At 71.0% G+C, this 113156-nt stretch carries 107 protein-coding genes (1 of these 107 only partly in view); 41 read left to right on the top strand and 66 right to left on the bottom strand.

The window, feature by feature from the left end; translation table 11 throughout:
• Window positions 1-812, bottom strand: the 5' portion of a protein-coding gene (locus RR3_RS04845) for an MFS transporter (RefSeq protein ID WP_064065942.1). It extends 490 nt beyond the left edge of the window; 812 of the gene's 1302 nt are visible here — the first part of the coding sequence; the start codon lies at window positions 810-812; its stop codon lies off the left edge, out of view.
• 341 nt (window positions 813-1153) lie between these two features.
• Window positions 1154-1570, bottom strand: coding sequence for a TIGR03618 family F420-dependent PPOX class oxidoreductase (locus tag RR3_RS04840; RefSeq protein ID WP_064065943.1), 417 nt, complete (start codon window positions 1568-1570; stop codon window positions 1154-1156).
• Window positions 1571-1815: 245 nt separating this feature from the next.
• Here RR3_RS04840 and RR3_RS04835 point away from each other — a divergent pair, with 245 nt between their 5' ends.
• Window positions 1816-3543: a cutinase family protein gene (locus RR3_RS04835; RefSeq protein WP_072786349.1), complete on the top strand. Its 1728-nt coding sequence runs from the start codon at window positions 1816-1818 to the stop codon at window positions 3541-3543.
• Here RR3_RS04835 and RR3_RS04830 read toward each other — a convergent pair.
• From RR3_RS04830 to RR3_RS04810, 5 genes are all read right to left on the bottom strand, one after another.
• A complete protein-coding gene (locus RR3_RS04830; protein ID WP_010596245.1) occupies window positions 3534-4205 on the bottom strand; it encodes a hypothetical protein in 672 nt (223 codons plus the stop codon). The two genes, RR3_RS04835 and RR3_RS04830, sit on opposite strands and share 10 nt — an antisense overlap.
• 144 nt (window positions 4206-4349) lie before the next feature.
• Window positions 4350-4778, bottom strand: a complete 429-nt coding sequence (locus tag RR3_RS04825) for a CBS domain-containing protein (RefSeq protein ID WP_010596244.1) — start codon at window positions 4776-4778, stop codon at window positions 4350-4352.
• Between the two features lie 134 nt (window positions 4779-4912).
• Window positions 4913-6874, bottom strand: a complete 1962-nt coding sequence (ggt, locus tag RR3_RS04820) for a gamma-glutamyltransferase (RefSeq protein ID WP_064066156.1) — start codon at window positions 6872-6874, stop codon at window positions 4913-4915.
• A gap of 169 nt (window positions 6875-7043) precedes the next feature.
• Window positions 7044-8087 (bottom strand): YeiH family protein, encoded by a 1044-nt coding sequence (locus RR3_RS04815; RefSeq protein ID WP_064066155.1) that lies wholly within the window; start codon window positions 8085-8087, stop codon window positions 7044-7046.
• Between the two features lie 199 nt (window positions 8088-8286).
• Window positions 8287-9012: a peroxiredoxin gene (locus tag RR3_RS04810; protein ID WP_230831885.1), complete on the bottom strand. Its 726-nt coding sequence runs from the start codon at window positions 9010-9012 to the stop codon at window positions 8287-8289.
• A gap of 298 nt (window positions 9013-9310) precedes the next feature.
• Between RR3_RS04810 and RR3_RS04805 the strand changes: the two genes are divergently transcribed.
• Both RR3_RS04805 and RR3_RS04800 read left to right on the top strand, forming a co-directional pair.
• Complete coding sequence (locus tag RR3_RS04805) at window positions 9311-9685, top strand: BlaI/MecI/CopY family transcriptional regulator (RefSeq protein ID WP_082752484.1); 375 nt, start codon at window positions 9311-9313, stop codon at window positions 9683-9685.
• Window positions 9682-10623: a M56 family metallopeptidase gene (locus tag RR3_RS04800; RefSeq protein WP_064066154.1), complete on the top strand. Its 942-nt coding sequence runs from the start codon at window positions 9682-9684 to the stop codon at window positions 10621-10623. The genes RR3_RS04805 and RR3_RS04800 overlap by 4 nt, the downstream gene beginning before the upstream one ends.
• On the opposite strand, the gene RR3_RS04795 is transcribed toward RR3_RS04800, so the two are convergent.
• Window positions 10613-11110: a hypothetical protein gene (locus tag RR3_RS04795; RefSeq protein WP_064066153.1), complete on the bottom strand. Its 498-nt coding sequence runs from the start codon at window positions 11108-11110 to the stop codon at window positions 10613-10615. The genes RR3_RS04800 and RR3_RS04795 overlap by 11 nt on opposite strands.
• Window positions 11111-11239: 129 nt before the next feature.
• Here RR3_RS04795 and RR3_RS04790 point away from each other — a divergent pair, with 129 nt between their 5' ends.
• Complete coding sequence (locus RR3_RS04790) at window positions 11240-11950, top strand: DsbA family protein (RefSeq protein WP_064066152.1); 711 nt, start codon at window positions 11240-11242, stop codon at window positions 11948-11950.
• Window positions 11947-12765, top strand: a complete 819-nt coding sequence (locus RR3_RS04785; protein ID WP_064066151.1) for a cytochrome c biogenesis CcdA family protein — start codon at window positions 11947-11949, stop codon at window positions 12763-12765. Before RR3_RS04790 ends, RR3_RS04785 begins: the two co-directional genes overlap by 4 nt.
• Window positions 12766-12835: 70 nt before the next feature.
• Here the strand turns inward: RR3_RS04785 and RR3_RS24830 are convergent, their stop codons facing one another.
• On the bottom strand, window positions 12836-12997 hold the full coding sequence (locus RR3_RS24830) for a hypothetical protein (protein ID WP_017680181.1): 162 nt from the start codon (window positions 12995-12997) through the stop codon (window positions 12836-12838).
• Window positions 12998-13098: 101 nt separating this feature from the next.
• The gene (locus tag RR3_RS04780) at window positions 13099-14673 is read right to left on the bottom strand and encodes an FMN-binding glutamate synthase family protein (RefSeq protein WP_026137624.1); all 1575 of its coding nucleotides are present in this window, start codon (window positions 14671-14673) and stop codon (window positions 13099-13101) included.
• A gap of 166 nt (window positions 14674-14839) precedes the next feature.
• On the opposite strand from RR3_RS04780, the gene RR3_RS04775 reads away from it, so the two are divergent.
• On the top strand, window positions 14840-17209 hold the full coding sequence (locus RR3_RS04775; RefSeq protein WP_029540015.1) for an FdhF/YdeP family oxidoreductase: 2370 nt from the start codon (window positions 14840-14842) through the stop codon (window positions 17207-17209).
• A 7-nt stretch (window positions 17210-17216) separates the two neighbouring features.
• On the opposite strand, the gene RR3_RS04770 is transcribed toward RR3_RS04775, so the two are convergent.
• Window positions 17217-18263: a GlxA family transcriptional regulator gene (locus RR3_RS04770; RefSeq protein ID WP_017680178.1), complete on the bottom strand. Its 1047-nt coding sequence runs from the start codon at window positions 18261-18263 to the stop codon at window positions 17217-17219.
• 91 nt (window positions 18264-18354) lie between these two features.
• Here RR3_RS04770 and RR3_RS04765 point away from each other — a divergent pair, with 91 nt between their 5' ends.
• Window positions 18355-18933, top strand: a complete 579-nt coding sequence (locus tag RR3_RS04765; protein ID WP_040272901.1) for a hypothetical protein — start codon at window positions 18355-18357, stop codon at window positions 18931-18933.
• A 16-nt stretch (window positions 18934-18949) separates the two neighbouring features.
• Here the strand turns inward: RR3_RS04765 and RR3_RS04760 are convergent, their stop codons facing one another.
• Window positions 18950-21268 (bottom strand): FHA domain-containing protein, encoded by a 2319-nt coding sequence (locus RR3_RS04760; RefSeq protein ID WP_064066150.1) that lies wholly within the window; start codon window positions 21266-21268, stop codon window positions 18950-18952.
• Between the two features lie 288 nt (window positions 21269-21556).
• On the opposite strand from RR3_RS04760, the gene RR3_RS04755 reads away from it, so the two are divergent.
• From RR3_RS04755 to RR3_RS04730, 7 genes are all read left to right on the top strand, one after another.
• On the top strand, window positions 21557-23224 hold the full coding sequence (locus tag RR3_RS04755) for a class I adenylate-forming enzyme family protein (RefSeq protein ID WP_108754939.1): 1668 nt from the start codon (window positions 21557-21559) through the stop codon (window positions 23222-23224).
• A 121-nt stretch (window positions 23225-23345) separates the two neighbouring features.
• On the top strand, window positions 23346-24647 hold the full coding sequence (locus RR3_RS04750) for an MFS transporter (RefSeq protein WP_017680174.1): 1302 nt from the start codon (window positions 23346-23348) through the stop codon (window positions 24645-24647).
• A 300-nt stretch (window positions 24648-24947) separates the two neighbouring features.
• The gene (locus RR3_RS04745; protein WP_064066261.1) at window positions 24948-27530 is read left to right on the top strand and encodes a cation-translocating P-type ATPase; all 2583 of its coding nucleotides are present in this window, start codon (window positions 24948-24950) and stop codon (window positions 27528-27530) included.
• 72 nt (window positions 27531-27602) lie between these two features.
• Window positions 27603-28544, top strand: coding sequence for an ABC transporter ATP-binding protein (locus RR3_RS04740; protein WP_064066260.1), 942 nt, complete (start codon window positions 27603-27605; stop codon window positions 28542-28544).
• Window positions 28541-30259, top strand: a complete 1719-nt coding sequence (locus RR3_RS04735; protein ID WP_064066259.1) for an ABC transporter permease — start codon at window positions 28541-28543, stop codon at window positions 30257-30259. The genes RR3_RS04740 and RR3_RS04735 overlap by 4 nt, the downstream gene beginning before the upstream one ends.
• Window positions 30260-30275: 16 nt before the next feature.
• The gene (locus tag RR3_RS24825; RefSeq protein ID WP_159105358.1) at window positions 30276-30521 is read left to right on the top strand and encodes a hypothetical protein; all 246 of its coding nucleotides are present in this window, start codon (window positions 30276-30278) and stop codon (window positions 30519-30521) included.
• Between the two features lie 35 nt (window positions 30522-30556).
• A complete protein-coding gene (locus RR3_RS04730; RefSeq protein WP_010594181.1) occupies window positions 30557-31048 on the top strand; it encodes a TspO/MBR family protein in 492 nt (163 codons plus the stop codon).
• A 13-nt stretch (window positions 31049-31061) separates the two neighbouring features.
• On the opposite strand, the gene RR3_RS24500 is transcribed toward RR3_RS04730, so the two are convergent.
• The 4 genes from RR3_RS24500 to RR3_RS04710 form a co-directional block, all read right to left on the bottom strand.
• Window positions 31062-31277 (bottom strand): ferredoxin reductase domain-containing protein, encoded by a 216-nt coding sequence (locus RR3_RS24500; protein WP_010594180.1) that lies wholly within the window; start codon window positions 31275-31277, stop codon window positions 31062-31064.
• Between the two features lie 319 nt (window positions 31278-31596).
• Window positions 31597-32049 carry a DUF6069 family protein gene (locus RR3_RS04720; protein WP_010594179.1) on the bottom strand — a complete coding sequence of 151 codons (453 nt, stop codon included), beginning with the start codon at window positions 32047-32049 and terminating at the stop codon, window positions 31597-31599.
• Window positions 32050-32132: 83 nt separating this feature from the next.
• Window positions 32133-32576, bottom strand: a complete 444-nt coding sequence (locus RR3_RS04715) for a hypothetical protein (RefSeq protein ID WP_234420138.1) — start codon at window positions 32574-32576, stop codon at window positions 32133-32135.
• Window positions 32528-32911, bottom strand: coding sequence for a sigma factor-like helix-turn-helix DNA-binding protein (locus RR3_RS04710; protein ID WP_234420137.1), 384 nt, complete (start codon window positions 32909-32911; stop codon window positions 32528-32530). The genes RR3_RS04715 and RR3_RS04710 overlap by 49 nt, the downstream gene beginning before the upstream one ends.
• 107 nt (window positions 32912-33018) lie before the next feature.
• Between RR3_RS04710 and RR3_RS04705 the strand changes: the two genes are divergently transcribed.
• Window positions 33019-34002 (top strand): DUF389 domain-containing protein, encoded by a 984-nt coding sequence (locus RR3_RS04705; RefSeq protein WP_064066256.1) that lies wholly within the window; start codon window positions 33019-33021, stop codon window positions 34000-34002.
• Window positions 34003-34011: 9 nt separating this feature from the next.
• Here the strand turns inward: RR3_RS04705 and RR3_RS04700 are convergent, their stop codons facing one another.
• Window positions 34012-34839 carry an esterase/lipase family protein gene (locus tag RR3_RS04700; protein WP_064066255.1) on the bottom strand — a complete coding sequence of 276 codons (828 nt, stop codon included), beginning with the start codon at window positions 34837-34839 and terminating at the stop codon, window positions 34012-34014.
• 104 nt (window positions 34840-34943) lie between these two features.
• Here RR3_RS04700 and RR3_RS04695 point away from each other — a divergent pair, with 104 nt between their 5' ends.
• Together RR3_RS04695 and RR3_RS04690 are read left to right on the top strand one after the other, a co-directional pair.
• Window positions 34944-36089 carry an LLM class flavin-dependent oxidoreductase gene (locus RR3_RS04695; protein WP_003938680.1) on the top strand — a complete coding sequence of 382 codons (1146 nt, stop codon included), beginning with the start codon at window positions 34944-34946 and terminating at the stop codon, window positions 36087-36089.
• A gap of 47 nt (window positions 36090-36136) precedes the next feature.
• Window positions 36137-36388, top strand: a complete 252-nt coding sequence (locus tag RR3_RS04690; protein WP_003938681.1) for a hypothetical protein — start codon at window positions 36137-36139, stop codon at window positions 36386-36388.
• 7 nt (window positions 36389-36395) lie between these two features.
• Here RR3_RS04690 and RR3_RS04685 read toward each other — a convergent pair whose 3' ends face one another.
• Both RR3_RS04685 and RR3_RS04680 read right to left on the bottom strand, forming a co-directional pair.
• Entirely contained in the window at window positions 36396-37046 is a 651-nt protein-coding gene (locus RR3_RS04685; RefSeq protein ID WP_064066254.1) for a maleylpyruvate isomerase family mycothiol-dependent enzyme, read from the bottom strand.
• A gap of 13 nt (window positions 37047-37059) precedes the next feature.
• A complete protein-coding gene (locus RR3_RS04680) occupies window positions 37060-37683 on the bottom strand; it encodes a mycothiol-dependent nitroreductase Rv2466c family protein (protein WP_010594172.1) in 624 nt (207 codons plus the stop codon).
• Window positions 37684-37763: 80 nt separating this feature from the next.
• Between RR3_RS04680 and RR3_RS04675 the strand changes: the two genes are divergently transcribed.
• Window positions 37764-38210: a MarR family winged helix-turn-helix transcriptional regulator gene (locus RR3_RS04675; protein WP_064066253.1), complete on the top strand. Its 447-nt coding sequence runs from the start codon at window positions 37764-37766 to the stop codon at window positions 38208-38210.
• Window positions 38211-38247: 37 nt separating this feature from the next.
• On the opposite strand, the gene RR3_RS04670 is transcribed toward RR3_RS04675, so the two are convergent.
• The 5 genes from RR3_RS04670 to RR3_RS04650 all read right to left on the bottom strand — a co-directional run bounded on the left by RR3_RS04670 (window position 38248) and on the right by RR3_RS04650 (window position 43166).
• A complete protein-coding gene (locus RR3_RS04670; RefSeq protein WP_064066252.1) occupies window positions 38248-39651 on the bottom strand; it encodes an FAD-binding oxidoreductase in 1404 nt (467 codons plus the stop codon).
• Complete coding sequence (locus RR3_RS04665) at window positions 39648-40289, bottom strand: hypothetical protein (RefSeq protein WP_010594169.1); 642 nt, start codon at window positions 40287-40289, stop codon at window positions 39648-39650. Before RR3_RS04665 ends, RR3_RS04670 begins: the two co-directional genes overlap by 4 nt.
• A gap of 52 nt (window positions 40290-40341) precedes the next feature.
• The gene (locus RR3_RS04660; protein WP_064066251.1) at window positions 40342-42168 is read right to left on the bottom strand and encodes a glycoside hydrolase family 15 protein; all 1827 of its coding nucleotides are present in this window, start codon (window positions 42166-42168) and stop codon (window positions 40342-40344) included.
• A 1-nt stretch (window position 42169) separates the two neighbouring features.
• The gene (locus tag RR3_RS04655) at window positions 42170-42646 is read right to left on the bottom strand and encodes a hypothetical protein (protein ID WP_010594167.1); all 477 of its coding nucleotides are present in this window, start codon (window positions 42644-42646) and stop codon (window positions 42170-42172) included.
• A 70-nt stretch (window positions 42647-42716) separates the two neighbouring features.
• On the bottom strand, window positions 42717-43166 hold the full coding sequence (locus RR3_RS04650; RefSeq protein ID WP_010594166.1) for a hypothetical protein: 450 nt from the start codon (window positions 43164-43166) through the stop codon (window positions 42717-42719).
• Between the two features lie 94 nt (window positions 43167-43260).
• On the opposite strand from RR3_RS04650, the gene RR3_RS04645 reads away from it, so the two are divergent.
• Entirely contained in the window at window positions 43261-43995 is a 735-nt protein-coding gene (locus RR3_RS04645) for a helix-turn-helix transcriptional regulator (RefSeq protein WP_064066250.1), read from the top strand.
• Between the two features lie 67 nt (window positions 43996-44062).
• Here RR3_RS04645 and RR3_RS04640 read toward each other — a convergent pair whose 3' ends face one another.
• From RR3_RS04640 to RR3_RS04620, 5 genes are all read right to left on the bottom strand, one after another.
• Window positions 44063-44965: an LLM class F420-dependent oxidoreductase gene (locus RR3_RS04640; protein ID WP_010594164.1), complete on the bottom strand. Its 903-nt coding sequence runs from the start codon at window positions 44963-44965 to the stop codon at window positions 44063-44065.
• A 234-nt stretch (window positions 44966-45199) separates the two neighbouring features.
• Window positions 45200-45877, bottom strand: a complete 678-nt coding sequence (locus RR3_RS04635; RefSeq protein ID WP_064066249.1) for an SRPBCC family protein — start codon at window positions 45875-45877, stop codon at window positions 45200-45202.
• Between the two features lie 22 nt (window positions 45878-45899).
• Entirely contained in the window at window positions 45900-46757 is an 858-nt protein-coding gene (locus RR3_RS04630; RefSeq protein ID WP_010594161.1) for an FAD binding domain-containing protein, read from the bottom strand.
• The gene (locus RR3_RS04625) at window positions 46754-49141 is read right to left on the bottom strand and encodes a xanthine dehydrogenase family protein molybdopterin-binding subunit (protein WP_010594160.1); all 2388 of its coding nucleotides are present in this window, start codon (window positions 49139-49141) and stop codon (window positions 46754-46756) included. Before RR3_RS04625 ends, RR3_RS04630 begins: the two co-directional genes overlap by 4 nt.
• Window positions 49138-49641, bottom strand: coding sequence for a (2Fe-2S)-binding protein (locus RR3_RS04620; protein ID WP_003938697.1), 504 nt, complete (start codon window positions 49639-49641; stop codon window positions 49138-49140). The genes RR3_RS04625 and RR3_RS04620 overlap by 4 nt, the downstream gene beginning before the upstream one ends.
• A 198-nt stretch (window positions 49642-49839) precedes the next feature.
• On the opposite strand from RR3_RS04620, the gene RR3_RS04615 reads away from it, so the two are divergent.
• Together RR3_RS04615 and RR3_RS04610 are read left to right on the top strand one after the other, a co-directional pair.
• A complete protein-coding gene (locus tag RR3_RS04615; protein WP_064066248.1) occupies window positions 49840-50301 on the top strand; it encodes a DUF6098 family protein in 462 nt (153 codons plus the stop codon).
• Window positions 50302-50339: 38 nt separating this feature from the next.
• The gene (locus RR3_RS04610; protein WP_064066262.1) at window positions 50340-51806 is read left to right on the top strand and encodes an aminotransferase class I/II-fold pyridoxal phosphate-dependent enzyme; all 1467 of its coding nucleotides are present in this window, start codon (window positions 50340-50342) and stop codon (window positions 51804-51806) included.
• A gap of 11 nt (window positions 51807-51817) precedes the next feature.
• On the opposite strand, the gene RR3_RS04605 is transcribed toward RR3_RS04610, so the two are convergent.
• The 9 genes from RR3_RS04605 to zwf form a co-directional block, all read right to left on the bottom strand.
• The gene (locus tag RR3_RS04605) at window positions 51818-52957 is read right to left on the bottom strand and encodes an XdhC family protein (RefSeq protein WP_064066247.1); all 1140 of its coding nucleotides are present in this window, start codon (window positions 52955-52957) and stop codon (window positions 51818-51820) included.
• Window positions 52950-54065: a vWA domain-containing protein gene (locus RR3_RS04600; protein WP_064066246.1), complete on the bottom strand. Its 1116-nt coding sequence runs from the start codon at window positions 54063-54065 to the stop codon at window positions 52950-52952. Before RR3_RS04600 ends, RR3_RS04605 begins: the two co-directional genes overlap by 8 nt.
• Window positions 54066-54073: 8 nt before the next feature.
• Window positions 54074-54964, bottom strand: a complete 891-nt coding sequence (locus RR3_RS04595) for an AAA family ATPase (protein WP_064066245.1) — start codon at window positions 54962-54964, stop codon at window positions 54074-54076.
• A gap of 181 nt (window positions 54965-55145) precedes the next feature.
• On the bottom strand, window positions 55146-56129 hold the full coding sequence (locus RR3_RS04590; protein ID WP_010594154.1) for an ROK family glucokinase: 984 nt from the start codon (window positions 56127-56129) through the stop codon (window positions 55146-55148).
• Window positions 56130-56164: 35 nt separating this feature from the next.
• On the bottom strand, window positions 56165-57607 hold the full coding sequence (locus RR3_RS04585; RefSeq protein ID WP_010594153.1) for a sugar porter family MFS transporter: 1443 nt from the start codon (window positions 57605-57607) through the stop codon (window positions 56165-56167).
• Between the two features lie 213 nt (window positions 57608-57820).
• Window positions 57821-58987 (bottom strand): ROK family transcriptional regulator, encoded by a 1167-nt coding sequence (locus tag RR3_RS04580; protein WP_048771675.1) that lies wholly within the window; start codon window positions 58985-58987, stop codon window positions 57821-57823.
• Window positions 58988-59167: 180 nt separating this feature from the next.
• Window positions 59168-59791 carry a bifunctional 4-hydroxy-2-oxoglutarate aldolase/2-dehydro-3-deoxy-phosphogluconate aldolase gene (gene eda / locus RR3_RS04575; RefSeq protein WP_010594150.1) on the bottom strand — a complete coding sequence of 208 codons (624 nt, stop codon included), beginning with the start codon at window positions 59789-59791 and terminating at the stop codon, window positions 59168-59170.
• 11 nt (window positions 59792-59802) lie between these two features.
• Window positions 59803-61629 carry a phosphogluconate dehydratase gene (gene edd / locus RR3_RS04570; protein ID WP_064066244.1) on the bottom strand — a complete coding sequence of 609 codons (1827 nt, stop codon included), beginning with the start codon at window positions 61627-61629 and terminating at the stop codon, window positions 59803-59805.
• The gene (zwf, locus tag RR3_RS04565; RefSeq protein ID WP_040269971.1) at window positions 61626-63089 is read right to left on the bottom strand and encodes a glucose-6-phosphate dehydrogenase; all 1464 of its coding nucleotides are present in this window, start codon (window positions 63087-63089) and stop codon (window positions 61626-61628) included. The genes edd and zwf overlap by 4 nt, the downstream gene beginning before the upstream one ends.
• A 168-nt stretch (window positions 63090-63257) precedes the next feature.
• Between zwf and RR3_RS04560 the strand changes: the two genes are divergently transcribed.
• Entirely contained in the window at window positions 63258-64442 is a 1185-nt protein-coding gene (locus tag RR3_RS04560; protein ID WP_010594147.1) for an ROK family protein, read from the top strand.
• A 5-nt stretch (window positions 64443-64447) separates the two neighbouring features.
• Here the strand turns inward: RR3_RS04560 and RR3_RS04555 are convergent, their stop codons facing one another.
• Window positions 64448-65623 carry an ATP-binding protein gene (locus tag RR3_RS04555; RefSeq protein ID WP_064066243.1) on the bottom strand — a complete coding sequence of 392 codons (1176 nt, stop codon included), beginning with the start codon at window positions 65621-65623 and terminating at the stop codon, window positions 64448-64450.
• A gap of 116 nt (window positions 65624-65739) precedes the next feature.
• Here RR3_RS04555 and RR3_RS04550 point away from each other — a divergent pair, with 116 nt between their 5' ends.
• Together RR3_RS04550 and RR3_RS04545 are read left to right on the top strand one after the other, a co-directional pair.
• Window positions 65740-66399, top strand: coding sequence for a TetR family transcriptional regulator (locus tag RR3_RS04550; protein WP_040269986.1), 660 nt, complete (start codon window positions 65740-65742; stop codon window positions 66397-66399).
• The gene (locus RR3_RS04545; RefSeq protein ID WP_064066242.1) at window positions 66396-68024 is read left to right on the top strand and encodes an MDR family MFS transporter; all 1629 of its coding nucleotides are present in this window, start codon (window positions 66396-66398) and stop codon (window positions 68022-68024) included. Before RR3_RS04550 ends, RR3_RS04545 begins: the two co-directional genes overlap by 4 nt.
• On the opposite strand, the gene RR3_RS25260 is transcribed toward RR3_RS04545, so the two are convergent.
• From RR3_RS25260 to RR3_RS04530, 3 genes are all read right to left on the bottom strand, one after another.
• Window positions 67948-68307, bottom strand: coding sequence for a sigma factor-like helix-turn-helix DNA-binding protein (locus tag RR3_RS25260; RefSeq protein ID WP_064066241.1), 360 nt, complete (start codon window positions 68305-68307; stop codon window positions 67948-67950). The two genes, RR3_RS04545 and RR3_RS25260, sit on opposite strands and share 77 nt — an antisense overlap.
• Window positions 68308-68492: 185 nt before the next feature.
• Window positions 68493-69074, bottom strand: coding sequence for a P-loop nucleotide/nucleoside kinase family protein (locus tag RR3_RS04535; protein ID WP_064066240.1), 582 nt, complete (start codon window positions 69072-69074; stop codon window positions 68493-68495).
• Between the two features lie 368 nt (window positions 69075-69442).
• Window positions 69443-69964: a DnaJ family domain-containing protein gene (locus RR3_RS04530; protein ID WP_064066239.1), complete on the bottom strand. Its 522-nt coding sequence runs from the start codon at window positions 69962-69964 to the stop codon at window positions 69443-69445.
• 228 nt (window positions 69965-70192) lie between these two features.
• Here RR3_RS04530 and RR3_RS04525 point away from each other — a divergent pair, with 228 nt between their 5' ends.
• Entirely contained in the window at window positions 70193-70714 is a 522-nt protein-coding gene (locus tag RR3_RS04525) for a CGNR zinc finger domain-containing protein (RefSeq protein ID WP_064066238.1), read from the top strand.
• A 53-nt stretch (window positions 70715-70767) separates the two neighbouring features.
• Here the strand turns inward: RR3_RS04525 and RR3_RS04520 are convergent, their stop codons facing one another.
• The 9 genes from RR3_RS04520 to RR3_RS04480 form a co-directional block, all read right to left on the bottom strand.
• Window positions 70768-71547 (bottom strand): putative protein N(5)-glutamine methyltransferase, encoded by a 780-nt coding sequence (locus RR3_RS04520; RefSeq protein WP_064066237.1) that lies wholly within the window; start codon window positions 71545-71547, stop codon window positions 70768-70770.
• 23 nt (window positions 71548-71570) lie between these two features.
• The gene (locus RR3_RS04515) at window positions 71571-71861 is read right to left on the bottom strand and encodes a GNAT family N-acetyltransferase (RefSeq protein ID WP_017680134.1); all 291 of its coding nucleotides are present in this window, start codon (window positions 71859-71861) and stop codon (window positions 71571-71573) included.
• Between the two features lie 17 nt (window positions 71862-71878).
• Window positions 71879-72340 carry a MarR family winged helix-turn-helix transcriptional regulator gene (locus RR3_RS04510; RefSeq protein WP_010594134.1) on the bottom strand — a complete coding sequence of 154 codons (462 nt, stop codon included), beginning with the start codon at window positions 72338-72340 and terminating at the stop codon, window positions 71879-71881.
• Between the two features lie 45 nt (window positions 72341-72385).
• Window positions 72386-72850, bottom strand: coding sequence for a carboxymuconolactone decarboxylase family protein (locus tag RR3_RS04505; protein ID WP_010594133.1), 465 nt, complete (start codon window positions 72848-72850; stop codon window positions 72386-72388).
• A complete protein-coding gene (bfr, locus tag RR3_RS04500) occupies window positions 72847-73323 on the bottom strand; it encodes a bacterioferritin (RefSeq protein WP_003938723.1) in 477 nt (158 codons plus the stop codon). The genes RR3_RS04505 and bfr overlap by 4 nt, the downstream gene beginning before the upstream one ends.
• A 45-nt stretch (window positions 73324-73368) precedes the next feature.
• A complete protein-coding gene (locus RR3_RS04495) occupies window positions 73369-73566 on the bottom strand; it encodes a (2Fe-2S)-binding protein (protein WP_006944063.1) in 198 nt (65 codons plus the stop codon).
• Window positions 73567-73758: 192 nt separating this feature from the next.
• Window positions 73759-74562, bottom strand: a complete 804-nt coding sequence (locus RR3_RS04490; protein ID WP_245339732.1) for an AIM24 family protein — start codon at window positions 74560-74562, stop codon at window positions 73759-73761.
• Entirely contained in the window at window positions 74511-75212 is a 702-nt protein-coding gene (locus RR3_RS04485; protein ID WP_064066236.1) for an AIM24 family protein, read from the bottom strand. The genes RR3_RS04490 and RR3_RS04485 overlap by 52 nt, the downstream gene beginning before the upstream one ends.
• An 8-nt stretch (window positions 75213-75220) precedes the next feature.
• Complete coding sequence (locus RR3_RS04480; RefSeq protein ID WP_064066235.1) at window positions 75221-75841, bottom strand: AIM24 family protein; 621 nt, start codon at window positions 75839-75841, stop codon at window positions 75221-75223.
• A gap of 81 nt (window positions 75842-75922) precedes the next feature.
• Here RR3_RS04480 and RR3_RS04475 point away from each other — a divergent pair, with 81 nt between their 5' ends.
• Window positions 75923-76663, top strand: a complete 741-nt coding sequence (locus tag RR3_RS04475) for an IclR family transcriptional regulator (protein ID WP_010594129.1) — start codon at window positions 75923-75925, stop codon at window positions 76661-76663.
• A gap of 101 nt (window positions 76664-76764) precedes the next feature.
• The gene (locus tag RR3_RS04470) at window positions 76765-77949 is read left to right on the top strand and encodes a 4-hydroxybenzoate 3-monooxygenase (RefSeq protein ID WP_064066234.1); all 1185 of its coding nucleotides are present in this window, start codon (window positions 76765-76767) and stop codon (window positions 77947-77949) included.
• Window positions 77950-78084: 135 nt separating this feature from the next.
• Here the strand turns inward: RR3_RS04470 and RR3_RS04465 are convergent, their stop codons facing one another.
• Window positions 78085-78777, bottom strand: coding sequence for an SDR family NAD(P)-dependent oxidoreductase (locus tag RR3_RS04465; protein ID WP_010594127.1), 693 nt, complete (start codon window positions 78775-78777; stop codon window positions 78085-78087).
• A 132-nt stretch (window positions 78778-78909) separates the two neighbouring features.
• Between RR3_RS04465 and RR3_RS04460 the strand changes: the two genes are divergently transcribed.
• The 8 genes from RR3_RS04460 (at window position 78910) to RR3_RS04425 (ending at window position 88736) form a co-directional block, all read left to right on the top strand.
• A complete protein-coding gene (locus tag RR3_RS04460; protein WP_064066233.1) occupies window positions 78910-79803 on the top strand; it encodes a LysR family transcriptional regulator in 894 nt (297 codons plus the stop codon).
• Window positions 79804-79948: 145 nt separating this feature from the next.
• A complete protein-coding gene (locus RR3_RS04455) occupies window positions 79949-81313 on the top strand; it encodes an MFS transporter (protein ID WP_010594125.1) in 1365 nt (454 codons plus the stop codon).
• A gap of 66 nt (window positions 81314-81379) precedes the next feature.
• Window positions 81380-82279: a shikimate dehydrogenase gene (locus RR3_RS04450; RefSeq protein ID WP_064066232.1), complete on the top strand. Its 900-nt coding sequence runs from the start codon at window positions 81380-81382 to the stop codon at window positions 82277-82279.
• The gene (locus RR3_RS04445) at window positions 82276-84228 is read left to right on the top strand and encodes an oxidoreductase (RefSeq protein ID WP_064066231.1); all 1953 of its coding nucleotides are present in this window, start codon (window positions 82276-82278) and stop codon (window positions 84226-84228) included. Before RR3_RS04450 ends, RR3_RS04445 begins: the two co-directional genes overlap by 4 nt.
• Window positions 84225-85088, top strand: a complete 864-nt coding sequence (locus RR3_RS04440) for an aldo/keto reductase (RefSeq protein ID WP_064066230.1) — start codon at window positions 84225-84227, stop codon at window positions 85086-85088. Before RR3_RS04445 ends, RR3_RS04440 begins: the two co-directional genes overlap by 4 nt.
• The gene (locus RR3_RS04435; RefSeq protein WP_064066229.1) at window positions 85088-86182 is read left to right on the top strand and encodes a Gfo/Idh/MocA family protein; all 1095 of its coding nucleotides are present in this window, start codon (window positions 85088-85090) and stop codon (window positions 86180-86182) included. Before RR3_RS04440 ends, RR3_RS04435 begins: the two co-directional genes overlap by 1 nt.
• Window positions 86179-87909 carry an FAD-dependent oxidoreductase gene (locus tag RR3_RS04430; RefSeq protein ID WP_064066228.1) on the top strand — a complete coding sequence of 577 codons (1731 nt, stop codon included), beginning with the start codon at window positions 86179-86181 and terminating at the stop codon, window positions 87907-87909. Before RR3_RS04435 ends, RR3_RS04430 begins: the two co-directional genes overlap by 4 nt.
• A complete protein-coding gene (locus tag RR3_RS04425; RefSeq protein ID WP_064066227.1) occupies window positions 87906-88736 on the top strand; it encodes a sugar phosphate isomerase/epimerase family protein in 831 nt (276 codons plus the stop codon). The genes RR3_RS04430 and RR3_RS04425 overlap by 4 nt, the downstream gene beginning before the upstream one ends.
• 98 nt (window positions 88737-88834) lie before the next feature.
• Here the strand turns inward: RR3_RS04425 and RR3_RS04420 are convergent, their stop codons facing one another.
• The 3 genes from RR3_RS04420 to RR3_RS04410 all read right to left on the bottom strand — a co-directional run bounded on the left by RR3_RS04420 (window position 88835) and on the right by RR3_RS04410 (window position 92518).
• Window positions 88835-89992 carry an acyl-CoA dehydrogenase family protein gene (locus RR3_RS04420; RefSeq protein ID WP_010594118.1) on the bottom strand — a complete coding sequence of 386 codons (1158 nt, stop codon included), beginning with the start codon at window positions 89990-89992 and terminating at the stop codon, window positions 88835-88837.
• A gap of 67 nt (window positions 89993-90059) precedes the next feature.
• Window positions 90060-91253 (bottom strand): acyl-CoA dehydrogenase family protein, encoded by a 1194-nt coding sequence (locus tag RR3_RS04415; protein WP_010594117.1) that lies wholly within the window; start codon window positions 91251-91253, stop codon window positions 90060-90062.
• Entirely contained in the window at window positions 91250-92518 is a 1269-nt protein-coding gene (locus tag RR3_RS04410; RefSeq protein WP_017680121.1) for a CoA transferase, read from the bottom strand. The genes RR3_RS04415 and RR3_RS04410 overlap by 4 nt, the downstream gene beginning before the upstream one ends.
• Before the next feature lie 313 nt (window positions 92519-92831).
• Here RR3_RS04410 and RR3_RS04405 point away from each other — a divergent pair, with 313 nt between their 5' ends.
• The 4 genes from RR3_RS04405 to RR3_RS04390 all read left to right on the top strand — a co-directional run bounded on the left by RR3_RS04405 (window position 92832) and on the right by RR3_RS04390 (window position 97898).
• Window positions 92832-94166, top strand: a complete 1335-nt coding sequence (locus RR3_RS04405; protein WP_026137614.1) for an MFS transporter — start codon at window positions 92832-92834, stop codon at window positions 94164-94166.
• A 123-nt stretch (window positions 94167-94289) separates the two neighbouring features.
• Window positions 94290-95420: a thiolase family protein gene (locus tag RR3_RS04400; protein WP_040269944.1), complete on the top strand. Its 1131-nt coding sequence runs from the start codon at window positions 94290-94292 to the stop codon at window positions 95418-95420.
• 29 nt (window positions 95421-95449) lie between these two features.
• The gene (locus tag RR3_RS04395; RefSeq protein WP_017680119.1) at window positions 95450-96214 is read left to right on the top strand and encodes an SDR family NAD(P)-dependent oxidoreductase; all 765 of its coding nucleotides are present in this window, start codon (window positions 95450-95452) and stop codon (window positions 96212-96214) included.
• 10 nt (window positions 96215-96224) lie between these two features.
• A complete protein-coding gene (locus RR3_RS04390) occupies window positions 96225-97898 on the top strand; it encodes a class I adenylate-forming enzyme family protein (protein WP_010594112.1) in 1674 nt (557 codons plus the stop codon).
• Between the two features lie 119 nt (window positions 97899-98017).
• On the opposite strand, the gene RR3_RS04385 is transcribed toward RR3_RS04390, so the two are convergent.
• A complete protein-coding gene (locus RR3_RS04385; RefSeq protein WP_064066226.1) occupies window positions 98018-99202 on the bottom strand; it encodes an acyl-CoA dehydrogenase family protein in 1185 nt (394 codons plus the stop codon).
• 206 nt (window positions 99203-99408) lie between these two features.
• On the opposite strand from RR3_RS04385, the gene fabG reads away from it, so the two are divergent.
• A complete protein-coding gene (gene fabG, locus RR3_RS04380; RefSeq protein WP_010594110.1) occupies window positions 99409-100149 on the top strand; it encodes a 3-oxoacyl-ACP reductase FabG in 741 nt (246 codons plus the stop codon).
• A 52-nt stretch (window positions 100150-100201) separates the two neighbouring features.
• Complete coding sequence (locus tag RR3_RS04375) at window positions 100202-101413, top strand: acetyl-CoA C-acetyltransferase (RefSeq protein WP_017680117.1); 1212 nt, start codon at window positions 100202-100204, stop codon at window positions 101411-101413.
• 70 nt (window positions 101414-101483) lie between these two features.
• Here the strand turns inward: RR3_RS04375 and RR3_RS04370 are convergent, their stop codons facing one another.
• The 10 genes from RR3_RS04370 to RR3_RS04325 all read right to left on the bottom strand — a co-directional run bounded on the left by RR3_RS04370 (window position 101484) and on the right by RR3_RS04325 (window position 113032).
• Window positions 101484-102353 (bottom strand): LysR family transcriptional regulator, encoded by an 870-nt coding sequence (locus RR3_RS04370; protein WP_026137612.1) that lies wholly within the window; start codon window positions 102351-102353, stop codon window positions 101484-101486.
• Window positions 102354-102357: 4 nt separating this feature from the next.
• Window positions 102358-103233 carry a LysR family transcriptional regulator gene (locus RR3_RS04365; RefSeq protein WP_010594106.1) on the bottom strand — a complete coding sequence of 292 codons (876 nt, stop codon included), beginning with the start codon at window positions 103231-103233 and terminating at the stop codon, window positions 102358-102360.
• A gap of 4 nt (window positions 103234-103237) precedes the next feature.
• On the bottom strand, window positions 103238-104296 hold the full coding sequence (locus tag RR3_RS04360) for an MBL fold metallo-hydrolase (protein WP_010594105.1): 1059 nt from the start codon (window positions 104294-104296) through the stop codon (window positions 103238-103240).
• Window positions 104293-105855: a long-chain-fatty-acid--CoA ligase gene (locus RR3_RS04355; protein ID WP_048771368.1), complete on the bottom strand. Its 1563-nt coding sequence runs from the start codon at window positions 105853-105855 to the stop codon at window positions 104293-104295. The genes RR3_RS04360 and RR3_RS04355 overlap by 4 nt, the downstream gene beginning before the upstream one ends.
• A 273-nt stretch (window positions 105856-106128) precedes the next feature.
• Window positions 106129-107412, bottom strand: coding sequence for a TerD family protein (locus RR3_RS04350; RefSeq protein ID WP_040269938.1), 1284 nt, complete (start codon window positions 107410-107412; stop codon window positions 106129-106131).
• A gap of 47 nt (window positions 107413-107459) precedes the next feature.
• Window positions 107460-108317 carry an HAD family hydrolase gene (locus RR3_RS04345; protein ID WP_234420221.1) on the bottom strand — a complete coding sequence of 286 codons (858 nt, stop codon included), beginning with the start codon at window positions 108315-108317 and terminating at the stop codon, window positions 107460-107462.
• 35 nt (window positions 108318-108352) lie between these two features.
• Window positions 108353-109459 carry a cysteine protease StiP family protein gene (locus RR3_RS04340; RefSeq protein WP_064066797.1) on the bottom strand — a complete coding sequence of 369 codons (1107 nt, stop codon included), beginning with the start codon at window positions 109457-109459 and terminating at the stop codon, window positions 108353-108355.
• On the bottom strand, window positions 109456-110727 hold the full coding sequence (locus tag RR3_RS04335; protein WP_029540004.1) for a phosphoribosyltransferase family protein: 1272 nt from the start codon (window positions 110725-110727) through the stop codon (window positions 109456-109458). The genes RR3_RS04340 and RR3_RS04335 overlap by 4 nt, the downstream gene beginning before the upstream one ends.
• Window positions 110724-111914: an HpcH/HpaI aldolase/citrate lyase family protein gene (locus RR3_RS04330; RefSeq protein WP_072786347.1), complete on the bottom strand. Its 1191-nt coding sequence runs from the start codon at window positions 111912-111914 to the stop codon at window positions 110724-110726. The genes RR3_RS04335 and RR3_RS04330 overlap by 4 nt, the downstream gene beginning before the upstream one ends.
• Window positions 111911-113032 carry a hypothetical protein gene (locus RR3_RS04325; protein ID WP_026137611.1) on the bottom strand — a complete coding sequence of 374 codons (1122 nt, stop codon included), beginning with the start codon at window positions 113030-113032 and terminating at the stop codon, window positions 111911-111913. The genes RR3_RS04330 and RR3_RS04325 overlap by 4 nt, the downstream gene beginning before the upstream one ends.
• Window positions 113033-113156 lie beyond the last annotated feature (124 nt).

Here is a 113156-nt window from a genome sequence, read left to right as displayed (position 1 = left end):
ACCAGGAGCAGCCCCATGAAGGAGGTGACCCAGATGGACACGCTGGTGCGCAGCAACTGCGGCGAGAACAGGGCCCGCACCGGCGACGCCGGCTTCGCGTCCGGGGTGTGGCCGGGGTCCGGTGGCACGACGTCGGTGGACGGAAGTCCGTAGTCGGCAGCGATGCGTGCGGCTTCGTCGTGCCGGCCTCGGGCGGAGAGGTACGCGGGCGACTCGGGCAGGTAGCGGAACATCAGGGGGACGAGAACGAACGCCGGCAGTGTGCCCGCGACGAACATCGAACGCCACCCGGAACTCTCCAGCAGGACGAGGGCGAGCAGGGCCGTCGCCACGGCGCCGACGTGGTAGCCGGTCATGACGGTGGTCGACGCGGATCCCTTTTTCCCGGGCGCGAATTCGGCGACGATGGCCAGCGCGGTGGGCAGTGCGCCGCCGAGGCCGAGGCCCGCGAGGAAGCGCAGGACGCCGAGCATCTCCGGTGATGTCGCGAACGCGCATGCGAGGGTCAGCACCGAGAAGGCGGTGACGGAGAAGATGAGGGTGCGTCGCCGGCCGAGGACGTCGGTCAGGGTGCCGATGGCCAGGGCTCCGAGTGTCATGCCGACCAGGCCGGCGGTCGAGATGACGGTGAGGCCGCCGGCGTCGACGTTCCAGTCCGGGTAGTCCAGCAGCGCCGGGTTCACGGCGCCGAGAACGACGAGGTCGAAGCCGTCGAGGAGTACCGCGACCCAGCACAGCGCGATGACGGGTCGCGCGGAGCGGGTCGTGTGTCGGGGCGCCTCGGTGGCGATCCCGTCGGACCTTGTTCGCATAGTGCACACCTGTTCGTAACCGAGTGATCGTTCGGATTGTGACTGCGTGCACTGCCGTACGTCAACTCCGCTGTGGGACAGGGCCGATCGGGAAAATCGATCAGGCAGAAGCTATTTCACTCAGTGAAAACGACCGTTGTGTCGGCGGTCCCGAGATGGATCAGACGCGCTCGGTGTGGGCCGCGAGAGTGAAAGGCGATCCCCGGAACGACGGGACCGAGCGGAGCCTGCGCCGCGCGCGCAACCGAATCCTCGCGCCGAATCGGATCGCGCTGCGGTCGTGCAGGGCATCCCCGGATCGCGGTCGACGGTCGCACCCGGACGGCCTCGGAGGTCGCGGCTCAGGTTCCGGTGCCGGAGGGGTGGTGGAACGGGAGGTCCTGCAGGTGAACTCGCTCGGGTTCGATGAGCGAGACGATCGCCGAGCGCATCGGGAAGTCGGTGCCGACGTAGCGGTTGCTCATCCGGTCCATGATCTCGACCGCTTCGTCGCCCTGGAGTTCCTCGACGACCCGGCCGCGGACGACGACCGACCGATACGGGTTGTGCTCGTCGCAGACCGACACGGCGACGCGCCCGTCACGGCGTAGATTGGCGACCTTCCGGTTCTCGCGAGCGGAGAAGATCGCCAAGCGATCACCCTCGACCGCAATCCACACGGGAGAGACATGCGGTGCGCCGTCGGGCATGAGCGTCGCGACGTGTGCCATGTTCCGCGCCCCGAGCAGAGCCCGCACCTCGGCGGACAGTTCGGCCATGACCGGCAGCCTACTCGCGCCCACATGGATGCACAGGCTGTTGCCGCAGGACAGGGGGACCGCCCCCGGACGACGGTGCTGCCCGAGCGGAACGACGCGGGGGACAGAAGCCTCGGCCGCGTATCGCGGCCCCTCCCGCGATACGGACATGTAACACGACCGAGTCCCCGAGCGACGTTCCGTCCGACGCGTCGACACCGCAACCGGGGTCGTCGGCACGGACCGAGATCGGATGGGGTGGGACCATGGCACTCGATTGGGCGGTGCGAAACAAGCGGATTGCCGCGGCTGCGGTGGCTCCCGTGGCGCTGGGCGCGGCGGCGGTGATAGCGGTGGCGGTCTCGGAACCGTCGGCGCCGTCGACGGCCCCGACGACGCTGACCGCGTCGGTCACCGAGTGCCACGACATGGTGAGCATCGCGGTCGGCGGGCGCAACGACAGCCCCCGCCCCGGCACGCATGCGATGCTCCTCGACGCCGACGGGAACCCTCTGCCCGCCGCATCGTCCACCGACTTCAGCAGCCCCTGGGTCGACGAGGTCGTCAACGCGCCGCGCGACGACGTCCCGGAGGGCTCCTACTCCGCGGTGTACGTCGAGTACCCGGCGAACATGTCGTCGTACGACGACGCCGTCGAGACCGGCGTGGACAACGCCCAGACCGTGATGCAGGCGATCCGCGAGGCATGCCCGGACACGAAGTTCGCCGTCGTCGGGTACAGCGAGGGCGCCGATGTGGCGCGCCGGGTGGCGATGGAGATCGGTAACCAGGAGGTCGCCGAGGACGGGTCGTACGAGATCGTCGATCCGGATTCGGTCGTGGGTGTGGTCATCCTGGCCGACGCCGGTCGTGAGGCGGGCGAGGGACCGTTCCCCGGCGCGGAGGACGAGTTCCGCAACCCGGACGGGTTCGACCTCGCCTACCAGTCGGGCCGCAACAGCGCGTCGGGCAGCGGTTCGCTGCCGGGCACCTCGGGCAGCTTCGGGGCGCTGGACGGCAAGGTGGCGTCGTTCTGCTCGGAGGGCGACCTCACCTGTTCCGCCCCGGAGAACATCGCCCTGCTGCAGCTCGCAGTGAACGTGGGCCGGCAGTTGAACGTCGACGCGCTCGAGCGCGAGGGCCTCACGCCGCAGACCGCGCTGGACGTCGCCACGGTCCTCGGGCGGATCGCCATGGCCGCGTTCGCCGACATCCAGTCGCAGGAGAACTGGATGCAGAGCGACGAGACGTTCCTCGACGTGCTCATCAAGGTGTCGGATCCGTCCTACGAGCCGGCCACCCGCGATGTCGCCTCGGACGGCACGGACGACGAGATCAGCTCCGGTGAGCTGATCGACCTGGCCTATCTGCCGGCGAAGCTCCGCAACGAGGTCATCGGGTTCCTCGCCGACAACGAGAACACCCTCGAGGTGGCGCTGAGCGATCCGTACCAGCAGACCCTCGGTCCCGATACCGGGCACCACTTCGACTACTGGCGCGACTCCGACCCCGAGAACGGCAAGCCCCTGACCTCGGCGCAGTACGCGGCAGCCTGGCTGACGCACCTGGCGAAGCAGGCCGAGAGCGGCGAGCTCGACAAGGCCGAGGCCGAGACGACCGCCCCGAAGCTCGTCGTCTCGTCGAAGCCGATCGATCCGGCGCCGATCCCGCCGACGGCGGACGAGGACGCGGAGAAGACCGCCGCCGAGGCCACCACGACCGACCCGACGACCACCTCGCGGACCCCGGCCGCGACCACCACGACGGCAGCGTCGCCGGCGCCCGTCCAGGCCCCGGCTCCCGCCCCGGCGGCGGCCCCCGCTCCGACGACGACCACGCCGTCCCCGGGCCCGTCGCCCGCGGTGCAGTCCCCGGCTCCGGCCGTCGAGCCGCTGCCGCCGGTCGAGTCCACGACGACGGAGTCGAGCGCCCCCGAGACCACGACGCCGGCGGCCACCACCACCGCGACGACCACGGCGGTGCCTCAGCCGTAGGCGGGTCGAAGGCTCGCCTCGCGGATCGTCCTGGCCCTGGTCGTCGACGCGACGACCAGGGCCACCGCGGAGAAGGCGGGCAGCGGGTGACCCAGCAGCACCGCGACGGTCAGATCGGCGGCCACTGCGCCCGTCGCCATCATGAAGACCCACGGCGGCGCGGCGGGCAGTTTCGCCTTCCCGGTCGTCCACGGGGTGCGGGCCCAGGGTTTCGCGACCGACAGCCACGCCTGGAAGGCGAGCGCGCCGACCATCAGCGCGGTGCCCGCGATCATCGGCCCCGCCGGTCCGGACGCGTCGTCGCGGGCGGCGGCCACCGAACTGTTCAGGCCCGCCGACAGCAGGAAGATCCCGAGGTTCACCTGGACCACGGTGAGGACGAACTTGATCGCCACCCACCAGTAGCGCAGGAATCCCCACGGAGTCGCCGCCGCGAGCAGGAAGCCCGTGAACGCCGACGCGTTGGCCAGCGGAGCGAGGAGCGTGCTGTCGAGGTGCTGCGCCATCGTCGTTCCGGCCACCCGCACCGCGGGATCCACCGCGGTGCGGCTCAGTGTCAGCAGGACGAGCAGCGCGAGGGCCTGGCTCATCCATCCCACGGATGTGACCACGTGCAGCCACACCGTCGCCTGCCGCCACCGCTGCCCCGGACGCTTCGCCATGTGGTCCACTGTCGCCCGGCACACGCTGGAGCGAATCCGGGATCACCCGGAGAATCCCCCTGAAATCTGGCGCTGAAATCTGGCGCTGAAATCTGGCGCTGAAATCTGGCGCTGAAATCTGGTGCTGAAATCTGGTGCCAGGGTTCAGCCGTGCTCGATGTACGACTCGAGTTGGTCGCGTTCGCACTGCAGTTCGTCGATCCGGCTCTTCACGACGTCGCCGATGCTGACGATCCCCACCATGCGGCCGTCCACCACGACGGGCAGGTGCCGGATCCGGCGTTCGGTCATGGTCTCGGCGAGGCTGTCCACCGTGTCGGTGGGCAGGCAGGTGGACACCGTCGTGCTCATGATGTCCCGGACGCGGGCGTCGAGCAGGGCGGGACCGTGCTGGTGGAGCCGGCGCACGACGTCGCGTTCGGAGACGATGCCGATCACGGCGCCGCCCTCCATCACGACGAGGGCGCCCACATTGTTGCGGGCCAGTTCGCCGATCATGTCTTCGACCGAGAGGTCCGGATCCACCGTGGCCACGACCGGCCCCTTGTTCCGCAGCACGTCCGCGATCCGCATCCCGGTACCCCGATCCATCCGTTCCCACCCGCCGTGACGGCGATCGATGGTTGTCGATCTTATTCCCGCAGATCGGCGAAACCCCGTGTGGTTATTCAGTCGTGACTCGGCGCCCGGACCTTCGCCCCGGATCGTTATCCGGTGGTGTCGCCCATCACGGCGCCCTCTCGTCGCGGGTCCGCGCCGCCGATCCACCCGGTCTCGTCCCGCCGCAGCGCGCTGAGCCCGCTGGACTGGGGGAGCACCGCCACCTGATGACCTCGTGCGCGCAGCTCGGCGACCAGCGGATCGCGGGCCCCGTCGTCGCTGCCGTCGATCGCCGGGTGCTCGCCGCCGACCCCGGTGACGGGCGTGTTGGCCGCGCCGAAGGCGACCGCCGACACCGCCTGCTGGGGATCCAGGCCCCAGTCGAGCATGCCGACGAGGGTCTTGACCACGAACTGGATGATGACGGAACCACCCGGCGAGCCGACGACGATGCGCACGTCGCCGCGGGTGCCGTCGGGGTTGCGGTCGAACACGAGGGTCGGTGCCATCGAACTGCGCGGCCGCTTGCCCGGTTCGACGCGGTTGGCCACCGGGACCCCGGCCTCGTCCACGGGTTCGGCGGCGAAATCCGTCAGCTGGTTGTTCAACAGGAAGCCGTCGACCATGTGGAACGAGCCGAACGCCGATTCGATCGTCGTGGTCATCGAGGCCACGTTGCCGTATTCGTCCGCGATGGAGATGTGACTGGTGCCGTGTTCGCGGTCCTGCGCCGGAACCCCCAGGGGCACCGGCCCGAAGTCGCCGGGCTGTGCCGTGCCCATGCTCCGGCCCGGGTCGATGAGATCGGCCCGTGCGCGCAGGTAGTTGTCGTCGAGCAGGGTCTGCGGCGAGTTGCCGGGCAGGGGAACGAAGTCCGAGTCCGCCACGTACTTGTCGCGGTCCGCGTACGCGAGCCGCTCGGCCTCGGAGATCAGGTGCACGGCGTCGGCGGTCGGCTCGCCCCCGTTCTCGTCGACCTCGGTCGGTCCCAGCGCGGACACGTCGAAGTTCTCGAGAATGCCCATCGTCGCCGCGACGGCGATGCCTCCCGAGGACGGGTTCGGCATGCCGCAGATCTCGTGCTCCCGGTAGGGCGTGCACACGGGGGTGCGCGTCTTCACCTCGTAGCCGGCGAGGTCGTCGACGGTCATCGTCCCGGGGGTGCGGCCCCCCGTGGCGGTGGCGGTGGCGTCGACGATGTCCTGAGCGAGGGCTCCGGTGTAGAACGCGTCTGCTCCGTCGGACGCGATGGCGCCGAGCGTCTTCGCCATGGCCGGGTTGACCAGGACGGTGCCCGCGGTCTTGGGCGTGCCGTCGGGGTTCAGGAAGTACGCCCGTGCCTCGTCGTCGACGGCGAGGTCGGGTGCCGCGTCGGCGATCGCCGCGGCCATCCGGTCGCTGATCACCACCCCGTCGTCGGCGAGGGCGACGGCCGGGTCGAACAACCGGGCCCACTCGGTGCTGCCGTGGTCGCGGTGCACCTCCTCGAGCAGGCGCACCACGCCGGGCACCCCGATCGAGCGGCCGCTGGCACGGGCGTCGGGCCGGGGTTCGGTGCGGTCGGTGTCGCTGATCCAGCGCAGGTAGTTCTCGGTGGCCGACATCGGTGCCGTCTCGCGGCCGTCGTACGCCTGCACCTGCCCGGTCTCCGCGTCGTAGTAGAGCAGGAAGGCGCCGCCGCCGATCCCCGACGACTGTGGTTCGACGAGTCCGAGCACCGTCTGCGCGACGACCAGTGCGTCGGCGACGGTGCCGCCGTCGCGCAGCACCTTGCAGGCCGCCTCCGTCGAGACCGGGTTGGCTGTGGACACCGCGTACGACGCGGTCGTCACGGCCGTCATCTCGTCCCGGTAGCCGGTGGCGACCTCGGGGTTGGTGGCCAGGTCCCGGTCACCGGTGGCCGGGGCGGGCGGCGCGGCGGACAGGGGAGTGCCGTTGGGAACCGAGACGCACTCGGCGGGTCCCGCCGGGTCGTCACCGGCCGACGTGCAGGCGCCGAGCAGCGCGACGGACAGGGTCGCGGCGATCGCGACGCGGATCGTGGAGCCCACCTTCGCCGGCGCTGTCATCCCTCCGACGGTAACAGCGGCCGTCGGTGCCCGAAGTGCTTCCGGCGAACTCCGTTTCGGCCGGGCCGTCGTTCCGGGCCACCGCGTCCAGCCGCGAACCTTCCGGTCATCCGCGCGCGGCACGACTGTTGTCTGTGTCCGATCGGCGCGCGGCTGCGGAGCGTATCTGCTATCCCAGCAGCAGGATTCCCGTCAGGGCGATCGCCGAGACCCACACCGTGGACGCGGCGGCGAGGGCGAAGGGCCGCCAGCCCACGCCCCGCAGGACGTCGAGACGTACGCCGGTGCCGAGCGCGAACATGGCGGCGGTGAGCAACGCGGTCTGCGTGAGCCGGGCGACGTCCAGAGCCGGGGCGGGGAGCACGCCGGTGGCGCGCAGGGCGACGCAGCCGAGGAAGCCGAGCAGGAACAGGGGCACCAGCGGCGGTCGCCGCACATCGGTCTGCTCGCGATTGCGGCGGCGCGACACCGCGCCGATCCAGGCGACCACGGGTGCGAGCATCGCGACCCGGGCGAGTTTCACGGTCACGGCCACCGCGAGGGCACTCGCGCCCAGCGCCCCGGCGTTGCCGGCGTCCACGGCTTCGCCCGCGGCGACGACCTGCGCCACCTCGTGGATCGCGGCGCCGGCCCACATGCCGGCCTGGGTGGTGTCGAGTCCCAGCGCGGAGGCCGCGAGCGGCAGGCCGGGGATCATGGCGGTGCCGAAGACGACCACGAGCGCGACGGAGGTGACCACGTGCTGCTTGCGGGCGTCGACGACCCCGTCCACCGCGGCGACGGCCGCGGCGCCGCAGATCGAGAAGCCACAGGCGACGAGCAGGCGCTGGGTCCAGTCGAGCCCGAGGACTCTGCCCAGTGCCATCGTCCCGGCGATGCCGCCGGCCACCACGGCCACGACGAGGCCGAGCACGCCCCAGCCGAGGGCGAGCACGTCGGTGACGAGAAGTTGCAGCCCGAGGAGGGCGACCCCGATCCGGAGCAACCGGCGCGACGCCACGGCCAGGCCGGGTTCGGTGGGCGTCGGCAGCGAGGTCGTGTTGGCCAGGAGTGCGCCGAGGACGATGGCGATCAGCAGGGGACTGATGCCCCCGAAGAAGCGGGCGGCGACGAGTGCCGCCGCTGCCGCCGCGGCACAGAGGGCGAGTCCCGGGAGCGGTGCGCGCAGGCGTACCGCGGCCGGGGCCGGGAGCGCCTGGAGGGAAGGGGCCATGATCTCCACCCTGGCGGGTGGCGGGCGTCGCGGATAGACGGCATTTCGGCATCACGTCATATCGAATCGATATGAGCGCGGAGTGCTCGGCGCCCGGCGTGTGCGAGCCGAGCCGCAGGCCCGTCGTCTCGGGGTCCGCGAGGGCGGCTCACGGTGTGCGGACCCGTGCTGCACTCGGGACCGCACACCGCGGAGCGGACTAGTCTGCGCGGATGGCCTTTTCGACGTCCTCCTCGCTGATCTGCTTGGTGCAGAAGAACCAGTCCTCGCACTCCACGCCGTCTTCGGCGCCGGCCATGCGGTCCGCCGCGACTCCGCAGGAACCGGCGGTCGGCACGATGACGCGGTCGCCGGGACGCCAATCCGCGGGCGTGGCCACCTCGAACGCGTCTGCGGTCTGCAGGGCCTTGATCACGCGGAGCAGCTCGTCGAAGTTGCGGCCCATGCTCAGCGGGTAGTAGATGATCGTGCGGATGATCCCGGCGGGATCGACGACGAAGACCGCCCGCACGGCTTTGGTGGAGTCCTCGCCCGGCATGATCATGCCGTACTTGCGGGCCACCTCCATCGTGATGTCCTCGATGAGCGGGAACGTCACCTCGACGTTGCTCATGCCGTTGAAGGTGATCTTGTCCTTGATCGTGCGCAGCCAGGCGATGTGGCTGTAGAGGCCGTCGACCGACAGTCCGACGAGTTCGGTGTTGTACTTGCGGAATTCGTCCTGCATCGAGGCGAAGGTGATGAATTCGCTGGTGCACACGGGGGTGAAGTCGGCCGGATGGGAGAACAGGATCACCCACTTGCCGCGGTAGTCGCCGGGAAAGTCGATGTCCCCCTGGGTGGTCACCGCGGTGAATGCGGGTGCCGGGTCGCCGATCCGGGGCATCGAGGTGGTGGTCTGGGCGGGAACGTCTGCAGTGGTCATCGGGCACCTCGTCGATCGAGAGTCGGTGGTGGTAGCAAGCCCGAGTCCATACCCCTAGGGGTATGCGCGGAAGGGTGCGGCTCCGACGAGGGATCTCCCGGGCTCGGGGACGGCGTACCGGCCGAACCGGCGCTCGGATCGTCCCGTGGTCCGCAGGCTCCGGCCGATGCCGCGCCCCGGGCGCGCGCCGGCGGCCCCGCGATGCCCTCACCGGACGCTCGCGCCGGGGCCGGGTCGTACAGTGGGATCGGTCCGGCCGGAGTTCGGCCGGGGGAACGGAAGCGGTGACACGGACGTGATGGGCCTCGGCGAGCTGGAATCGGCGGTCATGGACGTGCTGTGGCAGGCCGAGGAACCGCTTCGGGTGCGTGACGTGATGACCCGCCTGGATCCGGCGCGGGCGCTGGCCTACACGACGGTGATGACGGTCCTGGACAATCTGCACACCAAGAACATGGTCTCGCGCAGCCGGATCGGACGCGGCTACCGCTATCGTCCGATGCGCAGCCGGGAGGAGACCGCAGCCGAGCTGGTGCGTCAGGTGCTGCAGTCGAGTGGGAACCCCGAGCAGGTGATGTTGCAGTTCGCCAGTTCCGCCACCGAGGACGAATCCCGGATCCTGCGCCGGGCCGCCCGCCGGACGACCCGCGGACGCAAGGACGTCTCCTCGTGATCGTGGCCGTGGCGCTGTTCGCGTCGGCACTCGTGCTCGGGTTCGGGGCACCACGGTGGTTGCCACGTCTGGCGGCGCCGGGGGTGGACCCGCGTCTCGCGCTGGCGGCGTGGGTGTCGACCCAGGTGTTGTTCGTCGCGGTGCTGGTCGGCGGCCCGCTCGCCGTGGCCACCCGCCCCGGTCTGCGGCTCGAGCAGATGCCCCTGCTGGCCGCGACGTGCGTGCGTACCGCCCGGGACGAGGGGCTGCTGCCGTGGCTGCCCTACGCGGAGGTGGCGCTGTGGGTCGTGGCCGGCGCTCTGGTCGGGCGGATCCTCCTGGTGGTCGCCCGGTCGTATCGGCGGCATCGCCGTGACACCGCCGCGCACCTGAACCTGGTCCGGACCCTCGGCGAGACCCGGCCGGGCGGGGACGTCGGGGACGTGCTCTGGCTACGGGAAAACTCGTGCGCTGCATACAGCATCGGGGGGCGGAACGGGGCCGTGGTCGCCAGTGAGGGCCTCTCGGTGCTGGCTCCCCGCGAACGCCACGCGGTGCTCGCCCACGAGTACGCGCACATCCGGGGCCGGCACCACGTGCTGGTGATGTTCGGGGCCGCCCTCGCGGCGGCGTTGCCGTTCGTGCCCCTGTGCCGGCAGGGGGTGACCTGGGTGCGGGTCCTCGTCGAGCTGGCCGCCGATCGCCGAGCCGCCCAGGCCTGCGGTCCCGACGCGGTCCGGGATGCGCTCGTCCGGTGCAGCGCGCACAGCGCCCGTTCGAGCACGTCGTCCCACCGCTTCGTCGACGACCGGCTCTGCTGGCTGGGCCGGGCTCCGCGGCCCGGGCGGTCCCGCCGGGTGCTCGCCTATCCGCTTGCGCTGACCGTCTCGGCGTTTCCCGCTCTCCTCGCCGGTGTCTCGGTCGTGGGAATCGTGGCCGCCTCCTGCCTCACCGCGTAGAACCGGCCGAGGCCACCGAGGGAATACAGGAGTCGTCGCAGGGACGGCGGCGCCAGCGGTAGAGCACCGCGGCGGTGAGCATCGCCAGCGAGAGGACGGCGAGAACCGGCTGGAGCGGGGCCCACCATCCCAGTGCACCGGACGCTCCGATGCTGACCAGCACCAGCTTGTTGCAGACCGGGCAGCCCACGGCGAAGACGGTCAGCAGTACTCCTGCCGCAGGCGTCGCGGCCTGTCCCTCGCCCGGGTGACGCTGCCGGATACCGAACCAGAGCGCGGTCAGCAACGCCGTTGCCGCCAGGACCGGATACTCCCACCACCGCACCGGCACCTCGCGTCCGAACCACGGGTTGGCGAGGATGTCGGTGGGCACCCCCACCACCACGAGCGTGACGACCGCGGCGGTGGCGGCGCGCAGCACCCGCCTTCTTCGGCTCGGGGACGCCGTGCCCGTGGCGAGGTCGAGGTCGGTGGCGGAAGTGATCACGTCGTCATCCTTGTCCGAGGGGCGAGAAGACATCGAGCTACTAAGTAGCTTAGTAGGTTCAGCTACTATTGCACTTAGTAGTTGCGGACGGTGGGTCCGCATCGGCACGCAGCGATCCGAAGGCAGCGAATGACATCACCCGACCGAACCTCCCGATCCCGCCGCGACCTGTGGTTGCTCGGCGCACTCGGCCTCGTTGCCGTCGTGCTCCTCGCCTGGCTGGTCGTCGACCGCACCGGCGGCAGCGAGAACACTGCGGCGGACACCGCCCCCGAGACGGGGCCGGTCGGCGACCTGTCCCGGCGCATCGACGGCGACCCCCTCGCTCTCGGAGCGGTCGACGCCCCGGTGGTGATGGTCGCGTACTCGGACTACCGCTGCCCGTTCTGTGCCAAGTTCAGCCGGGACACCGAGCCCGTTCTGGTCGAGAAGTATGTCGACGAGGGCGTCCTGCGCATCGAATGGCGCGACCTGCCGATCTTCGGGGAACAGTCGATGGCGGCCGCCCGCGCCGGGCGCGCGGCCGCCGCGCAGGGCAAGTTCTGGGAGTTCGCCACCGCGGTGTACGCGGCATCGCCGGAGCGAGGTCACCCCGACCTGAGCGCCGAGGCCCTGCGCGGCTTTGCCGAGACCGCGGGAGTGCCCGACCTGGACCGGTTCGCGCAGGACGCGGCCGGCGCCTCGGCCGACCAGTCCATCTACGCCGACGTGCTGGAAGCGAACGCGATCGGGGTGTCGAGCACGCCGTCGTTCGTCGTCAACGGCACCCCGATTCTCGGTGCGCAGCCGGTGACGGTGTTCGAGCAGGTGATCGAGGCGGCCGCCGGGTCGGCACCGTGACCGAGATCGGGCTGCTCGGTGCACTGCTCGGCGGCGTGCTCTCGCTGCTCAGCCCCTGCTCGGCACTGCTGCTGCCGTCGTTCTTCGCCTACGCCTTCGGCGGGGCCGGACGTCTGGCCGCCCGCACCGCGATCTTCTACGTGGGCCTGGCCGCGGTGCTCACCCCTCTGGGGGCGGGTATGGGCCTGCTGGGTGCGGCGCTGACCCAGCATCGCGGGCTGATCACCCTGGCCAGCGGCGCGGTGCTGATCGGCCTCGGCGTCATGACCGTCCTCGGCAAGGGCTTCGCCTCGACGTCGGCACAGCGGGCGGCGAACTCGATCACCGGTTCGGGGGCGGCGTCGGTCTTCGTGCTGGGCGCGGTGTACGGGTTCGCGGGGTTCTGCTCCGGTCCGCTGCTCGGGAGTGTGCTGACCATTGCCGTCGCGGGCGGTCACCCGTTGCACGGCGCCACGCTCATGGCCGTCTACGCCCTCGGGATGGTGCTGCCGCTGTTCGCTCTCGCTTCGGCCTGGAAGCGCTTCGACCTCGGCAAGCGCACCTGGCTGCGCGGACGGCCGCTCCGTCTCGGACCGCTGCACACCCACACCACCTCGCTGGCGTCGGGACTGCTGTTCATCGGTATCGGTCTGCTGTTCCTGGGCACGGACGGCACCGCGAACCTCACCGGCGTGATGGGGCTGGACGAACAGTTCGACGCGCAGGTCGCTCTCGGGCGCTGGGCCGCAGCCCTGTCCGGTCCGGGTGCGCTGCTGATCGTCGTCCTCGCGCTCTTCGTGGTGGTCGCGGGCCGAGTGCTGCGCGTCCGCCGCTGAGCGCGTGCAGAGTCGACGCCGCGCTCGACCGTCGCGGCATGCGCGGGAGAGCGACGCCCTCGGCCGGGATTCAGCCGAGGTGCGCGAACCGTTCCCCGACGCGGTCCGGGACATCCGGGACGACGGTCCGGCCGCTGCCGCCCATCGCGTCCACGGCCTCGCCGAGGAGCAGACAGCCGGCGAACACGACACCGCCGACCGTGAGCACCGTGGCGTACATCCTGTCGATCACGATCTGCCTCCCGGCGGGTTCGGTGGTGTCGCGAGTGGTCGTGCTCCAGCGTGACGTGGGGTCGGCGTCCCGAACTGTCCGGATTCTGGACAGTGCCGGTGTCAGGGCGTCGTTCGCGCGCCCGGCGAGCCCTCGCCGCCCTCGGCCGCGGCGACCCCGAGCATCAGCCGCGTGATCTCCTCGCGGTCCGCCGCACCGGGCAGACCCCAGCCGGGCTGGTAGCCGTACATCTCCGCGAGGGTGATCGCGCGCCGGTTGCCGTCGGCCACCTCGACGTCGGTCGGGGTGATCAGACCGGGATGCGCGACGCCACAGGCCTCGGCCAGCTTGAACATGTCCCGGCGCAGCGCCCGGAGGTAGTTGGCGGCGCGCACCGCCTTCAGCTCGACGTCGAGGCCCCGCTCGAGCCACGGGTTCTGGGTGGCGACGCCGGTCGGGCACCGATCGGTGTGGCACTTCTGGGCCTGGATGCAGCCGATCGCGAGCATCGGCTCCCGCGCGACGTTGATCATGTCGCAGCCCAGGGCCATCGCCACCACCGCGTTGTCGGGCAGTCCGAGCTTGCCGGCGCCGATGAACGTCACGTCGTCGCTGAGACCGGCCTCCGCGAACAGCTTGTAGACCCGGGCGAAGCCACTGCGGAAGGGCAGCGAGACCGCGTCGGTGAACACGAGCGGCGCCGCACCCGTGCCGCCCTCGCCGCCGTCGATCGTCACGAAGTCGACGCCACGGTCGGAGTTGCACATCGCGTCGACGAGGTGCTGCCAGAAGGCCATGTCGCCGACCGCCGACTTGACGCCGACCGGCAGCCCGGTCTCGTGGGCGAGCAGCTCGATCCAGTCGAGCATGCTGTCGACGTCGTGGAACGTGGTGTGCCGCGACGGGCTGACACAGTCGCGGCCCTCCGGGATGCCGCGGATCTCGGCGATCTCGGGCGTCACCTTCGCCCCGGGCAGCAGGCCGCCGAGGCCGGGCTTGGCGCCCTGGCTCAGTTTGATCTCGATCGCCCGCACCGGCGCCGACTCGACGACGGCCTTCAGCCGGGCCAGGTCGAACCGGCCCTCCTCGTCGCGGCAACCGAAGTACGCGGTGCCGATCTGGAAGATCAGGTCTGCCCCGTTGCGGTGGTAGCGCGACAGCCCGCCCTCACCGGTGTTGTGCAGGCAACCGCTGTCGGCGGCGCCGCGGTTGAGCGCCGAGACGGCGGCCCCGCTCAACGACCCGAAGCTCATCGCCGAGACGTTGACGATCGACTGCGGCCGGAACGCCTTCGCCCGCCCACGCGGTCCGCCGAGGACCTTCGCCGACGGGATCGGCAGCTTCTCCCCGGCGTGCGGCGCGGCCGACGGCGGGGTCTCGGAGAACGTGCGGTGCTTGATGATCGTGTAGCCGTCGGTGTATTCGACGTCGTTGTCGGTGCCGAATCCGAAGGTGTTGTTCACGAGCTTCGAGGAGGTGTACACCCAGCGGCGCTGATCGCGCGTGAAGGGACGCTCCTCGTCGTTTCCGGTGGTGATGTACTGCCGCAACTCGGGACCGACGGCTTCGAGCAGGTAGCGGCCGTGCCCGACGACGGGAAAGTTGCGCAGGATGGCGTGCCGCCGCTGCAGCAGGTCGTACGACGCGACCGCGGCCATCGCCGCGGCGGGGAGTCCGAGGGCTTTCGACCACTTCATGAGGCCACCGTACGACGCGGCCGCGAGGCCCGCCGACCTTCGTGAATCCGGTTTCGCGGGCGCGGCGCGCGGGTAGGCAGAGCATCGACACGCGTGCGCGGGGAGCCGGGCGCGCGGACACGGGGCGGACGACCGCGGACACGGTGTGGACGACGAGGGGCCGGCGATGCGCAGACACGATCGGGACTACGACGAGCGCGACCTCGAGGTCGACGACGCCGAGGATCACGCCGCGGGCCCGACCGCGGTGGCGGTGTCGATGAAGCGCTCCCTCGAACGGATGGGGCCGAGCCGGACGGCGCGGACACTCCTGCGGTTGAACCAGGCCGAGGGCTTCGACTGCATGAGCTGTGCGTGGCCCGATCCGGACCCGGGACATCGGTCGGTCGCCGAGTTCTGCGAGAACGGCGCGAAGGCGGTGGCGGAGGAGGCGACCCGGCGCCGCGCCACCCCCGAGTTCTTCGCCGCCCACAGCCTCGCCGAGCTGGATGCGCACAGCGAGCACTGGCTCGGCCAGCAGGGCCGCATCACGCATCCGATGATCAAGCGGCCCGGCGGCACCCACTACGAACCGATCGACTGGGACGAGGCGTTCGCCCTGATCGGCGCAGAGCTGAACGCGCTCGACAGCCCCGACGAGGCGATCTTCTACACCTCGGGGCGGGCTTCGAACGAGGTGGCGTTCGCCTACCAGCTCTTCGCCCGGGCGTTCGGCACGAACAACCTGCCCGACTGTTCCAACATGTGCCACGAGTCCACCAGCATCGCGCTGCAGGAGTCGATCGGCATCGGCAAGGCGAGCGTCACGCTCGACGACGTCTACCACGCGGAGCTCATCGTCCTGCAGGGCCAGAATCCGGGGACGAACCATCCGCGCATGCTCACCGCGCTCGAGAAGGCCAAACGCAACGGCGCCACTATCCTGTCGATCAATCCGCTGCGGGAGGCGGGCCTGGTCAACTTCCGCAATCCGCAGACCCCGCGCGGGGTCGTCGGCCGGGGCACCGACCTGTCGGACCTGCACCTGCCGATCGCGCTGAACGGGGATCTGGCGCTGCTGCAGGCGTTCGGGTCGCTGCTCGTGGAGTGGGACGCGCTCGACCACGAGTTCATCGAGCGGCACACCCGCGGTTTCGAGCAGTGGCGCCGCCACGTCGCCGACGTCGACTGGGACGTCGTCACCACCGCCACGGGGCTGTCGCGGGAGCAGATCACCGAGGCCGCGAGGCTGCTGCGTGACTCGCGTGCGACGGTGTTCTGCTGGGCGATGGGCCTGACCCAGCACCGCAACGCGGTGGCCACCATCAAGGAGGTCACCAATCTGGCTCTGGCACAGGGCAATATCGGTAAGCGCGGCGCGGGTCTGTTCCCCGTGCGCGGGCATTCCAACGTGCAGGGCGACCGCACCATGGGAATCTGGGAGCGGCCCCCGGCCCACTTTCTCGATGCGCTGCAACGGGAGTTCGGCTTCGATCCGCCGCGCGAGAACGGCTTCGACACCGTCGACTCGATCCGGGCGCTGCGCGACGGCCGGGCCCGCTTCTTCATGGGCCTCGGGGGCAACTTCGTGCAGGCCGCACCCGACACCCACGTCACCGCGGCCGCGATGCGGCGGGCCCGGATGACCGTGCAGGTCTCCACCAAGATCAACCGGTCGCATCTCGTGTGCGGCGAGACGGCGCTGATCCTGCCGACCAAGGGGCGCACCGAGCAGGACGTGCAGGCGTCGGGCCCGCAGTTCGTGACGGTCGAGGACTCGACGTGCTCGGTGCACGCGTCGCGCGGGCCGCTCGAGCCCGCGAGCCCGCACCTGAAGTCCGAGGTCGAGATCGTCTCGCGGATCGCCGAGGCCACGCTCGGGGACCGGTACGGCCTCGACTGGAAGGCGATGCGCGACGACTACGGCGTCGTCCGCGGCCTGATCTCCCGCGTCGTCCCGGGTTGTGAGAGCTACGACGTCAACGTCCGTCGCCCGGGCGGGTTCGTCCTGCCGCACCCGCCCCGCGATTCGCGTACCTTCCACACCGATTCCGGGCGGGCCGAATTCGCGGTCTCCCCGATCGACGTGCTGCACGTGCCCGAGGGGCACGTGATCCTGCAGACCCTGCGGAGCCACGACCAGTTCAACACCACCATCTACGGGCTGAGCGACCGGTACCGCGGCGTCGAGGGCGGGCGGCGGGTGATCTTCCTGCACCGCGACGACATCGCCGCCCTCGGCTTCGACGACGGTGATCTGGTCGACCTGTTCACGCGGTGGGACGGCGACGAGCGGGTCCGGTGCGCGCGGTCGTTCCGGATCGTCGAGTACGACACTCCGCGCGGATCGGCTGCCGCCTACTATCCCGAGACCAACGGATTGGTGCCGCTGGATTCGACTGCCCGCCAGAGCAATTGCCCTACCTCCAAGTCCGTCGTGGTGTCCCTGGCCCGCGTGGGCGAACGCAGCGACGAGTGCCCGGCGGACACGCATCAGGGCACCCTCGGTTCGGACTGGTCGCACAAGACCTGCCCGGACCCCGAGTACCTGTCCTGAGACCCGTTCAGCCCCCGGTGTGCCGGGCGGCGGCGTGGGAGTGACCGGCGCGGAACGCCGCCGGTGACGCCCCGTAGCGCCGGGTGAACGCCTGCCGCAGCGTCTCGGTGGTGCCGAACCCGCAGCGCGCCGCGATCGCCGTGACCGGCAGCGACGTGGTGGTGAGCAGGACGGCGGCGGCCTCGAGCCGGACCCGGCGGACGTAGCGGGCGGGGGTGTCGTGCAGGTGGTGCAGGAACATCCGAGTGAGGTGCCGTTCGCTCATCCCGGCCCGCGCGGCGAGCGCGGTAGCCGACAGATCGCCGCCGAGGTGGGTGGTGATGTGGTCGACGAGGCGCCGCATCCCGCGGTCCTCCGGCTCGGGCACCGTGGTGAACAGGCTCATCTGCGCCTGGTTGCCCGGTCGCTGCAGGTAGGTGACCAGGGCGCGGGAGACGTGGCGGGCGAGGTCGGGGCCGTGGTCCTCCTCGACGAACGCGAGGGTGAGGTCCAGGGCGCTGGTCACCCCGGCGGCGGTCGCGACGTGGCCGTCGCGCACGAAGATCGGCAGCGGATCCACCTGCACCTGCGGGTACCGCGCGGCGAGCCGAGCGGCGAACGCCCAGTGGGTGGTGGCGCGCCGGCCGTCGAGCAGACCGGCGGCCGCGAGGACGGAGGCGCCCGTGCACACGGACGCCACCCGGCGGCTGTCCCGCGCGAGGCGGCGCACGTGGCCGACGAACCGGGCGTCGTCGGCCACGTCGACGTGCCCGAAGCCGCCGGAGACGACGAGGGTGTCGAGTGCTCCGACGAGCCGTTCGAGCCGTCGCTGTCCGGCCAGCACCAGCCCGGTGTCGCAGGTGATCGCGGCCCCGCCGGGGGTGGCCAGCTCCACCCGGTACGCCGGGGCGGCGCCGAATCGGTTCGCAGTCGCGAACGTCGTCGTCACGCAGGCGATGTCGAGCAGCTCCGCCCGGTCGTAGCCGACGACCACCACGCGTCGTTCGTCCACACCGTCGACGGTAGCCGCGGCCGGGGCCGGACGCGGCGTGTCCGACGGACAGGGATCCCACATTTCCGGACACGTCCGACCTCGGGGTCTCGTCCGGCCGGATCCGGGGGCCGATCGTGGAGGCATCCGCCCACCACTGCCCCCGGGAGACCTCATGGACACCACGACGGCCGTGAGCACGGCCCGCCCCGCATCGCGCCGCCCGGCCGGTCCGGCCTTCCTGGCGCAGCGCTGGCCGACGGTCGCGGCTCTGGCGTTCGCCCTGTTCGGCACGCCCGCCGAGGCGAGCGTCGAGATCCTCACCGAGATGATGATGCTGCTGCCGTTCCTGTATCTCGTCACGGCCGTGCTGGGCCGGCCGCGTGCGGTATGGGTGGTGTTCCCGGCCTCCTACACGGTGTGGTTCGTGCTGCGGGCGCTGGACGTCGTGCCGTCGACGGTGCTGATCGGCGCCGCGGCGGCGGTCGTGATCGTCGTGGGCGCGGTGCGCGGCCGGCTGCGCGACCGCCGTTTCCTCGTCCAGGTGGCCGGCATGGTCGCCTTCGGGGTGCTCGGCCTGGTCGCGCTCGCCGCCGATCCGGACCTCGCCCGGTACCTCGTCGCGGCCGGATGGTTCCTGCACGGCGTGTGGGATCTCGTCCACCATCGGCTCCGGGTCACCGTGGACCGTTCCTTCGCCGAGTTCTGCGCCGTGCTCGATGTCGCGGTCGCCGTCGCGCTCGTCGTCGTGTGAGATATCGGCATCGCGCTCACCGGGCGCGCAGCCGCAACCGGGTGTAGGTGAACGTGGCGTAGACGATGCCGAGGAGGAGCAGCATCCCGGCGGAGAGCAGCCACCACGACGGGGCGTGCTGCCACAGCACGTCGGCCTCGGCGGTCGGGTCCTTGGCACGCAGGTCGACGGTCGAGGCGGTCGCGGCGTAGCCCCACCGCGACGGCGACAGCCACGACAGCTGGGCGAGCACGGCGCGCCCGGTGATGGGGATCAGGCCACCGCTGAGCACGAGCTGCACCATGACCGTCACGACGAGCAGCGGCATCACCTGTTCACCGGACCGGGCGACGGCCGACAGGGCCAGGCCGACCACCACGCAGGCACACGTGGTCAGGGCGATATCGACGACGAGTTCGACGCTGCCGGAAGGAATCACGCTGCCGGCACCGGGGGCGCCCTTGCCGACCAGGACGACGAGGACCAGCACGAACGACTGCACGATCGCGGCGGCGCAGAACACCACGATCTTCGCGATCAGGTACGCCGACGGTGCGAGCCCGGCGGCGCGTTCGCGGTGGTAGATCATCCGTTCGCCGACGAGATCCCGGACGGTGAGCGACGAGCCCATGAAGCAGGCCCCGAGGATCAGCAGGATGAGGATGAACGCCAGCTCGCCCGGATCCGCACCCGGGCTCGGCGGGCCGAATCCGTCGCTGCCGGGCACCAGGATCGACAGCCCGCCGAGGATGAACGGCAGCAGCGACAGGAAGATCAGGTAGCCGCGGTCCGCGCGGATCAACCGGATCTGCCGCCGCGCGACGGTGCTCAGCTGTCTGCGACGGGAGGTGTGGGCGGGCCGGCCCAGCGGGCCGGGGGCCGCGGCGGGTGGATGGTCGACGGTCGCATTGCGGGCGAGGTGCTCGGCGTGCACCGCGTCGGGTTCGGCGGCGACGCGCGCGAAGATCTCCGCCCAGTCGGAGCTGCCGAGCGCGGTGCCCACCTCGCCGGGCGGCCCCACATAGGCGGTCTTGCCGCCGGGAGCGAGCAGCAGCACCTGATCACACAGTTCGAGGTAGGACAGGGAGTGGGTGATGACGAGGACGACCCGGCCGGAGTCGGCGAGGCGGCGCAGCGTGGTCATGATCTGCCGGTCGAGTGCCGGATCGAGGCCGGAGGTGGGTTCGTCGAGGATCAGCAGCGACGGCCCGGTGAGTAGTTCGAGGGCGACCGACGCGCGCTTGCGCTGCCCCCCGGAGAGGCGGTCGACCCGGGTGCCGGCGTGTTCGGTGAGCTGCAGTTCGCCGAGCACCCGGGCGATCACCTCCTCGCGGTCGGCGCGGGTGGTGTCCGGCGGCAGCCGCAGTTCGGCGGCGTAACCGAGGGCCTCGCGGACGGTGAGCTGCCGGTGGAGCACGTCGTCCTGGGGGACGAGGCCGATCCGGGAGCGCAGCGCCTGATATTCGGCGTGCACGCTGTGGCCGTCGAACTCCACGACCCCGTCGGTGGGACTGCCGGTGCCCGAGACGATCTTGGCCACGGTGGACTTGCCGGCACCGGAGGGGCCGATGACGGCGGTGAGCGTGCCGGGCGGCGCGGCCAGGGTGACGTCGTGCAGCAGTCGCCGGCTCCCGTCGATGGTCAGTCCGACGGCGCGCACGCGCAACCCGTCGGTCGTGGCCGCCGCCGTCTTCTCCCGCGGGACGAGGGTGCCGTCGCGGACGACGAGGTCGGTGTTGCCGATCGTCACGACGTCGCCCTCGGCGAGGACGGCGTGATCGATGCGGGTGCCCGCGACGAACGTGCCGTTGACGCTGCCGAGGTCCTCGATCTCGAGTCCGGTCGGCCCGGTGCGCAGGGCCGCGTGCTGGCGGGAGGCCAGGACGTCGTCGACGACGACGGTGTTGTCGGCGGCGCGGCCGATCGACACGTCGCCGGTGCGGGGCGCGCGGCGGGTCCGGCGCCGCGCCCCGCGGGTCTCGCCGGCCCGGACCGCGGTCAGCTGGTCGAGCAGACCCCCGCGGCGTTCGCGGGTCGCCTCGGGTTCGGCGACGGAGATCCGGAGGTCCGGTCCCTCGGCGCGGTCGCCGAGGCGGGCGACGACCGTGCCGGTCACCCGGATCCGCTCCACCCGGCGGCCGTCGACGAAGAGCCCGTTCTTGCTGCCGGAGTCGACGAGATACCAGCCGTCCTCCCACTGCAGGAGCGCGTGTTCGCGGGAGACCACCGGGTGTTCGAGGGTGACATCCATCGATCGGTCGCGGCCGATGTGCACCGTCGTTCCGGGGTCGTAGCCGGCGCGGCCGCTGTCCCATTCGAGCAGAACCTGCGCGTGCCGGGTGTCCACGTCGTCCATCGTCTCGGCCTTCCGTCAGCCGTGTCCGCTCGTACCGACGTGCGGTTCTCGACCGCCCACCGACGATTTCCGACCGCTCGTCGCGTCGCGCGCCGGGGGTCGTTCGATCTCCGATTCTCCCACTCCGGGAATGCCCAGGCCAGGGCCCGCATGCGGACGCCACGGGTGTGTCCTGTCCGATTTGACACGCGGTTGTGTGGCCCACGACACTACTGACAGACCGCTTACCGACCGAGCGATCGGTCGTGGCGGTGGAAGGCCCCGCAGTCGAGTGGAAGGAACTGCGTCGTGACGTCCCAGATGCGCCCCTGGACCGCGCTCTACCCGAACGGACTCGACCCCGAGCCGGTGGTGCCGTTCGTCTCCCTGGTGGACGCGTGGCGCGCCCGCGTGGATGCCGACCCCGACGGCAAGGCCATCGCCTACTTCGACGGTGTGCTGACCGCCCGCGAGACCGACGAGCTCTCCGACGCTCTCGCCGTCGCCTTCGCCGCTCGCGGGGTGCGGCGCGGCGACCGTGTGGGCATCTACCTGCAGAACATCCCCCAGTATGCGCTGACCCTGCTCGCGCTGTGGAAACTCGGCGCCGCGGCGCTCGTGCTCAACCCCATGTACCGGCGAGCCGAACTGCGCCGCCTCGTCGACGACGCCGAGATCGTCGGCATGGTGTGCGCCGACACCGCCGTCGCGGAGACCGCGGACACCGTGCGCGACAGCTCGGTGCGCTGGATCGTCAGCACCAGCGACCTGGACTTCCAGAGCCGCGACGACGCACGGGTCTTCCCGACGACGGACCGTGCCGTGGCCGCGCCCGACGGCGACCTCGTCGAGCTGATCGAACAACACCGGGGCCGGCGGCCGTCGCCCGTCGAGATCACCGGCGACGACGTCGCCCTGCTCGCCTACACCTCGGGCACCACCGGACCGCCGAAGGGCGCGATGAACACCCACGCCAACGTGCTGGCCGTGGCCACCACCTTCGGCTCCTTCGTCGGCCTGACCGCCGGCGACGCGGTGTTCGCCGTCGCGCCGTTGTTCCACATCACCGGCGCTGTCATCAACGCCACCCTGGCGCTGGTGCACCCGACCACCCTGGTCTTCGCCAACCGCTTCAATGCCGAGGTCGCGCTCGAGGCCCTCGTCGAGCACGGGGTCACCTTCACGATCGGCTCGATCACGGTGTTCAACGCCCTGTACGAAACCCCCGGCGCCGAGGCCCGCCACTTCGCGTCGGTCAAGACCCTCTACTCCGGCGGCGCACCCATCCCGCCCGCGACCGTGGAGAAGTTCGAAGCGAAGTTCGGCAAGTACATCCACAACGCCTACGGGATGACCGAGACGTCCTCCGGCGTCATCGCGGTGCCGCCCGGGCGCCGGGCACCCGTGGACCCCGCCAGCGGCACCCTCGCGATCGGCGTCCCGCTGCCCCTGATCGGTGCGCGGGTCGTCGACGCGGACGGTGCCGCCGTCGAACCCGGCACGCAGGGGGAACTGGAACTGACCGGCCCGCAGGTGATCTCGGGGTACTGGCGCAAGCCCGAGGCATCGGCCTCCACCCTGCCCGGCGGACGGCTGCGCACCGGCGACGGCGCGATCATCGACCGGCACGGCTGGGTCTACCTGGTGGACCGCCTCAAGGATCAGATCAACGTCTCCGGCTACAAGGTGTGGCCCCGCGAGGTCGAGGACGCCCTCTACGAGCACCCCGCCGTCCACGAGGCCGCCGTCGTCGGTCAGCCCGACGACTACCAGGGCGAATCCGTGGTGGCATTCGTGTCGCTCGAACGCGACGCCCACGCCACCGAGGACGAACTCGTGGACTTCGTCCGTGAGCGCCTCGCCGCCTACAAGCGGCCCCGCCGGGTCCACATCGTCGAGAACCTCCCCAAGACCCAGACCGGCAAGATCCGGCGCAGCGACCTGCGCGACCGCACCGCCCCCACCCCGACCACCTGACGATCCGCCCCCTCCCACCCGACCGAATGACCGACCGACCGACCGAATGTCACACCGGTTCGGTCACATCGAACCGATGTGACATTCGGCCACTGCTCCCGCGAACGAAAAGAGACACCACGTGAACACCGACGTCCGGAACCCCCGGGATGCGGTCGACACCGCGCCCACCCTGGCCTCGAAGAAGAAATCGCTGTTCGCCAGCGCGGTCGGCAACGTGCTCGAGTGGTACGAGTGGAGCGCCTACGCGGTCTTCGCCCCGTTCATCGCCGCGGTGATGTTCAACAACTCCGATCCGATCTCCGCGCTGCTGTCGACGCTCGCGGTCTTCGCCGTCGGTTTCCTCATGCGTCCCCTCGGCGGCATCGTGTTCGGCCGCATCGCCGACCGGCGGGGCCGCAAATTCGTCCTCGTCACCACGATGCTCATGATGGCGACGGGCAGCCTCGTCATCGGCATCATGCCCACCTACGAGTCCATCGGGGCGTGGGCGTCGCTGATCCTGCTCGCCGCGCGGATCATGCAGGGCTTCGCCCACGGCGGCGAATCGGCCACCGCCTACTCGTACGTCGGTGAGATCGCCCCGCCGCACCGTCGCGGGATGTGGGGCAGCGTCGCCTTCATCGCGATCTTCGGTGGCTCGGTCCTCGCCTACAGCATCGGTGGCGCCGTCACCTCGTCGCTCTCCGAAAACGCCGTCGCCGAATGGGGCTGGCGCATCCCGTTCCTCATCGGCGCGTGCCTGGCCCTGGTCGCCCTGTACCTGCGTCGCAGCATGGACGAGAGCGACGTGTTCGACGCCCACCAGGAGCAGGACGAGCAGCCGCGCATCCCGCGGAAGACCGTCGTCCGCGCGATCCTGCTGATGATCGGCATGACCTCCGGCATCACCGCCGCCCACTACACCTGGACGTCGTACGTCTCCACCTACGCCATCACCCAGCAGGGGATGGACCCCGACGTCGCCTACTGGATGTCGGTGATCGCCCAGTCGATCGCGCTCGTCTCCCTGCCCTTCTGGGGCATGCTGTCCGACCGGATCGGCCGCCGCCCGATGCTGTTCGCGTTCGCCGGCCTCATGCTCGTGTTGCAGTTGCCGCTGACGATGATGATCTCCTCCGCCGGATGGACCCTGCTCGTCGCGACGACCGTCGCGCTGCTCGTCGTGTCCGTCCCCGCGTCGGTGCTGTCGGCGACGCTGTCGGAGAGCTTCCCCACCCGGCTGCGGACCCAGGCGATCGGCTTCGCGTACTCGTTCTCCGTCGCGGTGTTCGGTGGAACCGCCCCGTACCTGAATCAGCTGCTGATCGGCCGCGGCCTCGGATGGGCGTTCAGCGTGTACATCATGGTGCTGTGCGTGCTGACCGGCATCGCCTGCGTCTTCATGAGGGAGACCAAGGGCATCCGCCTCGAGCACGCCTGACGGCTCGTCCCCTGCGCCCCACCGGCATCGTGGCGGTGGGGCGCAGTCGCGTCCGCGACGGGTGGGACGCAGTCGCGTCCGCGACGGGTGGGACGCAGTCGCGTCCGCGACGGGTGGGACGCAGTCGCGTCCGCGACGGGTGGGACGCAGTCGCGTCCGCGACGGGTGGGGCGCAGTCGCGTCCGCGACGGGTGGGGCGCAGTCGCGTCCGCGACGGCCCCCGTGCCGATACGCTGGGCCTGCCGCGACGGGGGCCGACCCCGGTCGCGGTGACGCATCCCGGGTGGGCGAGGAGGCGGTGTGCAGGCACATTCCGGTCCGCAGGTGCTCCCCGGCGGCGGTCTCACCGGAAGTGAGGCCGCCGCGCGGCTCCGCCGGGACGGGCCGAACCAGCTTCCGGCCGCGCGGCGAGTGCCGTGGTGGCGCAGGCTGATCGCGCAGCTCACGCACTTCTTCGCGCTGCTGTTGTGGTTCGCTTCGGCCCTCGCGTTCGTCGCGGGCATGCCGGAGCTGGGCATCGCCGTGATCGTGGTGATCGTCGTCAACGGCATCTTCGCCTTCGTGCAGCAGGAACGCGCGGAGAAGGCTGCCGAGCGCCTCGGCGAGCTGTTGCCCACCACCATCGTGGTGCGCCGGGACGGGGCGCTGCGCACGGTCGACGCCCGTGACCTGGTGGTCGGCGACGTCGTCGTGCTCACCGGCGGCGACCGGGTCCCGGCCGATCTGATCCTTGTGGTCGCGGGCCGCTGCACCTTCGACGAATCCACCCTCACCGGGGAGAGCGAACCGGTGCTCCGCACGGCCGGCGCGGCCGTGTTCGCCGGAACGTTCGTCGCCGAGGGCGAATCCGAAGGGATCGTGACAGCCACGGGTGCGAACACCCGCCTCGCCGGTATCGCAGCCCTGACCACGTCGGTGCGACGTCCACCCGGCCCGCTCGATCGGGAGATCCAGCGCATCGTCCGGACGCTCGCCTTCGGTTCCGTCGGCGTCGGCGCGGTGTTCTTCGCCGTGTCTCTCCTGGTGGGGATCTCCTGGCAGGACGCCTTCCTCTTCGCGGTGGGCATCACCGTCGCCCTCGTGCCCGAGGGGCTGCTGCCCACCGTGACGCTGTCGCTGGCGATGGGGGCGCAGCGCATGGCCCGCGACAACGCGCTGGTGCGCAACCTCGAGGCCGTCGAGACCCTCGGTGCGACGACGTTCGTCTGCACCGACAAGACGGGCACGCTCACCCAGAACCAGATGAACGTCGTCGAGGCGTGGACCCCGGCCGGGACCGTCGCCGTGCGCGGGGAGGGGTATGCGCCCACCGGTGCGGTGACCGGCCCGGAGCCGGCGGTGGCGGCGGCCGCGACCGCCGGTCTCGCCGGCGCGGCCGCCTCGAAGGGCGGAATCACCCTCGACGACGACGAGTGGCGGGCGGTCGGCGACCCGATGGAGGCGGCGATCGCCGCGTTCGCGGCCCGTCTCGCCGGTCCCGGCGCACAGCCGGGGCCGGTCACCCGCCGGTTCGTGTTCGATCCCCGGCGCCGCCGCGAATCGGTGATCGTGGGCGGGCGGCTGCTTCTCAAGGGCGCCCCGGACGCGGTGCTTCCGCGCTGCGCCGAGCCGGGCGAGCTCGTCGACCGGGCGGAGGAGGCGCTCGCGGACATGGCGTCGCGGGGCCTGCGGGTGCTCGCCGTCGCCCGCCGGACCCTGAGCGATTCCGGCGCGCTCACCGACCCCGAACTCGCCGAACGCGACCTCGAGCTCCTCGGCCTGCTGGGCATGGAGGATCCGCCGCGGATCGCCGTCCCGGCCGCGCTGCGGGCCGCGCGCGGCGCCGGCATCAAGGTCGCGATGCTCACCGGTGACCACCCGGAGACGGCCCGCGCCATCGCCCGCGAGATCGGCCTGCTCGGCGCAGAGGGCAAGGTGGTGCAGGGCAAGGATCTGCCGGACGACGATCAGCTGCTCGGTGCCCTCCTCGATCGCGACGGCGTCGTGATCAGCCGGGTCTCTCCGGAGCAGAAGCTGCGCGTCGCGAAGGCCCTGCAGGACCGCGGTCACGTCGTCGCGATGACCGGCGACGGTGTCAACGACGGACCGGCCCTGCGGCAGGCCGACATCGGGGTGGCGATGGGCGAGGGCGGCACCGACGTCGCGCGCGAGGCCGCGGACCTGGTGCTGCTCGACGACGACTTCGCAACCATCCTCACCGCGGTCGAGCAGGGCCGGGCCACCTACGCCAACATCCGCCGCTTCCTCAGTTATCACCTGACCTCCAACGTCGCGGAACTGACGCCGTTCGCGCTGTGGGGACTGTCGGGCGGGCAGTTTCCGCTCGCCCTGGGGGTGCTGCAGATCCTGTGCATCGACATCGGCACCGATCTGCTGCCGGCGCTGGCCCTCGGCGGTGAACCGCCGAGCCGGGACACGCTGAAGCGGCCACCGGAGCGTCGGCACCTCGTCGACCGGACCCTGCTGGTCCGGGTGTTCGGGGTTCTCGGACCGGTCGAGGCGATCGTCGAGATGAGTGCGTTCCTCGTCGCGCTGCTCGTCGCGGGTTGGCGTCCCGGAGGTGAATTTCCCACCGGTCCGGCGCTTCTCGCGGCCTCGGGCGCCGCGTTCGCCGCGGTCGTCCTGGGGCAGGTGGGCACCGCGTTCGCCTGCCGCAGCGCGTCCCGGCCGCCGTGGCAGCTCGGGTGGGGCTCGAACCGGTTGCTGCTGTGGGCTGTTCTCGTCGAGCTCGTCGCCCTCGTCGTCTTCCTGGGAGTCGTCCCGGTCGCCGACGTGCTGGGCCATGCGGTTCCGCCGCTCGAGGCGCTGGGTGTCGCGCTGCTGGGCATCCCCGCGGTCCTTGCCGCGGACTTCGTGTACAAGACGGTCCGTAGCCGCCGGTGAGTGCGGCGCGCCGGCCTCGGGGTGCGGTCCGGGACCCGCACGCGCACGATGGGACCGAAGGGAGGAGGGCACATGGATGTCGTCACAGTCACGGATCTGCACAAGCACTACGGAGACGTGCGGGCGGTCGACGGGGTGTCGTTCGCGGTGCAGGCCGGTGAGGTCTTCGCGCTGCTGGGACCGAACGGCGCGGGCAAGACCACCCTCGTCGAGATTCTCGAGGGACACCGGCGGCGCACGTCCGGAGAGGTCGACGTGCTCGGGTTCGACCCGGAGACCGGGGGACGGGACTTTCGCGAACGTATCGGAATCGTGTTGCAGGAAGCCGGTTTCGAGGAGAACTTCACCGTCCGGGAACTCGTCCGTCACTACCGGTCCTTGTATCCGCGCCGGCTGGACGTGGACGATGTCGTGGATCTCGTGGGCCTGTCGGACAAGCGCGACGCGAAAGTCGAGACCCTGTCCGGCGGTCAGCGGCGTCGCCTCGACCTGGCGCTCGGCCTCGTCGGCGATCCCGAACTGCTGTTCCTCGACGAACCCACCACCGGGTTCGATCCCGCCGCCCGGCGCCGCGCCTGGGATCTCGTCGAGGCCCTGCGCGGTCTGGGCAAGACCGTCCTGCTCACGACCCACTACATGGACGAGGCCGAGCATCTCGCGGACCGGGTGGGCATCGTCGTCGCCGGACGCATGATCGCGCTGGGCACGCCCGGCGAGATCGGCGGCGAACAGGGCAGTGCCGCCGTCGTGAGCTTCCGCCTGCCACCCGGCGCGGCACCGTCGGGGCTACCCGACCTGGGCGCACCGTTGACCACCGACGGGGCGGACTGGCAGCTGCGCACCTCCACCCCGACCGCGGCGCTGCGCCGGCTCACGGAGTGGGCCCGGGACCGCGGCCAGGAGCTGCCCGCGCTGACCGTCACCCGACCGTCCCTCGAGGACGTCTACCTCGAGCTGGTCGCCCGGCACGACGACCGGCGCGCGACCGCCCGGTCCGCGGAGGTGCCGTCGTGAGCGTCCCCCAGGCCTCCGCGCACACCGGCCGTCCGGCCGCGGCCGGTCTGTTCGCCGAGCAGCTGCGCCACACCGTCGTCGACCTGTGGCGCGCCCGGGTCGTCTTCGTCTTCACCTTCCTGTTCCCCCTCACCTGGTTGGTCGTCATCGGGTTCCTCGCCGGCAACGCCACCGTGGACGAGACCGGCGGGGTGCGCGTGATGCAGTTCGTCACGCCCACCGCGGCGGTGATGGGTGTCCTCTACGCTGCCTTTCCGACCGTGGCGACGGCCCTGGCCACCGCACGCGAACAGGGAGTCCTGAAGCGGGTACGCGGAACCCCGCTGCCGGCGTGGATCTACCTCGCCGGGCGTGTCGGGGGCGCCGTGGTGTTCGCGCTGTGCTCGGTGCTGACGATGCTGCTCGTCGGGACGGTCGTCTACGACGTGCAGATCCTGTGGCGCACCGCACCCGCCACCGTCGTGACGATCGCGGTGGGAATCGCCTGCTTCGCGGCACTCGGCCTGGCCGTGGCCGCGCTGTCCCCCACCGCCGCCGTCGCGGAGGCGGTGTCGATCGCCGCTGCGGTGGCGCTCGGGTTCGTGTCGGGACTGTTCATCGTCGGTGACATGCCGGGGTGGGCGGATTCGATCGCGGCCGTCTTCCCGCTGAAGCCGTTCGCCGAGGCGGTACAGGAGCAGTTCGATCCGTTCGCCGCCGGTGGCGGCTGGGATCTCGGCGCGCTGGCCGTGATGACGGCGTGGACCTTCGCCGCGTCCCTCGTCGCGGTGCGTGCCTTCGGCTGGGACCCCGCGCGGGGCAGCACCGGCCGCGCGTCTGCCCCGCCCGTCGCGTCCCGGCGCGCAGATCGCATGCTGGACGCCGACGTGCCCGGCCGGCCCTCCACGGCCCGACTGGTCCTCGGCCGGATCGCCTGGACCACCCGGGCGGCCGCGCGCGACCCGGGCTGGGTGTTCTTCGCGGTCGCCCTGCCGGTGGGCCTGTACGCCTTCATCATGGCCGTGCTGCCCGACGGTGCCGTCACGGTCGCCGACGTGCCCCCGGAGTTGTCCGGGGCGGCGGGCATGGCGGCGTGGGGTGCAGCGGTCACCGCGTTCGTCAACATGCCCGAGGCGGTGGTGCGGGCCCGCGACCGGGGGGTGTTGAAGCGGCTGCGCGGCACCCCGCTCGGGCCGGTCGATTTCATGGCCGGGCACACCGTGTCGACGCTGTGGATTGCCCTGGTCACCGCAGTTCTGGTCGTGGCCGTCGGTGTCGTCTTCTTCGGCCTCGTCCTCACGTGGCCCGGCGTGTTCCTCGCCGCCGCTGTGGTGGTGCTCGGCACCGCGACGTTGGCTGCGTGCGGTTTCGCTCTCGCTGCGGTGCTGCCGAGCAGCAAGGCGGTCTCCGCGGTCGGCCTCGCGATCCTCCTCCCGCTCGCGTTCTTCTCCGACATCTTCTTCCTCGGCGACACCCCCGGTTGGATGCAGACGGTGGGATCGGCCTTTCCGTTGAAGCATTTCTCGAATTCACTTGCCGCAGCCCTGGATCCGTCCGGTCCCCGGATCCTGTGGGGCGCCATCGCGGTGATGGCTGCCTGGCTCGTCGCCGCCGCGCTCGTCGCGACGCGCACCTTCCGCTGGGGTCCGCGGGCGGAGCACGGGGCGCCGTCCGCCGCCCCACTGGGATTGCGCCGCCGCGGCTCCGGGTATGCCCGGAACAGCGCTCGCCGATGATCGGAAGGGACCGGCCATGACCACCCCCTGCCTGACCACACCCTGCCTGACCACACCGGACCCGGACACGGGGCCGGGCTCGCCCGAGCCGGCCCCGCCCGTCCCACCGACGCCCACGCCGCCGTCACCGTTCCCGCCGGAGCCGAATCCGGTGCCGACCCCACCGGAGCCGCAGCCGCCGTTCCCGCCGGAACCGGATCCCGAGCCCTCGCCCCCGCATCCGCAGCGGCCCTTCCCCCAGATCCCCGACAACGCGATGTGACGACCTCGCCGACGGCGAGAGTGAGGAGAGCAGGTATGTCCAGCATGTTCGGCCGCACGTTGCTCGGAACGACCGCGGCGACCGCCGCGACGGCGGTGGCGGGATCGATCGCCTCGCGGGACGTGGACACGCGGTGGTACCGGCGGTTGCGCAAACCGTCGTTCCAGCCGCCGGGTGCGGTCTTTCCCGTCGTGTGGACGGCGCTGTACGCCGACATCGCGGTGAGTTCCGCGGTGGCGATCGACGAACTCGAATCGGAGGCGCGGGTCGACGAGGCCACCTACTATCGGGCCGCCCTCGCGGTGAATCTGGTGCTCAACGCGTCCTGGTCGTGGGTGTTCTTCAAGGCGCACCGGCTCGTGCCGGCGACGGTGGTCGCCGGAGCGCTCGCGGTGAGCAGTGCCGACCTGGCGCGCCGCGCCGCCGTCGCGAAGCCGGCGGCAGGGGCCGCGCTCGGTCCGTACGCGGTGTGGTGCGCGTTCGCCACGGTTCTCAGCGGCCGGATCGCGCGGCTCAACCGGTCCTGAGCGGGCGCGGAGGTCAGTAGAGCGGGTCGTGGCGGAGGCGGTCCGCGGGCACGCCGGCGGCCTGCAGCCGGAACTCGGTCGCCTGGATCATGGCGGGCGGGCCGGCGATCTGCACGTCGTGCCCCGACCAGTCCCCGGAGCCGAGCACCCACGTCTCGCCGACGCGGGCATGGCCGACGATGTACGGGCTCACCCACCCGCCGGAGACGCGACGGACGTGGAATTCCACGGAACCGGCCGCGTTGCGAATCGCCGTGTGGGCCGGACGGATTACCGGGAAACGGATCTCGGGACGTACGTCCCTGCCGGTCGGGTGCTTCGGTCCTGTGGACGGCGGCTGCGGACGAAACGCCGGCGCCGCCCGTGGAACCGGCACCACCTGCAGCCGGCACGCGGTTCGATGCGAAAGTCCCTGGGGAGAAACGGAAGAGGCATCGGCCGCCGTGCCGTAGGTCACCGCCGACGGAGGGGCCGGCGGCGGCTCGAAGGTCCCTCGACAATCGGGACCTTCGAGCCGGTGACCCCGGACGGGTGGCGTCGCTGCGCGACTACCGCTGGGCTGCAATGCGGTTGCGCATCGCCTCGAGCCCCCCGACGACGACGATCGCGATCACCACGTGCATCAGCGAGAGTGTGATCGTGCTCGGGGTGTCGAAGTCGGCGACGATCGTCGACGCGATCGTGCCGAGCGCGGCCACCGCGCCCACGACCTCGGCGACGCGGACGATGCCGAACCAGCGCAGGCTGAGCAGCGCCGCGAGACCCATGCCCACGGTGAGCGGGACGACGGTCATGACGAGAACGCCACCCGGGGCGGCGCTTTCGACGGTGTCACCGTTGGTGACCTCGAACGTGCCGCCGGCGGCGAGGCCGACGAGCCACAGGGCGATGTTGGCGACGAGAGCCACGACGACCGGGACGAGCACCGCCATCGGACGATTGAGCGAGAACGCGGGCAGGGTCGGCGTGGCGGTGCGGTCGAGAGGCTTGACAACACTCATGATGTCCTCCGGAAGAGCCGATGAACTGACGTCGCCCATCGTTCAACCTCGAGTCGACTCGAGGTCAAGCCTTTCCGCACGAGCTACGCGGCCGCCACCGCGCACCAGTCCACGGTGACCGAGCGCGCACCGGAATGCGCGAGCATGGAACGCACCGGGCCGCCCAGGCACAGCTGCCGGTCGAGCTCGCGCCGCTCGGCGTCCGGGTCGCGGTCGTCGGGGGCACCCACGAGAATCTCCGCCGGCTCGGTGCTGCGCGCACCTTCCACCAGAAGCCGCTCCTCGTCGACGATCCGAACGGGCACGTCGTCCGATCCGGCCACGTCGCCGATGAGCAGGGCCACGTAGTCGGCGTCGTCGTCGGCATCGTGATAGGCCAGCAGGCGGCCGCGGACGGTGTCCGAGACGAGCCGCCGATCGAGAGTCAGCCCGGACTGCTGCGTTCCCGCCGCGACGGCACGCAGGCAGCGCGGCAACGTCACCCGTCGTGAGGTCCAGCTGAAGAAGGCCCCACACCCCGTGTCCATGACACTCGCTCCTCCTCGGTACGTCCGGGCGAGGTGGTCCCCGGTTCTGTGATCAGTGTGCGCCGGGGGTCCGACATGTTCCGGAAGTGCCCGAGCTGGTGCCGGAGCAGGTTCAGGGCGTGGTGCTGAGCGAGCCGGACGGAGGCGGCATCGGTGTTCAGGGCACGAGCCGTGTCGGTGATCGACAGGCCACACGCGATGCGCAGGTGCAGCACGGCGCGGTAGCGGTGCGGGAGGGCAGCGATCAGCGTCGAGGGTCGTGTCGCCGACTTGTCCGTCGTCACCGCCTCGTCCGTCGTCACCGCGTGCGTCCTCCTCCGTCCGGTGCGGGACATCGTGTCGCGACCGGTGTCCCGGACGGAAGGGACCGGTGTCCCGATCGCGCGGGCGCCCGGCGTCTGCTGTGATGCACTCGCGACACGACGCACCCAGGGAGGCTTCCGTGAGACCGACCGCCGAGGACATCGAGCGGATGACCGCGACGCTGTTCCTGTCCGAGGACGCCCGGCCACGGTCGCGGCGCGCGACGTTCTGGACCCTGCTCGTGCTGGCCTCGGTCATCGCCTCGGCGGGCGTCGTCGCGGACTCCACCGCCACCGTCATCGGCGCCATGATCGTCGCTCCGTTGATGACGCCGATCGTCGGGACGGCCCTGGCGGTGGTGCTCAACGACCATCGCAACCTGGTCGCCTCCGCGTTGCTCGTCGCGGCGGGAGCGGCCGCGGTGGTGGCGACCGGATACGCGGTGGGCCTGCTCGACCCTCTGGATGTGCTCGCCGAGAACAACAGCCAGGTGGCAGGCCGGGTGGCACCGCGGCTGATCGACCTCGTCGCGGCCCTGGCCACGGGCGCGGTCGGGGCGTTCGCGCTGGTGCGGCGCGACGTGTCCGACGCCCTGCCCGGGGTGGCGATCGCCATCTCGCTGGTGCCGCCGCTCGCGGTGGTGGGCCTGACCCTCGAGTCCGACGCGCCGCGGCAGGCCGGTGGGGCGCTGTTGCTGTTCGCCACGAACGTCGCGGCGATCGTCGCCACCGGCACGCTGGTCTTCCTGTTCTCGGGTGTGCGCGGGGCGGCGCGGCGCGCCGGTCGCGAGGTCGGGGACCTGCGCGGCCTCAGCCTGCTCACGGTGGTGGCCGCGGTGGTGGTCGTCGCGGTGCCGCTGGGTCTGTCCAGCGCCCGGGTGATCCGGCAGGAGACGCTGAAGGCCGACGTCGCTCCGGTCGCCGAGCGGTGGGCCCAGGAGCAGGGCTGGGCGATCACCGACATCGGATTCCGGCAGTCCGTGCTCTGGATCGAGGCGCTCGGCCCGCCTCCGGAGGCGGATCCGGCGACGCTGCGTGACGCCCTGGACGAGGCGGGTCTGCGCGACGTCGACGTCGAGGTCACCCTCGTGATCGGCGGAACGCGGCGCCTGCCCGGCGGGTAGCGGCCGTGGTCAGCACACGATCGGCCGGTCTGCGGACGGGTCCAGCGCGGCCAGCACGAGCTGCTCGGCGACGGGATCGTAGGGGATCGAGACGTGGTCGGCGGTGTTCGCCGGGCACACGTCCTGCAGCAGGATGTTCTGGGCGCCGGGTCCGGTGAGGAACGACGCTGTGTAGGGGATGATCACCTGGTCGTATCTGGTGGCGACGACCGTGTACGAAACCCCTTCGACGGTGTCGCTGCCGGCGTTGAGCGCGGCGAGCACGGCGTCCTGCGCGACGGACGGCGGTCCGAGCGACGGATAGTTCGCCGGCGCCAGCCCGACGATGCGGCTGGTCCTGTCCGCCCCGCCGAGGAACCGCACGTACCACCGGGGGACGGCGCCGCCCTTGGAGTGACCGACGACGGACACCCGCTCCGCACCGGTTTCGGCCAGGACGGTGTCGACGAACGTCGCCAGTTCGCCGGCGGCGTCCGGGATCGGCTCGCGCGCCTTGAACGGCTCGCCCGGCGCTGCCCCGTAGTCGAGCGCGAACACGCAGTACCCCTCGGTCTTCAGGGCCGGTGCCAATCCGGCCCAGTTGGCGTAGGAGTTCTCGAGGAAACCGTGGACGAGCACCACCGGCTCGGGGTGCTCCGGCACAGGCACGCAGTCGAAGTCGTTCGTCCCGGCCGGGACGACACCGGGATGCGCGAGCGAGTAGACGAGCGCGGCGCCGAAGGTGCTCTGGGGCGGGCCCGTCGGCGCGTCGGCGGAGGCCGGCGGACTCGCGACGACACTGCTGCCCAGCACCAGGAGACCGGCGACCGCGAGTGTGCGGATCATGACGCCGATCATGCACCGTCGAGGTGCAGGCGGGGGCCGGAACGAACGGAGGGGGAATACCGGCGAGCCCCCACCGTTCGTATAGTTGAGTAATCAACGATTAGACGGAGGCACCCGTGCAGTTCGGCATCTTCACCATCGGCGACGTCACCCGCGACCCCACCACGGGCCGCGTCCCCACCGAGCACGAGCGGATCGTCGCCATGACGGAGATCGCGCTGAAGGCCGAGGAGGTCGGGCTCGACGTCTTTGCGAGCGGTGAGCACCACAACCCGCCCTTCGTCCCGTCGTCGCCGACCACCATGCTCGGCTGGATCGCGGCGAAGACCGAGAAACTGATCCTCTCCACGGCCACGACGCTGATCACGACGAACGACCCGGTCAAGATCGCCGAGGACTTCGCGATGCTGCAGCACCTGTCCGGCGGCCGCGTCGACCTCATGATGGGCCGGGGCAACACCGGCCCGGTCTACCCGTGGTTCGGCAAGGACATCCGCCAGGGCATTCCGCTCGCGATCGAGAACTACCACCTGCTGCGCCGGCTCTGGCGGGAGAAGGACCTCGAGTGGGAAGGCAGGTTCCGCACCCCGCTGCGCGGCTACACCTCGACTCCGTGGCCTCTCGACGACACCCCGCCGTTCGTGTGGCACGGCTCGATCCGCTCGCCGGAGATCGCCGAGCAGGCCGCGTTCTACGGCGACGGCTTCTTCCACAACAACATCTTCTGGAACCGCGAACACATCCAGCAGATGATCGGCCTCTACCGCACCCGGTTCGAGCAGTACGGCCACGGTGCCGCCGACCAGGCGATCGTCGGGCTGGGCGGCCAGGTGTTCATGGCCGAGACCGAGGAGAAGGCCAAGCGCGTCTTCCGTCCGTACTTCGACAACGCCCCCGTCTACGGTCACGGGCCGTCGCTCGAGGACTTCTCCGCGACCACCCCGCTCACCGTCGGCACCCCCGAGCAGGTGATCGAGCGCACCCTCGGCTTCGCCGACTACGCGGGCGACTACCAGCGGCAGCTGTTCCTCATGGACCACGCCGGCCTGCCCCTCGACGTGGTGCTCGAGCAGATCGAGATCCTCGGTCGCGACGTCGTGCCCGTGCTGCGCGCCGAATTCGAGCGTCGCCGCCCGGCGCACGTGCCGTCGGACCCGCCGACGCACGCCTCGCTCGTCGCCGAGGGCGCAGACTCGCCGCACCGGCTCGTGATACCCGCGAAGGTCGACCTGTCCGCCGCCGGGGAGGCCGGGACTCGGTGAGCCGAACCGGCGGTGTGACGCGCAGCGAGCCGGGTATGCCGGTTCGTATGGAGACACACAACGACAAGCGCAGGTTCGTGGCTCAGCGGCTCGACGAGATCATCGGGGCCCTCGAGACGAGTGCCCCGGGTCCCGGCGAACAGAGTCCGGTGCCGACGTCGGGGGAGTTCGACGGGTCCCTCGTGGCGGCGCAGCGGCACCGTGCCGAGATCGAGACCGCCTCGGACGAGCGGCTCGACGAGATCGCGGCCGGATACCCGGAGATCGCCGCGGCGTGGGAGCGAGACGGCTCGTCCTGAACCCGGATCACCCGGTCGCCACCCGTGCCCGCAGATCGTCCACACCCGCCCCGGACAATCGGGGCAGCGCCACGCGACGGCCGGTGAGCAGCAACAGGATCGCGGAGATCGGTCCCCGGATCTCCGGTCCCTCGCCGACCGACCACGCGACGTCGGTGGCGGTGAGCCGGTAGCCGCGCAGGGGAAGGGAGCGGAAGACCCGGGCCTTGCCCCTGCCGCCTTGGGACCACACCCGCGCGGCGACCGCGGACGCCGCGTCCGCGGGCATCTCGAGGTCGCGGTGCAGCGGGATCGCGATGTCCTGGCCGTGCACGAGGATGTCGGTCAGGGGCTCGAAGGCGGTCAGCCCCACATTGTGGCGGCGGGAGCCGATCGTCGCGCGCAGGTCCGCGATCAACCGGTCGGTCGGCAGCGCCGCCCGGTCGCGCGCGGCGGCACGGATCATCGAGTTCATCGGGCCGGGATGCCGCAGGGCGATCCGGACGGCGTCCCCGACGGTCAGCTGCTGCAGGGTCAGGTGGGCGGCGACGTCACGCACCGTCCAGCCGTCGCACAGCGAGGGCTGCGCCCATTCGTCGTCGGAGAGCTGTTCGAGCAGGTCGGCCGTGCGCCCTCGCGCGCTGTCGATCGCGGCCCAGATTTCGTCCTCGTTCATCATGGGGCCCCTCTTGTCAGTGGAACACCGGTGGGCGGGTCCGGGTGCGCTTGAGTTCGAAGAAGTCAGAGAACCCGGACAGCAATCGCGCGCCCTCGAAGACGCGCACGGCGTCGTCGCCGCGCGGAATCGAGTTGAGTACCGGACCGAAGAACGCGACGCCGTCGATGTGGACGGTCGGCGTGCCGGCCTCGCGGCCCACCGGCGCCATCCCGGCGTCGTGACTGCGGCGGAGCGCGTCGTCGTACTCGGTCGAGTCGCCCGCGGACGAGAGTCGGGCCGGCAGGCCGGTCCGCTCGAGCGCACCGGCCATCGCGGTGCGATATTCGTCCGGATCGGGGTAGCGCCACCGATCGAAGATCGCGTCACCGAATGCCGTGTACAGGTCCCGCAGGACCGCCTCGCCGAACTGGACGGCGGCAGCGGTGGCCACTCGTGACGGACCGGCGGAACGTTCGATGTTGGCGAGATAGGCGGGATCGCCCGGGCGGTTCTCGTTGAGAACCCTCAGGCTCATCACATGGAATCTCAGATCGAGGGGCCGCCGGCGCTCCACTTCGAGCAGCCACCGGGACGCGATCCACGCGTACGGGCAGACGGGGTCGAAGTAGAAGTCCACGACGGGCGCTTCGTCGGCCATCTCGCACCTCCCGGGCGGGCCAACAAGTACGATGTTGGTACCAATATAGTTCGAGGATCGTACTATCTGCAAGGAGTGGGATGGCAGTCGATCTCAATACCGCCCTGCTGATGTTCATCGCCGCCCGGTCGGCGGAGAACCGCATTCTCGCGGCGCTGCGGCGCGCCGGCTACGACGACATCACGCTCGCTCAGGCGCGGGTGGCCGCCCGCATCGGGCCCGACGGCACGCGGTTGACGGACCTCGCCGAGCAGGCCCAGGTGGCCAAGCAGACGGCGAGTTTCCTCGTCGACCAGCTCGAGCGGGCCGGCTACGTCGAACGCACCGTCGACCCCACCGACGCCCGTGCGCGACTCGTGCGGATCGCGCGGCGCGGCGCGGAGGCCCTCCCTGTCGCCCGGGCCGAGGAGGCGCGGATCGAGGCCGAATGGACCGAGCACCTCGGCGTGCGCCGGATGAAGCAGCTGCGCGAGGCGCTCACCCTGCTCCGGGAGATCACCGATCCGTATCGGTCCACGGGAGCGTAGTCGTCCGGTCGCATCCGGCTGGGACGTCCACCCGGTGTCACGCGTGCCGTACGCCGGGAACGATGTTCGCATTCCGGTGAAAGACGTTGTGCGGATCGTACTTCGCCTTGATCTCGGCCAATCGCGCGTACTTGTCCGGACCGTAGGTGGCGCGCACCCGGTCCTGCTCGAATTCGGTCATGGAGTTGACGTACGCGCCGATGCCGACCGAATACGGGCGCAGGGCATCCCACAGGGACCGGGCCCAGGCTCGCTCCGGTGGCAGCAGTGCGGGATCGGGACAGACGCCGACGATGAAGACGGCGAAGCGTGGCGTCCGTCCGCCGCCGAAGGCGGTGTCGTCCTCCCCGGTCTCGCAGTACGCCTCGTCCAGCCGGTAGAACAACAGGAGCGACAGAGGCGAGGTCTTCTGCGGCACAAGATCGACGACTGTCGCGATCAGATCGTCGGAGAGATCTTCGACGTAGCAGCCCTTGTCGTAGCAGTAGAAGCCCCACGCGTTGCTCTCGTCGAGCAGCTGTTGCACGTCTGGATAGGGCATCGGCGTGACGAACTCGAACAGTGGTGGCAGAGCGCGCCGAATTCGCGTCAGCACGTCCTCGTGCGTCTGCGCTGCTCCGAAACCGGTGACCAGAAGGGCATAGCCGGGCTGCAGATGGTACTGCTCGGGCACGAACGGGGCCGGTGGGGCGTTCACGCCGGCAACCACGATGTTCAGCTCGCGCGGCAGCGTACCGATCACCTCCCGGGCGAGCCGCAGCACCTCGGTGCCCTGATCCAGGCCCCAGAACAGGAGTCCGAATTGCACGACGGGACCGGCCTCGTGCAGGCGGAACTCGAATTCCGTCACCACACCGAAGTTTCCGCCGCCGCCCCGGATGGCCCAGAACAGGTCCGCATTCTCGTCCTCGGCGGCGCGCAGGATCCGGCCGTCGGAGGTGACCACCTCGGCCGACTCGAGGTTGTCGATGCTCAATCCGGCCTGCCGCGTGAGCCAGCCCATTCCTCCGCCCAGCGTGAGTCCCGCGACGCCCGTGTGACTGATCAGCCCAGCCGGGACGGCGAGTCCGTGGGCCTGTGTGGCGGCATCGAGATCACGCAGCAGGGCGCCGCCACCGACCCGCGCCCGTCTGCGCTCCGGGTCGACGACGACGTGATTTATCGATCCGAGGTCGATCACGAGGCCGTCGTCGACGACCGACGCGCCTGCGGTGCTGTGGGCGCCCGCGCGCACAGCCAGCTCCAGTCCGTGCCCGGTCGCATAGGCGATCGCCGCCTGAACATCGGCGGTACTCCGGCACTGTGCGATCGCGGCCGGACGGCGGTCGATATCGGCGTTCCACACCTTGCGGGCCTCGTCGTAGTCCGGATCGCCGGGTCCGAGCACCGGCCCCTCCATCGCGGCCCGCAGCATGCCGAGGTCGCCGGTCGTGTGAGTCATGTGTCCTCCCGAACCTGCCAGGAACGAGCGGACTCGCGGGCCGCGAGGCGCTCGGCGCGCTCCCGGATGCCGAGCAGCATCCTGCGCATCATCGGAAAATCGGCCAGTTCCATCAGTGCGACGGTGAGCGGCAGCGACGGTGCGGGCCGGTAGGCGGCCTGCAACCGGCTCACGAGCCGGGTCCGTCGCCCGCCGTCGACGGGATCGAGGCGCCACGACCACGTCGAATCCGGCTTCGCCCACACCAGGTAGCGCCCCGGATCGAAGGAGTGCACCCGGAAGGACGTCGCCGCCGTGGCCGGACTCGCCATCGGCGCCGCCACGTCGCCGACCTCGATGCACTGCAGACGCGGATCGATCGTCGTCGCGCTGGGCCGCCCCAGGTTGTCGAGACGGTCGTAGGAGTAGAAGCCGGCCCGGTTGTAGCCGACCTGGACGATCCACGGCCACACGCACTCGGCCGGCGCGTCGATCGTGAGGGCGCGGGTCGCGCTGAACGCCGCCGAGGAGAGGATGTCGTCGCCGGGCATCGGGCCGGCGCACTCGGCAGTCGTCGCTCCCCAGCGCCGGTGCCACCGGCGATACAGGACGAAGGCACTCACCGCTGTCGCGACTGCGGCGAGCGTGCGGATCGCCATGAGAAAACTGTTCCACATCGGCGCCGGGGAGAGAAGGTCCCGGCGGTCCCGCTCATCGGACGGTCCGGAGGGCGAGGGCGGCCTGCACGACCGCGGCATGCGTGAGCGCCTGCGGATAGTTGCCGAGGAAGGCGCCGGTGGCGGGATCCACCTCTTCCGGAAGAAGGCCGAGGGCGCCGGTGTGCCGCAGCAGGGTTTCGAACAGCTCCTCGGCTTCCGCCCGCCGGCCGGTGAGGGCCAGTGCCTGGGCCAGCCAGAAGGAGCACGGCAGGAATGCGCCTTCGCCTCCGGGCAGTCCGTCCTGTCCGGGCGGATACCGGTACAGCAGCGGGCCTCCGGCCGACAGCTCGCGCCGGATCGCGTCGATCGTGCCCCGCACCCGGTGCGAGTCCGGGTCGTCGATACCCAGAACGGGAAGCACGAGCAGGGCGGCATCGACGTCGCGGGAGCCGTAGGTGCGGGTGTATCGGTCTCCGAGCCGGTCGAAACCGCGATCGCGCACCTCTGCGGCGACGGCGTCCCGCACCGCGCGCCAGCGCCGGCGGCGACGGGCGGACAGGCGATGGGTCTCGGCGATGCGCAGGGCACGGTCGAGGGCCAGCCAGGCCATCGTCTTCGAGTGCACATGGTGGGCGGCGTCGGCGCGGATCTCCCAGATGCCGGCATCCGGATCGCGCCACCGTTCGCAGACATGATCGGTGAATCCGCGTACCATTCGCCAGGTTTCGGAATTCAGCGACCGGCCGGTCCGGACGAACGCCCACGCGGCGTCGACGACCCAGCCGTAGCCGTCGAGTTGGTGCTGGTCGGCCGCGTCGTTGCCGAACCGCACGGGGGCGCTGCCGGCGAAGCCGGGCCATCCCGCCAGGGTGCGTTCGGCGGGTCCGGGCCGGCCGTCGAGTGTGAACAGGACCGGCAGGCGGGGTCGCTGCAGACGGCTCGCGTGCAGGAGCCACCCGAGGAACCCGCGTGCCTCGTCGACCTTGCCGGCCCCGAGAAACGCCGCGACGCCGATGCCGGCGTCGCGCGGCCAGGCGTAGCGGTAGTCCCAGTTCCGGATCCCCCCGGGCCGTTCGGGCAGCGACGTCGTCGGCGCGGCCACCGGTGCGCCGGAGGGAGAGTAGGTGAGCAGACGCAGCGTCAGCAGGCTTCGCACGACGGCCTCCCGGTAGGGCAGGTCGTGAGCGATGTCCGCCGTCCATGTCCGCCAGCGTGCCTCGTCCTCGGCCACGAGCTCCCACGCCGCGCCAGGAGTGAGGTGGATCAGCGGCTCGCGGTGAGCCACGGCCAGGACGACGGTGACCGGGTGGCCCGGGGACACGTGGATCGAGGTCGGCCGGCCCGGCGTGATCGAGGTTCCGGGATCGCAGGCCAGCGACAGGGCGAGCGAGCCCCACTCGCACACGAGATCGGGACCGCGCCGCCGAACCTTGGGCGCGCGGTGCCGTTCGCCGAACCTGGGGTCGAAATCGACTGCGGCTCGGACAGATCCGCCCTCGGCAGAGAGTTGCCGCACCAGGACCGTCGCCGGTAGCAGCCGCCCGGCCACCTCCGCGATCATCGCCTCGCGCAGGGTGAGCCGGGCGTTGCCGAGATCCCAGGTCGTCTCCAGCGTCGCGGTGTGCGTCCGGTAGCGGCGCCGGACGACAGGGGCGGGCCCGTCGGGGCCGAGCCGGAACCGCCCCGCCTGGGCCCCGCCGACGAGCCGGCCGAAGACGGGGTCTGCGTCGAAGCGCGGCACGCAGAGCCAGTCGAGCGATCCGTCCTCGGAGACCAGCGCCGCAGTGCGGGTGTCGCCGAGCAGGCCGTAGTCCTCGATCCGGGACGGCACGGCCGCGTCGTCCCGGATCCGTTCGAAAGTGCTTGCCGTGAAGGTCACTTCAGTTCACCTGCAACAGCAGTCCGAGTGCGACGCCGTAGACGAGATGTGCGACGACGGCGACGGTCGGGGTTTGGGCGCCGTAGTTCAGGCCGAGCAGGCCGGGCGGTTCGAGGACGGCGGTGCTGCGCGGGCCGGCTCGCTGGGATGCCATACGTGGGTGTACGCCCGGCAGCAGCGGCAGCAGGACCGTCAAGGCGACGACGCCGTGCAGCAGGCCGAGCGCCATGCCGAGCCACCACGTCGCCTGATGGAGAAGTGCGAAGGTGGCGGCGTACCCCAGGGCGAAACCCTGGCCGATCGCGAGGTGGACGAGGAAGCCGACCACCCGGGCGCGGTCCGGGTCGGGGGTGACGGCCGTGCCGAGCACCAACGGCAGGTCCAGTCGGCTGAAACCGGCCAGTTGGGCGGCGATCATGACCGCCGTCAGGACGGTGGTGGCCAGCGATCCGAAGAGTGCCCATCCGGCCCAGTCCATGGCATTTCACCTTCGGGTGCGGGAGCGGCAGATCCACGGCCGGCGTCCGCCGTGGCCCTGCCGCTCGAATTCACGGGGCGCCGGCGGCGACTCTGCGCCGGGCGGCCGGGGCGGTAGCCAGCCGGGCCAGGGCGAGGGCGGCGACCGCCAGTCCGACGTCGCGCAGTGCGATGTCGAGGTAGCCGCCCAGGGTGAGCAGATCGACGATGATGCCGAGCAGCCATGCGGCGACGACGTAGCCGCCGATCGCAGGCCGGATCGCGACGAGGATGCCGGCGAGGATCTCGACCGCTCCCACCGCGAGCATGGCCTGGTGGGCGGTGCCGGGGACGATGTCGTCGATCCAGGGGGCGAGATAGTGCTCCCACTCGGTGAGCAGGTTCGTGAACTTGTCGAGGCCGAAGGCGATCGGAGCGACGGTGAAGACGGTCCGGAGGAGGATGAATGCCTGGCGTGCTCCGACCTCGGCGTCGGTGCGGGTGTGAGGGGATGTGGCAGGGGAGAGAGGTGAGGGGCTCATCGAAGTCTCCTGACTTCTAAAAGAGAGTAGGCTCTATTTTAGATATGTGACGTAGATTACGTCAAGAAGTTTCTCTTTTAGAAGGAGGACGAGCGTGCAGGACGAGTTCGCGGAGCAGGCCGCAGGGATCGGGGCGCTGGCGGACCCGGTCCGGCGCTCGCTCTACCGCTACGTCGTCGCGCAGGCGGACGCGGTCGGGCGCGAGGAGGCGGCGGCCGCGGTGGAGGTGCCGGTGCATGCGGCGAAATTCCATCTCGACCGGCTCGTCGTCGACGGTCTGCTCGAGACGGAGTTCCGACGGCTTTCGGGACGGACCGGCCCGGGCGCAGGACGGCCGTCGAAGCTCTACCGGCGCTCGTCGCAGGAATTATCGATCTCCCTGCCCGAGCGTCGCTACGACCTGGCGGGGGAGATTCTGGCAACTGCCATCGAGCGGTCGATGCGTGAGTCGGTGCCCGTCGCGGAGGCGGTGCGGGCCGCCGCCGCCGAGCGGGGACGGCGGATCGCGGCGGAGCCGGCCCCGGCGGACGGCCCCGCGAACGGAGGCGATGTCGAGGCACCGGCCGGCCTCGAGGGCGTGGCGCGGGTGCTCGCCCGGCACGGCTACGAGCCGCGCCTGTCCGGCGACGGGCAGATCCGGTTGGCGAACTGCCCCTTCGACCGGCTGGCCGGCGAACACCGCGACCTGGTCTGCGGCATGAACCTCGCTCTGGTCGAGGCGGTCGTCGCCGGGCTCGGGGCTGCCGGTCTCGACACTGCCGAGCTCGACACCGAGCTTGCCCCGGAACCGGGATTCTGCTGCGTCCGGATCCGGAGCGGGGACCGGTGAATCGGCGCCGCACCGCTCCCGCCGCGGAGGACGGGACCGCACCGGCCGGCGCGGTCCCGTCCGGGTGTCAGAGCCCGAGAGCTGCGGCTACCTCGCGCAGGGCCGGGACCGGGTCGTCGCGCATCGGCAGGGTCTGCACCGCGACGTGGTCCGCCCCGGCGTCGAGGTGCTCTCGCAGCCGGGTCGCGATGTACTCCGCGTCGCCGTGCGCGACGAGTGCGTCGACGACCCGGTCGGTGCCGTCGTTGTCGAGTTCCTCGGCGGTGAAGCCGGTGCGTTCCAGATTCGCGCGGTAGTTGCGCAGTTTCAGATACGGGTTGGCCACGGCCTTGCGGCCGACGTCGCGGGCCGTGGCGACGTCGGTGGACAGCACGATCTTCTGCTCGGGCGCGAGCACGACGTCCGGGCCGAGCACGTCGCGCGCCTCACGGGTGTGCTCGGGGGTGGTGAGGTAGGGATGGGCCCCGGCGGACCGGTCTGCGGACAGCTTCAGCACCTTCGGTCCCAGCGCGGCGAGCACCCGCCGCGCCGCGGGTACGCCCTCGCGGTCGAGCACGTCCAGGTATTCGACCAGCGCCGTGTACGGCTTGCGGTACGTCTCACCGTGCGCCTCGGGGTGGCCGACGCCGACCCCGAGCAGGAAGCGGCCGGGGTGGCGCTCCTCGAGCCGGTGGTAGGAGGCGGCGATCTCGTCGGCGGGAGCGGTCCAGATGTTGACGATGCCGGTGGCGACGACCACGGTCTCGGTGGCGTCGAGGAGGCGTTCGGCCACCTCGAGGTCGGCGGGCGGTGAGCCGCCGATCCAGATCGTGCCGTAACCGAGTTTCTCGATCTCGGCCCCGGTCTCCGGGGGGAGACCGGTCGCGTGCCGCCAGACGCCGAAACGGCCGAGCGGGGGAGTCTGCGTCGAGTTCTCTGCCTTCGTCGAATCCGTCACGCCGAGTCCAACCTCCACCGGTTCCGGTTTCATTCCGTCGGGCCGCGGCGGATATCGATCCCGCAACGGTTGCGTCTTTCGTGCTGCGGGGGCGGCGCACGGGTTTCGTGTCGCGTTAGCGTGGAGGGCGATCACCCACTCCCCCCTGCGTGGGTGATCCGCCGGAAGGACCTCGCGGTCGTGCCGGCGCCCGACGACCCCGCCGGCGCTCTCGGATGTATGCGCCGGCGGGGTCCGTGCGTTTTCGGCGGGCTCGGCGGCCTCGGCTCACCCCTGTCGGCGCCGCAGCACCAGGTAGATGATCAGCGCCAGCAGCGCCCCGACGGCCACCGCCGGCCCGACCCTCTTCAGCACCGACCCGCGGGCGAACTGCATCAGGTCCAGCGGGGCAGCCTCGGTGGGTTGCGCCGCCGGGGCCGGGGTCACCGGCGCGACCGCCGGTGCGGCGGGCGCGGCGGGTGTGACCGCTTCCGGCGTCGGGGCCGGGGCCGGGGCGGCGGGCGGGCCGCCGAGCTTGTCCGCCAGGCACGCCGTGAACTGCTCGATGATCTTGCCGCCGACGTCGGAGATCATGCCCCGGCCGAACTGGGCGGGCTTGCCCGTGATGGACAGGTCGGTCACGACGGTGCCTTCGGTGCGGTCGCCGTCGCCGGTGAGCGTGATCGTGAACGTCGCGTTCACGGTGCCGTTGCCGCGCGAGTCCTTCGCCGCGGCCTCCATGACCGCGCGACGCGCCTGCTCGTCGGTCTCGACGAACTTGCCGGTGCCCTTGTACAGCAGCTGCACCGGCCCCATCTTGATCTTCACCGTGCCGGTGAAGGCGTTGCCGTCGACGCCGGTGAGGGTGGCCCCGGGCATGCAGGGTGCCACCTTCTCCGGATCGAGCAGTGCCGTCCACACCTCGTCGACGGGTGCCGGCACGGACATGTGGTGTTCGAGTTGCATGGTTTTCGTCTCCAGTGTTTGCTCAGGCGACGTCCGCTGCCGTCGACACCGCACGGCGCGTGAGCACCCGCGCGAGCTGGCGACGGTAGTCGGCGTCGGCGTTGCCGTCGCTCATGGGGGAGGTGCCCTCGGTGGCCCGCTCGGCGGCGGCCCGGATGGTGTCGGCCGTCGCGGGCTGCCCGACGAGTGCCTGCTCGACGGCGTGCGCGCGGACCGGCACGGCCGCCATGTTGGTCAGCGCCACCCGGGCCTGCCGGATCGTGCCGCCGTCCGTCTGCACGGTGGCGGCGACCGCGACGATCGACCAGGCGTGCGCCACCCGGTTGAACTTCTCGTACCGCGCCGCCCATCCCGTGCGCTTGGGGATCCGCACCTCGACGAGGATCTCATCGGGTTGCAGGGTGGTGGTGAAGTAGTCGTCGAAGAAGTCCGCGACGGGGATGCTGCGCCGCCCCGACGGTCCCGCCGCGACAAGGGTCGCCTCGAGCGCGAGCACCGGCGCGCCGAGATCCCCGGCGGGATCGGCGTGGGCCAGAGCCCCGCCGAGGGTGCCCCGGTGCCGGATCTGGGGGTCGGCCACCGTGCTCGTGGCCTCGGCGAGCAACCGGGCGTGCTCCCGCACGAGTGGATCGTGGATCACGTCGTGGTGCGTGGTCATCGCCCCGATCACGAGGTCGCCGCCGTCCTCGCGGACACCCCGCAACTCCGGGACCCGTCCGAGGTCGACGAGCGTGGTGGGGGCCGCCAGCCGCAGCCGCAGCACCGGCATCAGGGACTGCCCCCCGGCGATGATCTTGGCGTCCTCCCCCGCCGAGGCCAGGGCGGCGACGGCCTCGTCGACGGTGGTGGGCGCGACGTAGTCGAACGTCGACGGGATCATCGGACGCCTCCCTGAGCCGAGTTCCGAGCTGATTCGACGGCGTGCCACACCCGCATCGGCGTGCACGGCATCTCGATGTCCCGCACGCCGAGATGGCGCACGGCGTCGAGGACGGCGTTGACCACCGCCGGCGTGGAGGCGATCGTGCCGGACTCACCGACCCCCTTGACGCCCAGCGGGTTTCCGGTCGCGGGGGTCTCGGTGCGGTCGGTGGTGAACGTCGGCAGGTCCGCGGCCGACGGCAGCAGGTACTCGGCGAACGAGCCGCTGAGCAGGGTGCCGGACTCGTCGTGCACGGCCTCCTCGTACAGAGCCTGCGCGATGCCCTGGGCGAGGCCGCCGTGCACCTGGCCCTCCACGATGAGCGGGTTGACGACGTGCCCGACGTCGTCGACGCACACGTACGAGCGGATACGCACCTGCCCGGTCTCGGTGTCCACCTCGGTGGCGCACAGGTGCGTGCCGTGCGGGAACGAGAAGTTGTCCGGGTCGTAGGTGGCCTCGGAATCGAGGTTGGGTTCGATGCCCTCGGGCAGGTCCGCGGCGGTGAACACCGCGAGCGCGATGTCGCTCATGCCCACGGCCTTCTCGGTGCCGCGGACCCGGAACCGGCCCTCGGCGAACTCGAGGTCGTCCTCCGAGCACTCCATCATGTGCGCCGCGATCGGACGGGCCTTCGCGATCACCTTCTCCGCGGCCTTGACCACCGCCACGCCGCCCACGGCCAGCGACCGGGATCCGTAGGTGTCCAGCCCGCGCGGGGAGGTCTGCGTATCGCCGTGCAGCACTTCGACATCCTCGAACGGCACGCCGAGCCGGTCGGCGACGATCTGGCTCCACGCCGTCTCGTGCCCCTGCCCGTGCGACGACGAGCCGGTCACCACTTCGACCCGGCCGGTGGGCAGCATCCGGATCGCGGCGTGCTCCCAGCCGCCCGCCCCGTAGTTGAGCGAGCCGAGCACCCGCGACGGGGCCAGGCCGCACATCTCGGTGAAGGTCGACACCCCGATGCCGAGCTGGACCGGATCGTTCCGGCGACGGCGTTCCTCCTGCTCACGGCGCAGCTCGTCGTAGTGGAACAGGTCGCGGGCCTTCGCGGTGGCGGCCTCGTAGTTGCCCGAGTCGTACGTCAGGCCCGCGACGGTGTCGAACGGGAACTCCTCGTGCCGGATCCAGTTCTTCGCTCGCAGCTCGAGCGGATCCATCGACAGTTCGGCGGCGAGTTCGTCCATGATGCGTTCGATTCCGAACGTCGCCTCCGGCCGGCCTGCCCCGCGGTAGGCGTCGGTGGGCACCTTGTTGGTGAACACGTTGGTGCAGGAGAAGTGGTAGGCGCCGAACTTGTAGATGCCGTTGAACATGAACGCACCCAGGATCGGTACACCCGGGGTGACCAGCCGCAGGTAGGCGCCCATGTCGGCCAGCAGCTCCACCTTCAGGCCGACGACGGTGCCGTCGCGGCGCGCGGCGAGGGTGAGCTTCTGGATCTGGTCGCGGCCGTGATGCGCCGCGACCATCGACTCGCTGCGGGTTTCGGTGTACTTCACCGGTTTCCCGAGCCGGCGCGCGACGAGCAGGGCGAGCAGCTCCTCCGGCGTCACCTGCAGCTTGCCGCCGAAACCACCGCCGACGTCCGGGGCGATCACCCGCAGCTTGTGCTCGGGGATGCCGAGCGTCATCGCCAGCATGATCTTGAGGATGTGCGGGACCTGCGTGGCCGACCACACCGTGATCTGCGGGCCGGTCGGGTCGACCACGACGGAGCGCGGCTCCATGAACGCCGGGATGAGCCGCTGCTGCCGGAACGTACGCTCGACGACCACCTCGGCGTCCCGGATGGCCTGCTCGACGTCGCCCCCGGTACCGGCCTCGGCGGAATCGAACGTCCACGTCGCGCTGACGTTGGTGCCGAGGTCCGGGTGCACGAGGTCGGCGCCGTCGCGGGCCGCGTCCGCCAGGTCGAGGACCACGGGCAGGTCGTCGTAGTCCACGTCGATCGCCTCGAGGGCGTCGTGCGCCTCGTAGGCGCTGCGCGCGACGACGACGGCGACGGCCTCCCCGGCGAAGTTGACCGTGTCGACGGCCAGGGACGGCGCGGGCGGGATCTTCATGTCGGGGGTGATCACCCACGCGCACGGCAGGCTGCCCTGCTCCGGTGAGGCGTCCGCACCGGTGAGCACCGCCACCACGCCGGGCCTCTGCCGGGCTTCCGACGTGTCGATCGAGGTGATGCGGGCGTGGGCGAACGGGCTGCGCAGGATCGCCATGTGCAGCATCCCGGGGAGGACGAGATTGTCGGTCCAGCGGGTGCGTCCGGTGACGAGGTGCTCGTCCTCCTTGCGCCGCCGCGCCTGGCCGATCTCCGGTTCGACGGTACTGGTCATCGTCCGCCTCCCGCGGCCGCGTCGGTCTGCAGTTCGGCGGCGCGGGCCTTCTGCGCCGCGTCCAGTGCCGCCTTCACGATGTTCTGGTAGCCGGTGCAGCGGCACAGGTTGCCTTCGAGGCCGAGCCGCACCTCCTGCTCGTCGGGATCGGGATTCTCCTCGAGCAGGTCGATCGTCGACATGATCATGCCGGGCGTGCAGTAGCCGCACTGCAGGGCGTGGTTGTCGTGGAACGCCTGCTGGACGGGGTGCAGCACGCCGTCGCGGGACAGGCCTTCGACGGTGGTGACCTCCGAACCGTCGGCCTGCACGGCGAGCACCGAGCAGGACTTGACGCTGCGGCCGTCGAGATGGACGGTGCAGGCGCCGCAGTTGCTGGTGTCGCAGCCGACCACGGTGCCGACCTTGCCGAGCCGCTCGCGCAGATAGTGCACGAGCAGCAGCCTCGGTTCCACCTCGTCCGTGTAGGCCGTCCCGTCGACGGTGACAGTGATGCGCATCGGGCCTCCAATGCCGGGAACATCCGGGATCCAAGATCGTCGAGAAGTGTTCACTGACACTGTGCTCCAACGGTGACCACCGAACACGCCGATTCGCCGAATCGGTGGCGGATCAACCTCGTTCCCGCGTTTGCGACGACCGGAGCGAGGGAATCCGCACGGACACGTTCGTCGGAGAACGACAGGCGGAGGTGAGAGGTGACCACGGTGGAGGAGATCGTCGAGCGAGGCGCCGGCCGGGACCTGCCCGTCGTCGGCAGCCTGGCGGAACTGACGGACCTGGTGATGTCCCACGACTCCGAGATCTACCTGCGGTACTCGAAGGGACCGGACAGCGATGCGCGGAAGGGCCCGAGCCGGGACTACGAGGCCGACGTGACACTGCCCGGGTTGTCGGTGACCAGGATCGTCCCGGAGCCGTGGTGGCCGCGGCCCGCCGTCGACTGGGTGGCGCGCCGGATCCGCAAGTACGCCGAGCTGGGCCGCGAGAGCGGCCGATTCGCGTGGCTGCTGACCGGCACGGTGGTCGGCGAGGGACCGGACCACGAACCGCTCGTCGTGCGCGCCCGCCCGCTGGCGCGCTTGTCCGACGAGCTGCTCGACGAGGCGGCCGAGTGCTACCGGACCCGGTTCCGCGTCGGGAACGATTCGCGAAGCTGACCCGCGTCGCGGGGGCGCGCGCGGGGTACCCGTCGGGCATGGACCAGTCCGAAACTCCCATGCTGGATGCGCTGGATCAGTACCACCGACTCGACCGCTACGGGTTCTCCCCGCCCGGCCACCGCCAGGGGCGCGGCGCCGACCCGCGGGTGAAGAAGGTGCTCGGGCTCGACCCCTTCCGCTCGGACGTGCTCGCCTCCGGCGGCCTCGACGACCGCAGGTCGCGCAACGGCTACCTGTCGCGGGCCGAGCAGCTCATGGCCGAGGCGGTGGGAGCGCAGCAGGCGTTCTTCTCCACCTGCGGAAGCTCGCTGTCGGTCAAGGCCGCGATGATGGCGGTGGCGGGCAACGACCCGGGGGGACTGCTCGTCGGCCGGGACTCGCACAAGTCGATCGTGGCCGGTCTGATCTTCAGCGGCGTCACGCCCCGCTGGATCACGCCCCGCTGGGACGAGGAGATGCACTTCTCGCATCCGCCGTCGCCGGAACAGGTGCGCGAGACGTGGGAGAAGTACCCGGACGCGGCCGGCGCGCTGATCGTCAGTCCCAGTCCCTACGGCACGTGCGCCGACATCGAGGGCATCGCGAACGTCTGTCACGAGCGGGGCAAGCCCCTCATCGTCGACGAGGCGTGGGGTGCGCACCTGCCGTTCCACGACGACCTGCCCACCTGGGCGATGGACGCCGACGCCGACATCTGTGTCGTCAGCGTCCACAAGATGGGTGCCGGTTTCGAGCAGGGATCGGTCTATCACCTGCAGGGCGACCTGGTGGACGGCGCACACCTGTCGGCCTGCGCCGATCTGCTGATGACGACGAGCCCGAACGTGATGATCTACACGGCGATCGACGGGTGGCGCCGGCAGATGGTCGAGTACGGCACCGAACTGCTCGGCGACGCCCTGCACCTGGCCCGGCGGACCCGTGAGCGGATCGCCGGGATCGACGGTCTCGCCGTCCTCGAGGACCGGCTGCTCGGCGAGGAGGCCTCGCACGACCTGGATCGGCTGCAGGTGCTGATCGACGTGAGCGAGCTCGGCGTCTCCGGCTACCAGTGCAGCGACTGGCTGCGCGAGCACTGCCGGCTCGACCTCGGCATGACCGATCACCGGCGCATCCTGGCGACGTTGTCCATGGCCGACGACGAGAGCACCACCGATCGGCTCGTCTCGGCGCTCGAGTCGCTGTCGCAGGCCGCGGAGTCGTTCGATCCGCCGCCGCAGATGTCTCTGCCGAGCCCCGATGAACTGCAGCTCGACTCGGTGATGTCGCCACGCGACGCGTTCTTCGGCAAGGCGGAGATGGTCGATGCGAGCAGTGTCACCGGGCGCATCGCTGCCGAGCAGATCACCCCCTACCCGCCGGGCATTCCCGCCGTCGTGCCGGGTGAGCGGCTCGACGACGCCGTCGTCGACTATCTGCGCAGCGGCGTGAATGCCGGGATGACGATTCCCGATGCGACCGACACCTCGCTCGAGCAGTTCCGGGTGGTCGCCGAGAACTGACCGCCGCGGCCCTACGGCCCCGGCACCGCGGTGTCCTCGTGGGCGTGGATCGGGCCTGCGGTGCGGGCGAGGTGCTCGCCCCGGCCACCCCATTTCAGCGCGATGATCTCGGCCGCGATCGACACCGCGGTCTCCTCCGGGGTGCGCGCCCCGAGATCCAGGCCGATGGGAGAGCACAGCCGCGCGAGCTCGTCGTCCGTCATTCCCGCCGCACGCAGGCGCGCCGACCGGTCCTCGTGCGTGCGCCGCGAGCCCATCGCGCCCACGTAGGCCAGGTCGAGCCGCAATGCCACCTCGAGCAGCGGCACGTCGAACTTCGGGTCGTGGGTGAGCACCGTGACCACGGTGCGCGAGTCCACGCGACCCGCGGCCGCCTCGGCGGCGAGGTAGCGGTGCGGCCAGTCCACGACCACCTCGTCGGCGGCGGGGAACCGGGCGGCGGTGGTGAACACGCCCCGGGCGTCGCACACCGTCACGCGGTAGCCGAGGAACGAGCCGAGCTGCGCCATGGCGGCCGCGAAGTCGATGGCGCCGAACACCAGCAGCCGCGGCGGCGGCTGGAAGGAGTGGACGAACACCGACATGCCCTCGCCGCGGCGCTGCCCGTCGGGCCCGTAGTGCAGCGTCGCGGTCCGGCCCGCGGCGAGCAGGCCCCGCGCGTCGTCGGCGACGGCGTCGTCCGCCCGCGCCGACCCCAGCGACCCGCGCGCGCGATCCGGCCACACCGCCAGGCGACGCCCCACCCATGCCGGATCGGGATGTTCGGTGACGGTGGCGACCGCGACGGCCTCCTCGGCCCGCATCGACGCGACGACCTCACCCAGCTCGGGAAACGTGGCGGCATCCACCCGTTCGACGAACACGTCGATGATGCCGCCGCACGTGAGCCCGACGGCGAAGGCGTCGTCGTCGGACACGCCGTACCGCTCCAGCACGGGCACCCCGTCGTCGAGCACCTGCTGCGCGAGCTCGTACACGGCGCCTTCCACGCAACCGCCGGAGACACTGCCGGTCACCGTGCCGTCCCCGGCGACGAGCATCGCGGCGCCCGGTGCGCGCGGCGCGGACCGGAACGTCGAGACCACGGTTCCGAGGGCGACGGGGTCACCGGCCCGGTAGCGACGGTCGAGTTCGTCGAGAACCTCACGCACGGTGGACCTCCTCCAGCAGTTCCTGCAGCGTCGCGAGGCTGTGCCCGGCGAGCAGACGGTCGAGATGCGGCAGGGCGGCGGCGATGCCGGACTGCACCGGCTCGTAGCCGGCCGCCCCGGCGTGCGGATTGACCCACAGCACGGCGTGGGCGAGCCGGCGCAACTGGGCGAGCTGCTCGGCGAGCAGGGCCGGATCGCCGCGCTCCCACCCGTCCGAGAAGATCACCACGACGGCGCCGCGCGCGAGCCCGCGCCGGCCCCACCGGTCCAGGAAGGCCCGCAGGGTCTCGCCGAGCCGGGTGCCGCCCGCCCAGTCGGGGACCGCCCGGCCCGCCGCGGCGAGGGCGCGTTCCGGGTCGCGGGCCCGCAGCGCGCGCGAGAGCCGCGTCAGGCGCGTGCCGAGGGAGAACACCTCGGTGTGGGCGGGATCGGCGCGGGTCACCACGTGCGCGAAACGCAGCAGCGCGTCCGCGTACGGGCTCATCGAGCCGGAGACGTCGAGCAGCAGCACCACGCGGCGCGCCCGGGTCGCCCTGCCGTGCCGGCTCGGCCGGACGGGTTCGCCGCCGGCCGCGAGCATCCGGCGCACCGTGCGGCGCGGGTCGATGCGCCCCCGGCGCGACGGGCGCAACCGCACCGCCGGACGGGTGGGTGGCCGAGGATGCAGCGTCGCGATCAGCTCCGCGAGGTGTGCCCGCTCGGCGTCGGTCAGTTCCGCGATGTCGCGCCGGCGGAGCACGTCGGTGTCGTCCGCGGCGACCCGCAGTTCGGGGCCGCCGCCGGCGGTCTCGTCGCCTCCCGACGGCGTGAGGCCCGCGATGCGGGCCCGGCGCCGGGTGCGGGTGCGCGGCGACGTCACCTCGGGTGCCGTTCCGCCGAACCAGCTCTCGAACGCGAGGTCGTAGCGGGGGATGTCGTCGGGGTCGTGGCACAGGGTGGCGCGCCCGGCCCAGTACACCTGCCGGCGGTCGCCGAGGTCGATCTCGCGCAGGGCGCGCAGGTAGGCCACGGCGGCGTCCGAGGCGACGGACAGGCCGGCCGCGGCGAGGGCGCGGGTGAAGCCGGTGATCCCGACGAGGGAACCTCCGGCGTCGGCGGTCGTCGTCATCGCGGGTCTCACCCTGTCAGGAGCCGGTCGAGCCCGGTGCGGACCACTCGGTCGAGGTCCTCCCGGTACTTCAGGACGGCGCCGAGCGTCGCGGCCGCGGTCGCCGCGTCGAGCACGTCGCGGTCCAGTTCCCGCAGCGCTCGGGCCCAGTCCAGCGACTCGGCGACCCCGGGCGGCTTGAGCAGGTCCATCCCGCGCATGGTCTGCACGGCGTGCGCGACCTGCGCCGCGAGGTGTCCGTCGATGCCCGGGATGCGGCGGCGCAGGATCTCCACCTCCCGCGCGAGGTCGGGATGTTCGAGCCAGTGGTACAGGCAGCGGCGTTTCAGGGCGTCGTGCACCTCGCGGGTGCGGTTGGACGTGAGCACCACCAGCGGCGGCGTCTGCGCCCGCACCTGTCCGAGTTCGGGGATGGTGACGGCGTTCTCGTCGAGCACCTGCAGCAGGAAGGCTTCGAATTCGTCGTCGGCCCGGTCGATCTCGTCGACGAGCAGCACGCACGGCGCGTCGGTGAGCGCCTGCAGCAGAGGTCGCGCGAGCAGGAACCGCTCGGTGTACAGCGAGCGCTCCGCCTCCTCGGCCTCGAGCCGGCCGCCGCTCGCGGCTTCGAGGGTGCGCAGGTGCAGCAGCTGCCGGGGAAAGTCCCAGTCGTAGAGGGCCTGGGACGCGTCGATGCCCTCGTGGCACTGCAACCGGATCAGCGGCAGGTCCAGCGCGTCGGCGAGGGCGACGGCCAGCGACGTCTTGCCGGTGCCGGGTTCCCCTTCGCAGAACAGCGGGCGGCCCATGCGCAGCGCCAGGAACGCCACCGTCGCGAGCCCGTCGTCGGCGAGGTACCCGGTGGTGTCCAGTGCCCGCGTCAGCTCCGCCGGTGAGCCGATCGCCGCCGTTGCCGTCATGGTGCGAGCCTATGGCAGCGCCGCTGCCGAGGTGCGCTTTCCGACGTAGCTCCGGCACCGCGGGCGGGACCCGCGCGGGGAGCGGGTGGGACCGAGCGAATGTCCCGTCCACCTCGTCGGATCGAGTCGACGGTACAGTCGCTCGGCAGCTCGGCAGCTCGGCAGCTCGGCAGCTCGGCGGTCAGGCGACGGCCACGACCTCGAGGCGCGTGGCGTCGTCCGTGCGGCGCCGGGCCAGGTCCGCGGCCCCGACGATCCCGGCGTCGGGGCCGAGCTCGGCCAGGCGCACCGGGGCGGCCGGGCGGTGCCCGCGTCCGGTCAGCCGCTGGGCGAACGTGGCGACGGCGGGCCCGCGCAGCAATTCCCCGGCCTCGCACACACCGCCGCCGAGGACGAACACCTCCGGGTCGAGGAACGCGGCGAGGTCGGCCATGCCGTGCCCGAGCCACGTGCCGATCGTGCGGAAGCACTCGAGCGCGGCGGCGTCGCCCTCGCGGGCGGCGGTGGTGACGTGGTGCCCGGTGATCTGCTCGGCGCGCCCGCCGGCCAGCTCGAGCAGCCGGCCGGCGAGCGCGGGCGAGACGCTCGCGATCTCCTGCGCCTCCCGCACCAGGGCGCGCCCGCTGGCGTACCGCTCCCAGCAGCCGTGGTTGCCGCACCCGCAGCGACGCCCGTGCGGTTCGACGTTGAGGTGGCCGAGTTCCGCGGCCAGTCCCGAGGATCCGCGGTGCAGGGCGCCGTCGATGATCAGTCCGCCGCCGATGCCGGTGCCGACGGTGAGCACGATCGCGGTGCGGGCACCGCGGCCGGCGCCGAAGCGCGCCTCACCCCAGGCGGCGGCGTTGGCGTCGTTCTCGACGACGGTGGGCAACCCGCACGCGGCCTCGACGGCCGCCCCGAGCGGTTCGCCGCGCCACGCGAGATTGGGGGCGAACAGGACGGTACGACGATCGGAGGCGACGAACCCGGCGGCGCCGATGCCCACGGCACACACGTCGTGCGTGGCGCGGAGTTCGCGGACGACGTCGGCGACGACGTCCTCGGTGCGGGCGGGGTCGTCCGACGGGGTGGCGCGGCGGAGCCGGGCGTGCAGGGTGCCGTGTTCGTCGACCACGCCGGCGGCGACCTTGGTGCCGCCCACGTCGATTCCGATGGTCAGTGCCATGTCTGTTCTCTCCCTGACTTCAGTTGCCGGACGGGTTAGGCGGCGTCCATGTCCTCGAGCTCGCGGCCCTTGGTCTCTTTCACCCAGCGCAGGACGAACAGCAGCGACAGCACCGCGCACACGGCGTAGAAGCCGTACGACATCCCCAGCGACAGTTCCTTCATGGCGGGGAAGGAAACGGTGACGACCCAGTTGGCCGCCCACTGCGCACCGGCGGCGAGCGACAGGGCCGCCGCGCGGATCCGGTTGGGGAAGGCCTCGCCGAGCAACACCCACACGACCGGCCCCCACGACATGCCGAAGGCGACGACGAACAGGTTCGCGGCGATCAGCGCGATCGGTCCCTGCAGTCCGGTCAGGTGCGGGGTGGTCACACCGTCGACGACGGTGGTCGAGGCGGTGGCGAAGACGACGGCCATCGTGGCGAGGGTGACAGCCATGCCGGCCGAGCCGATGATCAGCAGGGGGCGACGTCCGACGCGGTCGACGAAAGCGATGGCCACGAGGGTGGTGGCGATGTTGACGACGGAGGTGACGACGGTGAGGACGAGGGAGCTGCTCTCGTCGAATCCCACTGCCTGCCAGAGGATGCTGGAGTAGTAGAAGATCACGTTGATGCCGACGAACTGCTGGAACACCGACAGTCCGATGCCGATCCACACGATGGGCAGCAGCCCCAGCGCGGGTCCTCTCAGGTCGCGCAGCGACGGGGTGTGCTCGTGGCCGAGGGTGGCGCGGATCGATTCGATGCGCAGATCGATGCCCTGTTCGCCGAGCAGCATGCCGAGGATGCCGCGGGCCTCGCCGATGCGGCCCTTCGCGACGAGATAGCGCGGGGACTCCGGGATGGTGAGGGTCAGGAATCCGTACACGAGCGCGGGGACGATCATGGACAGGAACATCCAGCGCCAGGCCTCGAGCCCGAACCACAGTTCCTCGCGGGAACCGCCGGCGAGGGCGGCGAGCGCGTAGTCGACGAGCAGGGCGGCGAAGATGCCGACGACGATCGCGAGCTGCTGCAGCGATCCCAGGCGGCCGCGCACCCGGGCGGGGGAGATCTCGGCGATGTAGGCGGGGGCGATGACGGAGGCGAGTCCGACGCCGACGCCGCCGACGATCCGGAACAGGACGAGAGTTTCGACGTTGAAGGCGAATCCGGTACCGAGCGCGCTGACCAGGAACATCGCGGCGGCGACCTGCATCGTGGTGAGGCGGCCGTAGCGGTCCGCGATGCGGCCGGCGAGAACGGCCCCGCCGGCCGCGCCGAGCAGGGCCGAGGCGACGGCGAAGCCGAGGACGGCGGACGAGACGGCGAACCGGGATTCGATGGCCGAGACGGCGCCGTTGATGACGGCGCTGTCGAAGCCGAACAACAGGCCGCCGAGCGCGGCGATGACGGCGATGCGGACCGGCACCGCGGCGCCGGCGGTGTCGGGCCCGGTGTCGGGGACGGTCGGGAGCGCGACGTGGTTGCTCATGGGACTCCTCGTAGGCGGCGGGAACCGGCCGCGGCGGTCCCGTTCCGGGAGGCGTGTGGCGGCGGTCACGCGAACTGTGTGCTGGACCACAGTAGGGCGAAGACGTCTCTATCGTCAAGAAATGAACGAACAAATCGATCCGGATGGACGTCTATGTTCGATTCTGAACTCAATCGGTGGCGCGGAAGGGCGCGAAGTCGTCGGAGTCGATCATCAGTGCGGGTTGGCCGCCCGCAGACCCAGGGCGACCGCCCCGAGCACCTGGGCGCGGGCCCCGAGGGCCGCGGTCCGCACCTGCACGGTGCGCGCGGCGCTGGGCACCGCATACCGCTCGATCGCACGGCGCAGCGGCTCGAGCAGCCACTCGCCCGCGAGCGCGAGTTCGCCGCCGATCAGGATCAGCTGCGGATTGAGCAGGTTGCACAGGCCCGCCGCCGCGACCCCGACGTGACGGCCGGTGTCCGCGAGCACCCGGGCGCACCCGGCGTCGCCGGCCTCGGCGAGCGCCACCACGTCCGCGATCGTCAGGCCGGGCCCCCGGCTCGGCTCGAGCAGCCCGATCACCACGTGGGAAGCCACCATCGTCTCGAGGCAGCCACGATTGCCGCACCGGCACACCTGGCCGAACTCGTCGAGGGAGGTGTGGCCGATCTCCCCAGCCGTGCCGGCGCGGCCGCGGTACAGCCGCCCGTCCAGGACCAGTCCGGCGCCGACGCCGTCGGACAGCTTGATGTAGGCCAGGTCGTCCATGCCGCGCCCGGCGCCCCAGATGTGTTCGGCCAGTGCGCCGAGATTCGCGTCGTTGTCGACGTGGACGGGAAGCGCGAGCCGCTCGGCGGCCAGGGCGGCCGGGTCGACGCCGACCCAGCCCGGCAGGATCGACGGCCCACCGATGCGGTGCGTGGCGGACTCGACCGGTGCGGGCAGGCCCATGCCGACGGCCGCAACGGCGTCGCGGCCGCACCCGAGTTCGACGAGAGCGTCGTCGAGAAGCGCTCCGGCTCTTTCTATTCCGTCCTCGGCGCGGTGCCCGGTCGCCAGCTCGACCCGTTTCTCGGCGAGGATCTCGTGCGACAGGTCGGCGACGGCGACGGTGAGATGCCGGTGCCCGAAGTCGATCCCGACGGCCAGGCCCGCCGACCGGGTGAGCTTCACGGCCCGTCCCCGCTGGCCCGGACGCTCGGCGGCGGCCACCTCCACCAGACCGCCGGCTGTCAGTTCCCGGACCAGATTCGACACCGTGGCCGGGGCCAGACCGGTGCGCCGAGCGATCTCCGCTTGCGTGAGCTCACCGCCGGACTGCAGAACCCGAACCACCCGTTGCTGATTGGCCGAACGCAGCGACGACTGCGAGCCGGGATGTTCGGTGTCCTCACGCATCCGCTCAGGGTACCGGCCCGCGACCGTCCGCTCGTTCCGGACGGCCGGGAACATCCGCGACCGGCCCGGTCGTACGCGCGCGTCGCGGCGGTCGCGTACGACGATCGGGCGCGCGGATGCGGTGACGTCGAGGACTCGCCCCCGCCGCATCCGAGCGGGGCGGAGGCGAGTCCGGTTCGCCTACGCCTCGGCCCGGCGCAGTCCCGTGGTCACCTGCGCGAGGCGGGTGATCCGGGCCCAGTCCCGGGTCTGCACCGCATCGGCGGGGGTGAGCCACGAGCCCCCCACGCAGCCCACATTGGGCAGCGCGAGGTAGTCGGGGGCCGTCGCGACCGAGATTCCGCCGGTGGGGCAGAACCGGGCCGCCGGCACGGGGGAGTGGACGGACGCGAGGAACCGGGTGCCGCCTGCGGCCTCCGCGGGAAAGAACTTCATCTCGCGGTAGCCGCGTTCGAGCAGCAGCAGCACCTCCGAGACGGTCGCCGCCCCCGGCAGGTGCGGCAGCCCGGTGTCGGTCATGGCCTTCAGCAGCGACTCCGTCGCGCCCGGCGACACCAGGAAGCGCGCACCGGCCGCCGCGGCCTGCGCGGCCTGGCCGGGTTCGACGATCGTGCCGGCACCGACGGTGATGTCGGGGACCTCGTCAGCGATCCGCTCGATCGCCTCGAGGGCGCACGGGGTACGCAGGGTCAGCTCGATCATGGGCACGCCGCCGTCGGCGAGGGCCCGGGCGATCGGGACGGCGTCCGCGGCATCGCCGATCACGACGACGGGCACGACGGGGGTCACGTCCAGCAGGCTCATCGGGGTCTCCTTCACGCGAAGTCGGATTGAAAGACGCTGGCGCCGTGGGTGGCCGGGCCCACGGTGGCCCGCAGGCCCGCGAACAGCTCACGGCCCGTGCCGGTCCAGGCGTCGTCGGTGGGGGCGTGACCGGTCGCCGCGCGGCCGGCGAGCGTGGCGTCGGACAGGTGCACACACAGCGAGCCGGCGACGGCGTCGACGGTGATCGGGTCGCCGTCGCGGACGCGGGCGAGCGGACCCCCGGCCGCGGCCTCGGGCGTGACGTGGATGGCGGCGGGAACCTTGCCGGACGCGCCCGACATCCGGCCGTCGGTCACCAGCGCGACCCGGCGCCCCCGATCCTGCAGCACCCCCAGCGCCGGGGTGAGCTTGTGCAGCTCGGGCATCCCGTTCGCGCGCGGGCCCTGGTAGCGCAGCACGGCCACGACGTCGCAGTCGAGTTCGCCGGCCTCGAACGCCGCGAGGAAGTCGGCCTGGTCGTCGAACACCCGGGCCGGAGCGGTGACGACGTGGTGCTCCGGGGCGACCGCGGACACCTTGAGCACGGCCTCGCCCAGGTTGCCGTCGAGCACCTTGAGCCCGCCGTCGACGGCGAACGGATCCGCGACGCCACGCAGCACGGTGTGGTCCAGGCTCGCCGACGGCCCGGCCTCCCACCGCAGCGTCCCGTCGCGCAGCCGCGGCTCCTGCGTGTACCGGTGCAGCCCCGGCCCGGCGACGGTGGTGACGTCGTCGTGCAGCAGGCCCGCCGAGAGCAGGTCCGAGACCACGACACCGAGCCCGCCGGCGGCGTGGAAGTGGTTCACGTCGGCCGCGCCGTTGGGGTAGATCCGGGCGAGCAGCGGCACGACGGCCGACAGGTCCGCCAAGTCGCGCCACGTGAGGGTGATCCCGGCGGCCCGGGCGATCGCCACCAGGTGCATCGTGTGGTTGGTGGAGCCGCCGGTGGCGAGCAGTGCGACGCAGCCGTTGACGACGGCCCGCTCGTCGACGACCTCACCGACCGGGGTGAAATCGGAGCCGAGGGCGGTCAGGCCAGTGACGCGGCGCGCGGCCTCGGCGGTGAGCGCGTCCCGCAGTTCGGTGCCGGGATTGACGAAACTCGCGCCGGGCAGGTGCAGGCCCATCACCTCCATCAGCAGCTGATTGGAGTTGGCGGTGCCGAAGAACGTGCACGTGCCGGCGCCGTGATAGGAGGCGGCCTCGGCCTCGAGCAGGTCTTCGCGGCCGGCGCGGCCCTCCGCGTAGAGTTGCCGCACCCGGGCCTTCTCGCCGTTGGGCAACCCCGACGTCATCGGCCCGGCCGGGACGAACACCGTCGGCAGGTGCCCGAAGCCGAGCGCGCCGATCAGCATGCCGGGGACGATCTTGTCGCAGACACCGAGCATGAGGGCTCCGTCGAACATGTCGTGCGACAACGCGATTGCGGTGGACATTGCGATGACGTCGCGGCTGAACAGCGACAGCTGCATGCCGTCGCGGCCCTGGGTGATGCCGTCGCACATGGCCGGGACGCCACCGGCGAACTGCGCGATGCCGCCCGCCTCGAGGACCGCCGCCTTCAGCCGCGCCGGGTAGTCCTCGAAAGGCCGGTGCGCCGAGAGCATGTCGTTGTAGGAGGAGACGATCGCGATGTTCGGCTTCACCAGCCCGCGCAGGGCGGACTTGTCGGCAGGTTCGGCGGCGGCGAATCCGTGGGCCAGGTTGGCGCACGCGAGACGCCCGCGGGCGGGGCCCTTGTCGGCGGCGGCACGCAGCCGCTCGAGGTAGGCGCCGCGCTCGGCGCGGCTGCGCCGGACGATGCGGTCGGTGACCCGGTCCAGAACGGGATGGCTCATACGGAAGTTCCTTCGTACCAGGCGCGTCCGTCGCGCTCGATGAGGGTGGTCGCGTCGGTGGGGCCGGACGTCCCCGCCGGGTAGCGGCGCGGCATCCGGCCGGTGCGGTCCCAGGTCTGCAGGATCGGTTCGACCCACGCCCATGCGGTCTCGACCTCGTCGCGCCGCATGAACAGGGTCGGGTCGCCCCGCACCACGTCCATCAGCAGCCGCTCGTACGCGTCGGGCGAGGGCCGGTCGAACGCGTCGACGTAGTTCAGATCCAGGGAGACCGGGCGCAGGCGGATCCCGCCGGGTCCGGGTTCCTTGGCGGTCATGTGCAGGCAGATGCCCTCGTCGGGCTGCAGCCGGATCACCAGGCGATTGGGTTCGGTGGCGCCCTCGGCGCGGGGGAACATCGGGTGCGGAACGTCCTTGAACTGCACCACGATCTCGGAGCTGCGCTTCTCGAGTCGCTTGCCGGTGCGCAGGTAGAACGGCACACCGGCCCAGCGCCAGTTGCGCACCTCCGCGCGCACCGCGACGAACGTCTCCGTGCGGCTGTCCGGGTTCTCCACCTCGTCGCGATAGCCGGGCACGGCACCGCCGTCGACCAGTCCGGGTCCGTATTGCCCGGTGACGGTGAATCTTTCGACGTCCTCGGCCGTCATCGGACGCAGTGCCTGCAGCACCTTGAGTTTCTCGTCGCGCACCGTCTCGCGGTCGACGACCGTCGGCGGTTCCATCGCCACCAGGCACAGCACCTGCAGCAGGTGGTTCTGCAGCATGTCGCGCAGGGCCCCGGAGGTGTCGTAGTAGCCGCCGCGGGTGCCGACCCCGAGGGATTCGGAGACGGTGATCTGCACGTGGTCGATCCACGTCGAGTTCCACAGCGGCTCGAGCAGGGTGTTGGCGAACCGGGTGACCAGCAGGTTCTGGACGCTCTCCTTGCCGAGGTAGTGATCGATGCGGAAGATCTGCGACTCGTCGAACACCTCGCCGACCGCGTCGTTGATCGCGTGGGCGGAGGCGAGGTCGCGGCCGATGGGCTTCTCGAGCACCACCCGGGAGGTCGGTTCGACGAGTCCGTGCCGGGCGAGGTGATGGGAGATCGGCCCGAACAGCGAAGGGGCGCAGGCGAGGTAGAACACGCGCACGGAGTCCGGGGGCAGGACGTCGTGCAGGGCGGACCAGTCGTCCCCGCCTGCGAAGTCGAGGCTCACGTAGTCGAGGCGGTCCAGGAACCGGGTGAGGGTGCCGGCGTCCAGCAGGGGCGCGGGCACGAAGCGCGCGAGCTCGCCGCGGACCTTGTCGCGGTAGCCGTCGGTGTCGAGGCCGGCGCGTGCGGCGCCGACGATCCGGCTGCCGGGCGGCAGCTGGCCGTCCCGATCCCGCAGGTAGAGGGCGGGCAGGAGCTTACGGACGGCGAGATCGCCGGTGCCGCCGAAGACGACGACGGTACAGGGGGCGGCGGGTGACATGGCGTGTCCTCCCGAATGAGGGGGTGAGGGCTGTCACTCGCAACCGTAGAGCATCTTCCGCACTGAAACAACAAACTTACGCATTTCTAAGAACAAAGTCCGGTGCGGTGCGGCTCCCGGGTGCGGCACCGGGCCCTCTCGGGTGCGCTTCCTTGGTTCAATGGCGGTATGAGCCGATCCTCCAGCGCGCCCGCCACAGCGGGCGAGGTCTTCGCCCTCGTCCGCGCCGGCGCCGCGACCACCCGAAGCGAGATCGGGCACCACACCGGGCTCTCCCGCACCGCCGTCGCCGCCCGGGTCGCGGCGTTGCAGGACCTCGGCCTCGTCGTCGAAACGGAGGAGGGGCCCTCGACCGGCGGACGCCCACCCCTCACCCTCACCTTCGGGGCGGGGGCGGGCATCGTGCTCGTCGTCGCGATCGGCCGCAGCCGCACCCAGCTCGCCGTCTGCGATCTCGCCGGGGACCTGCTCCGCACCGAGGACCTCGAGCAGGAGATCGGGGCGAGCCCGGGGGAGCTGATGCCGAAGGTCGCCGCGCACCTCGCCGACCTGCGCGCCGCGCTCGGTCCCGGCGCGCCCCGCACCGTCGGCATCGGGGTGAGTCTGCCGGGCACCGTGGACACGGCCCGCGGCTGCAGCCTGGATTCGCCGATGATGGCCGGCTGGGACGGCGTCGAATTGCAGCCCTTCCTCGCGGACCTCGGCGGCGCGCCGGTGTTCGTCGACAACGACGCGAACGTCATGGTCCTCGCCGAAAGGCTGGGCGAGCGAAGAAAATTCGACGACATGCTCCTCATCAAGGCGTCCACGGGTCTCGGGGCGGGCATCGTGTCGGGCGGTGTGCTGCAGCGCGGCGCGGTGGGCGCGGCCGGCGAGATCGGGCACACCAAGACCGCTGCGGCGCAGGGCGTCCTGTGCCGCTGCGGCGACGTCGGCTGCGTCGAGGCGATCGCCGGGGGCTGGGCGCTGGTCCGTGACCTGCAGGAGCAGGGCCGGGACGTGACCCACATCCGCGACGTCGTGGCCCTCGCCGTCGGCGGGGATGCGGAGGCGCGCCGCATGATTCGCGACAGCGGCCGGCGGATCGGCGAGGTGATCGCCGGGGCCGTCAACCTCCTCGACCCGGCGGTGCTCGTCGTCGGCGGCGACATGGCCGAGGCCTACGACGTGTTCGTCGCCGGACTGCGCGAGACCCTCTATCGCGATGCGGTGTCCGTGGCCACCCGCGCCCTGCAGATCCTGCCCTGGTCGCACGGCGATCGCTCCGGGATGATCGGTTGCGCCTCCATGGCTCTCGACCAGGTGCTCAGCGTGCGCGCCGTGGACCGGATGGTGGCCGAGCGGGGCCGCTGACCCGGTTACTCCGCCGGCTGACGGCGGATGAAGTCGGCCATGCCCGGGACGGTGAAGGCGATGCGACCGTGTTCCGGCGCCCAGATCAGGCCCTTGCGGATGGCCGAGTTGCGGACGTCGCTGACGCCGGTGGCCGTCGAGCCCATCAGCTGGGCGACCTTTCCGGACCGCGGTGCCTCCTCACCGGCGGCGGCGAGCGCGGCGAGGTAGCGGCGCTCACGGTCGGTGGCCCGGTTCCAGCGCGACGGGAAGAATCCCTCGTCGAGGTGACGGCGGCCCACCTCGACGGCGAGCTCGGCATCCTCGAGCTGGAAGGGGCTGTGCGGAGCGACGTTCCAGATCGCCTTCCCGAACTCCTGCAGGAAGTACGGATAGCCCCCGCTGGCCTGGACGAGCACGGCGAGGGCGTCGTCGGTGAAGTCCCCGCCCTGGCGGCGCACCGGGATCCGCAGGGCGTCGGCGGCGGCGGTCGGCGAGAGGGGGCCGATGGTGCTGTAGAGGAACTGGCGCTCCGCGTACGAGCGGTTGCCGGCCAGGACCGCGGGAAGATTGGGCAGTCCGGCACCGATGAGGAAGAACGGCCATTCCCGCTGGCTCGCCCGGTGCTGGACGGCGCGCAGCGCCGACAGCAGATCGGAGTCGAGGTCCTGCATCTCGTCGACGAACAATCCGAAGGCACTGGATCTCGGCCGCAGTTCGGCGGTGATCGCCTCGACGAGTTCCTCGAGATCGAGGTCGATGTCCCCGCTGGCCGCCGGGGGCTGGTCGAGGGAGAAGCTCGCGGTGGCCGGCCCGAGGCCGAGGCCGAGGGAGAAACCCCGGGCGAGATCGATGAGCGGATCGATCGCATGCTGGATCCGGTGCTTGCGGCTGTAACGGCGCAGTCCGACGGTCAGCTCCTGGGAGAGCTTGGCGCGGACGGCGCTGGTCCCGGCCTCGTTGGGTCGCGCCTCGAGGGCGATCGTCAGCCAACCCTGCCGGTCGGCGTGCTCGACGAGGGCGTTGAGCAGGGTCGTCTTCCCGACTCCCCGCAGTCCCGACAGGATGAGTCCACGGTCGTAGTTCTGCCGCTTGCTGCGGGCGACGAGGAGTTCGAACGCCCCGATCTGCTCGTCGCGTCCCTCGAGCGCCGGCGGCCGGAGGCCGGAGCCGGGCTTGAACGGATTGAGCTCGAGGTCCATGCGGCGAGTATAGAGACTTATGGAGTTCTATCTTGAATTCTCCATAACCGACCATAACATCCCATAGTCGTCAGGCCTCTTTGCACTCTGGGGGCGATGGTGCAAATATGCACTCCATGGAGGAAAGTGCAACAAGTCCGTCCGGGCGGCGTAACCGCCGGATGGAGCGCACCCGGGCCGCGCTCGTCGGCGAGGCGCGCGCGCTGACCGCCCGTCATGGTCTTGCCGGGTTCACCGTGGAGGAACTCTGTGAGCGGGTGGAGATCTCCCGGCGCACCTTCTTCAACTACTTCCCGTCCAAGGAGGACGCGGTCCTCGGCGAGCCCCCGCTCAGCCTGACCCTCGAGGAGGAGGACGCCTTCGTGGCCGCCGGACGGCACGACGGGGACGGCATCTCCCCCACGCTGCTCCAGGACCTCGTCGCGGTGCTCCTCGCCCAGATCGGGCGCACCGACTTCACCCGTGAGCACGCGAAGCAGTACCACGACATCATCCACCGCGAGCCACAGCTGCTGCCCCGCATCCTGCACAACGGCGAGACCCAGCTCCGGCGGTTCGCCGAGGTCGTCGCCCGGAGAGAGAACCTGCCTCCCGACGATCCGCTGCCGCGGACCGTCGTCTACGCGCTCGCCGACATCACCCGGCACACCGCCGACGAGTTCTTCGGCGACGACACCGATCGCCCCTTCGCGGAGCTGCTGCTCCGCAACCTCGACACCGTCCGGCGCCTGTTCGGGCAGCGACTCGACCCCATCGAAACGGCAGGAAACCCGTGACCGCAACGTCGTCCCGACCCGCGGCACCACCGTTGGTGCTCACGCAGCGCCGGATCTGGCTCATCTTCTCCGCGCTGATCGCCGGCATGCTGCTGTCGAGCCTCGACCAGACCATCGTCTCCACTGCGATGCCCACCATCGTCGGGCAGCTCGGCGGCGTCGAACACCAGGCCTGGATCACCACCGCCTACCTGCTGGCGACCACCATCGTGATGCCGATCTACGGAAAGTTCGGTGACGTGTTCGGCCGCCGCACCCTCTTCCTCGTCGCCATCGCGGTGTTCACCCTCGCCTCCGCCGGCTGTGCCTTCGCCACCGACTTCTGGTGGTTCGTGATCTTCCGTGCGATGCAGGGCCTCGGCGGCGGCGGCCTGATGATCCTTTCCCAGGCCATCATCGCCGACATCGTCCCGGCCGACCAGCGTGGCAAGTACCTGGGTCCGCTCGGTGCGGTCTTCGGTGTGGCCGCCGTCGCCGGCCCCCTGCTCGGCGGCTTCTTCGTCGACCACCTGACCTGGCACTGGGCCTTCTACATCAACCTGCCCGTCGGCGTGCTCGCCTTCGTGATCGCCTGGTTCACCCTCACGTTGCCCACGAAGCGACCCGAGAAGAAGGTCGACCTCCTCGGCGTCCTCACCCTCTCGACCGCTACCACGTGCCTGATCCTGTTCACGGACTTCGGTGGCGACCGGGGTTGGACCGATCCGCTGACCCTCGCGCTCGCCGTCGGAGTGCTCGTCGCGGCAAGTCTTTTCGTCCTCGTCGAGTCCCGCGCCGAGGATCCGATCATCCCGCTGTCGCTGTTCCGCAACCCGATCTTCGTCAACGCCACCGCGATCGGCTTCACCGTGGGTCTCGGCATGTTCGCGGCGCTGGCCTTCATGCCGACGTTCCTGCAGATGTCGTCCGGCACCTCGGCCGCGGTCTCCGGTCTGCTGATGATCCCGATGATGGCCGGCCTGATGGCCACCTCGATCGCCTCCGGCATCGCGATCACGAAAACCGGTCACTACAAGGCGTATCCCATCGCCGGTGCCCTCGTCACGGCCGCCGCGATGTTGTGGCTGACCACCCTCGAGGGCAGCACGCCGCTGTGGCTGATCTGCACGATGCTGTTCACCCTCGGCTTCGGCCTGGGTCTGATCATGCAGGTGGTCGTTCTCGTGGTGCAGAACGCCGTGCCGCCCACCGAGATCGGGACCGCGACCAGCACCAACAACTACTTCCGGGAGGTGGGCGCGTCCCTCGGTGTGGCGGTCTTCGGCACGATCTTCACCAACCGGCTGGCCGAGCAGCTCACCACCGTGTTCACCGGAGCCGGGGCCTCCCCGGAGCAGGCCGGCCAGGCGACCGCGACGCTCGATCCCGCGGCCCTGAGCCGGCTGCCGGACTCCGTGCGCACCGGCGTGGTCGACGCCTACGCCGACTCCCTCGCCCCGGTGTTCTGGTACCTGATCCCGTTCCTGTTGGTGGCGTTCGTCATCGCGTGCTTCCTGCGGCAGATCCCGCTGGCGCACGAGGCGGGCATGGTCGCCCGCGGTGAGGCGGTCACGGAGGAACAGCTGACGCACGCGGCAGGCGCGCAACCGCACCCCGCCGAGACCGGGAGTCGCCCGGCCCCGTGACGGCGTCCATGCGCACGGGGTCGGCCAGCGCCGCGCGAAGGCGGGACAACGCGCGATGCTGATCCACACGGACGGCCCCAGGCGTCGTCCGCAGGACGGCGGCGGACTCCTCCACCGACAACCCCTCGATCACCCGCAGGCGCAGGATGTCGCGTTGCCTGCGGGTGAGCGTCGAGAGCAGCGCTGCCGCACGCGCGCCTCCGGACCGTCCGCACACGGCGTCCGGCTGATTCCCGCGTGCGGTCGCCGCGGCGGTGTCGAGGTCCTGGGTGGGAGCTGTCATCGAGTCGTGCCTTCCTTGCTGTGGCATGACGCATCGCGTCCGTTCACGCACCCACACAACCGGACGAACCTCGGGCGGCCACGGGAGTGCGCCGTGGATGTGCTGGGAAGTGGGCCGTCGGTGAACCCGGCATGCGTCGGGGACACCCGTCACCGAAGTGTCGATGTCGTTGCGCTCCGGAATCGTCACCGCGCACACGGGGATCCGCTGCCGAGTGCGCAGCGGTCCGTTCCGTCCTGCGTCAGCACGCCGAACACCCGGTTCTTCGCATCGTCGCGAGTGGTGAGGACGACGTGGTCCCACAGGCCTCCGGCCGTGGCGTCGTCCTCGTCGGTGAGGTGCGGTCGCAGAACGGTCCATCGATGCCAGTGCCGCGCGAACGACGACTCGTTCACCACGCGCCCGCGAGCGTGCTGCCCGGCCTGCGCGACCTCTCGGGGCACGTCGAGGAAGACCAGCACCGGCGTCCAGCCTCGTCGCCGCGCCAGGCGGGCCGTCCAGTCGCGTCGGCGCCTGCGCGTGGCGGTGTCGTGAACGGCCACCGGCCCTTCGCTCCGGTGCGGTCCGGCCAGGAGGGTGCGCACCACGTCGAGGGTGTGCACGAGATGGACCAGTGGCCGATACCGGCGGTACGGCAGGCCCGGCGGCAGCACGGCCGCGAGGCGTTCGGCCCGGCGCTCCGGATCGAGAACGGTCAGACCCGGGATGTCGCGCTCGATCCGGCGAAGCAGGGTGCTCTTACCCGCTCCGGGAACGCCACCGGCCATCAGGAAGACGGCACTGTTGTCGCACCCGGACGGATGTCCCGGGTGGGGGAACCTCGGAGCTGAGGTGGTTATGACGATTCCTTTCCCTGCGGGCAGGTTCGTGATCGGTGCTGCCGTGTCTTCAGAATGTCGGCAAGGACTGGGCCGACGCTGAGTCCTTCCTGAGGTCCGGCTGTGAATCGGGCCGCACCTTCCGGGCCGGCTCTCGCGCCGCGGCCGGTCAGCTCGCACGCAGCTCAGCGAGTGCAGCGGCCGGGGCGGGGATCGGTACCCGCGACACGAATCGACAGGCGCACCGACGATCGCTGTCGCGGGTGGCTGCGAAGTGCGCGGCTGTGCGGCGCCGAGGACACGTCCCCGCAGCGTCGTCAGGTTTCCGCGGGCCGGATCCCCAGGATGCGGTGCCACCAGCGTCGACGCGGCGGCTCGGCGGTGTACTCGCGCAACGCTGCGGCCGCCGCCGCGGCCCGCTCGGCGCGTGTCGACCGCAGCTCCGCCCGGTCCGCGGCCCACTGGCGGACGACCGCTTCCGGATCGACCCGATGAACGGGAACCAGGGGACCGCTCGGTGCGCGCAGGCAGTCCACGATCCGCCGGTTCAGCTCCCGGACGATCTGCCGCACCGCCGGCTCGGAGGGCACGTCGCGCACGGTGTCGCGCAACCGCTCGACCTCCTTGCGCAGCTGCAGCGGGGGCGGCAGCAGGGCCTCGGTCGAGAGCCCTTCCCGGCGCAGGTAGTCCTTGACCCACCACAGCTCGTCGTCGCTGCGATGCGGAATCGGCTTGCCCGCGCCACGCAGGTTGTCGAAGTCGCCCCGCTCCTGCGCGACGCGGATCTGGCGTTCGATCCACGACTCGAAGGTGATGTCCGGCCGCTTGCGCTCGGTCATGGAGGCGATTGTCCTCCGCGAGGCGTCGGGTTTCACGCTCGGCGCGTCACCGGGACCGTCGCCGACACGCCGATCGGATCGGGGCGGAGGGGTGTCGAGACCAGGCGCCAGCGGCCACATGCGCAGCGCTGATACCGCACCACGCCTTCGCTCGTCGGGTGGCGGGAGACCTCGGTCCAGTGGTGGCTGTGGGATGTCGGCATGCCACCAGCGTGGTGTAATGACATTGTGCATCTCAACCCTTACGGCGAGTATGCCGTGCGCCTCGCCGCGGAGCTGGTGAACGACCCACCCGCGACAGTCGACGCGCTGGTGCGCCGCTGCCTCGAGGCGGGCCTGGTGATCGACTTTCCCGTCGGCGCCGGCGACCTGCGCGACGTCGAGGCGATGCTCGAACGCTGGTGCGGGATCGTCGACGCGACCGGTGACGCCGAGCGTGCCGCGCTCGTCAACGAGATGCTGGCCGCCGCTTCGGCGTATCCGCGGATGACGAATCACGCGGGGGACGGCTGGCACCTGCACTACCGGGACGATCAGCATTCGCTCGCCGGGGTGCTCGAGGCGCTGATCTCTGTCGGTACGGCCCTGCACCTGGTGGGCCGGGGCATGCACCGACTCGGCCGCTGCGCCCTCGACGAGTGCGACGACGTCTACGCGGACACCTCCCGTAACGGGCGGCAGCGGTACTGTTCGCCGCGGTGCGCGAACCGCGACGCCGTGCGCCGGCACCGCGCCGTGCGCGCCGTCTGAACCGCGCTGTGCGCGCCGGCTGAACCGCGCCGTGCGCGCCGGCTGAACCGCGCTCAGCGCGGCGCGGTGCCGACGACGACGGTCGCGAAGTCGTCGTCGCTGTGTGCCACCTGCGGGGTCAGCCCGTTCCGGTCGAAGCACGCGGCGATCCCGTCGGCCTGCTGCGTGCTCGACTCGACCAGCAGATGTCCGCCCGGCGCGAGCCATCGTCCGGCCGCCGCTGCCACCCGGCGCAGCACGTCGAGGCCGTCGGCACCGCCGTCGAGGGCGATGCGGGCTTCGTGCTCCCGGGCGTCGGCCGGCAGGAGCGCCAGGTCCGCGGTCGGGACGTACGGCACGTTGGCGAGCAGGAGGTGGACGCGCCCGCGCAGTCCCGCGGGCAGCGGGTCGTAGAGGTCGCCCTCGTACACGTGGCCGCCGAGCGCGGCGAGGTTGCGGTCCGCGCACTCCACCGCTGCCGGATCGAGGTCCGTCGCATGCAGTTCCACGTCGGCGACGGCCGCCGCCACCGCGGCACCGAGCGCCCCGGATCCGCAGCACAGGTCGACGACGACGCCCGGCGCGGCAAGCGCGACGGCGCACTCGACGAGGAACTCGCTGCGCCGGCGGGGGACGAAGACCCCGGGGGTCACGTGGATGCGCAGGCCGCGGAACTCGGTCCAGCCGAGAACGTGCTCGAGCGGTTCGCCGGCGGCGCGCCGGCGCACCGAGTCGGCGAGGTCGCCGGGCGTCCGGGCGGCGTCGATCAGCAGCCGCGCCTCGTCCTCCGCGAACACGCACCCCGCCCGTCGCAGGGTGGCGGCGACGGCGGTGACGTCCGGTGGGGGCGGCATGCGGTGGTGCCCGGCGGCGGGTCTCAGTCGGCGAGATCCTTGTATTCGGGATGCTTGTCGATGAAGCCGTCGACGAACGGGCAGATCGCCACGACGCGCTTTCCGCGGGCGCGGACGTCGTCGAGCGCGAACCGCACCAGCGTGCTCGACAGGCCCCGGCCCGAGTAGGCGTTGTCGACCTCGGTGTGGTCGAACACGAGCTGGACGTCGCCGTCGGGGTGGTACTGGGTGTAGCCGACGACGGTGTCGCCGTCGCGCAGTTCGTAACGCTGGCGCTGCGGATTGTGGACGGCGACGACGGACGGGTCGCTCATGGCATTCCTCCGGCTGTTCAGGTGTTCTCGAGCAGGTGCGTGCGCATCGCGGTGTACGTGTCCCCGAAGCGGGTCACGTCCCGGGGACCGAGCAGGTCGAACACGTAGGAGCGTACGGCCTCGACGTGCCCGGGACTGGCCTGGGCCAGCTTCGCGGCCCCGGCGTCGGTGAGTTCGGCCAGCATGCCGCGCTTGTCCTCGTCGCATTCGACGCGCCGGACCCACCCGGCGTCGACGAGGCGGCTGATCGCGCGGGTGACGCCGCTGCGGGTGGTGACGACGGCGTCGGCGAGCGCCCGCATGCGCAGCCGCCGGCCGGGGGCCTCCGAGAGCGCGACCAGCAGCTCGTAGTCGGTGAGGGACATGCCGGAGTCCCGGGTGAGCTGCCGGTCCAGGGCATTCATCAGCAGGCGGGTGCTGTCGAGGTAGGCGCGCCAGGTGCGCTGCTCGTCGTCGCTGAGCCACCGGGTCTCCGTCATTGCTCGAGGATAACCGGATGGTTGCTCGGGAAATCAGTTCGGCCGTTACTCCTGCGGGGGACGGACGGGGTGGCGGCTGACGATCGAGACCCGGTTGAACGTGTTCATGGCCACGGCGACCCACGCGATCGCGGAGAGCTGGTCCTCGGTGAGCCGGGCGCGGGCGAAGGCGTAGTCCCGGTCCTGGGCCCGGCTGTCCGGTAGCTCGGTGATCGATTCGGCCAGGGTGAGGGCGGCCTGCTCCTGCTCGGTGAACAGGTCGGTGTCCCGCCAGGCCCGCAGCACCGCCAGCCGCTGGGTGGTCTCGCCCTCGCGGAGGGCGTCCCGGACGTGCACGTCCAGGCAGTAGGCGCAGCCGTTGATCTGCGAGACGCGGATGTTCACCAGCTCCACGAGCCGACGCCCGAGTCCGGCGTCGGCCGTGGCCTGGCGTATCGCCTGGGCGACCGCGATCTGCGCCCGGTACACCGGGCGGGTCTGCTTGTCGATCGGGACGCGCTTGTCGCTCACTCCGGCGGTGAGACGTGCACGGAGATGTAGAGGGGTTCGCCGAGCTGCTCGAGCAGGCCCAGCTGGGTTTCCAGGTAGTCGATGTGCTCTTCCTCGTTCGCGAGGATCTCCTCGAAGATGCGGGCCGAGGTGATGTCGTGGACCGAGCGCATGTACTCGGCGCCCTTGCGGAGCCGGTCGCGGGCCTCGATCTCGACCTGCAGGTCGGCCTCGAACATCTCCTTGACCGTCTCGCCGAGCCGCAGCGTGCCGAGGCGCTGGTAGTTGGGCAGGCCCTCGAGGAACAGGATCCGGTCGGTGAGGGTTTCGGCGTGCCGCATCTCCTCGAAGGATTCGGCACGGGTGTGCGCGGCGAGCTTCGTCCAACCGTTGTTGTCCTGCATCTTCGAGTGCAGGAAGTACTGGTTGATCGCCGTGAGCTCGGCGGTGAGCTGCTCGTTGAGGTACTCGATGACCTTCTTGTCGCCCTTCATGGCGCCTCCCGGGGACCGAACGCGGATCGACCGCCGGGTACAGGTCTAGACGGCGGTCTCGAGTTCGATCCTCTCATCCCGCTCGCGGGATGCGCGAACGATCGCCGAGATATTCCGTACGCAGCGTCCGCAGTCGGTGCCCGCGCGGCAGGCCGCGCCGATCTCGCGTGTGCAGCGCGCGCCGGCAGCGATGTGGGCCTCGATGTGCCGGTGCGAGAGAGCGTGGCAGCTGCAGACGATCATCGAGACCCTCCTGGACGTACTACTTAGGTTCACCAAACCTTACCTCAATGAGGTGTGGCTCACCTGTGAGCGTAGTCACAGTTCGGTAGCGGGCGCCCCGGGCAAGTGCCCAGTCCCGACCCAGGGCGCCCGGGCCCAGTGCTGCTGGGACGACTCAGTGCTGCTGGGACGGCTCAGTGCTGCTGGGACGGCTCAGTGCTGCTGGGACTGCAACTGCGACGCCACCACCTGGTTGATCCGCTGCAGACCCCCGGGGGTCAGACCGGGCAGCTGTCCTTCGATGGTCCGGACGACCGCGCTGTCGTCGATCACCTTCTCGCTGGACTGGACGAGCACGGTCCCGGCGCCCGTGAAGTCGAACTGCCGTTCCTCCCCGGACTGCACGCCGAACATGCGCGCCCCCGCAGCCACGAAGCCGTTCACCCACGCCTCGTCGTAGTGGTGGCTCGGCGACGGGCAGTCCGCCCAGCCGACGAGCGCCTCGGGGTCGACCCGCAGGGGCGGCTCGGCGAACATCACCGGCCCGTTCGACGAGGCGAGGAACTTGCCGGTGCCGATCAGGGTGAGGAAGCCGGGCACGATCGACTGGTTCAGCGACAACCCCGGCTCGAAGGCGAGCAGGTTCGCGGCCCGGATGGTCAGATTGCCGTCGTCGAGGTCGTAGGAGTTGATGTCGTAACCCCGGTCGCCGAGGATCAGCTTCCCGTACCCCTCGGCGACGACGTAGTCGCCCATGTACAGCGGCGCCGAGAACTGATGCGCGACCATCTGCAGGAGTTGGCCCTGCAGACCGTGCGTGAGCGAGGTGAACTGCACCTGCCCGTAGTAGGCGATCATCGCGCCCTTGGACAGGAACCACGGGCTCTGCAGGTCGATGCAGAAGGCGTAGTGATTGCCGGGCAGGTTGTCGCTGCCGACGAGATGGGACGGATTGAGGACGACGCTCACAGTTTCTCCTCGGACGCTTGCACGTAGACGATGCCCTGACCGGTGCATTCGAGCTGAAGACCCTCGCCGCCGCTGCGGCCGGCGTTGCGCCAGCTCATGGAGGACTTCAGTTCCGTCCGCACCGGTCCGGACGCGGCGATGAACGACTGCGGGTCGACGACGACCGGGGCCGGACCGCCCACCTGCAGCTCGAGGAAGCCGCCGTGCCCGAGCAGCACCGCGGTGCCGCGCCCCGACAGCTGGGTGGTGAACATGCCGGTGCCGGTCACCATGCCCGTCGCGGCGTTGCGCAGAGCGCCGAGGAAGCCGCCGCCCCCGCCGCCACCGCCTGCCGGCGGCGCCGCCATCGACACGACCGAACTCTGCAGGCTCGCGGTGTAGCCGAGCAGCCGCGACGCCTCCACCCGCAGGTCACCGCCGGCGGACAGATCCACCACGTGCACCTCGAGGCCGCGGAAGCCGTAGTGGACGACGCCGTTGCCCTGCGCGAGCATCGTGCGTTCGTGCTCGCCCTGCATCATCCGTCCCGCCATTCCGGCGATCCCGCCCATGCCCGGCATCCCGCCGGCGCCGGGCACCTGGTGCGGTGCGAACTGCACCGTGCCCGTGTAGAACAGCATCGCCCCGCGGCGCGCGACGACCGGACCGGACTGGTTCAGATCGACCTTGACGACCTTGCCGTTGATCTTCGAGAACATGCTCTCCCTCACCGCTCCGCCGGCTGGATGGACACGACGCCCATGCCGTCCCACCGCAACGAGAACGCCTCGCCGCTGCCCTGCCCGACGAACGTGCGCCACGAGACGTCGGTGACGAACGACTGGCTCAGCTGTCCCTTCGCGCACACGAACGCGTCCGGGTCGACGACGAGCGGGTACTGCGGGGAGACCTCGAGGTGGATCAGCGGACCCCCGGCCGAGAGCAGCGCGACCTGTCCGCTACCGGTGACCGTCGTGGTGAACAGGCCCTGACCGCTCATGTTGCCGCGCACCCCGGCGAACGTGACGTTCGTGCCGAGATTGCCGTTCAGGGCGAGCAGCTGCTCCGATTCGACCTGCAGCGTCTCGTTGTTCAACTCGAGCACCGTGACGTCCTGACCCTGGTGGGCGAAATAGACCACACCGTTGCCGGTGCACTCCATCAGCGACAGGCCCTCCCCGGTGGCCCGCTGGCGCAGACCGGCCAGCACGCCCTCGCCCCCGCCGAACCCGGCCGACTTGAACTGCACCTGACCCTCGTACGCCACCATCGACCCCGACAGTGCCCGGACACTGGTGTTGTTCAGGTGCGCCTCTATGACCCGTTTCGATTTCTCGACCAGTCGCATGCGGGAAGACGATAGACGCTCGTCCGCCGGTTCGCCCTTCCGGCTCGACGCCCGGTGGCGCGGACACCCCACAATGAGTGCGTGCCCGATGCTCCCGATCGGTCCCTGCTCGGCCGTGCCTTCGCAGTGCTGGGCGCGTTCACCGCCGAACGGCCGCGCCTGACCCAGTCGGAACTGAGCCGCCGGACCGGACTGCCCCTGCCGACGGTGTTCCGGTTGTGCGGTCAGCTCGTCGACGCCGGAGCGCTCGAGCGGCGGGCGGACGGCAGCTACCAGATCGGGGTGCGGGTATGGGAACTCGGCGCCCTCGCGCCGCGGGCCCACGGTCTGCGCCAGGTGGCGATGCCCTATCTCGAGGATCTGTTCGACGCGACGCGGGAGAACGTGCAACTCGTCGTCCGCGAGGGACTCGAGGCTCTGTACGTGGAGCGGCTCTCGGCGCGCGGCGCCGTGCCCGTCGTCGGCCGGGCCGGCGGCCGGCTACCCCTGCACGCGTCGAGCGGCGGGTTGGTGTTGCTCGCCCACGGCGGGACGGAGCTGCTGCAGGAGGTGCTCGACGCCGGACTCGAACGTTTCACCCCCGCCACGATCGTCGACGAGTCCCGGCTCCGGCGGGTGCTCGACGACATCCGGCGGACCGGCGTCGTGATCGCCCGGGAGTACCTGAACGTCGGCACGATGGCGATGGCGGCGCCCATCCGGGAGCGCTCCGGCCGGGTCGTCGCCGCGGTGTCGGTGGTGGTGTCGATCGAGGCGGATCCCGCGCCGCTGATCCCGGCGATGCGGGCCGCCGCGAGCGGCATCTCCCGCAGGCTGACCTGAAGCCGTCTTTCGGTGAGTGAAAGCAGGGGGTGACGACGTGGTCCTTCCTGCCGGACAGTGAGGGGCATCACCGATCGTCCCCGTTTCCGAGGAGTCTTCCCATGAGCGAGTCCCGCACCCAGGTCGCGATCGTCGGCGCCGGCCCCGCCGGCCTGATGCTGTCGCACCTGCTGCATCTGCGCGGCATCGAGTCCGTCGTGCTCGAGGTGCGCTCGCGGGAGGACATCGAGGCCACCATCCGTGCGGGCGTGCTCGAGCAGAACACCGTCGACCTGATGGTCGAAACCGGGGTCGGCGACCGGCTGAAGGCCGAGGGCTACGAGCACCACGGCGTGGAATTCCGCTTCGGCGGCCGGGGACACCGCATCGCGTTCGACGAACTCGTCGGCCGGGCGGTCACCGTCTACCCGCAGCACGAGGTCAACAAGGACCTCATCGCGCGCCGCCTCGCCGACGGTGGCGACATCCGCTTCGGTGTCTCCGACGTGCAGGTCCACGATCACCTCACCGATCGGCCCTACCTCACCTACACCGATCCGCAGGGCGACCCGCAGCGTCTCGAGGCCCTGCTCGTCGCCGGCTGCGACGGCTCGCGCACGAGCACCCGCGGTCTCATTCCCGAGCCGCAGATCCGCACCGACCACTTCCGGCAGTACCCGTTCGCGTGGCTGGGCATCCTTGCCGAGGCGCCGCGCTCGTCCGAGGAACTGATCTATGCGCGGCACGAGCGTGGTTTCGCGCTCGTCTCGACCCGGACCGCCGACGTGCAGCGGCACTACCTGCAGGTCGATCCGGACGACGACATCGCGAACTGGTCCGACGACCGCATCTGGAGCGAACTGCACGCCCGGGTCGACGGGGAGGGTGCCGAGATCAAGGACGGCCGGATCTTCGAGAAGTCGATCCTGCAGTTCCGCAGCTTCGTGTGCGAACCCATGCAGCACGGCAACCTGTTCCTCGCCGGCGACGCCGCGCACACCGTCCCGCCCACCGGCGCCAAGGGCCTCAACCTCGCAGTCGCCGACGTCTTCGTGCTCGCCCGGTCGATGGACGAGTTCCTCACCCGCGGCGACCGCGCCCCGCTCGACGGCTACACCGAAGAGGTCCTGCCGCGCGTGTGGCGCGCCCAGCACTTCTCGTGGTGGATGTCGTCGATGTTGCACACCCACCCGGGCAACAGCCCGTTCGACAACAAGCGGCAGGACGCCGAGCTCGACGCGGTCACCCGCTCCGTCGCGGGACGCACCCTGATCGCCGAGCAGTACACGGGCTGGCCGCTGGTCTGAGCCGCGGGAGTCCGCTGCGCGCTCCGCTCGGCGTCGACCGGCCGGCCGCGTCGAGCGGGCCGTGACTGCGGCATCGGCCGAGTAGCTCCGACGACAAGCTCCCGCTGGACGCGACATCCTCCCGCTCACGGGCCGTCAGTACGACGCGCGGCCGCCACTCGCGTCGTACACGGCGCCGGTCGAGAAGCTCAGCGCGTCCGAGGACAACCAGGCGACGAGTTCGGCGATCTCGTCCGGCCGGCCCATCCGGGCCATCGGCGTCAGGCTCTGCGACCGCGCCAGGATCGCCGGATCCGTTCCGGCGTTCATCGGGCTCTCCACAGCCGCGGGCGCAACCACGTTGGCGAGCACCCCGGTGGTCGCGATCTCCTTGCCGAGCGACTTCGTCAGCGCGATCACCGCGGCCTTGGACGCCGAGTAGGCGCTCTGGTTCGGGTTGCCGTCCTTGGCGGCGATGCTCGCCAGGTTCACCACCCGGCCCCAGCCGGCGTCGATCATCGCGGGAACGAAGGCGCGGCACATCAGGAACGTGCCGTCGACGTTGATGCGGAACGTCCGGTGCCAGTCGGACAGTGCGGTGTCGACGAGCGGCGCCGACGGTCCCACGACGCCGGCGCTGTTGACGAGGATGTCGATCCGCCCCAGTCGCGTACGCAGCCGTTCGACGGCGGCGGGGTCGGTGACGTCGACGCGTTCGTCGGCGCCGTCCGCGACATCGGCGGTGACGACCCGGATGCCTTCGGCGGACAGCCGCCTCGTGCAGGCCGCGCCGATCCCGCTCGCCCCGCCGGTGACGAGCGCGGTCGCGCCCGAGGGATAGGTCACCATACGGCTGCTCCTCGCCGGTGTGTGGATAGTAGTCTGAATCCATGTGCGAAATCGAAACAATCGACGGCGCACCATGTATGGATCTGGATATACGGCTGTAGGTACAGCCGTCAAGTCCCCGGAGGGATCGAGATGGAGATCCGCTGGCTTCAGGCCTTCGTCGCCGTCGCGGAGGAGCTGCACTTCGGGCGGGCCGCCGCCCGCTTGCAGATGGCGCAGTCGCCGCTGAGTCAGACGGTGCGCAAGCTCGAGAAGGACCTCGCTGTGCCGTTGTTCGAGCGTAATACGCGCAGCGTCGCCCTCACGGCGGGTGGGCACGCCTTCCTGCCTCACGCCTACCACATCCTCGAAAGCGTCGAGACGGCACGGCAGGCCACGCGCGCGTCCGCCGGCGGTGTGTACGGCCGCATCAAGATCGGGTTCACCGGTGTGCTGAACCATATTTCGCTCCCGCCGCTGACCCGGGCGCTGCGGCAGCGGTACCCGGACATCGAACTCGACCTCGTCGGTCGCATCATGACCCGGGAGGCGGTCACCCAATTAGAGAGTGGCGCACTAGATCTCGCGTTCGTCGGGCTACCGGTACAGTCCGCGGCGGTGGCCACCCGGCTGATCCGCCGCGAGTCGTTCGGTGCCGTGCTGCCCTCCGACCATCCGCTCGCCGGGGAGCCGGAGATCGACCTGCACGACCTCGCGGACGACGGCTTCATCACCACGCCGTTGTCGGCGGGGTCGGCCCTGCAGGAGAGCGCCATGCGGGCGTGTCTCGACGCGGGGTTCCGCCCGCGCGTGGTCCAGGAGATCACCGACCCGTACATGATCCTGGTGCTCGTCTCGGCCGGTGTGGGGGTGGCGCTGATGACGTCGAGCATCGCGACGATCACGCCGCCGGGCACGGTTTTCGTCCCTCTCGCCGACGCATCCGTCTACATGCACCACGGGATCGGCTGGTCACCTCGGCGCGTGTCCCCCGCGCTCGAAGTCGCCTTGCAGGTCGCCGAGGAGATCCTTCCCACCCCGGATTGAGACGACGATCGTCTTTATCTGAGACTTTTTCAGTGTTGGACGCTGCATAGTGCGGCGTGTCAGGCTCGTTTCGTTCCGGCGACTGTGAGGGCCATCACCGAAGGCCGACTCGGCGTCCGTCGGATCCTGGGACGAAAGGAACGCCATGGCGAACACGCACGCTGCCGGCCCCGACGGACGACCGAACGAGAACGCCCGCCGGGCGGCCATCTCCGGTTTCCTGGGCAGCACCCTGGAGTACTACGACTTCTTCATCTACGGCTCCGCCGCAGCCCTCGTCTTCGGAAAGATCTTCTTTCCCGGCGACGGAGCGACGTCGACGCTGCTGTCGATCGGCACCCTCGGCGTCGCATACATCGCGCGCCCGCTCGGCGCGGTGCTGTGGGGGCACTGGGGCGACAAGTTCGGCCGGCGTAACGCCCTTCTGGCCTGCCTGCTGCTGATGGGCATCGCCACGTTCGTCATCGGCTGCCTGCCCACCTACGAACAGATCGGCATCGCCGCACCGGTGATCCTGGTGTTGCTGCGCCTGCTGCAAGGCCTGTCGGCCGGCGGCGAATCCCCGGGCTCGTCGTCCCTGACTCTCGAGCACGCCCCGGCGAACCGGCGCTCGTTCTTCACGTCGTTCACCATGAGCGGCATCATGTTCGGCATCGTCATCTCGAGCCTCGTGTTCATCCCGGTGGCGTCGCTTCCCGACGAGGCGCTCTACTCCTGGGGCTGGCGGGTGCCGTTCTGGCTCAGCATCGTCGTCACGGTGATCGCGGTGTGGCTGCGCCGCAAGCTCGACGAGCCCGAGGTGTTCGAGGAACTCCAGGAGAACGGCGAAACCGCAGCCCTTCCGGTCGTCGAGATGTTCCGGTCGCACTGGCGCACCGTCGTGCGGATCAGCCTCAGCGCCACGTTCGCCATGATCAACACGATCGTCAACGTCTTCGCGCTCGCCTACGCCGTGCAGGTCGAAGGCTTCGAGCGCTCCACGATGCTGTGGGCGATCGCCACCGCGAACTTCGTGGCGGTGCTCAGCCAGCCCGTCGCCGGGCTGCTCGCCGACCGGATCGGCCGTAAGCCGGTGTTCGTGTTCGGTGCCCTCGGCTCCGGGGCGATGGTGTTCGTCTTCTTCCACGCCATCGGAACCGGCAGCACACCAATGGTGTTCGCCTCGGGAATCGTTCTGATCGGCTTCTTCTACGCCATGCCGAACGGTGTGTACCCCGCCTACTTCCCGGAGCAGTTCCCGGCACGGGTCCGCTACACCGGCATGGCCGTGAGCCTCATGCTCGGTCTGCTCGTCGCCGGATTCACACCCGCCGTCGCGCAGATGCTCTCGGCGGGGGACACCAGCAACTGGACCCCGGTCGCCTGGATGTGCCTTGGCTTCGCGGTGCTGTCGTCGATCGCCGCCCTCACCGGGCCGGAGACCTATCGCACCCGCACCGAGGACCTGGGCGAGCGTCGCCCGGCGTCAGTGGCGCGACCGGCGCAGGAACTCGTCCGCAGCGACGTCTGACCGGCCACCGAGCCCCGGCGCCCGAGGCGCCGGGGCCACGGCCCGTCCCATCCCGTAGGAGTAACCGTGACCCCGTCCACCGTTCGCCACCGCATCCGGCTCGTGGGGGCAGGCATCGCCTCGTCCCTGTCGCCGGCCCTCCACGAGCGCGAGGCCGCCGCACTCGGCCTGACCGACTACCGCTACGAACTGCTCGACCTCGAGACGGAGAACGTGCCCGTCGCACGCACCGGGGACCTGGTGCGCTCCGCCGTCGCCGACGGCTGCACCGGCCTGAACATCACCCACCCGTGCAAGCAGGCCGTCCTGCCGGTCCTCGACGATCTGTCCGACAACGCCCGTCTGCTCGGCGCGGTCAACACCGTCGTCGTCCGGGACGGGCGCCTGATCGGCCACAACACGGACCACAGCGGATTCCTCACGGCGCTGCGGCGCGGGTTGCCGGACGCCGCCCTGGATGCGGTCGTGCTGGTCGGTGCGGGCGGCGCCGGCTCGGCCGTGGCCTACGCCCTCGCCGCCGCGGGTGTCGCGGACCTGCGGATCGCCGACGTGGACGCCGTTCGCGCCGCGGACGTCTGCGCACGACTGTCCGCCGCCTTCCCCTCGACCCGGGCCACGGCTCTGGCGGTGGCGGCGATCCCGGCCGCCCTGCGCACGTGCACCGGGGTGGTCAACGCCTCGCCGATCGGCATGGTCGGCCACCCCGGGACGCCGTTCGACGTCGCTGCCCTGCACCCCCGCCTGTGGGTCGCGGACATCGTCTACCGGCCGATCCGAACCGAACTCATCTCGGCCGCAGTGGTTCTCGGCTGTGACGTGCTCGACGGCGGGCAGATGCTCGTCGCCCAGGCCGCCGACACGTTCGCGTTGCTCACCGGCATCGGCCCCGACGTGGATCGCATGCGACGTCACCTCGACGAGCTGCTGTCGAACCAGGTCCTCGCCACGCACCAGGAGGCACGATGACCACCACCCCCGCGTTCGCGCGGCCCCTGGACATGGGCCCGGTCCGATTGCGCAACCGCTTCGTGTCCGCGCCCATGGAACGCAACTACTGCGAGCCCGACGGCACGATGACCGACGCTTACATCGCCTACCTCGAGCGACGGGCCGCCGGCGGTGCCGCGCTCGTCTTCACCGAGGCGAGCTATGTGCGGGCCGACGGTAAGGGCCGCATCCGGCAGATGGGGGTGGACGTCGACGACCGCATCCCCGGCATCGCCCGGCTCGCCGAGGCGGTGCACGCTCACGGCGCGCTGCTCGGGGTCGAACTCAACCACGGCGGTCGCACCGCGCAGGGAGCGGTCAGCGGGTTCGTCCCCGTCGCCCCCACCCCGATCCCGTGCGCGGTGGTCGGCGGCGAGATGCCCGAGCAGCTCGACGGCGACGACATCGAGCACATCGTCGAATGCTTCGGCGAGGCCGCCGCGCGCTGCGCGGAGGCCGGCGTCGATGTGATCTCCCTGCACGGCGGCCACGGCTATCTCATCCACCAATTCCTCTCGCCGGCATACAACCACCGCGACGACGAGTGGGCCGACCCGACACTGTTCCTCAACCGGGTCATCGACGCGGTCCGCACCGCGGCTCCCGGTATCGCTCTGGGGCTGCGGTTCTCGGCGTTCGAGGCGGTCGACGGCGGGCTCGACGCGCAGTCGACCCGCGCGCGTATCGACGCGGTCGACACGCACCGGCTGGACTTCCTCGACGTCTCGGCCGGCAACTACGAGTCGGGGCAGTGGATCATCCAGCCGGGGGAGTGGCAGCGCGGTCTGCTCGCCCCGTACGCCGAACCGTACGCCCGCGACTTCGACATCCCGGTGGGCGTCGCCGGCCGGATCAGTTCCCCCGAGACGGCCGAGCACATCATCGCCTCCGGCCGCGCCGACTTCGTGAGTCTGGCCCGGACCCTGCACGCCGACCCGGACTTCCCGAATCGGGCGCTCGACGGGGGCCGGTACCGGCCTTGCATCGCCTGCAACTTCTGCATCGACAACCTTGCCGCGGGCCCGATTCCGTGTTCGGTCAACCCCTGGGTCGGCCGCGAGCTCGCGCAGCCGTCGACTCCGGCCGGGTCCCCGGTGCGGGTCGCCGTCGTGGGCGGCGGCCCGGCCGGCATGGCGGTCGCACGCGAACTCGCCCTGGCGGGCCACAGCGTCGACCTCTACGACGAGCGCAACACCCTGGGCGGCGACTTCGCGTTGGCCTCCCGGCTGCACGAGTATCCGGAATACCACCGGATCGTCGACTGGTACCGCGACGAATTGGTCGACCTCGACGTCACCTGCCATACCGGCACTCGGGTCGATGCCACGACCCTGGCGCCCTTCGGTTTCGACGCGGTGGTGCTCGCCACCGGTGGCCGCGGGCCCGCGATCGACATACCCGGCGCCCACACCCGGCGGATCCGCGACGTGCGGGAGTTCCTCGCCTCCGGAGATCCCGCGCCCGAGTCGATCACGATCTTCGGTGCCGACCGGGAGGCCGCGGCCGTGGCCGACGACCTGCTCCGGCACGGCACGACGGTCGTGCTGATCGGTCCGCAGGAGACGATCGCGCACGACGTCGGCCGGCGCGCGAAGATCGTCCTGCTGCCCCGGCTCGCGTCGAGCGAGAACCTCACCACGCACCTGTCGTCGATCGTCACCCGGATCGAACCCGAGCACGTCGTCGTCTCGACGAACGGCCGCGAACGCACCGTCGCCGCACCCGGTGAGCTGCTCGTCTCGCACGGCATCGAGCCCCGCACCGACCTGCTGGCCGACCTGCGCCGGCTCGAGCCCCGCCTCGGCGTGTACTGCGTCGGCGACGCGAGCGGCGACGGCGGGTCGATCCAGGCCGCGCTCGTCACCGCCGCCGACGTCGCCGTCCGGATCACCGAGGCCGCCGACTCACGCGTGGGGGCCGGCGCATGAGCCCGGAGACCACCGCGTCCGCACCGGAGTCCGTGCGTACCGCACCGGCGCCGGATTCCGTGGGTGCCGCACTGCCGCGCCTCGGCCTGGGCACCTGGCCGCTCGTCGGACCCGACGCCACCCGCGCCGTGCTCACCGGCATCGAGGCCGGCTACCGGTTGATCGACACTGCCGCGATCTACGGAAACGAGGATGCCGTCGGTGCCGCCCTCGCCGCCTGCGGCGTCCCACGCGACGAACTGTTCGTCACCACCAAACTCCGTGGCAGCGACCACGTGTCCGGGGACGTCCGCGAGGCCGTGGAACGCAGCCTCGAGCGTCTGGGCCTCGAGCGGCTCGACCTGTTCCTGATCCACTGGCCGCTGCCGCGGTTCGACCGGTATGCCGCGGCGTTCGAGGCCATGCTCGAGTGCCGCGACGCCGGGCTCGTGCGCTACGTGGGGGTGTCCAACTTCCTCGGTCACCACCTGCGCAGGGTGGTGGCCGAGACCGGGGAGGCGCCCGCCGTCAACCAGATCCAGATGGACCCGTCGCTGGCACGGTTGCCCGTCCGCCGTGCGAACGACGAACTCGGTGTGTTCACGCAGTCGTGGAGCCCGCTCGGCCGCGGCGAGGTGCTCGAGGCTGCCGCCGTCGCCTCCGTCGCGGACCGCATCGGCTGCACCCGCGCGCAGGTCGTGCTGGCCTGGCATCTCGCGCAGGGCGTCGTGCCGGTCGCGCGGTCGGCGAATCCGGCGCGTCAGGCCGAGAACCTGGCCGCCGTCGACGTGGCACTCACGGCGGCGGACGTCGCCGCGCTGAGCCGGCTGGACCGCGGCGAAGCCGCAGCCCGGGACGTCGAGCGAGAGGAACACTTCTGATGGCCCTCCGCGCAGGCATCGTCGGATGCGGAAAGATCGCGGGCAACCACGCGCACGCGCTGCAGCAGGTGCCCGGTGTCGAGGTCGTCGCGTGCTGCGACCCCGACCTGGAGCGCGCTCACGCCTTCGCCGCCCGGCACGGCATCGCCCACGCCGTCGGATCGGTGGACGAGCTGTTCGGGCTCGGACTCGACGCCTGCACCGTGTGCACCCCGCACCCCGTGCACGAACAGATCGTCGTCGCCGCCGCCGAGGCCGGGATCCACGTGCTGTGCGAGAAGCCGATTGCGGTGGACGTGGCCGCGGCCGACCGGATGATCGCGGCCGCCGACCGCGCGGGCATCACCTTCGGGGTGCTGTTCCAGCGCCGATTCTGGCCCGCGGCGCGCCGCATCAAGGCGGCGATCGAGGACGGCCGCCTCGGCGTTCCCGTCCTCGGGGAGGTGTCGGTGCTCCTGCACCGCCCGTCGACCTACTACTCGGCCGACGCGTGGCGCGGGCGGTGGGACACCGACGGCGGCGGCGTCCTCATGACGCAGGCCGTACACCAGATCGACATGCTGCAGTGGTTCATGGGCGAGCCGGTCCGCGTCGGCGGATTCGTCGGCACCCGCTTCCACGGCGAGCACATCGAAACCGAGGACAGCGCCTCGGCCGTCGTCTCGTTCGCCTCCGGCGGCACCGCGACGATCACCGCCACCACCGGCGCCGACCACAACCTCGGCAACCGGGTCACGGTGCTCGGCGCCACCGGGGCGATCGCGAGCGTCCTCGAGTTCCCCGAGGGGCGCGAGGGCGTCAACGAACTGTGGACCGTGCCGGGCGAAGTGGAACTGCGGTCTCCGTACTCGCCCGATGTCGACGCCAACCTCGACGTTCGCGATATCAACGCCGGGCTCACCGACTTCCACACCCTGCAGGTCCAGGACTTCGCCGAGGCGGTGCTGACCGGTCGCCGGCCCGCGGTGACCGGCCGGGACGCCCGCGCGTCCCTGGCCGTCGTCGCCGCGATCTACGAATCCTCCCGCTCCGGCAGAGTCGTCGAACTCGCGCCCGCCCCCACCCTCGTCCCGTCCGGCAAGGAGTCCCGATGAACCCCGCCACAGCGTCCGAATCCCTCACCTACGACGTCGTCGTCGTCGGGTCCGGTGCGGGCGGACTGTCCGCGGCCGTGGCTGCCGCCCACGGGGGCGCCTCCGTGCTCGTCGTCGAGAAGGCGAACGTGTGCGGCGGCGCCACCGCCTGGTCGGGCGGATGGATGTGGACACCGCGGAACCTGTTCGCCCACGCCGACGGTGTGCACGAGGATCGCGCGCAGCCGCGCCGCTATCTCGAGCACCGGCTCGCGGACGACTTCGATGCCGCCAAGGTAGACGCGTTCCTCGACGGCGCCCCCGAGATGGTCGAGTTCTTCGAACGTCACACGGCGCTGCAGTTCGTCCCCGGCGCCGCCATCGCCGACATCCACGGTGACACGCCCGGCGCGGGTACGGGACACCGGTCCGTCGCACCGAAGCCGGTGAGCCTGCGCCGCCTCGGACCCGACGTCGCCGCGCTGCTGCGACGGCAGCTGTACGAGACCTCATTCCTCGGCATGGGCATCATGGCCGGCCCGGACCTGCAGGCGTTCCTGCACTCGACCCGCTCCGTCCGCGCATTCCTGCACTGTGCGCGGCGGGTCTCGACGCACATGCTCGACCTCGCCACCAAGCGGCGCGGCCAGCAACTGGTCAACGGCACCGCACTCGTCGGCCGGCTGCTCCGCTCCGCCCTCGACGCCGGCGTCGACATCCGGGTCGCCACCGGCGCCACCGCACTCGTCACCGACCCGTCCGGGCGTGTCACCGGCGTCCGGCTCGACGGTCCCGACGGGGCCTGGACGGTGTCCGCCCGCCGGGGTGTCGTCCTCGCGACCGGCGGATTCACCCACGACATCGACCGGCGGCGAGAGCTGTTCCCGCGGACTCCGACCGGACGCGAGCACTGGACGCTCACCCCGTCGACGACGACCGGTGACGGCATCTCGCTGGGCGAATCGGTCGGCGGTCGCCTCGACCGCTCGCTCGCATCGCCGGTGGCATACTGTCCCGTCTCCCTGGTCCGGTACCGCAACGGCAAGCAGGGGGTGTTCCCCCACATCCTGGACCGCGGAAAGCCCGGCGTCATCGGGGTACTGGCCGACGGGCGTCGCTTCGTCAACGAGGCGCTCGGCTATCACGACTACACCCTGGCGATGGTCGAACAGGTGCCGGACGGTGAGGAGGTGTGCTCCTGGCTGATCGCCGACCGGCAGTACCTGCGGTACTTCCCGCTCGGCATGGCCAAGCCCTTCCCGATCCCCACGTGGCCCTACCTGCGATCCGGATACCTCTCGAAGGGCCGGACGATCCGCGACCTCGCGGAGCGGATCGGCGTCGACCCGGACGGGCTCGAGAAGACCGTCACCGCGTTCAACGAGAGCGCACGAGTCGGGCAGGATCCCGAATTCGGCCGCGGCACCACACCGTTCAACGTCAAGTCCGGCGACGCGGACAACCCGTGGCCCAACCCGTCCCTCGCCCCGCTCGAACGCGGGCCCTTCTACGCCGTCAAGGTTGTCCCGGGGAGTTTCGGCACGTTCGCCGGCCTGGTCACCGACTCGTCGTCGCGGGTGCTGAACGGCGACGACCGGCCGATCGACGGGCTGTTCGCGGTCGGCGTCGACCAGTCCAGCGTGATGGGCGGCCACTACCCCTCCGGGGGAATCAACCTGGGCCCGGCCATGACCTTCGGGTACCTGACCGGACGCCGACTCGCCTCGATCGCAGGAGCCACCCGATGAGCACCCCCCTCGGCCTCGCCGCCCTCACCGTCCTCGACACACCGCCGCTGCAGCACGTCGCCCTCGCCGAGCGGCACGGCTTCGACACGATCGGACTGCGTCTGCTGCCCGCGGCGCCCGGGACCACGGCCTACCCGCTGCACGAGGACGACACCGCGCTGTCCGCACTCGTCCGGCGGCTCGCCGATTCCCCGGTCGAGGTGTTCGATCTCGAGATCATCCGAATCGGACCGGATTTCGACGCGACGGCGTACGTGCCGCTGCTCGAGGCCGGGGCCCGGCTCGGGGCGAAGGCGGTGCTCGTCGGCGGCGACGACCGCGACCGTAGCCGTCTCACCGACTCGTACGCGCGGCTGGCGGAACTGTGCGCCTCCTACGGCATCGTCGCAAGCCTCGAATTCATGCCGTGGACCGCGGTTCCCGACGCGAAGACCGCGGTGGAGATCGTCGGGCAGGCCGACGGCCCGGCCCGCAGCGTCCTCGTCGACGCGCTGCACGTCGCGCGTTCGGCCACGTCGCCCGAGGACCTGGCCGCGATTCCGCGCGAGTGGCTGCACTATGCCCAGATGTGCGACGGCTCGGTTCCCGCCCCGCGTGACCACGCGGAGCTGATCCGGCACGCCCGCGAGGAACGCCTGGTGCCGGGGTCGGGGGGCATCGACCTGCCGGCGATCTGGTCCGCCCTCCCGGCGGGGTTGCCGGTGAGCATCGAGTTGCCGAACGAGCCGTTGCGCCGAGCGGTCGGCACGGACGTCTGGCTCGAGCAACTGATCACGGCGGCCAGGGCCGTACTGGGCCGGGTCCCGGCCGCCGCGACCGTCGAGTAGCTGAGCCGCACAGCAGAATTCGCTCGGAACATCGGAATCCGACCACGCCGTGACGTGGGCGGATTCCGGTTCACCGCACGGATCCTGTGTGCGTGGGGTCAGAGACCGAGGTCCTTGGCGATGATCGTCTTCATGACCTCGCTGGTGCCGCCGTAGATGCGGCTGACGCGGGTGTCCGCGTAGAGCCGCGCGATCGGGTATTCGAGGACGTAGCCGTATCCGCCGTGCAGCTGCAGGCACTTGTCGATGATGCGGCCGGCGGCTTCGGTGCCGAACAGCTTGGCACGTGCCGCATCCGGCACGGTGAGCTCTCCGCGGTCGTGCAGCTCGAGGGCGTTGTCGACCATCAACTGCACGGCCTGCAACTCGGTGGAGCATTCGGCGAGCACGAACTTGGTGTTCTGGAACGCGGCGACTGGCTTGCCGAACACCTTGCGGTCCTTGGTGTATGCGAGTGCGTGCTGCAGGGCGGCGGCCGCGGTGGCGGATGCGCCGAATGCGATCGTCAGACGTTCCTGCGCGAGGTTGTGCGTCAGGTAGGAAAAGCCCTTGCCCTCCTCACCGAGCAGATCCTGCACCGGCACCCGGACGTCGGTGAACGACAGTTCCGCGGTGTCGGAGGTCTTGAGGCCGATCTTCTCGATCTTGCGGCCGACGGCGAACCCCTCGGTGGTGGTGTCGACGACGAGGATCGACAGCCCGGCCCGCCGATTCTCCGGGTCGAACGGGGCCGTGCGGCACACCGTGAGGATGCGGTCGGCGAGCACACCGCCGGTGATGAACGTCTTCGCGCCGTTGACGATGTAGTGGCTGCCGTCCTCGGACAGCTTCGCCGTCGTCGAGATGTTCGCGAGGTCCGATCCCGTGCCGGGTTCGGTCATGGCGATCGCGAACATCAGATCGCCGGAACAGAATCCGGGCAGCCAGCGCTGCTTCTGCTCGTCCGTGCCGTACTCCATCAGGTACGGCAGGATCAGATTCGTGTGCACGGAGTAGGAGCCGAACGACGCGCCGGCCGCCGCGACCTCCTCGGCGACGACCGCGTTGAACTTGATCGACGACTCGCCACCGCCGCCGTACTCCTCGGGTGCCTGGATACCGAGGATACCGAGTTCGCCGAGACGACGGTAGAAGTCACGCGGGGGATGACCGTCGGCTTCCCACTCGTGATGGACGGGTGCGACTTCCTTCGCGATGAAGTCGCGGACGGTCTTGCGGAACGCTTCGTGGTCTTCGTCGAACACCGTACGCTGCACGGTCGGTCTCCTCGGGTCTCGGGTAGATGGGGACTGCAGCTGAATCGGGGCTACAGCTGGATCGGGACTACAGTGCGTATTCGCGCAGGACGCCCTTGCTGATGATCGTCTTCTGGATCTCGCTGGTGCCCTCGCCGATGAGCAGGAACGGTGCCTCGCGCATGAGCCGCTCGATCTCGTACTCCTTGGAGTAGCCGTAGCCGCCGTGGATGCGGAAGCTGGCCTGGGTGACCTCCGAGCAGTACTCGCTGGTGAGGTATTTCGCCATGCCGGCAGCGACGTCGTTGCGTTCGCCGGAGTCCTTCAGGCGTGCCGCGTTGACCATCATCAGGTGGGCGGCCTCGACCTTGGTGGCCATCTCGGCGAGCGAGAACGAGATCGCCTGGTGCTGGGCGATGGGCTTGCCGAACGTGGTGCGCTGCTGCGCGTACCGGGCGGCGAGCTCGAACGCGCGGACGGCGACGCCGCAGGCGCGGGCGGAGACGTTGACGCGGCCGACCTCGACCCCGTCCATCATCTGGTAGAAACCCTTGCCCGGGGTGCCGCCGAGAACGTCGGCGGCCTTGGCGCGGTAGTTGTCGAAGATCAGTTCGGTGGTGTCGATCCCCTTGTAGCCCATCTTGTCGATCTTGCCGGGGATCGTCAGGCCCGGGGCGACCTCGCCGAAGCCGGCGGGCTTCTCGACGAGGAACGTGGTGAGGTTCTCGTGCGCCTTGGCGGCACCTTCCTCGGTGCGCACCAGGGCGGCGACGAGGGTGGAGCTGCCGCCGTTGGTCAGCCACATCTTCTGGCCGTTGACCACGTAGTCGCCGTCGGCGTCGCGCTTGGCCTTCGTGCGGATCGCGGCGACGTCCGAGCCCAGTTCCGGTTCGGACATCGAGAAGGCACCGCGCGTCTCGCCGGTGGCCATCTTCGGCAGGTAGTAGTTCTTCTGCTCGTCGGTGCCGTGCTGACGCAGCATGTAGGCGACGATGAAGTGGGTGTTGATCACACCGGACACGCTCATCCAGCCGCGGGCGAGCTCCTCGACGCACAGCGCGTAGGTCAGCAGCGACTCGCCGAGTCCGCCGTACTCCTCGGGGATCATCAGCCCGAACAGGCCCATCTCGCGCATCTGATCGACGATGTCCTGCGGGTAGGTGTCCGAATGCTCGAGTTCCTGGGCGTTCGGGATGATCTCGCGGTCGACGAACCGCCGGACGGTCGCGAGGATCTCGGTCTGGAACTCGGTCAGGCCGAGGGTCTGGGCGAGGCGGGTCATACGGCGAGGTCCTTCTCGAGGGCGGGGAGGGTGCCGGCGGGAACCCGGATGGTCCCGTCGGTGGCGAGGCGATCGATCTCCTGAGGCGTCAGGCCCAGGTGCTCGGCGAGGACGGCGGCGGTGTCGTCGCCGTTGGCCGGCGCCGGCCGGGGGGTGGGGTGGATACCGTCGAACGACATCGGCAGGCTGGGGGCCAGGTGTCCGCCGACACGCGGCTGGTCGACGTACTGGAACATCGGATTGGCGGTCACGCGAGGGTCTTTCGCGATCTCGGCGAAGGTGCGGTACCGCTCGTGCAGGATCGAGGTGCCCGCGAGGGAGGTGGCCACCTCGGCGGCGGTGTGCTCGCGGAACCACACGGCGAACAACGCGTCGAGCACCTCGCGGTGCCGGTAGCGGTCGCCCTCGTCGCGGAAGTCGGCGCCCAGGGCGGATTCGAGCGCGCCCACCGCGGTCGTCGTGCCGGTCAGGTCGGTCAGGTCCCGGAAGTGCCGCGGGGTCAGCGCGACGACCATGAAGGAGGCGCCGTCGGACGTGGTGAAGTCGCGCCCGTAGGTGCCGTAGACGGAGTTGCCGATGCGGTCGCGTTCGGGCCCGCCGAGCTGGGCCTCGGCGAGATAGCCGAGGTTTCCGGCGGTGGCGAGGGCGACGTCCTCGAGCGGCAGCACGATCTTGGCGCCCGCGCCGGTGACCTCGCGGCGGTGCACCGCGGACGCCACCGACAGCGCGGCGTAGAGACCGCATGCGAGGTCCCACGCCGGCAGCAGGTGATTGACCGGGCCGTCGTGGCCGACGGGACCGGTGGCGAGCGGGAAGCCGGCGGCGGCGTTGACGGTGTAGTCGACGGCGGAGCCGCCGTCGGCGCGGCCGAGGACCTGCACGTGGATCAGGTCGGGACGGATCGCGGCGAGGCTGTCGTAGTCCAGCCAGTCCCGCCCGGCCGCGTTGGTGACGAGCACCCCGGCGTCGGTGATCAGATCACGGATCAGACTGTGCGCCTCTGGATCCCGGAAGTCGGCGGCGAAGGAACGCTTGCCCTTGTTCAGACCCGCCCAGTAGATCGATTCGCCGTCGTCGGTGACGGGCCACCGATGGTAGTCGGCGGCCCCGCCGATCGGGTCCACGCGGACGACCTCGGCACCGAGCTGCGCGAGCGTCATGCCGCACAGGGGAGCCGCGATGAAACTCGAGACCTCGACGACCCGCACCCCGGCCAGGGGCGCGGTGGACGAGGGGAGCTCGTCGATGGAAGCAGTGGGGTTCATGTCGCCTGTCCTCATCCGCCCGGACGTCGGAGCCCGGAACGCGCCGACGAAGTTGTACGGCCAAATATGCAGCACCGCCGGACCGTAGGACCAACACCGTTCGGCTATAGGTCGGTTAGCGGCCGTCAATGGCCCCGTTCGCACCGCTGGAAGTCCATAGGTATCGGTGATCGGTCGATTCACCGACCGGACATTGCTTCAGTGACCTACACCACGTTGAATGGATGCCGAGCGCCTGATCGGTGCACATCTCTCGGTCGACGACGCACCGTCCGACCGACACATCCCTTCGAGCCATTAAGGGGACACTCCGGTGACCACTGGCGAAATCTCGCACGACGCAGCGCACGGCGCCCCGCCGAAGGGGGCTACCCCACTCGTCAGCGGCAAGCAGGCGTGGGGCATGACCGGCCTCGTGATCTTCCTGTACGTCGTCAACTATGCCGACAAGGCTGTGCTGGGCATCATCGCGCAGCCGCTGGCTCGCGAGCTGGGACTGTCCTCCTCCCAGATCGGCCTCGTCGGATCCTTGTTCTTCGTGACCTTCACGCTCGGCGGTTTCCTCGCCGGCCCCCTCAACAAGTACCTCACCCTGCGGTGGGCGCTGCTGGCGCTGGGCGCCGTCTGGTCGGTGGTCATGCTGCCGCTGGTCGTCTCGGCGAGCCTGATGATGCTGATCGTCACCCGCATGCTGCTCGGCCTGGCCGAGGGCCCCAGCTCCGCGCTCATGCACACCGCCGCGTACTCCTGGCATCCCCCGGCCAAGCGCGGCCTGCCCGGCGCGTTCCTCGCCGGCTCGGCGTCGGTCGCGAAGATCGCCCTCGCTCCGATCCTCGCCTACATCACCGTCCAGTGGGGCTGGCGCGCCGCCCTGATCGCGCTGTCGATCCTCGGTGCCTTGTGGATGGCGTCGTGGCTGACCGGCTGGAAGGAAGGCCCGTTCACCGCGACGGCCGTGAAGAAGGGGACCGGCGCCGCCTCCACCGAGCCGTCGGTGCCGTGGAAGAAGATCTTCCTCACCCGCACGTTCCTCAGCTGCGTCGTCCTGATCATGGTCGTCTACGCGCTCACCACCGTCGTGCTGACCTGGCTGCCCTCCTACTTCGAGGTGGGTCTCGGCTACAGCGCCCTGCAGGCCGGCTCGATGTTCGCCCTGCCGTCGATCGTCGGCCTGATCCTGATGGTCACGTCCGGTTCGGTCACCGACCGGCTCGCCCAGCGCGGCTACCGCTCCCGCGTCGTGCGGATCATCGTTCCCGGTGCCGGTGTCCTGATCTGCGGTTCCGTCCTGGTGTTCCTGCCCAGCATCGGCACCCCGGCCCTGGCGGTCGCGGCCGTGTCCATCGGCTACGGCTTCGGGGCGATCGCCTTCCCCCTCATCAACGCCGCGATCTCCGAGCTGTGCCCGCCGCAGCAGACCGCCGGCACGATGGGCGTGTTCCTCGCGCTCATGGCCGTCGGCGGCCTCGTCGCCCCCTACGGCACCGGTGTGCTCGTCGACAACGCCGCCACCGCGGCCGAGGGCTACGCGACCGCGTTCCAGGTCATCGGTGCGCTGGGCATCGTCGCCGCGATCCTGGTCCTGGTCTTCGCGAACCCGGAACGCGACCGCGCCGTCATCCGGTCGGAGGCCCCCGCGAAGGCATAGCTTCCGCCTAACGGAGCCATCCACCGAATGTCCTTTCCCCACCGGCCGGGTGCGTGATCGACTCGATATCGAGGGCCACCACCCGGCCGGTCGTCGTCTCCCGCTACTGCAAAGGATCCACCCATGCGCGATGCCGTGATCGTCGATGCCGTCCGCACCCCCGTCGGACGCCGGGGCGGCGCCCTGTCCGAGATCCACCCCGTCAACCTGTCGGCACATGTGCTGACGGCGCTGGCCGAACGGGTCGGGCTCGATCCGGGCACCGTCGACGACGTGATCTGGGGTTGCGTCAGCCAGGTCGGCGAGCAGGCCGGCATCGTCTCCCGCTCGGCGGTGCTCGCCGCCGGCTGGCCCGTGACGGTTCCGGCCACCACGCTGACCCGGGCCTGCGGTTCGAGCCAGCAGGCGGTCTCGTTCGCCGCCGCCACCGTCCTGTCCGGCCAGAACGACGTGGTGATCGCCGGCGGCGTCGAGGTGATGAGCCGGGTGCCGATGGGCACGGCCGCGAAGAACGGCGAGCACTTCCCGACGGAGGTGCTCGACCGGTTCGGCGTCGACGGCTTCAGCCAGGGCGTCGGCGCGGAGATGATGGCCGAGAAGTGGGGCCTGTCCCGCACCCTCCTCGACGAGTTCTCGCTGCGTTCGCACGAGCGTTCCGCCGCCGCGACCGACGCCGGAGCCTTCACCGGGCAGCTCGCGCCGATCGCCGGGCTGACCGCCGACGAGGGCATCCGCCGCGGCGGCAGTGTCGAATCGCTCGCCAAGCTGAAGACGGTCTTCAAGGAGGACGGGGTGATCCACGCCGGCAACTCCTCGCAGATCTCCGACGGCGCGGGAGCCCTGCTCGTCACCACCAGCGAGTACGCGGCCGCCCAGGGGTGGACGCCGATGGCGCGGATCCACACCGCCGTCGTCGCCGCCGACGACCCGGTCATCATGCTCACCGGACCGATCCCCGCCACCCAGAAGGCCCTCGACCGCTCGGGCCTGTCGCTCGACGACATCGGGGCCTTCGAGATCAACGAGGCGTTCGCACCGGTTCCGCTCGCGTGGCAGGCCGAGACCGGCGTCGACGACGCGCGCCTGAACCCGGTCGGCGGCGCCATAGCCGTGGGGCACCCGCTCGGCGGATCCGGCGCGATCCTCATGACTCGACTGGCACATCACATGCGCGACAACGGAATCCGATACGGTCTGCAGTCGATGTGCGAGGCCGGCGGCATGGCCAACGCCACCATTCTCGAACTGCTCTGACACGCACTTCACGCAAAGGAACGAAAGATATGGAACTGAAGGGTCTTTCCGTCGCGATCACCGGCGGCGCCTCCGGTCTCGGCCTGGCCACCGCCCGCCGCGTCCTCGACGCCGGCGGCACCGTCACCCTCGTCGACCTGCCCGGCTCACCGGGCGCCGACGTCGCGAAGTCCCTCGGTGACGGCGCCACGTTCGCTGCGGCCGACGTCACCGACGCCGAGCAGTTCGCCGCCGCCCTGGACGTCGCGCACGAGCGCGGCGGTCTGCGCGGGCTCGTGCACTGCGCCGGCGCCGGCCGCAAGATGCGCGTTCTCGACAAGGACGGCAAGGCCGGTTCGCTCGAGGACTTCGAGTTCGTGATCCGCCTCAACCTCATCGGGTCGTTCAACGCGCTGCGCCTCGGCGCCGAGCGCATGGCCGCGCTCGAGCCGGTCGACGGCGAGCGCGGTGCCATCGTGATGACCGCCTCCGTCGCGGCGTTCGAGGGTCAGATCGGCCAGATCAACTACTCGGCGTCCAAGGCCGGCATCGTCGGCATGACCGTCGTCGCCGCCCGCGACCTGGCGAGCAAGAACATCCGCGTCAACACGATCGCCCCGGGCATCATGGACACCCCGCTGCTGGCCCGCCTGCGCGACGACGTGCGGGCCTCGCTCGAGAAGACCGTGCCGAACCCGGCGCGCCTGGGCCGCCCCGACGAGTTCGGTCAGCTCGCCACGTCGATCCTCGAGAACGGCTACCTCAACGGTGAGACCATCCGGCTCGACGGCGCCATCCGCATGGCCCCGCGCTGAGGTGGCGACGATGAGCACCGACGTGCCGGCCCTGTCGCTGACCTACCCGGACGTGACGATGGCGGTGTGGGCGCCGAGCATGGCCGCCCTGTACGGCGACCGCCCCGCGATCGTCGACGGGGACCGGATGTGCACATACCGGGAACTCGACGAGCGCTCCGCGCAGTTCGCCTCCGCCCTCCAGGGAGCCGGTGTGGCCCCGTGCGACGTGGTGCTGATGCACGTGGGCAACTGCATCGAGTTCCTCGTCGCCTACTACGGCGCGCTCCGGGCCGGGGCGACCGTGACGCTGGTCAATCCGCTGCAACCGGAACCCGGCCTGCGCAAGCAGATCGAGGAGACCGGCGCCGTCGCGGCCGTGACCCAGACGCAGCAGTTGGGGGTGCTGCTCGGCGCTGCCGCGGGCACCACCGTCGCGACGATCGTGGTGGCATCCGGCGACCCGGTGTCCGCGCCACCCACGTCCGCAGCTGTGGTGCGGTTCGACGACTTCCTCGCCGGGCAGCCCACCGCATTCACACCGGCGCACGTCGCCGGAACGGACGTCGCGCACCTGGCCTACACGGGCGGCACCACCGGCATCTCCAAGGGCGTGCGGGTGCTGCACCGCAACGTGGTCGCCAACGTGACCCAGATGTGCGGGTGGCGGGCCGCCCACCAGGTCGTCGCCACCGGCGACGGGCTGGTCGCCCTGCGCCCGATCGAGGGGCTCGACGTGCACGGGGTGATCCCCGGTGAGGGCGCCACCGTCGTCGTGTCCCCGCTGTTCCACGCCCACGCGCTGATCAACACGTCGTTCCTGCTGCTGTGCGGCCTCACGCAGGTGCTCGCGGGTCGCTTCGACCCCGCGCGCATGCTCGAGCTCGTCGAGCGGCACCGCGTCAGCTACATCACCGGCAGCCCGGCCATGTGGCATGCGCTGGCCACCCACCCGGACGTCGCGCGTCGGGACACCACGTCGGTGCGGGTCGTGTCGTCGGGTGCGGCGCCGATCGATCACGTCACGCTCGAGGCGCTCGGGGTGGCGTTCCCGAACGCCCGTGTGGCCGAGGGTTACGGCCTGACCGAGGGCACGTGCGTGGTCACCGCCATGCCGCTGGTCGTCGGATCGGCCTACCGTCTCGGCAGTGTGGGCCTGCCCCTCTTCGACACCGAGCTCGAGATCCGGGCACAGGGCGATCCGAGCGTCGTCCTCGGTGAGGGCGAGCGCGGCGAGCTGTGGATCCGGGGCCCGCAGGTGACCGACGGCTACCTCGGCCATCCCGAGATCACGGCGCAGCAGTACGTGGACGGCTGGCTCGACACCGGCGACATCGCCTACCGCGACGCCGACGGCTACGTCTACATCTGCGATCGCGCCAAGGACATGCTGATCTACAAGGGCTACAACGTGTATCCGCGTGAGCTCGAGGAGATCCTGGTGTCCCATCCGGCGGTGTCGACGGCCGCGGTGGTCGGCCGGGAGGCCGGCAGCGTCGGCCAGGAACCGGTCGCCTTCGTGGTGCCGGTGCCGGGCACGCAACCCGACCCGGCCGAGCTGATGGCGTTCGTCGCCGAGCAGGTCTTGCCCTACAAGAAGATTCGCGAGATCGTCCTCGTGGACGCACTGCCCACCTCCGCGGCGGGCAAGGTGCTCAAGACGGACCTGCGGACGCGGCTCGAGCAGTCCGCAGCCACGCGCTGAACCATCCTCGCCGTGCGTGTTTTCGGTAGTACCGACTACCGGAAACACGCACGGCGAGGCCGTTCTGCCCGTGCGTGGTTCTGGTAGCCCTTGCTGCCAGAACCACGCACGGGTGCGGGTCAGCCGCGCTGGGCCTGCTTGACGAGTCCGCCGCCGATGATCAGGCGCTGGATCTCGCTGGTGCCCTCGTACAGGCGCAGCAGCCGCACGTCCCGGTAGATCCGCTCGACCGGCACCTCCCGCATGTAGCCGGTACCGCCGTGGATCTGCACCGCCAGATCGGCGACCTTGCCGACCATCTCCGTGCAGAACAGCTTCGCCGCCGACGGCGCGATCCGCCGGTCGGTGCCTGCCACCCACGCCCGCGCCGCGTCGCGCACCAGCGCCCGCCCGGCCATCACCCCGGTCTGCTGATCGGCGAGCATCGCCTGCACCAGCTGGAAGCTGCCGATCGCGGTGCCGCCCTGCGTGGCGGTCGCCGCGTACGCCACCGACTCGTCCAGCGCGCGCTGCGCCTGCCCCACCGACAGCGCCGCGATGTGCACCCGGCCCCGGGCCAGCGACGTCATCGCGGCCTTGTAGCCGACGTCCTCGCTGCCGCCGACCAGCGCCGCCGCCGGCACCCGCACCTGGTCGAAGTGCACGTCCGCGGTCCACGCCCCCTCCTGGCCCATCTTCGCGTCCTTGCTGCCCACCGTCACGCCCGCGGTGTCGGCGGGGACGAGGAACACCGCGATGCCGGTGCCGTTCGCGTCGGCGGGGCGGGTGCGGGCGAACACGACGAACAGGTCCGCGATCGGGGCGTTGGTGATGAACCGCTTCTCACCGGTGAGCACCCAGTCGTCGCCGTCGCGCACGGCCTTGGTGCGCAGCCCGGCCGGGTTCGAGCCGGCGCCGGGCTCGGTGAGGGCGAACGACGCGACGACCTCGCCGGAGGCGATCTTCTCGAGCCACCGCGTCTTCTGCTCGTCGGTGCCGAACCCGACGAGGACCTGGCCGGCGATGCCGTTGTTGGTGCCGAACATCGACCGCAGCGACAGGGTGGTGTAGCCCAGTTCCATCGCCAGTTCGGCGTCCTGCATCAGGTTCAATCCGAGCCCGCCCCACTGCTGCGGGATGGCGTACCCGAACAGACCCATCTCCTTGGCCGCGGCGCGGATGTCGTCGGGGATCGCGTTCGTGTCGGCGATCTCCTGTTCGCGCGGCACGACCACGCCACGCACGAATGCGCGGGTCTGGGCGAGGATTTCCTGGAAGTCGTCGTCGTCCACCTCAGTGGCCGGCATCGCAGTCGAGGTTGTCATGACACCACCATCGGTTCCGGGACCTCGGGTGTCCAATACGAATCGCCCCATCACCACATAGGCACTGTCGATGAATCGGGCGGGGTCGAATCACCGGTCCTCTCGGTATATTCGGAGCATCAGCCGACGGGCGTCGCCCGCGTCCTCGATTCATCGGTGTCTTCCCGCCGTCCCCGGACCGGGCAGGCTCGTGCGAAAGGAACCTCATGTCACTGCTGGAGAACCGAACCGCCGTCGTCACCGGAGGCGCTCAGGGCATCGGTTTCGCAATCGCACAGGAGTTCGTCGACGCCGGCGCCCGGGTGGTCCTCGGCGACCTCGACCTCGACGCCGCCACGGCCGCCGCCGAGAAGCTCGGCGGCCGCGACGTGGCCCGCGCGGTGCGGTGCGACGTCGTGAACGCGGACGAGTGGGACACGCTCCTCGCGGAGGCCGTCGACGGATTCGGCTCGCTCGACGTCGTCGTCAACAATGCCGGCATCACCCGCGACGCGACGATGCGCACCATGACCGAGGAGGACTTCGACCTGGTGATCGCCGTGCACCTCAAGGGCACCTGGCACGGCACCCGCAAGGCGTCGGCGATCATGCGCGACGCCAAGCGCGGCGCCATCGTCAACATCTCGTCGCTCTCCGGCAAGGTCGGGATGGTCGGTCAGACCAACTACTCGGCGGCGAAGGCAGGTATCGTCGGCCTGACCAAGGCCGCCGCGAAGGAGATGGCGCACCACGGCGTGCGCGTCAACGCGATCCAGCCGGGCCTGATCCGTTCCGCGATGACCGAGGCCATGCCGCAGAAGGCGTGGGATCAGAAGATGAGCGAGATTCCCATGGGCCGACCGGGCGAGGTGTCCGAGATCGCATCCGTGGCCCTGTTCCTCGCCTCCGACATGTCCTCCTACATGACCGGCACGGTGCTCGAGGTCACCGGCGGCCGCTTCATGTGAGTCCCTGTCTCACCGCCTCTTTCACTATCCCTCTCCTCTCCCGAAGGTCGTCATGCGCGAAGTCGTCATCTGCGAGCCCGTCCGCACCCCCATCGGTCGCTACGGTGGAATGTTCAAGTCCCTCAACGCCGTAGACCTCGGTGTCGCCGCCCTGAAGGGCCTGCTCGACCGCACCGGGATCGCCCCCGACTCGATCGAGGACGTCATCCTCGGCCACTGCAACGGCAACAGCGAAGCGCCGGCCATCGGCCGTGTCGTCGCGCTCGACGCCGGACTCCCGATCACGGTGCCGGGCATGCACATCGACCGTCGTTGCGGCTCGGGTCTGCAGGCCGTCATCCAGGCAGCGCTGCAGGTGGGCAACGGCGACAACGACGTCGTCGTCGCCGGCGGTGCCGAGTCGATGAGCAACGCCTCGTTCTATTCCGTCGACATGCGCTGGGGCGGTGCGCGCACCGGTGTGCAGATGCACGACAGTCTGGTGCGGGCCCGCGCCACCGCGGGCGGACGCCACTACCCGGTGCCCGGCGGCATGATCGAGACCGCCGAGAACCTGCGCCGCGACTACGGCATCAGCCGGCTCGAGCAGGACGAACTCGCCGTGTCGTCCCATGCCCGGGCCGTCGCCGCGCAGAAGAACGGCATCCTCGCCGAGGAGATCGTGCCGGTCACCGTCACCACCCGTGCCGGCGACGAGGTCATCGACACCGACGAGCATCCCCGTCCGGACGTCACCGTCGAGTCGCTGGCGAGGCTGAAGCCGATCATGGACAAGCAGGATCCCGAGGCGACGGTCACCGCCGGCAATGCCAGCGGCCAGAACGACGCCGCATCGATGTGCCTGGTCACGACCCCGGAGAAGGCCGCGGAGCTGGGGTTGACCCCGCTGGTTCGGGTCGTGTCCTGGGGGCTGGCCGGCGTGGCGCCGAAGATCATGGGCATCGGCCCGGTCCCGGCCACGGAGAAGGCCCTCGCGAAGGCCGGCATCACCCTCGCGGACGTCGACGTCATCGAGCTCAACGAGGCGTTCGCGGCGCAGGCGCTCGCGGTGACCCGCGAATGGAATTTCGGCGCAGCCGATTTCGAACGCACCAACGTCCACGGTTCCGGCATCTCCCTCGGCCACCCCGTCGGCGCGACCGGCGGCCGCATGCTGGCGACGCTCGCCCGCGAGCTGCACCGCCGCGACGGCCGTTACGGCCTCGAGACGATGTGCATCGGCGGCGGCCAGGGCCTGGCCGCGGTATTCGAAAAGGCGGCGTAGCCGCCGGTGTGTCCTTTGGGTTGCCAGGGCCGCCCAAAGGGCGCACCGGCGCGTCAGCGCCGGCGGCGCGTCAGCGCCGGCGTACCAGGTCGACGAACGCCTGACCGACCGCCGACAGAGAGGCGGGGTCGAAGGCGAGTCCGTACGCGCGCGCCAGCCGCGGTTCGCATGCGCGGACCACGACCCGGTCCCCGGCGGCCTCGGCGGGTACCCGATCCACGATCGACCCGCCGAGTCCAGCCGCCACCATCGGCAGCCGGACCTCGCGCTGGCCGACGAGCACGGAGATCTCCGGCCGGGCGCCGGCCGCGCGCAGTGCCGATTCCACCGCGTCGACCATCGAGGCGCCCGTCGGCGCGAACACCATGGGAATGTCCGGCAATTCGGACAGGTGGATCGGGCCCTCCGGAACCTCGAACCCCGGCGGATACGCCAGCCAGTACTCCTGTTCGCCGAGTTCGATCACCTCGAGTCCGTCACCGCCCTCGAGCGGCAGGTGCGCGACGACGAACTCGCAGTGGCCATCGCGAATCAACGACGCGACCTGCTCCTCGTCGCGTAGCGGCGAGAGCCGCACCGCCACTTTCGGATACTCGCGCCGGAACCGGGCGATCAGTTCCACCAGCGGTCCGACGGACAGCGACGGGAACGCCATGATGTCGAGCCGGCCCGCGACCGCGCCGTCGGACGTGGTCAGCAACTCCTCGACGGCGGTCACGTCGCGCAGGATCTGCCGGCTCGGGCCGACGAGGCTGCGCCCGGCTGCGGTGAGGACCATGCCGCGGCCGATGCGGTGGAACAGCTCGACGCCGAGTTCGCGTTCGAGGCTGCGCAGCGCCTGCGACACCGTCGGCTGTGCGACGCCGAGCGCGGCCGCCGCCCCGTTGATGCCGTTGTTCTCGACGACCGCGAGGAAGTACTCCACCTGCCGGAAATCCACAGTCCTACGCTCCCTGTCGCAGTGTCGAGGCGACCTCGAGGAACGCCGCCGCGGCCGGCGACGGCTCACCCGCACGCAGCACCAGCCCGACCGGCCGCGTCAGCGGCGGTTCCAGGGGCCGCACCGTCACCGTGGGCATCTGCTGTTCGGCCACCGGCCTGGGCACCACCGTCGCGCCGGTGCCCAGGCACACCAGCTCCCACGTCGCCGCCGGGTGGGCGCAGTCGACGACGACGTTGGCGGCGTTCTCGGCGAGCAGCTCACCGGCCTTCGCTGCGTTGGTGCGGTCACCGACATCGACGACGAGCGGCACGTCCCGCACACGGACGCGCGGGACCGGATCCGGCAGGTCGGCCGCGAGGTCGTGGTGGAGGGCGAGCACGAGTTCCTGTTCGAACAGCGGCACGGTGATCATGCCGGCGTGTTCGACCGACAGGTCGGTCACCCCGATCTCGGCCTCCCCGCGTCGCAGCGCGGTGTGCACACCGCCCGGGCCGTCCGCGTCGACGATCCGCACCAGGATGTGCGGGTAGCGATCACGGAAGCGGCGCGCGAGCTCGATCATCGGATCGAAGGAGAACGACGAGTACGTCACCACGTCGACGCGGCCCGAGACGAGTTCGCGTACCGCGGCCACCTTCGCCTTCGCACGCTCGACGTCGGCGAGGATCCGGCGGGCCGCTACGTCGAGGCGGCGTCCGTCCTCTGTCAGCGTGAGCCGGCGTCCCGTGCGGTCGAACAGGGTTGTGCCGAGCCGACGTTCGAGAGTCCGGATGGCCTGCGACAGCGACGGTTGCGAAATGTAGAGGGACTGGGCGGCCTTCGTGATCCCACCTCGGTCGACGACCGCGACGAAGTAGGTGATGAGGTGAAGGTCCACTCGCTTATCGTACGGGGGTGGCCACGGCCGGCGTCCAGCGGTCCGGATCGGTGCCGCATCCGGTGACCACTCCCCGGTCGGCGAGAACCAGCAGGTGGGCGTCGGTCTCGCGCACCGCGAGCCGGCGCAGCCGCGGCGACATCGTCTCGAACGGCCGGGACCACGAGATCCGGGTGGAGACCTCCCATGCCGTGGATCCGGGATGCCGGGAGACGACGTCGGCGATCTCGTCCAGCCGTTCCTCGTGGTGGCCGAGCAGCGCCTGCGCCCGGGAAGCGACACCGCGGAAACGGTATTCGTGCGCGGGGAAGACCTCACCGTCGGGCAGGCCGACGGTGGCGTGCAGCGACAGCAGGTAGCGGTGCAACGGATTCGGCAGCTCACCCGGGATGGTGGAGATGTTGGGGCTGATGCGGGGGAGCATGTGGTCGCCGCTGAACACCAGTTCGTGGGTGTCGTCGACGAAGCACAGGTGACCGGGGGTGTGGCCGGGCGTCCACACGGCGCGCAGATCCCAGCCGGGCAGGTCGAGGGGGGTGCCGTCGTCGAGTACGACGTCGAGCGATTCGCACGGCCCGAAGCGGACCAGTTCCATGACCTCGCCCGATCGGACCTCCTCGGGCGCTCCGAGCCGGGCCAGCTGCCGGGCCCACGACGCGGCGTACCCTTCCCGGTCCGTCGCGGTGTGGTGGCCGAGCAGCGACGCGTCGGCGGCGTGCATCGCCAGCGCGGCACCGCTGACCTCGCGCAGCCGCGGCGCCAGACCGAAATGGTCGGGGTGCAGATGGGTGATCGCCGCGAACCGGACCTCGGTGACGTCGTGCCCGGTCTGCCGGATCCCGTCGACCAGGGCCTGCCAGGACTGTTCCGAGTCCCAGCCGACGTCGATCAGGGCCAGGCCGTCGGGCAGGGCCAGGGCGTAGACCAGCACGTAGCGCAGCGGATTGTTCGGCATGGGCACGGGAATCGACCACAGCCCGGGCCGGACCTGCTCGACCGGCGGCAGCTCACCGCGCCGCCACGCCTCCTGCTGCACGACGCCGACGACCTCGACCGCCGTCATGACACGTCCTCCGCGAGGCTGTCGCGCAGCGTGCGTTTGAGGATCTTGCCGCCGGCGTTGCGCGGCAGCTCGCTCACGAAGTGGATGCGCTGCGGCTTCTTGTAGGAGGCGAGCCGGCCGATGGTGAACGCGACCAGTTCGCTCGCGTCCGGCGCGGCGGTACCGTCGGCCACCCGCACGACGGCGGTGACGGCCTCGCCCCACTTGCGGTCGGGCACCCCGATCACGGCGACCTCGGCGACGGCGGGATGCTCGGCGAGCACCGACTCCACCTCGATCGGGTAGACGTTCTCGCCGCCGGTGATGATCATGTCCTTCACCCGGTCGGTGACGAACAGGAAGCCGTCCTCGTCGAGGTGGCCGGCGTCGCCGGTGCGCAGGAACCCGTCGTCGGTGAACAGCGCCGCGGTCTCCTCCGGGCGCCGCCAGTAGCCGGACGTGTTGTGCCGGGAGCGGCACACGATCTCGCCGGACTGTCCGACCGGCAGGTCCTCCCCGGTCACGACGTCGCGGATGGCGATCTCCACCCCGGGCATCGGGCGGCCCGCCGAGCGCAGCAGGTAGGAGCGCGGACCGGTCGGGTCGTGGTCCTCGACGCGCAGTGCGGTGACGGACCCGCTCGTCTCCGTCATCCCGTAACGCTGGACGAAGCCGCAGCCGAGGGTGCGCACGGCGCGCCGCAGCATCGTCGGGGTGACCGGGGAGGCGCCGTAGAAGATCAGCTGCAGGCTCGACAGGTCGAACGAGTCCAGGTCGGGCAGGTCGAGCAGCATCTGCACGGTCGCGGGCACCAGGAACGCGTGGGTGATGCCATGCTGCTCGACGAGCGAGGCGACGGTGCGCGGATGGAACTCGCCGAGCAGGACGGCGTGCACCCCGGCGGACAGGCAGGTGCTCAGCCAGCCGGCGCCGGCGATGTGGAACAGCGGCATCGCGTTCAGCGCCACCGACTCGGGCTGCCAGTGGTAGATGCGCTGCCCCTCCTCGTCGTTGTGGAGGTTGCGGTGCGTGATGAGCACGCCCTTCGGCGTGCCGGTGGTGCCGGAGGTGTAGAGCTGCAACAGGACCGCGTCGGGATCGTCGCCGCGGCCGGGATCGTCGTCCGTGCCGCTACCGGCGAGTCGTTGCCACGTCCACGCCCCCGGCAGCAGCTCGTCGCCGGGTTCGGCGTCGACGAGGACGACGGGCAGGCCGGGCAGCGCGGCACGGATCGCCTCCGCTGCCGCGGCGAACCCGGATTCGACGACGAGCACGTCGAGTTCCGCGTCCTCGGCGATGCGGGCGGCCTCCGCCGGGGTGAGCCGCCAGTTCAGGGGGACGAACACCAGCCCCGCCTTCCCGCAGGCGACGAACGTCTCGGCGGCCTCGAGGCGCATGCGCAGCAGGGCCCCGATCCGCCCGCCGCGCCGGGCCAGCCCGTTCAGGGCGGTCGCGACCCGGTTGGTGCGCCCGTCGAGCTCGGCGAAGGTGACGGTGGTGTCGCCGCAGGTCAGTGCGAGTGCGTCCGGCCGTTCCGCCGCGTGCTGCCGGACCCGCTGCGGAAGGTGCAGACCGCTCACATCACACTCCTCGTTCCGTTCGGCGAGCGCCTCGATGCCGGGCCCGCCGTGCCCGATCAGTCGACCACCGCCGCGTCGAGGGGACAAAGTCCAAGATCCACAGCGACCGATAGCGAGTGCCTATGTCGGGGGTCGGGCAATGGGCGACTGTCCCTGCGCGTAGAAGTGCTTCTTGCGCGGGTACGGACGCGCGCAAGGAGCACAACCCCGCGCGGATGTCCGGTTCGACCCCGGGCTCAGCGCCCCAGCGCCGTGAATCTCCCCGTCACGGCGTCAGGACACCAGGAACCGGCCGAGTTGCGGCGCGGCCTCACCGGGATGCTTGGCCTGGATCCCCTCGCCGATGGCCTGGAGCTTCCAGTCCTGCCCCTGCCGGTACACCTTGGCCATCACCATGCCGGTGAACGGCATGCCGCCCTGCAGGGTGTAGCGGGCCAGCTCGGCGTTGTTGGTGCCGTCCACCAGCCGGCAGAACGCGTTCGCGACCTGCTCGAAGGTGTGGCCCTTGTACGAGGTGACGATGAACATGACGGTCGTGATGTGGGCGGGTACGCGGGTGAGGTCGACGAGCACGACCTCGTCGTCGCCGGCGCCCTCGCCGGTGAGGTTGTCGCCCTGGTGCTGGATCGAGCCGTCCTTGGAGCGCAGCTGCCCGTAGTACGCGACGTCGACGAGATTCTGGTCGGCGAACAGCACAGCCGACGCGTCGAGGTCGATGTCGGCGGCACGATTGCCGAACAGGCCCCGCTTCGCGACCGGGTCCCAGCCCAGCCCCATGCGCAGGTAGGTCAGGGCCACGCCGCCCTCCTTGCGGAGGGTGACCTTCTGGCCCTTGACGAGGCTGACGGGCCGGCTCTTGGTGAGGCTGACCTCGGGCTGGGCGTCCGGCGCCGGTTGCGGCGCGGAGGCCTGCACGTACGGCTGCGGCGGGGCCGGCTGCGGGTAGGGCTGCGGGGCGGTCGCCGGCGGGGTGGCGTAGGCCGGCGGGACGGGCGGCGCTGCCGGGGGTGCAGGCGGGACGGGCTGCGCCGGTTGCGGGGCGGCGGCCGGCGCGTCGTCGACGCTCACGCCGTGGTCGGTCACGAGGGCGGCGAATCCGCCCGCGTAGCCCTGGCCGACGGCTCGGACCTTCCAGGTGCCCTGCCGCCGGTACAGCTCGAGGGCGATCACGATCGACTCGCTGCTCAGTCCGTCGATCCGGTACTCGTAGAGGACGGTGCCCGCGGTGTCGGCGACCCGCGCGGTCGGCGGGGCGAAGCGGCCGAAGCTGCTCGACGCGTCGTCGAGGGTGATGACCGCACGCACCTGGTCGATGTCCGCCGGCACCTGGTTCAGCGACACGGCCAGCGAGGCGGCCTGTCCGGGAGCGCCCGGCACGAGCCGCACCCCCGGCCCGGTGGGCTGGTTGAAGAAGACGAAGTCGGCGTCGGAGCGCACCTTGCCGTCGGGCTTGACCAACAGGGCAGACAGGTCGGCCGGGGTGGTCAGCTCGAGCGAGACGACGACGTCGGTGGCGGTGAGGGGGCCGTTCTGACCCTTGGCGAGAGATACGGGCACGGGTGGGGTCCTCACTGTTACTGGAAACACTGTTACTGGAAACACTGTTACTGGTAACTCTGTCTCGGGTAACTCTGTCTCGGGAAATGCGGGGCGTCATTGTCACTGTACGAAGCCGCGCCGATCCGGGCGGATCGGGCGAACCAGGCGAGGATCTCCTCGCCGGCCCGGATCCCCGCCTGCCGGGTCACCGTCAGTGTCGGGTGCCGCCAGTCCAGCGCCTCGAGTTCGCCGTGGCGCGGCCGGATCGCGGCGTCGGCGGCGGTCAGCATCTCGGCGTCGAGCGCGCCGTCCCCGGCGGCGAGTACGACGGCGTCCGGGACGAGCGTGCCGTCGTCGACCAGACGTCGGCGGACCTCGGCGACCGCGCGGCTCTTGCACACCGCCGACGGCATCGTGTACAGCTTGCGGCCCTGCTGAGACGCGTTCCATCCGCGGCGCCGGCACCAGTGGTCCCATTCGTCGAGGAAGCCGACGGGCTGCGCGGCGACGTCGATCACGAGATAGCAGAACAGTTCGTCGGCGACCCGGAACTTGTGCACCCAGTCGTCGGAGATGCGGCGGCGCAGTTCGGCGGTGACCTCGTCGAGTCCGGCGCCCTCGGTGCGCACGGCCGTGTCCACTGCCTGCCGCCAACCGGCGTCCGGTACCCCGTCGGCGAGGATCATGCCGCCGTTGCTGGTGATCGCGTACCGCCACGGCGCACCGGGCAGGTCGATGCGCCGGAACTGTTCCGGGGTGCGCGTGGTGGTCGGCACCACCACCGCCGCGGCGGCCAGGTCGCGCAGGCCCTGCGCGGACGTGACGGTCAGGTACGACAGGGGCGCGCCGTCGTAGTGCTCGACGCACACCAGATCGCCGTCCGGGACGGGCGATTCGCCCATCGCGGCGCGCGAGTAGATCATCGTGCGGTCGAGGTCGGTGGCGACGAGGGTGGTGGTCACGGCAGATCCTTGATCAGGCCCATGCACGAATACGCCAGGTCGGGAACGACATCCACCGGCACGTCGCGGGCTGCGGCGAGCATCCGGATGTGCGCGTGCTCCTCGGCGTCGGCCTCGCGGACCAGCACCCGCCACGGCACGCGCCGCAGCAGCACCCGGGTGGTCTCGCCGACACCGGGTTTGACGTGGTTGACGGTGGAGATGCCGTACTCGGCCCGCACTTTCTCCACCGACTCCCAGCCCGCCCACGTGGGGGTGCGATCGGAGCGCAGGATGTTCCCGGCGGCGGTGACCGCGGCGTCCCGGTCGCCGAACTCGGCCGCGACGGTGTCGAGGAGGACGGCCGAGACGTCCTCGCCGGCGAGTTCGGCGTAGAACTTCGCGCCGTGGAACTCGCCCGGACCGATCAGGGTGTCGTTGAGGACGGTGCGTGAAACCAGTCCGGACACGGTGGAATTCAGGCATGCCGAGGCGATGAGGAAGTCGTCGCGGGTGCCGTAGGTCCGCACGCAGTACCCGGGGTCGGCGAGCACGGCGAGGTCGTCGGAAAGCTCCGGGCCGCCCGCGGCCCGGTACTCGGCCAGGGCCGCCGTGAGTTCCCGGGCGATGGCGCCCTTGCCGGTCCAGCCGTCGACGAACACCACCGAGGCCGGATCGTGCCGTGCCGTCACGTGGTCGAGGGCGGCGAAGTCGATCCCACGGCCCCGCACGATCGACACCGCATAGTGCGGCAGGTTCAGTCCGTGGTGCCGCTGCGCCCAGCGGCGGATCAGGATCCCGACGGGAGTGCCTGCGCGGGCCAGCGATACGAGCGTCAGGTCCCGGCCCCGTTCGGCGAGCAGCAGTTCGGTGACGGTGCCGACGGCGTGCGCGAGGCGCCCCGCCGTCGCGGCGAGCACCTTGTCGAACAGCTCGCGGTAGGCGGCATCGGGTTGGTATTCGATCGGCAGCGACTCGGCGTAGTGGGCGAGGCCCGCCTGGATGCGGCGCTCGCGTTCGGCGACGTCGGCCTCGAGTGCGACGTGTGAGAGGTCCTTGAGGAGCCAGCTCACCTCGTCCGGGGCGTAGGAGCCGAAGCCGGGCCCGGTCAACGGGGTCGTCATCGTTCCTCCCGGTCGGCGCGCAGCACGGCGGGATCGGTGGCGGGCACGACGGCCACGACCACGTCCTCCCCGGCGGCGGTCAGCACGTCGAGCAGGCCACCGTCGGCGCGCAGACGGTCGGTGTCGGCGGGGTCGTCGAGCACGAGCAGCAGCTGTGCGCCTTCCCCTTCCGGCCACCGCGCGTTGTAGAGATAGCGCGGGACGTCGTCCGGTTCGGGTGCGGTGAAGGTGAATCCGCGGCGCAGGGGGTAGCCGGGCACGTCCCGGACGTATGCGGGGGAACGGGTGGTGGTCTGGAATCGCGTGGCAACCCCCCTGCCGGCGAGCGCGTCGGCGATGCGCAGCGGCAGGTACATCAGTTCCTCGTGACCCACGACGACGACCGGGCGTCCCGGGGTCAGGGCGGTGGTCACGGCGTCGGTGGTGCGGTCGATCGCGGTGTCGAAGGCCGTGGTGTCGGTGTGCAGGAACCCGTGCCGGCCGCCGTCGGGCACGGTCGCCGGCCACGGCAGCGTGACGAAGTCGACGGTGCCGCGTTCCGGCGCAACCGGATTCAGGTCCGGGTCCGGTAGCGCGCCCACCCGCTCGGTGAGTCCGCCGGGGAGAACGGTGTGCCCCGTCGCAAGGCTCACGTGGTCGATGCGGACACCGAGCCCGGCGGCCGCTTCGGCGACGGCGCGACGGTGTTCGGCGGTGCGCATGTCCACCAGCGACGCGACGACGTACCGGGCGCGGGGACTGTGCCGGTGCAGGGCCCGGATGGCATCGACCGCAGTTGCCCCGGTGGAGATCTCGTCGTCCACCAGGACCAGCGGCGCGTCGTTGGCGAACAGTTCCGGCGACGTCGGCTGGAGCAGGTGCGACGTGGCGTGCGAGTGGCCCTCCTCGAATCCGGCGAAGGTGCCGGCGCCGGGCACGTCGCGGCGGGTGGAGTGCAGGTAGCAACGTGCCCGCAACCGGCTCGCCACGCAATGGCCCAGTCCCGTTGCGGTTTCCGCGAAACCGAGGACCACCGCATCGGACGCGGCGGAGCCGAGCAGGTCCGCGACGAGATCGCCGAGCCGGTCGCCCGCGCCGATCACCGCGGCCGGTTCGGTGGGGATGTGCTTGCCGAGGACGGTGGAGACCAGCAGGTGCGCGCGACGAGGATTGCGGCGCAGTCCCGGCACGACGAGGTCCGGCACGGTGTCGCCGGTGGCCGACGCCAGGTGTTGCAGCTCGAGCCCGAACTGTTCCGTCGCCCAAGGCGACCGCACTCCGGTGATCACCGGTCCACCAGTGCCGTCAGCAGGTCCACGAAAGTCACTCCCTTGTTGGTGACGCCGAACACCGACGCGCGCAGCAACGTCTGCTCCGCCCAGGTGCGGTGCGGGCGCCGCTCGTTCATCTTGTTGCGGTATCCGGAGGCCTGTACGCCGCCCGCGTCACCGCCGAGGATGTCGATCGCGTCGTGGTACTCCTCGTGCGTCACGGCGGACAGCGCGTGCACGGCCGCCACGTGCGAGGGGTGGATCACGGTCTTGCCCTGGATGCCGTTCGCCCGGTCCAGGGCGATCTCCCGCAGCAGGCCGTCGAGATCCCGGCTGACGAGCTGCTGCCGGAACAGCACCGCGTCGTGCTCGGCGAACGGCGTGGCCCGCAGCATCGGGCGGAACATGCGCTCGTGATCGGCGAAGTACTCCCAGACCGGACCGGTGATGACGAATCCGGTGCCGTCGGTGCGGCCCAGGTAGTTGACGACGTCGGCGATGACGTCGACCACGACCCGCACGTCGTAGATGGTCAGGTCGCGGTCGCGGCGGATGCCGAAGGTGCCGCACATGTCGGTGGCGCCGATCCGCACGGCCAGCACGCGGTCGCGGTGCCCGGCGAGGAGCGCGGCGATCTGCTGGAGTTCGCCGTCGCGGGTCTGCCGGTGCACCAGCTCGGCGGATTCGAGCACCGGCATCGCGTACAGCGGCTTGCCCAGCCGTTCCGAGGCCGCAGCCACGGCGTCGAGGAACGCCGGACCCGACGCCGCGGTGAACTTGGGCAGGACGAATCCGGTCAGCGCGGCGACGCCCGGTCCCAGGGTGTCGGCGATGCGGTCGACACCGTCGGGGGTGCGCACCCGGACGAACAGCAGCATCGTCGCGGCGGCGGTGCCGGCGAGGGCGTCGAGGGTGGCGACCGCGTTGCGCAGGCCGTCCTCGACCTCGTGATCGGCGACGGCGTCCTCGAGGTCGATCACCATCGAGGCGACGCCCTCCCCGCCGCGGCGCGCGACCGTGGCGGCGAGATCCGAGCGGGTGGCGGGCACGTACAGGGTCGCCCCGAGCGCGACGGCGAGCCGCTCACGCTCGTCGGCATCGGAGAACGGTTGCGGCGGATGCAGGAACAAGGTGTCCCGGGCCGCGCCGTCGAGGTGGTGGAAATGATGCATCGTGCGCATGTCGGTGAAGGTTCCCCCACTCATACCTCGTCCGTTCGTCCTCTCATTCGTTGCACCACACCGGCGATGAAGCGCGAAACGGCGTCGAGCTCCCGGACGTACGCCCAGTAGTCGGGGTGTACTCCGGTGAGCGAACCGACTGCCCTGTCGATCCGATCGAGCTGCGCGTCGAGCACCGAACCCCATTCTGCGGTCAACCCCCGTTGGACCGCGAGTTGTTGCGCGTCGCGCAGACGGAACCGTACCTGCTCCACCTTCGCGGCCGGATCACGGCGGACCTCGCGGAGGACGGACAGCCGGTCGGTGACGGCGTCGACGTACCGTTCGGCCTGGGTGAGCGATGCCCGGGCCGCCGCGGTCAGCTCCAGCGCCTGTTCGGGCCGGTTCGCGGCCGCTGCCGTTCGCGCCGCGGACACGTCGGCGTCGGCCCGGTCGAGGAACTCGCGGGCGGCGCGTTCGTTGCCGGCCAGGTCGGCCGAGCTGGCGGCGTTGAACTCGCGCAGCAGCGCCGAGAACGCCGGCGCCAGGCTCTCGGCACGGGTGCGGACCGCAGACAGCCGGGTGGTGACCGATGCCACAGCCTTCCGGGCGGACTCGGCTCGGTCCGGTGCCTGCGCGAGGGCGCGGCGCAGGGCGGTCGCCGCCTCCTCGGCTCGTCGTGCCGCGGTTCGGACCGCCCCGGTTCCCACGGCCGAATCGAGCGCCCGGATCTCCGCGTCGAGCGTGTCCGCCGCGGCCCGCACGGACGGGTAGTCGGCGTATGCCGCATGCTCGGGTGCGGTCACCAGTGCCGCCGCGGCCTGCGCCTCGGTACGGACCTGCCGGGCGAGCTGCGGCACGGTCCGGGCCACCGCGACCGAGTGCTCGAGGTGCGCGCGGTGGCGGTCGTAGAACTCGTCGAGGGTGCGGGTGGCGAGACCGATCTGCTGCAGGGCCTGTTCGTAGGCCGGAGCGGGGGCGAGCGGATCGGACGGTTCGGTGCGGGAGAGGTGCAGGTACGTCTCGGCCGCGCGGTAGCACGCTTCGCGGACGGGTTCCCATTCCCGCCGCAGGCCGCGCTGCGGGGCGAGTTCGTGCGAGGCCGTGACTCCGGCCTCGGCGACGGACTGGCGCCGGTCCATGTCGAGGAACGCGGCGACCATCGCGTCGTAGGCGCGCAGCGCCACCGGATCGTCGGTGCTCCCACCGCCGAAGAGGCGGCGCGTCCATCGGCTCGCCACGCCCCGAATGGTACTGGTCCGCGCCCTTCGGTCCCGTGTGCATGCG

This window comes from Rhodococcus ruber NBRC 15591, assembly GCF_001894945.1.
Lineage (GTDB): Bacteria > Actinomycetota > Actinomycetes > Mycobacteriales > Mycobacteriaceae > Rhodococcus > Rhodococcus ruber.
This window is presented reverse-complemented; position numbering and strand designations above follow the sequence as displayed.

Excerpts from the sequence above, each read along its gene's own strand:
- RR3_RS04815 (WP_064066155.1), bottom strand. The coding sequence starts at position 8,087 with ATGGCCCCTTCCCTCCAGGCGCTCCCGGCCCCGGCCGCGGTACGCCTG.
- RR3_RS04425 (WP_064066227.1), top strand. The coding sequence starts at position 87,906 with ATGAGCACCCCCCTCGGCCTCGCCGCCCTCACCGTCCTCGACACACCG.
- RR3_RS04340 (WP_064066797.1), bottom strand. The coding sequence starts at position 109,459 with ATGACGACCCCGTTGACCGGGCCCGGCTTCGGCTCCTACGCCCCGGAC.
- RR3_RS04765 (WP_040272901.1), top strand. The coding sequence starts at position 18,355 with ATGGACACCACGACGGCCGTGAGCACGGCCCGCCCCGCATCGCGCCGC.
- RR3_RS04515 (WP_017680134.1), bottom strand. The coding sequence starts at position 71,861 with ATGAGCGACCCGTCCGTCGTCGCCGTCCACAATCCGCAGCGCCAGCGT.
- RR3_RS04550 (WP_040269986.1), top strand. The coding sequence starts at position 65,740 with ATGGAGGAAAGTGCAACAAGTCCGTCCGGGCGGCGTAACCGCCGGATG.
- RR3_RS04830 (WP_010596245.1), bottom strand. The coding sequence starts at position 4,205 with ATGGCGAAGCGTCCGGGGCAGCGGTGGCGGCAGGCGACGGTGTGGCTG.
- RR3_RS04775 (WP_029540015.1), top strand. The coding sequence starts at position 14,840 with ATGCGCAGACACGATCGGGACTACGACGAGCGCGACCTCGAGGTCGAC.
- RR3_RS04360 (WP_010594105.1), bottom strand. The coding sequence starts at position 104,296 with ATGACGGCGGTCGAGGTCGTCGGCGTCGTGCAGCAGGAGGCGTGGCGG.
- RR3_RS04620 (WP_003938697.1), bottom strand. The coding sequence starts at position 49,641 with ATGCGCATCACTGTCACCGTCGACGGGACGGCCTACACGGACGAGGTG.
- RR3_RS04535 (WP_064066240.1), bottom strand. The coding sequence starts at position 69,074 with ATGGCCGGTGGCGTTCCCGGAGCGGGTAAGAGCACCCTGCTTCGCCGG.
- RR3_RS04490 (WP_245339732.1), bottom strand. The coding sequence starts at position 74,562 with ATGCACCGGTCAGGGCATCGTCTACGTGCAAGCGTCCGAGGAGAAACT.
- RR3_RS04760 (WP_064066150.1), bottom strand. The coding sequence starts at position 21,268 with ATGGACGACGTGGACACCCGGCACGCGCAGGTTCTGCTCGAATGGGAC.
- RR3_RS04430 (WP_064066228.1), top strand. The coding sequence starts at position 86,179 with ATGAACCCCGCCACAGCGTCCGAATCCCTCACCTACGACGTCGTCGTC.
- RR3_RS04560 (WP_010594147.1), top strand. The coding sequence starts at position 63,258 with ATGAGCCGATCCTCCAGCGCGCCCGCCACAGCGGGCGAGGTCTTCGCC.
- RR3_RS04600 (WP_064066246.1), bottom strand. The coding sequence starts at position 54,065 with ATGACGACGACCGCCGACGCCGGAGGTTCCCTCGTCGGGATCACCGGC.
- RR3_RS04580 (WP_048771675.1), bottom strand. The coding sequence starts at position 58,987 with ATGCGTGAGGACACCGAACATCCCGGCTCGCAGTCGTCGCTGCGTTCG.
- RR3_RS04345 (WP_234420221.1), bottom strand. The coding sequence starts at position 108,317 with ATGATCTACTCGCGCGCCGCGATGGGCGAATCGCCCGTCCCGGACGGC.
- RR3_RS04520 (WP_064066237.1), bottom strand. The coding sequence starts at position 71,547 with ATGCCGCCCCCACCGGACGTCACCGCCGTCGCCGCCACCCTGCGACGG.
- RR3_RS04790 (WP_064066152.1), top strand. The coding sequence starts at position 11,240 with ATGACATCACCCGACCGAACCTCCCGATCCCGCCGCGACCTGTGGTTG.
- RR3_RS04375 (WP_017680117.1), top strand. The coding sequence starts at position 100,202 with ATGCGCGAAGTCGTCATCTGCGAGCCCGTCCGCACCCCCATCGGTCGC.
- eda (WP_010594150.1), bottom strand. The coding sequence starts at position 59,791 with ATGAGCCTGCTGGACGTGACCCCCGTCGTGCCCGTCGTCGTGATCGGC.
- fabG (WP_010594110.1), top strand. The coding sequence starts at position 99,409 with ATGTCACTGCTGGAGAACCGAACCGCCGTCGTCACCGGAGGCGCTCAG.
- RR3_RS04585 (WP_010594153.1), bottom strand. The coding sequence starts at position 57,607 with ATGAGCAACCACGTCGCGCTCCCGACCGTCCCCGACACCGGGCCCGAC.
- RR3_RS04395 (WP_017680119.1), top strand. The coding sequence starts at position 95,450 with ATGGAACTGAAGGGTCTTTCCGTCGCGATCACCGGCGGCGCCTCCGGT.
- RR3_RS04630 (WP_010594161.1), bottom strand. The coding sequence starts at position 46,757 with ATGATCCCGTCGACGTTCGACTACGTCGCGCCCACCACCGTCGACGAG.
- RR3_RS04835 (WP_072786349.1), top strand. The coding sequence starts at position 1,816 with ATGGCACTCGATTGGGCGGTGCGAAACAAGCGGATTGCCGCGGCTGCG.
- RR3_RS04780 (WP_026137624.1), bottom strand. The coding sequence starts at position 14,673 with ATGAAGTGGTCGAAAGCCCTCGGACTCCCCGCCGCGGCGATGGCCGCG.
- RR3_RS04390 (WP_010594112.1), top strand. The coding sequence starts at position 96,225 with ATGAGCACCGACGTGCCGGCCCTGTCGCTGACCTACCCGGACGTGACG.
- RR3_RS04595 (WP_064066245.1), bottom strand. The coding sequence starts at position 54,964 with ATGACGGCAACGGCGGCGATCGGCTCACCGGCGGAGCTGACGCGGGCA.
- RR3_RS04730 (WP_010594181.1), top strand. The coding sequence starts at position 30,557 with ATGTCCAGCATGTTCGGCCGCACGTTGCTCGGAACGACCGCGGCGACC.
- RR3_RS04400 (WP_040269944.1), top strand. The coding sequence starts at position 94,290 with ATGCGCGATGCCGTGATCGTCGATGCCGTCCGCACCCCCGTCGGACGC.
- RR3_RS04495 (WP_006944063.1), bottom strand. The coding sequence starts at position 73,566 with ATGATCGTCTGCAGCTGCCACGCTCTCTCGCACCGGCACATCGAGGCC.
- RR3_RS04465 (WP_010594127.1), bottom strand. The coding sequence starts at position 78,777 with ATGGTGACCTATCCCTCGGGCGCGACCGCGCTCGTCACCGGCGGGGCG.
- RR3_RS25260 (WP_064066241.1), bottom strand. The coding sequence starts at position 68,307 with ATGACAGCTCCCACCCAGGACCTCGACACCGCCGCGGCGACCGCACGC.
- RR3_RS04720 (WP_010594179.1), bottom strand. The coding sequence starts at position 32,049 with ATGAGTGTTGTCAAGCCTCTCGACCGCACCGCCACGCCGACCCTGCCC.
- RR3_RS04385 (WP_064066226.1), bottom strand. The coding sequence starts at position 99,202 with ATGACAACCTCGACTGCGATGCCGGCCACTGAGGTGGACGACGACGAC.
- RR3_RS04675 (WP_064066253.1), top strand. The coding sequence starts at position 37,764 with ATGGCAGTCGATCTCAATACCGCCCTGCTGATGTTCATCGCCGCCCGG.
- RR3_RS04635 (WP_064066249.1), bottom strand. The coding sequence starts at position 45,877 with ATGCAACTCGAACACCACATGTCCGTGCCGGCACCCGTCGACGAGGTG.
- RR3_RS04445 (WP_064066231.1), top strand. The coding sequence starts at position 82,276 with ATGACCACCACCCCCGCGTTCGCGCGGCCCCTGGACATGGGCCCGGTC.
- RR3_RS04665 (WP_010594169.1), bottom strand. The coding sequence starts at position 40,289 with ATGGCGATCCGCACGCTCGCCGCAGTCGCGACAGCGGTGAGTGCCTTC.
- RR3_RS04460 (WP_064066233.1), top strand. The coding sequence starts at position 78,910 with ATGGAGATCCGCTGGCTTCAGGCCTTCGTCGCCGTCGCGGAGGAGCTG.
- RR3_RS04715 (WP_234420138.1), bottom strand. The coding sequence starts at position 32,576 with ATGGACACGGGGTGTGGGGCCTTCTTCAGCTGGACCTCACGACGGGTG.
- RR3_RS04825 (WP_010596244.1), bottom strand. The coding sequence starts at position 4,778 with ATGCGGATCGCGGACGTGCTGCGGAACAAGGGGCCGGTCGTGGCCACG.
- RR3_RS04325 (WP_026137611.1), bottom strand. The coding sequence starts at position 113,032 with ATGGTCGCCGCGTTCCTCGACATGGACCGGCGCCAGTCCGTCGCCGAG.
- RR3_RS04805 (WP_082752484.1), top strand. The coding sequence starts at position 9,311 with ATGGGCCTCGGCGAGCTGGAATCGGCGGTCATGGACGTGCTGTGGCAG.
- RR3_RS04435 (WP_064066229.1), top strand. The coding sequence starts at position 85,088 with ATGGCCCTCCGCGCAGGCATCGTCGGATGCGGAAAGATCGCGGGCAAC.
- RR3_RS04770 (WP_017680178.1), bottom strand. The coding sequence starts at position 18,263 with ATGTGGGATCCCTGTCCGTCGGACACGCCGCGTCCGGCCCCGGCCGCG.
- RR3_RS04655 (WP_010594167.1), bottom strand. The coding sequence starts at position 42,646 with ATGGACTGGGCCGGATGGGCACTCTTCGGATCGCTGGCCACCACCGTC.
- RR3_RS04690 (WP_003938681.1), top strand. The coding sequence starts at position 36,137 with ATGGAGACACACAACGACAAGCGCAGGTTCGTGGCTCAGCGGCTCGAC.
- RR3_RS04470 (WP_064066234.1), top strand. The coding sequence starts at position 76,765 with ATGAGCGAGTCCCGCACCCAGGTCGCGATCGTCGGCGCCGGCCCCGCC.
- RR3_RS04530 (WP_064066239.1), bottom strand. The coding sequence starts at position 69,964 with ATGACCGAGCGCAAGCGGCCGGACATCACCTTCGAGTCGTGGATCGAA.
- RR3_RS04740 (WP_064066260.1), top strand. The coding sequence starts at position 27,603 with ATGGATGTCGTCACAGTCACGGATCTGCACAAGCACTACGGAGACGTG.
- RR3_RS04670 (WP_064066252.1), bottom strand. The coding sequence starts at position 39,651 with ATGACTCACACGACCGGCGACCTCGGCATGCTGCGGGCCGCGATGGAG.
- RR3_RS04410 (WP_017680121.1), bottom strand. The coding sequence starts at position 92,518 with ATGAACCCCACTGCTTCCATCGACGAGCTCCCCTCGTCCACCGCGCCC.
- RR3_RS04610 (WP_064066262.1), top strand. The coding sequence starts at position 50,340 with ATGGACCAGTCCGAAACTCCCATGCTGGATGCGCTGGATCAGTACCAC.
- RR3_RS04685 (WP_064066254.1), bottom strand. The coding sequence starts at position 37,046 with ATGATGAACGAGGACGAAATCTGGGCCGCGATCGACAGCGCGCGAGGG.
- RR3_RS04480 (WP_064066235.1), bottom strand. The coding sequence starts at position 75,841 with ATGCGACTGGTCGAGAAATCGAAACGGGTCATAGAGGCGCACCTGAAC.
- RR3_RS04650 (WP_010594166.1), bottom strand. The coding sequence starts at position 43,166 with ATGAGCCCCTCACCTCTCTCCCCTGCCACATCCCCTCACACCCGCACC.
- RR3_RS04700 (WP_064066255.1), bottom strand. The coding sequence starts at position 34,839 with ATGATCGGCGTCATGATCCGCACACTCGCGGTCGCCGGTCTCCTGGTG.
- RR3_RS04640 (WP_010594164.1), bottom strand. The coding sequence starts at position 44,965 with ATGAAACCGGAACCGGTGGAGGTTGGACTCGGCGTGACGGATTCGACG.
- bfr (WP_003938723.1), bottom strand. The coding sequence starts at position 73,323 with ATGAAGGGCGACAAGAAGGTCATCGAGTACCTCAACGAGCAGCTCACC.
- RR3_RS04710 (WP_234420137.1), bottom strand. The coding sequence starts at position 32,911 with ATGTCCCGCACCGGACGGAGGAGGACGCACGCGGTGACGACGGACGAG.
- RR3_RS04810 (WP_230831885.1), bottom strand. The coding sequence starts at position 9,012 with ATGACCACTGCAGACGTTCCCGCCCAGACCACCACCTCGATGCCCCGG.
- zwf (WP_040269971.1), bottom strand. The coding sequence starts at position 63,089 with ATGTCACCCGCCGCCCCCTGTACCGTCGTCGTCTTCGGCGGCACCGGC.
- RR3_RS04330 (WP_072786347.1), bottom strand. The coding sequence starts at position 111,914 with ATGAGTGGGGGAACCTTCACCGACATGCGCACGATGCATCATTTCCAC.
- RR3_RS04510 (WP_010594134.1), bottom strand. The coding sequence starts at position 72,340 with ATGACGGAGACCCGGTGGCTCAGCGACGACGAGCAGCGCACCTGGCGC.
- RR3_RS24825 (WP_159105358.1), top strand. The coding sequence starts at position 30,276 with ATGACCACCCCCTGCCTGACCACACCCTGCCTGACCACACCGGACCCG.
- RR3_RS04415 (WP_010594117.1), bottom strand. The coding sequence starts at position 91,253 with ATGACCCGCCTCGCCCAGACCCTCGGCCTGACCGAGTTCCAGACCGAG.
- RR3_RS04555 (WP_064066243.1), bottom strand. The coding sequence starts at position 65,623 with ATGGACCTCGAGCTCAATCCGTTCAAGCCCGGCTCCGGCCTCCGGCCG.
- edd (WP_064066244.1), bottom strand. The coding sequence starts at position 61,629 with ATGAGCCATCCCGTTCTGGACCGGGTCACCGACCGCATCGTCCGGCGC.
- RR3_RS04840 (WP_064065943.1), bottom strand. The coding sequence starts at position 1,570 with ATGGCCGAACTGTCCGCCGAGGTGCGGGCTCTGCTCGGGGCGCGGAAC.
- RR3_RS04680 (WP_010594172.1), bottom strand. The coding sequence starts at position 37,683 with ATGGCCGACGAAGCGCCCGTCGTGGACTTCTACTTCGACCCCGTCTGC.
- RR3_RS04590 (WP_010594154.1), bottom strand. The coding sequence starts at position 56,129 with ATGGCACTGACCATCGGAATCGACGTGGGCGGCACCAAGGTCGCCGCC.
- ggt (WP_064066156.1), bottom strand. The coding sequence starts at position 6,874 with ATGACAGCGCCGGCGAAGGTGGGCTCCACGATCCGCGTCGCGATCGCC.
- RR3_RS04485 (WP_064066236.1), bottom strand. The coding sequence starts at position 75,212 with ATGTTCTCGAAGATCAACGGCAAGGTCGTCAAGGTCGATCTGAACCAG.
- RR3_RS04455 (WP_010594125.1), top strand. The coding sequence starts at position 79,949 with ATGGCGAACACGCACGCTGCCGGCCCCGACGGACGACCGAACGAGAAC.
- RR3_RS04625 (WP_010594160.1), bottom strand. The coding sequence starts at position 49,141 with ATGACCAGTACCGTCGAACCGGAGATCGGCCAGGCGCGGCGGCGCAAG.
- RR3_RS04440 (WP_064066230.1), top strand. The coding sequence starts at position 84,225 with ATGAGCCCGGAGACCACCGCGTCCGCACCGGAGTCCGTGCGTACCGCA.